This window comes from Olsenella sp. KH3B4, assembly GCA_900111695.1.
In the GTDB taxonomy this organism is placed as follows: Bacteria; Actinomycetota; Coriobacteriia; order Coriobacteriales; family Atopobiaceae; genus Tractidigestivibacter.
The window spans coordinates 1-112,458 of record FOHD01000006.1; the positions used below are offsets into that span (position 1 = coordinate 1).

General features: G+C 63.4%; 108 protein-coding genes and 9 tRNA genes. 16 read left to right on the forward strand and 101 right to left on the reverse strand.

From position 1 onward, the window contains the following. Positions 1-251, reverse strand: a 251-nt coding sequence (locus tag BMX94_RS06660) for a helix-turn-helix domain-containing protein (RefSeq protein WP_143052287.1), incomplete at its 3' end; no start/stop codon positions are given. A gap of 196 nt (positions 252-447) precedes the next feature. Between BMX94_RS06660 and BMX94_RS06665 the strand changes: the two genes are divergently transcribed. The 3 genes from BMX94_RS06665 (at position 448) to BMX94_RS06675 (ending at position 1,847) form a co-directional block, all read left to right on the forward strand. After that, positions 448-921: a ribonuclease domain-containing protein gene (locus BMX94_RS06665; protein WP_091005026.1), complete on the forward strand. Its 474-nt coding sequence runs from the start codon at positions 448-450 to the stop codon at positions 919-921. Positions 922-929: 8 nt separating this feature from the next. Beyond that, entirely contained in the window at positions 930-1,208 is a 279-nt protein-coding gene (locus BMX94_RS06670) for a barstar family protein (RefSeq protein WP_177171363.1), read from the forward strand. Positions 1,209-1,460: 252 nt separating this feature from the next. Next, positions 1,461-1,847 (forward strand): nuclear transport factor 2 family protein, encoded by a 387-nt coding sequence (locus BMX94_RS06675; RefSeq protein ID WP_091005030.1) that lies wholly within the window; start codon positions 1,461-1,463, stop codon positions 1,845-1,847. Positions 1,848-1,881: 34 nt separating this feature from the next. On the opposite strand, the gene BMX94_RS06680 is transcribed toward BMX94_RS06675, so the two are convergent. Then, positions 1,882-2,877, reverse strand: a complete 996-nt coding sequence (locus tag BMX94_RS06680) for a glycosyltransferase (protein ID WP_091005032.1) — start codon at positions 2,875-2,877, stop codon at positions 1,882-1,884. Between the two features lie 138 nt (positions 2,878-3,015). Here BMX94_RS06680 and BMX94_RS06685 point away from each other — a divergent pair, with 138 nt between their 5' ends. Continuing rightward, the gene (locus tag BMX94_RS06685) at positions 3,016-4,170 is read left to right on the forward strand and encodes a glycosyltransferase family 2 protein (protein ID WP_177171364.1); all 1,155 of its coding nucleotides are present in this window, start codon (positions 3,016-3,018) and stop codon (positions 4,168-4,170) included. A gap of 43 nt (positions 4,171-4,213) precedes the next feature. Here BMX94_RS06685 and BMX94_RS06690 read toward each other — a convergent pair whose 3' ends face one another. The 70 genes from BMX94_RS06690 to tatA form a co-directional block, all read right to left on the reverse strand. After that, a complete protein-coding gene (locus tag BMX94_RS06690) occupies positions 4,214-5,296 on the reverse strand; it encodes a glycosyltransferase family 2 protein (protein ID WP_091005036.1) in 1,083 nt (360 codons plus the stop codon). A gap of 206 nt (positions 5,297-5,502) precedes the next feature. Beyond that, on the reverse strand, positions 5,503-6,294 hold the full coding sequence (locus BMX94_RS06695) for a hypothetical protein (protein WP_091005037.1): 792 nt from the start codon (positions 6,292-6,294) through the stop codon (positions 5,503-5,505). A 45-nt stretch (positions 6,295-6,339) separates the two neighbouring features. Then, a complete protein-coding gene (locus BMX94_RS06700) occupies positions 6,340-7,287 on the reverse strand; it encodes a putative manganese transporter (RefSeq protein ID WP_091005039.1) in 948 nt (315 codons plus the stop codon). Between the two features lie 35 nt (positions 7,288-7,322). Further along, a complete protein-coding gene (truA, locus tag BMX94_RS06705; RefSeq protein ID WP_091005040.1) occupies positions 7,323-8,216 on the reverse strand; it encodes a tRNA pseudouridine(38-40) synthase TruA in 894 nt (297 codons plus the stop codon). A 133-nt stretch (positions 8,217-8,349) separates the two neighbouring features. After that, on the reverse strand, positions 8,350-8,859 hold the full coding sequence (gene rplQ / locus BMX94_RS06710) for a 50S ribosomal protein L17 (RefSeq protein WP_091005042.1): 510 nt from the start codon (positions 8,857-8,859) through the stop codon (positions 8,350-8,352). A 33-nt stretch (positions 8,860-8,892) separates the two neighbouring features. Continuing rightward, a complete protein-coding gene (locus BMX94_RS06715; RefSeq protein WP_091005043.1) occupies positions 8,893-9,834 on the reverse strand; it encodes a DNA-directed RNA polymerase subunit alpha in 942 nt (313 codons plus the stop codon). A gap of 24 nt (positions 9,835-9,858) precedes the next feature. After that, positions 9,859-10,452, reverse strand: coding sequence for a 30S ribosomal protein S4 (gene rpsD, locus BMX94_RS06720; protein ID WP_032110512.1), 594 nt, complete (start codon positions 10,450-10,452; stop codon positions 9,859-9,861). Between the two features lie 18 nt (positions 10,453-10,470). Continuing rightward, on the reverse strand, positions 10,471-10,872 hold the full coding sequence (gene rpsK / locus BMX94_RS06725; RefSeq protein ID WP_059052952.1) for a 30S ribosomal protein S11: 402 nt from the start codon (positions 10,870-10,872) through the stop codon (positions 10,471-10,473). A gap of 12 nt (positions 10,873-10,884) precedes the next feature. After that, entirely contained in the window at positions 10,885-11,256 is a 372-nt protein-coding gene (gene rpsM / locus BMX94_RS06730; RefSeq protein ID WP_091005045.1) for a 30S ribosomal protein S13, read from the reverse strand. A gap of 21 nt (positions 11,257-11,277) precedes the next feature. After that, positions 11,278-11,391: a 50S ribosomal protein L36 gene (gene rpmJ, locus BMX94_RS06735; protein ID WP_013252436.1), complete on the reverse strand. Its 114-nt coding sequence runs from the start codon at positions 11,389-11,391 to the stop codon at positions 11,278-11,280. Between the two features lie 126 nt (positions 11,392-11,517). Then, positions 11,518-11,736: a translation initiation factor IF-1 gene (infA, locus tag BMX94_RS06740; RefSeq protein ID WP_059052948.1), complete on the reverse strand. Its 219-nt coding sequence runs from the start codon at positions 11,734-11,736 to the stop codon at positions 11,518-11,520. 115 nt (positions 11,737-11,851) lie between these two features. Further along, positions 11,852-12,646 carry a type I methionyl aminopeptidase gene (map, locus tag BMX94_RS06745; protein ID WP_091005047.1) on the reverse strand — a complete coding sequence of 265 codons (795 nt, stop codon included), beginning with the start codon at positions 12,644-12,646 and terminating at the stop codon, positions 11,852-11,854. Further along, entirely contained in the window at positions 12,643-13,269 is a 627-nt protein-coding gene (locus BMX94_RS06750) for an adenylate kinase (RefSeq protein WP_091005049.1), read from the reverse strand. Before BMX94_RS06750 ends, map begins: the two co-directional genes overlap by 4 nt. A 64-nt stretch (positions 13,270-13,333) precedes the next feature. Beyond that, positions 13,334-14,611: a preprotein translocase subunit SecY gene (secY, locus tag BMX94_RS06755; protein ID WP_091005052.1), complete on the reverse strand. Its 1,278-nt coding sequence runs from the start codon at positions 14,609-14,611 to the stop codon at positions 13,334-13,336. After that, entirely contained in the window at positions 14,605-15,054 is a 450-nt protein-coding gene (gene rplO / locus BMX94_RS06760; protein ID WP_091005054.1) for a 50S ribosomal protein L15, read from the reverse strand. The genes secY and rplO overlap by 7 nt, the downstream gene beginning before the upstream one ends. Positions 15,055-15,065: 11 nt before the next feature. Beyond that, the gene (gene rpmD / locus BMX94_RS06765) at positions 15,066-15,254 is read right to left on the reverse strand and encodes a 50S ribosomal protein L30 (RefSeq protein WP_032110520.1); all 189 of its coding nucleotides are present in this window, start codon (positions 15,252-15,254) and stop codon (positions 15,066-15,068) included. Between the two features lie 2 nt (positions 15,255-15,256). Further along, positions 15,257-15,778, reverse strand: coding sequence for a 30S ribosomal protein S5 (gene rpsE, locus BMX94_RS06770; protein WP_091005056.1), 522 nt, complete (start codon positions 15,776-15,778; stop codon positions 15,257-15,259). A 9-nt stretch (positions 15,779-15,787) separates the two neighbouring features. Then, a complete protein-coding gene (gene rplR, locus BMX94_RS06775; protein WP_059052937.1) occupies positions 15,788-16,156 on the reverse strand; it encodes a 50S ribosomal protein L18 in 369 nt (122 codons plus the stop codon). A 60-nt stretch (positions 16,157-16,216) separates the two neighbouring features. After that, the gene (gene rplF / locus BMX94_RS06780) at positions 16,217-16,753 is read right to left on the reverse strand and encodes a 50S ribosomal protein L6 (RefSeq protein ID WP_091005058.1); all 537 of its coding nucleotides are present in this window, start codon (positions 16,751-16,753) and stop codon (positions 16,217-16,219) included. A 29-nt stretch (positions 16,754-16,782) separates the two neighbouring features. Beyond that, the gene (rpsH, locus tag BMX94_RS06785) at positions 16,783-17,181 is read right to left on the reverse strand and encodes a 30S ribosomal protein S8 (RefSeq protein WP_032110524.1); all 399 of its coding nucleotides are present in this window, start codon (positions 17,179-17,181) and stop codon (positions 16,783-16,785) included. 87 nt (positions 17,182-17,268) lie between these two features. Then, on the reverse strand, positions 17,269-17,454 hold the full coding sequence (locus tag BMX94_RS06790) for a type Z 30S ribosomal protein S14 (RefSeq protein WP_032110525.1): 186 nt from the start codon (positions 17,452-17,454) through the stop codon (positions 17,269-17,271). Positions 17,455-17,521: 67 nt separating this feature from the next. Further along, positions 17,522-18,082, reverse strand: coding sequence for a 50S ribosomal protein L5 (gene rplE / locus BMX94_RS06795; RefSeq protein WP_059052932.1), 561 nt, complete (start codon positions 18,080-18,082; stop codon positions 17,522-17,524). A gap of 295 nt (positions 18,083-18,377) precedes the next feature. Beyond that, positions 18,378-19,067, reverse strand: coding sequence for a zinc-ribbon domain-containing protein (locus tag BMX94_RS10760; RefSeq protein WP_091005272.1), 690 nt, complete (start codon positions 19,065-19,067; stop codon positions 18,378-18,380). Positions 19,068-19,172: 105 nt separating this feature from the next. Then, positions 19,173-20,171: a D-2-hydroxyacid dehydrogenase gene (locus BMX94_RS06805; RefSeq protein ID WP_177171366.1), complete on the reverse strand. Its 999-nt coding sequence runs from the start codon at positions 20,169-20,171 to the stop codon at positions 19,173-19,175. Positions 20,172-20,270: 99 nt separating this feature from the next. Beyond that, complete coding sequence (gene rplX / locus BMX94_RS06810; protein ID WP_032110529.1) at positions 20,271-20,588, reverse strand: 50S ribosomal protein L24; 318 nt, start codon at positions 20,586-20,588, stop codon at positions 20,271-20,273. Positions 20,589-20,602: 14 nt separating this feature from the next. Continuing rightward, positions 20,603-20,971 carry a 50S ribosomal protein L14 gene (rplN, locus tag BMX94_RS06815; RefSeq protein WP_032110530.1) on the reverse strand — a complete coding sequence of 123 codons (369 nt, stop codon included), beginning with the start codon at positions 20,969-20,971 and terminating at the stop codon, positions 20,603-20,605. Positions 20,972-21,052: 81 nt separating this feature from the next. Further along, the gene (gene rpsQ / locus BMX94_RS06820) at positions 21,053-21,319 is read right to left on the reverse strand and encodes a 30S ribosomal protein S17 (protein WP_091005063.1); all 267 of its coding nucleotides are present in this window, start codon (positions 21,317-21,319) and stop codon (positions 21,053-21,055) included. A gap of 17 nt (positions 21,320-21,336) precedes the next feature. Further along, on the reverse strand, positions 21,337-21,552 hold the full coding sequence (gene rpmC, locus BMX94_RS06825) for a 50S ribosomal protein L29 (protein ID WP_032110532.1): 216 nt from the start codon (positions 21,550-21,552) through the stop codon (positions 21,337-21,339). Between the two features lie 5 nt (positions 21,553-21,557). Next, positions 21,558-21,983 carry a 50S ribosomal protein L16 gene (gene rplP / locus BMX94_RS06830; RefSeq protein WP_032110533.1) on the reverse strand — a complete coding sequence of 142 codons (426 nt, stop codon included), beginning with the start codon at positions 21,981-21,983 and terminating at the stop codon, positions 21,558-21,560. Next, positions 21,983-22,693, reverse strand: coding sequence for a 30S ribosomal protein S3 (gene rpsC / locus BMX94_RS06835; RefSeq protein WP_091005065.1), 711 nt, complete (start codon positions 22,691-22,693; stop codon positions 21,983-21,985). Before rpsC ends, rplP begins: the two co-directional genes overlap by 1 nt. 7 nt (positions 22,694-22,700) lie before the next feature. Beyond that, positions 22,701-23,060 carry a 50S ribosomal protein L22 gene (gene rplV, locus BMX94_RS06840; RefSeq protein ID WP_091005067.1) on the reverse strand — a complete coding sequence of 120 codons (360 nt, stop codon included), beginning with the start codon at positions 23,058-23,060 and terminating at the stop codon, positions 22,701-22,703. A gap of 13 nt (positions 23,061-23,073) precedes the next feature. After that, positions 23,074-23,334 (reverse strand): 30S ribosomal protein S19, encoded by a 261-nt coding sequence (gene rpsS / locus BMX94_RS06845; RefSeq protein WP_032110536.1) that lies wholly within the window; start codon positions 23,332-23,334, stop codon positions 23,074-23,076. 29 nt (positions 23,335-23,363) lie between these two features. Beyond that, positions 23,364-24,200, reverse strand: a complete 837-nt coding sequence (gene rplB, locus BMX94_RS06850; protein WP_091005068.1) for a 50S ribosomal protein L2 — start codon at positions 24,198-24,200, stop codon at positions 23,364-23,366. Positions 24,201-24,335: 135 nt separating this feature from the next. Beyond that, positions 24,336-24,641, reverse strand: a complete 306-nt coding sequence (gene rplW / locus BMX94_RS06855) for a 50S ribosomal protein L23 (protein ID WP_091005070.1) — start codon at positions 24,639-24,641, stop codon at positions 24,336-24,338. Further along, on the reverse strand, positions 24,641-25,267 hold the full coding sequence (gene rplD / locus BMX94_RS06860) for a 50S ribosomal protein L4 (RefSeq protein ID WP_091005071.1): 627 nt from the start codon (positions 25,265-25,267) through the stop codon (positions 24,641-24,643). Before rplD ends, rplW begins: the two co-directional genes overlap by 1 nt. 45 nt (positions 25,268-25,312) lie before the next feature. Then, positions 25,313-25,933 carry a 50S ribosomal protein L3 gene (gene rplC / locus BMX94_RS06865; protein WP_091005274.1) on the reverse strand — a complete coding sequence of 207 codons (621 nt, stop codon included), beginning with the start codon at positions 25,931-25,933 and terminating at the stop codon, positions 25,313-25,315. A 249-nt stretch (positions 25,934-26,182) separates the two neighbouring features. Continuing rightward, the gene (locus BMX94_RS06870) at positions 26,183-26,806 is read right to left on the reverse strand and encodes a zinc-ribbon domain-containing protein (RefSeq protein WP_091005073.1); all 624 of its coding nucleotides are present in this window, start codon (positions 26,804-26,806) and stop codon (positions 26,183-26,185) included. Positions 26,807-26,968: 162 nt separating this feature from the next. Continuing rightward, positions 26,969-27,277, reverse strand: a complete 309-nt coding sequence (gene rpsJ, locus BMX94_RS06875) for a 30S ribosomal protein S10 (RefSeq protein ID WP_032110541.1) — start codon at positions 27,275-27,277, stop codon at positions 26,969-26,971. A gap of 40 nt (positions 27,278-27,317) precedes the next feature. Further along, on the reverse strand, positions 27,318-29,414 hold the full coding sequence (fusA, locus tag BMX94_RS06880; RefSeq protein ID WP_091005074.1) for an elongation factor G: 2,097 nt from the start codon (positions 29,412-29,414) through the stop codon (positions 27,318-27,320). A 17-nt stretch (positions 29,415-29,431) separates the two neighbouring features. Next, a complete protein-coding gene (gene rpsG, locus BMX94_RS06885) occupies positions 29,432-29,902 on the reverse strand; it encodes a 30S ribosomal protein S7 (protein WP_072354421.1) in 471 nt (156 codons plus the stop codon). Between the two features lie 45 nt (positions 29,903-29,947). Beyond that, a complete protein-coding gene (gene rpsL, locus BMX94_RS06890; protein WP_032110544.1) occupies positions 29,948-30,319 on the reverse strand; it encodes a 30S ribosomal protein S12 in 372 nt (123 codons plus the stop codon). Positions 30,320-30,570: 251 nt separating this feature from the next. Next, positions 30,571-31,680, reverse strand: a complete 1,110-nt coding sequence (locus BMX94_RS06895; RefSeq protein ID WP_091005076.1) for a glycerol dehydrogenase — start codon at positions 31,678-31,680, stop codon at positions 30,571-30,573. A gap of 147 nt (positions 31,681-31,827) precedes the next feature. Further along, the gene (locus BMX94_RS06900) at positions 31,828-33,813 is read right to left on the reverse strand and encodes a heavy metal translocating P-type ATPase (protein ID WP_091005078.1); all 1,986 of its coding nucleotides are present in this window, start codon (positions 33,811-33,813) and stop codon (positions 31,828-31,830) included. 349 nt (positions 33,814-34,162) lie between these two features. Then, on the reverse strand, positions 34,163-34,507 hold the full coding sequence (locus BMX94_RS06905) for an ArsR/SmtB family transcription factor (RefSeq protein ID WP_091005080.1): 345 nt from the start codon (positions 34,505-34,507) through the stop codon (positions 34,163-34,165). 192 nt (positions 34,508-34,699) lie between these two features. Further along, entirely contained in the window at positions 34,700-39,145 is a 4,446-nt protein-coding gene (locus BMX94_RS06910; protein ID WP_091005081.1) for a DNA-directed RNA polymerase subunit beta', read from the reverse strand. 5 nt (positions 39,146-39,150) lie between these two features. Continuing rightward, the gene (rpoB, locus tag BMX94_RS06915) at positions 39,151-42,672 is read right to left on the reverse strand and encodes a DNA-directed RNA polymerase subunit beta (protein WP_091005083.1); all 3,522 of its coding nucleotides are present in this window, start codon (positions 42,670-42,672) and stop codon (positions 39,151-39,153) included. 599 nt (positions 42,673-43,271) lie between these two features. Next, positions 43,272-43,652: a 50S ribosomal protein L7/L12 gene (rplL, locus tag BMX94_RS06920; protein ID WP_091005085.1), complete on the reverse strand. Its 381-nt coding sequence runs from the start codon at positions 43,650-43,652 to the stop codon at positions 43,272-43,274. A 75-nt stretch (positions 43,653-43,727) separates the two neighbouring features. Continuing rightward, entirely contained in the window at positions 43,728-44,246 is a 519-nt protein-coding gene (gene rplJ, locus BMX94_RS06925) for a 50S ribosomal protein L10 (RefSeq protein ID WP_091005087.1), read from the reverse strand. A gap of 328 nt (positions 44,247-44,574) precedes the next feature. Further along, complete coding sequence (rplA, locus tag BMX94_RS06930; protein ID WP_091005089.1) at positions 44,575-45,282, reverse strand: 50S ribosomal protein L1; 708 nt, start codon at positions 45,280-45,282, stop codon at positions 44,575-44,577. Positions 45,283-45,392: 110 nt separating this feature from the next. Then, positions 45,393-45,824, reverse strand: coding sequence for a 50S ribosomal protein L11 (gene rplK / locus BMX94_RS06935; RefSeq protein WP_032110552.1), 432 nt, complete (start codon positions 45,822-45,824; stop codon positions 45,393-45,395). Positions 45,825-45,914: 90 nt separating this feature from the next. Continuing rightward, on the reverse strand, positions 45,915-46,466 hold the full coding sequence (nusG, locus tag BMX94_RS06940) for a transcription termination/antitermination protein NusG (protein ID WP_091005090.1): 552 nt from the start codon (positions 46,464-46,466) through the stop codon (positions 45,915-45,917). Between the two features lie 3 nt (positions 46,467-46,469). Continuing rightward, the gene (secE, locus tag BMX94_RS06945; protein ID WP_091005092.1) at positions 46,470-46,868 is read right to left on the reverse strand and encodes a preprotein translocase subunit SecE; all 399 of its coding nucleotides are present in this window, start codon (positions 46,866-46,868) and stop codon (positions 46,470-46,472) included. Between the two features lie 73 nt (positions 46,869-46,941). After that, positions 46,942-47,017, reverse strand: a tRNA-Trp gene (locus BMX94_RS06950). A gap of 17 nt (positions 47,018-47,034) precedes the next feature. After that, the gene (gene rpmG, locus BMX94_RS06955) at positions 47,035-47,184 is read right to left on the reverse strand and encodes a 50S ribosomal protein L33 (protein WP_032110555.1); all 150 of its coding nucleotides are present in this window, start codon (positions 47,182-47,184) and stop codon (positions 47,035-47,037) included. 263 nt (positions 47,185-47,447) lie between these two features. Then, positions 47,448-48,653: an elongation factor Tu gene (gene tuf, locus BMX94_RS06960; protein ID WP_091005094.1), complete on the reverse strand. Its 1,206-nt coding sequence runs from the start codon at positions 48,651-48,653 to the stop codon at positions 47,448-47,450. A 97-nt stretch (positions 48,654-48,750) separates the two neighbouring features. Further along, positions 48,751-48,827, reverse strand: a tRNA-Met gene (locus tag BMX94_RS06965). A gap of 22 nt (positions 48,828-48,849) precedes the next feature. After that, a tRNA-Thr gene (locus tag BMX94_RS06970) sits at positions 48,850-48,925 on the reverse strand. Position 48,926: 1 nt separating this feature from the next. Beyond that, a tRNA-Tyr gene (locus BMX94_RS06975) sits at positions 48,927-49,010 on the reverse strand. A 270-nt stretch (positions 49,011-49,280) separates the two neighbouring features. Continuing rightward, positions 49,281-49,355: transfer RNA gene (locus BMX94_RS06980), tRNA-Thr, on the reverse strand. A gap of 72 nt (positions 49,356-49,427) precedes the next feature. After that, complete coding sequence (locus BMX94_RS06985; RefSeq protein ID WP_091005096.1) at positions 49,428-50,015, reverse strand: NYN domain-containing protein; 588 nt, start codon at positions 50,013-50,015, stop codon at positions 49,428-49,430. Next, positions 50,008-50,985 (reverse strand): 23S rRNA (guanosine(2251)-2'-O)-methyltransferase RlmB, encoded by a 978-nt coding sequence (rlmB, locus tag BMX94_RS06990; RefSeq protein WP_091005098.1) that lies wholly within the window; start codon positions 50,983-50,985, stop codon positions 50,008-50,010. The genes BMX94_RS06985 and rlmB overlap by 8 nt, the downstream gene beginning before the upstream one ends. A gap of 9 nt (positions 50,986-50,994) precedes the next feature. Next, entirely contained in the window at positions 50,995-52,455 is a 1,461-nt protein-coding gene (cysS, locus tag BMX94_RS06995; RefSeq protein ID WP_091005101.1) for a cysteine--tRNA ligase, read from the reverse strand. A gap of 77 nt (positions 52,456-52,532) precedes the next feature. After that, positions 52,533-53,477 (reverse strand): cysteine peptidase family C39 domain-containing protein, encoded by a 945-nt coding sequence (locus tag BMX94_RS07000; RefSeq protein ID WP_091005104.1) that lies wholly within the window; start codon positions 53,475-53,477, stop codon positions 52,533-52,535. A 280-nt stretch (positions 53,478-53,757) separates the two neighbouring features. Next, positions 53,758-54,240 (reverse strand): 2-C-methyl-D-erythritol 2,4-cyclodiphosphate synthase, encoded by a 483-nt coding sequence (gene ispF, locus BMX94_RS07005; RefSeq protein WP_091005106.1) that lies wholly within the window; start codon positions 54,238-54,240, stop codon positions 53,758-53,760. Between the two features lie 77 nt (positions 54,241-54,317). Then, complete coding sequence (gene ispD, locus BMX94_RS07010) at positions 54,318-55,082, reverse strand: 2-C-methyl-D-erythritol 4-phosphate cytidylyltransferase (RefSeq protein ID WP_091005108.1); 765 nt, start codon at positions 55,080-55,082, stop codon at positions 54,318-54,320. Beyond that, entirely contained in the window at positions 55,079-56,155 is a 1,077-nt protein-coding gene (gene disA / locus BMX94_RS07015) for a DNA integrity scanning diadenylate cyclase DisA (RefSeq protein ID WP_091005109.1), read from the reverse strand. Before disA ends, ispD begins: the two co-directional genes overlap by 4 nt. A 98-nt stretch (positions 56,156-56,253) precedes the next feature. Then, on the reverse strand, positions 56,254-58,851 hold the full coding sequence (locus tag BMX94_RS07020; RefSeq protein ID WP_091005111.1) for an ATP-dependent Clp protease ATP-binding subunit: 2,598 nt from the start codon (positions 58,849-58,851) through the stop codon (positions 56,254-56,256). Between the two features lie 147 nt (positions 58,852-58,998). Next, positions 58,999-61,239 (reverse strand): lysine--tRNA ligase, encoded by a 2,241-nt coding sequence (lysS, locus tag BMX94_RS07025; RefSeq protein ID WP_091005112.1) that lies wholly within the window; start codon positions 61,237-61,239, stop codon positions 58,999-59,001. Positions 61,240-61,474: 235 nt separating this feature from the next. Beyond that, a complete protein-coding gene (gene greA / locus BMX94_RS07030) occupies positions 61,475-61,954 on the reverse strand; it encodes a transcription elongation factor GreA (protein ID WP_091005114.1) in 480 nt (159 codons plus the stop codon). A gap of 51 nt (positions 61,955-62,005) precedes the next feature. After that, entirely contained in the window at positions 62,006-62,347 is a 342-nt protein-coding gene (gene tatA / locus BMX94_RS07035) for a twin-arginine translocase TatA/TatE family subunit (RefSeq protein WP_059052864.1), read from the reverse strand. A gap of 166 nt (positions 62,348-62,513) precedes the next feature. Here tatA and BMX94_RS07040 point away from each other — a divergent pair, with 166 nt between their 5' ends. From BMX94_RS07040 to BMX94_RS07050, 3 genes are all read left to right on the forward strand, one after another. Then, positions 62,514-63,329: a spermidine synthase gene (locus BMX94_RS07040; RefSeq protein WP_177171367.1), complete on the forward strand. Its 816-nt coding sequence runs from the start codon at positions 62,514-62,516 to the stop codon at positions 63,327-63,329. 132 nt (positions 63,330-63,461) lie between these two features. Continuing rightward, positions 63,462-64,769 carry an alpha-amylase family glycosyl hydrolase gene (locus BMX94_RS07045; RefSeq protein WP_091005118.1) on the forward strand — a complete coding sequence of 436 codons (1,308 nt, stop codon included), beginning with the start codon at positions 63,462-63,464 and terminating at the stop codon, positions 64,767-64,769. 97 nt (positions 64,770-64,866) lie between these two features. After that, complete coding sequence (locus BMX94_RS07050; RefSeq protein WP_091005120.1) at positions 64,867-65,487, forward strand: NUDIX domain-containing protein; 621 nt, start codon at positions 64,867-64,869, stop codon at positions 65,485-65,487. A 36-nt stretch (positions 65,488-65,523) separates the two neighbouring features. Here the strand turns inward: BMX94_RS07050 and BMX94_RS07055 are convergent, their stop codons facing one another. Continuing rightward, positions 65,524-66,348, reverse strand: a complete 825-nt coding sequence (locus BMX94_RS07055) for a Cof-type HAD-IIB family hydrolase (protein ID WP_091005122.1) — start codon at positions 66,346-66,348, stop codon at positions 65,524-65,526. Positions 66,349-66,527: 179 nt separating this feature from the next. Between BMX94_RS07055 and BMX94_RS07060 the strand changes: the two genes are divergently transcribed. Beyond that, entirely contained in the window at positions 66,528-66,845 is a 318-nt protein-coding gene (locus BMX94_RS07060) for a YbaN family protein (protein ID WP_091005124.1), read from the forward strand. A gap of 55 nt (positions 66,846-66,900) precedes the next feature. Beyond that, positions 66,901-67,218 carry an MGMT family protein gene (locus tag BMX94_RS07065; protein WP_091005125.1) on the forward strand — a complete coding sequence of 106 codons (318 nt, stop codon included), beginning with the start codon at positions 66,901-66,903 and terminating at the stop codon, positions 67,216-67,218. Positions 67,219-67,330: 112 nt separating this feature from the next. On the opposite strand, the gene BMX94_RS07070 is transcribed toward BMX94_RS07065, so the two are convergent. The 3 genes from BMX94_RS07070 to BMX94_RS07080 form a co-directional block, all read right to left on the reverse strand. Then, positions 67,331-67,407 (reverse strand) — tRNA-Pro (locus BMX94_RS07070). Between the two features lie 15 nt (positions 67,408-67,422). Beyond that, positions 67,423-68,313, reverse strand: coding sequence for a 4-(cytidine 5'-diphospho)-2-C-methyl-D-erythritol kinase (locus tag BMX94_RS07075; RefSeq protein ID WP_059052850.1), 891 nt, complete (start codon positions 68,311-68,313; stop codon positions 67,423-67,425). A gap of 16 nt (positions 68,314-68,329) precedes the next feature. After that, positions 68,330-68,629 (reverse strand): Veg family protein, encoded by a 300-nt coding sequence (locus tag BMX94_RS07080; protein WP_059052848.1) that lies wholly within the window; start codon positions 68,627-68,629, stop codon positions 68,330-68,332. A 286-nt stretch (positions 68,630-68,915) separates the two neighbouring features. Between BMX94_RS07080 and BMX94_RS07085 the strand changes: the two genes are divergently transcribed. After that, complete coding sequence (locus tag BMX94_RS07085) at positions 68,916-69,992, forward strand: M24 family metallopeptidase (RefSeq protein WP_091005127.1); 1,077 nt, start codon at positions 68,916-68,918, stop codon at positions 69,990-69,992. Between the two features lie 370 nt (positions 69,993-70,362). Here the strand turns inward: BMX94_RS07085 and nagB are convergent, their stop codons facing one another. From nagB to BMX94_RS07105, 4 genes are all read right to left on the reverse strand, one after another. After that, the gene (gene nagB, locus BMX94_RS07090; RefSeq protein WP_059052844.1) at positions 70,363-71,097 is read right to left on the reverse strand and encodes a glucosamine-6-phosphate deaminase; all 735 of its coding nucleotides are present in this window, start codon (positions 71,095-71,097) and stop codon (positions 70,363-70,365) included. A 248-nt stretch (positions 71,098-71,345) separates the two neighbouring features. Further along, on the reverse strand, positions 71,346-71,969 hold the full coding sequence (gene rdgB / locus BMX94_RS07095; protein ID WP_091005128.1) for an RdgB/HAM1 family non-canonical purine NTP pyrophosphatase: 624 nt from the start codon (positions 71,967-71,969) through the stop codon (positions 71,346-71,348). A gap of 43 nt (positions 71,970-72,012) precedes the next feature. Beyond that, on the reverse strand, positions 72,013-72,756 hold the full coding sequence (gene rph, locus BMX94_RS07100) for a ribonuclease PH (RefSeq protein WP_091005130.1): 744 nt from the start codon (positions 72,754-72,756) through the stop codon (positions 72,013-72,015). 86 nt (positions 72,757-72,842) lie between these two features. Further along, positions 72,843-72,918 (reverse strand) — tRNA-Val (locus BMX94_RS07105). A gap of 133 nt (positions 72,919-73,051) precedes the next feature. On the opposite strand from BMX94_RS07105, the gene BMX94_RS07110 reads away from it, so the two are divergent. Then, positions 73,052-74,596 (forward strand): Mur ligase family protein, encoded by a 1,545-nt coding sequence (locus tag BMX94_RS07110; RefSeq protein WP_091005132.1) that lies wholly within the window; start codon positions 73,052-73,054, stop codon positions 74,594-74,596. 94 nt (positions 74,597-74,690) lie between these two features. Here BMX94_RS07110 and deoD read toward each other — a convergent pair whose 3' ends face one another. From deoD to BMX94_RS07135, 5 genes are all read right to left on the reverse strand, one after another. Continuing rightward, positions 74,691-75,410, reverse strand: coding sequence for a purine-nucleoside phosphorylase (gene deoD, locus BMX94_RS07115; protein ID WP_091005134.1), 720 nt, complete (start codon positions 75,408-75,410; stop codon positions 74,691-74,693). Between the two features lie 2 nt (positions 75,411-75,412). After that, on the reverse strand, positions 75,413-76,603 hold the full coding sequence (locus BMX94_RS07120) for a phosphopentomutase (RefSeq protein WP_091005136.1): 1,191 nt from the start codon (positions 76,601-76,603) through the stop codon (positions 75,413-75,415). A gap of 53 nt (positions 76,604-76,656) precedes the next feature. After that, the gene (deoC, locus tag BMX94_RS07125) at positions 76,657-77,298 is read right to left on the reverse strand and encodes a deoxyribose-phosphate aldolase (RefSeq protein ID WP_091005138.1); all 642 of its coding nucleotides are present in this window, start codon (positions 77,296-77,298) and stop codon (positions 76,657-76,659) included. Positions 77,299-77,652: 354 nt separating this feature from the next. Beyond that, the gene (locus tag BMX94_RS07130) at positions 77,653-78,879 is read right to left on the reverse strand and encodes an iron-containing alcohol dehydrogenase (protein WP_091005140.1); all 1,227 of its coding nucleotides are present in this window, start codon (positions 78,877-78,879) and stop codon (positions 77,653-77,655) included. Positions 78,880-79,268: 389 nt separating this feature from the next. Then, a complete protein-coding gene (locus tag BMX94_RS07135) occupies positions 79,269-81,104 on the reverse strand; it encodes a carbon starvation CstA family protein (protein ID WP_091005141.1) in 1,836 nt (611 codons plus the stop codon). Between the two features lie 421 nt (positions 81,105-81,525). On the opposite strand from BMX94_RS07135, the gene BMX94_RS07140 reads away from it, so the two are divergent. The 4 genes from BMX94_RS07140 to BMX94_RS07155 all read left to right on the forward strand — a co-directional run bounded on the left by BMX94_RS07140 (position 81,526) and on the right by BMX94_RS07155 (position 84,173). Further along, on the forward strand, positions 81,526-82,599 hold the full coding sequence (locus BMX94_RS07140; RefSeq protein WP_091005143.1) for a tetratricopeptide repeat protein: 1,074 nt from the start codon (positions 81,526-81,528) through the stop codon (positions 82,597-82,599). Further along, positions 82,596-83,567, forward strand: a complete 972-nt coding sequence (locus BMX94_RS07145) for a hypothetical protein (protein WP_091005145.1) — start codon at positions 82,596-82,598, stop codon at positions 83,565-83,567. The genes BMX94_RS07140 and BMX94_RS07145 overlap by 4 nt, the downstream gene beginning before the upstream one ends. Positions 83,568-83,598: 31 nt before the next feature. Further along, positions 83,599-83,673 (forward strand) — tRNA-Glu (locus BMX94_RS07150). 203 nt (positions 83,674-83,876) lie between these two features. Then, on the forward strand, positions 83,877-84,173 hold the full coding sequence (locus BMX94_RS07155) for a PTS sugar transporter subunit IIB (RefSeq protein ID WP_091005146.1): 297 nt from the start codon (positions 83,877-83,879) through the stop codon (positions 84,171-84,173). A 33-nt stretch (positions 84,174-84,206) separates the two neighbouring features. Here the strand turns inward: BMX94_RS07155 and BMX94_RS07160 are convergent, their stop codons facing one another. The 15 genes from BMX94_RS07160 to glgB all read right to left on the reverse strand — a co-directional run bounded on the left by BMX94_RS07160 (position 84,207) and on the right by glgB (position 109,646). Beyond that, positions 84,207-85,202, reverse strand: a complete 996-nt coding sequence (locus BMX94_RS07160) for a transketolase family protein (RefSeq protein ID WP_091005148.1) — start codon at positions 85,200-85,202, stop codon at positions 84,207-84,209. Continuing rightward, positions 85,195-86,853, reverse strand: coding sequence for a thiamine pyrophosphate-binding protein (locus BMX94_RS07165; protein ID WP_091005150.1), 1,659 nt, complete (start codon positions 86,851-86,853; stop codon positions 85,195-85,197). The genes BMX94_RS07160 and BMX94_RS07165 overlap by 8 nt, the downstream gene beginning before the upstream one ends. Before the next feature lie 175 nt (positions 86,854-87,028). Further along, positions 87,029-87,113 (reverse strand) — tRNA-Leu (locus BMX94_RS07170). A gap of 19 nt (positions 87,114-87,132) precedes the next feature. Then, on the reverse strand, positions 87,133-88,131 hold the full coding sequence (locus tag BMX94_RS07175) for a Ppx/GppA phosphatase family protein (protein WP_091005152.1): 999 nt from the start codon (positions 88,129-88,131) through the stop codon (positions 87,133-87,135). Beyond that, on the reverse strand, positions 88,131-88,829 hold the full coding sequence (locus tag BMX94_RS07180) for an FtsB family cell division protein (RefSeq protein WP_091005154.1): 699 nt from the start codon (positions 88,827-88,829) through the stop codon (positions 88,131-88,133). Before BMX94_RS07180 ends, BMX94_RS07175 begins: the two co-directional genes overlap by 1 nt. 222 nt (positions 88,830-89,051) lie before the next feature. Beyond that, positions 89,052-91,160, reverse strand: coding sequence for a nucleoside triphosphate pyrophosphohydrolase (gene mazG / locus BMX94_RS07185; protein ID WP_091005156.1), 2,109 nt, complete (start codon positions 91,158-91,160; stop codon positions 89,052-89,054). Positions 91,161-91,201: 41 nt separating this feature from the next. After that, complete coding sequence (gene mfd / locus BMX94_RS07190) at positions 91,202-94,672, reverse strand: transcription-repair coupling factor (protein WP_091005157.1); 3,471 nt, start codon at positions 94,670-94,672, stop codon at positions 91,202-91,204. A 187-nt stretch (positions 94,673-94,859) separates the two neighbouring features. Continuing rightward, positions 94,860-95,804, reverse strand: coding sequence for a DMT family transporter (locus tag BMX94_RS07195; protein WP_091005159.1), 945 nt, complete (start codon positions 95,802-95,804; stop codon positions 94,860-94,862). 23 nt (positions 95,805-95,827) lie between these two features. After that, positions 95,828-97,591, reverse strand: a complete 1,764-nt coding sequence (locus tag BMX94_RS07200) for a phosphotransferase (RefSeq protein WP_091005161.1) — start codon at positions 97,589-97,591, stop codon at positions 95,828-95,830. A gap of 198 nt (positions 97,592-97,789) precedes the next feature. Then, positions 97,790-101,068 (reverse strand): 4-alpha-glucanotransferase, encoded by a 3,279-nt coding sequence (locus tag BMX94_RS07205; RefSeq protein WP_091005164.1) that lies wholly within the window; start codon positions 101,066-101,068, stop codon positions 97,790-97,792. A 3-nt stretch (positions 101,069-101,071) separates the two neighbouring features. After that, positions 101,072-102,571, reverse strand: coding sequence for a glycogen synthase GlgA (gene glgA, locus BMX94_RS07210; RefSeq protein WP_091005165.1), 1,500 nt, complete (start codon positions 102,569-102,571; stop codon positions 101,072-101,074). Between the two features lie 11 nt (positions 102,572-102,582). Next, positions 102,583-103,677 carry a glucose-1-phosphate adenylyltransferase subunit GlgD gene (gene glgD / locus BMX94_RS07215; RefSeq protein WP_091005168.1) on the reverse strand — a complete coding sequence of 365 codons (1,095 nt, stop codon included), beginning with the start codon at positions 103,675-103,677 and terminating at the stop codon, positions 102,583-102,585. Between the two features lie 3 nt (positions 103,678-103,680). Further along, the gene (locus BMX94_RS07220; protein ID WP_091005276.1) at positions 103,681-104,826 is read right to left on the reverse strand and encodes a glucose-1-phosphate adenylyltransferase; all 1,146 of its coding nucleotides are present in this window, start codon (positions 104,824-104,826) and stop codon (positions 103,681-103,683) included. A 75-nt stretch (positions 104,827-104,901) separates the two neighbouring features. Beyond that, the gene (locus BMX94_RS07225) at positions 104,902-107,331 is read right to left on the reverse strand and encodes a glycogen/starch/alpha-glucan phosphorylase (protein WP_091005170.1); all 2,430 of its coding nucleotides are present in this window, start codon (positions 107,329-107,331) and stop codon (positions 104,902-104,904) included. A gap of 131 nt (positions 107,332-107,462) precedes the next feature. Then, the gene (gene glgB / locus BMX94_RS07230) at positions 107,463-109,646 is read right to left on the reverse strand and encodes a 1,4-alpha-glucan branching protein GlgB (RefSeq protein ID WP_091005172.1); all 2,184 of its coding nucleotides are present in this window, start codon (positions 109,644-109,646) and stop codon (positions 107,463-107,465) included. Positions 109,647-109,935: 289 nt separating this feature from the next. Here glgB and nth point away from each other — a divergent pair, with 289 nt between their 5' ends. Next, positions 109,936-110,613: an endonuclease III gene (gene nth / locus BMX94_RS07235; protein WP_091005174.1), complete on the forward strand. Its 678-nt coding sequence runs from the start codon at positions 109,936-109,938 to the stop codon at positions 110,611-110,613. A 222-nt stretch (positions 110,614-110,835) separates the two neighbouring features. On the opposite strand, the gene BMX94_RS07240 is transcribed toward nth, so the two are convergent. After that, positions 110,836-112,155 (reverse strand): O-acetylhomoserine aminocarboxypropyltransferase/cysteine synthase family protein, encoded by a 1,320-nt coding sequence (locus BMX94_RS07240; RefSeq protein WP_091005176.1) that lies wholly within the window; start codon positions 112,153-112,155, stop codon positions 110,836-110,838. Positions 112,156-112,458: the final 303 nt, after the last annotated feature.

The following is a 112,458-nucleotide window of genomic DNA, read 5'->3' on the forward strand; positions in this document are numbered from 1 at the left end:
CGTGCCGCCGGCCTGGCGCGGGGGCGCGCCCTCCGGTAGGCGGGGCTCCCCTCGCCGTGGGCGCAGTGCATGCGGGAGGCCCGGTCGGGCATCTCGCGGGCGGCGAGCTCGCCCGCCTCCTCCATGCGCAGCCACCGTCTCAGGTTCCACTCGTTGGGGAACAGCGCGAGCCTGCGGCAGGCCTCCGCCACGCTCATCCCGCTCTGGTGGAACTCCCAGAGTATCCCCTCGCGCTCCTCTTTGGTATACATCCCGGGCTCCCTCCCGGACCGAGAAGGTCCGATCGTTCGTCCGGGGTCCCGTTCGATGCAATTCTGCGTCTCCGACAAGTTCCGCCCGTCACAGCAACGATTCAAACGCATCTCCGGAGCAGCCAGGACACGTGCGGCCTGCCCCTCGCGCATCGTACAATCGACAGGACCACGTATCCTGCCATGAGGAGAGGCGATGGGACGACTTCACAGGCTTGCATTGGCTCTTGTTGCTGTGCTCTTGGCGACCACGCTTGGCCTCACCCTCACCGCTTGCGAAAGCAAATCTGCCCGTCAAGCAGAAGCCCCCTCCCCCACTTCCACGGCAATCTCACGCGACGGCAGCTACACCAGCAAGGACGACGTGGCACTCTACCTGCACACGTATGGCGAACTCCCGCCAAACTTCATTTCAAAGACCAAGGCCCGCAAGGCCGGATGGGACCCACAAAAGGGCAACCTCAACGAAGTCTGCCCGGGCAAGAGCATCGGCGGCAGCGTCTTCTACAATGATGACCATGCGCTTCCGGACGCCCCTGGCCGTACCTGGCACGAATGCGACGTCAACTACCAGGGCGGGCACCGCGGGCCAGAGCGCATTGTGTACTCCACCGACGGCCTCGTGTACTACACGCCAGACCACTACAAGACCTTCGAGCAGCTCTACTAGGAGAAACCTTGGCAACTGTAAAGATCCGCGAGGCAAGCAGAGACTCCGAGCAGGAGATATTCCAGCAGATCGCGAAGAAGCTGAAGTTCCCCAGCTACTTTGGCAACAACTTCGCCGCGCTGGAGGACTGCCTCGGCGACATGACCGAGAGCACGCGCGTCGACGTCGTGCGCTACCGCGATGACCCCGACCCCAAGCGGCGCGCCTTCTTTGGGACCCTCTGCGCCGTGGTGGCTCGGGTGGCGCTCGAGAACCCCAACGTGCACCTCACCATGTACGAGAAGTAGCCGGGCGCACCGGGACCGACCCAAGTGGGATTGCTGGGGTCGTCGAATTACGCACGGCTGAGCCTGGGACGAAAAAAGCGCTGCACCACACAAACCCAAATCGCTGCCGTGCGTAGTTCGTCCCCTGAGCGCACCGGACCAACTGGACCCGCACCAGGCAGGGGCAGTCACCGCCACGGCAAGCAAGGCAACCGGTCGCAAACAATCTGAACCACCGGCGCGATCGGAGGAAACGACAAACGGAGGCAGGATATGGCACGCGAAGGTCTCTCAAACAGGCAGATCGTCCTGGATTTCTATCGAGATGTATTCAACGGCTGGGACGTCTCGAAGGTCTCGGACTATGTTGCGCCGAACTACATCCAGCACAACCCCACGGTCGAGGACGGCCTCGAGGGGTTCGAGAAGTTCATCAAGTTCTTCACGTTGCTCAAGCCCCGCTGCGAGGTCATCCGCTGCGACGAGGTGGGAGACATCGTCTATGTCTTCTTCCGTTGCACGCTTGGCAACGGAACCGTCAACAAGGTGGTGGACATCTACCGCCTCGAGGATGGCATGCTGGCCGAGCACTGGGACGTAGTCGAGCACGACGTCGCCAAGAAAGAGAGCGAGTCGGCAAATGGGAATGGCATCTGGTAGACCGCGCCGGGTGCTTCTCGAATAGCGCAGTCGCCTATCCCAAAGGCGGCATGGGCTCCCAGGTAGGGTCGTGCAGGGCCTTCTTGGAGTCGCGATACCCCGCCCAGAGCCTTGCCCAGCTGGGGCCAAAGTGCCCCCGGTCCACCAGCACCAGACGCAGGAACTCCTTGGCAAACGAGAGGAACGTGCCAAAGCCATAGCCCACGGGGTTGTAGTCGCCGTGAAGCATGAAGTAGCGCGCCATGTAGCCGCGGTTGCGCATGATGTAGTAGCGGGTCATGTCCGAGGTAGAGGAGATCTGCCGCACGCCCGACGCGCCGACCTCCTGGTGCGGCACCTCACGCGTACGCCGAAGCACGTAGTCCGGCACCAACACAGGCTGGCACACCTTGCTTGCCAGGTAGCCATAGGTGGCGTCGTCGTAGTAGATGAAGAAGCGATAGTCCGGCAGCCCGATCCTCTCGACGACCCGACGCCGGAAGAGCCCGCCTTCGAAGCACATGACGTTCACGTCGATGTGGTCCGCGCCGTTGAAGCCCGCGCGAGAGAGCGGGTTGTAGATGCACAACGACGTCATGAAGTGGTGCTGCCAGAAGAAGGGCGTACCATCGTAGTCGTAGCGCTGGCCCTGCACCACGTCGTAGCGGGCAGACCACGGCTCCAGACGCTCAAGGGCCTCGGGGAGCACCGCGACGTCATCGTCCATGACCCAGAACCACTCGGCACCAAGCTCAAAGGCGCGCCTCACGCCCTCTGAGAAGCCACCAGAGCCGCCGGTGTTGGTCTCCTGCGGGTCATAGACCACACGAGCGGTTCCACCCGCAGAATCAGGCTCAGAGCCCGTCTCGCCCCACTGCGCCAAGAGCCTCGCCGAGAAGTCCGCCACCATCCTGGCCGTCTTGGGTGAGTTCTCGTTGTCCACCACCACCACGCGCCACGGCGCCACCGTGAGCTCCGCAATAGAGTCGAAGAGGCGGCCCAGCAGCTCCTGGCGTTTGAAGGTGACTATCACAATAGCAAGACAGTCCATGTCCCATCCAAGGTTACGGCGGTCGGTACGACGTGCACGGCGCATCGCGGACGGGCCAAGCGGCGGCCCATCGCCGAGTCACTGTATTATAGGGTACGGCCGCGGACCCACCGTGGCGGTCGGCGGCAGGGAGGTCACGTGGAAGCCACGAATCCAGACGGCAGGACATCCGGGAGCAACAGGCGTTTCTCGCACAAGGTGTCGGTGGTGGTGCCCACCTACAACGTCGAGCGCTACCTCGACCAGTGCCTCACGAGCATCCAGATGCTGCCGTTTGCGAACATCGAGGTCATCTGCGTGAACGACGGCTCGACGGACGGCTCGCTCGACATCATGCGCGAGCACGCCGCGCGCGATCCCCGCGTCCGCGTGATCGACAAGCCCAACGCCGGCTACGGCGCGGCGTGCAACACGGGCATCGACGCGGCAACCGGAGACTACGTGGCCATCGTCGAGCCGGACGACTACCTTACCGGCAACATGTTTGGCGACCTCCTCGCCTTCGCAGACTCCCTCGAGGGCGGACCCGTTGACGTCGTGAAGTCGTCCTACTGGCGCATCTTCAACTCCGGCACCCACAACGAGCTGCGCACGGTCTGCCTGTACCAGGACCGCGTGAACCCGCCGAGCCAGCCCTTCGCGATTGGCGACGGCGTGGCGCTCCTCGAGCACCACCCGTCAATCTGGACGGCCCTCTATCGCAAGGCCTTCCTGGACGAGAAGCACATACGCTTCCGCGAGTACCCGGGCGCCGCCTGGGCGGACAACCCCTTCCTGGTGGAGACCCTCTGCCAGACCGACCGCATAGCCTACGTGAACCGTCCCTACTACAACTACCGCGAGGACACCGAGGAGAAGCTCGTCGCCTCCACGCGCCGAGACCCCCTGCTGCCGATAAAGCGCTGGAACGACATGCAGGACATCGTCGAGCGCCTAGGCGTCACGGACAAGCGGGTTCTCTCGGCGCAGACGAAGCGCGCCATCAACTACTGCGGGCTCGCCATCGACGCGGTCGGCCTCGACCACCCTGGCATCCGCGAGGCGGTAACGGACGTCTACCAGAGGCTCGACTACGACCTGGTGATGGAGCAGCCGCTCGTGACGCCTGCGGCAAAGCGGCTCTACTGCGAGCTCACGGGCCAGCCAGACCCTAAGGTCGGCCGCCTCTCGATGCTGCCCGCCGCCGCAAGCGAGGTGTGGTACCGCCTGCGGCACACCAGCCCCAGCTACACGTGGTTCTCAATCACGAGCTTCTTGCGGCACCGCAGAGGCCGCACCGGCAAGGGCGAGTAGAAAGCGGCATTCCGCGGCATGCAGGCGCTGGGCCCCGCCGAGCCTAGAGCGACGTGCAGAACGGCCCAAGGCCCCTCTCGCCGCCGCGCCTCATGAACGAGGCGAGAAACCCCTCGGTGTACGCAAGCCCGGCATTGCCAGACCTGATTGGCCCCTGCATCGCCTTCGCACCAACGCCACGGGGGCGTGCCACGTCGGCGGCAAGGCGGGCCCTGTCGGACGAGACCATCTCGCCCACAAGGCGCCGGCGCTCGGCGGCAGAGAGCCCCGAACGGTCCGAGAAGACCCCCGCCACGCAGTCCACGAGGCACTCGAAGTAGCGGTTCTGGATGAGGCCCATGCTGGTGGGGTCTCCGTCAAGGCCCCAGTGGTGGTAGACACCCACAAGGGTGCCGTACTGGCGCTCAAGGGCCCGGTAGTCGCGCAGCGAGAAGCCTGGCAGCTTCTGCGGCGAGCGGCACTCGAGGTGATAGCGAACGTTCCCCGTAAGACCAACGCGCTCGACGTCGCGCACGTAACCCGCCACGAACGAGAGGGCGTCGCTGCAGTCGTCACCGGTATCGGCAAACGAGAGCCCCAGGCGCTCGATGCGCGAGCGCAGGAAGAGCTTGGCACAGGGGGACGAGAGCAGGTTGCCCTCGAAGAGCTGCCAGGCCCCCGCGCGGAAGTCATGCTGGGTCGGGAAGACATAGGCGGGCTGATTTGCCTCGACGGCCTCCTCGCGATGTCCGTCTCCCTGGGCGGATGCCGAGAAGCCCGCGATGGCAAGCTCGAGGGAGGACTCCTCCGCCACGCCGAGAAGGTCTGCCAGCATGTCTGGGTTCGCCCAGCCGGTCGCATCAAAGAATACGAGGTTACGTCCACGGGCACGAGACATGCCAAGGTCAAGCGCGGCAGCCTGTCCGCAGCCCTCGGCACGCACCAGCGAGATGGTGAGGTCCCTCTCGGCCATCGCGTCAACGATGCCTGGCGTGCCGTCTGTCGAGCCGTCGTCGACAACGATCGTCTCGTGGTCTCTCATCGTCTGGTTCTGGATGCTCTCGAGGGCTCGCCGAATCGTGGCAGCGTCATCGTGCGTGGCAACGACAATCGATACGACCGGCTCCCTGTACGCAGTGCTTGGCATATCCTGGCGCGACTCTCCTCCCCGAAGACCGTCCCAGCGGGCTGCAGAACAGCCCCCACCAAAGGATGAGGAAAGGTTATCAGCCGTTCGTGGAGCCTGCGTGACAATCACGCTCGACTACCATTACTACAAATAAAGCGCAGGAGGGAGCCATGCCTCAAGGGTCGGCGTACGCGTTAGCCAGCGACCCGCGGGATGCCGCGGCGCTACTCGGCGTTGCTCACGAGCGTCCCCACGGCCAGCCCAAGCGATGCCTGGTCAATCACGCTATATCCCGTCGAGACGGAATTGCCGCCCTCGTCGGTGGTCGTCTCCTCCACCATAGGGGCATCCACCTTCGAGAGGCCCGACGTCCCCGCCGACTGCACCTTCTCGGCAAGGTCGAGCAGCTGCTGGGAGGACATGTCGGTGCGTATGGACGAGAGGAACTCCGTTGCACGACCAATGAGGGTGTTCACGCCACTGCCTGCAAGGGAGCGAATCTCGTCCCACACCGCATTGGTCGAGACAATCACGTGCGTGACCGGCAGGTTTGTCGCAGAAGACAGCGGGGCGACGCAGGCTCCTGCGCCGGAGCCATGAAAGAGCTCGGCAAGCGTGGTGTCCTGCCCGTCATTCGTAACCTTGACGTCAATGAGGATGGACACGAGCGTGCCCGTGGCGGCGGTCTCGTCGTAGACCAGAAGCTCCGCGGAGGAGAGGTTTGCTCCCCCGGTCTGGGAGGCATCGAGCGAGTCCGTCGTGAGGAGCAAGACGCCCATGAAGGTGTCGCCCGAGACCGTGTAGCCGAGGTCAGAGACCTTGGACGTCCTTTTCACCGAGGAGCTCAGGCTGCTGTCTCCCAGGTGCGACTGCGCCTGCGCGCGCCGCCATGCCAGCGTGCCAACCACGCCACAGGCGACAAAGACAGCGACCAGCACGATGACCGCGATGAGGTTTCGATGCGGGTTGTCCCTTGGAACGTCCGTCCTCTCGAAGCGCTCGCGCTGCCTGGCCATGGCACCCCTTCCGTCGCCCGATCTCTGGCGCCGGTCCCCCGGCGTCTAGAAGAGCATACCCGAAGCCGAGACGGCCAGGCCAACGACGACCCCGACCGCGTAGATGAACGCGGTGACGGCAACGTTCTGGCGCACGTCGCGGTTTGTGCGGAAGAGGACGAGCAGGCCCACGCCGCCTGAGACGAGAAGCCCGGCGACCATGGGACCGGCGGCAAGAACGCCGTCGAGGTAGAGCTCGGTGATTGCGACAGACGCGCCGCAGTTGGGGATGAGGCCCACGAGGGCGGCGAGGAAGGTGGCCCTCACCGGATGGCTGCCCAGGAGCTGTGCGAGCGCGTCCTCCCCCATGACCTCGATGAGCAGGCCAAAGAGAAACGTCACGAGCAGGATGAAGCCAGTCACCTGGACGGTGTGGATGGCAGCGGAGCGCACGATGGCCCAGTGGCCGTGACCGTGGTGGTGGCCACGCTCGGCCTCGCCGTGACCGTCCGCGTCCGACTCGGGCGACGCGTCGGACCCTGCCTCGTCATCCTCGCAGCGGCAGTGGGCGCGCTCGCAGAGGTCATGGATGTGCGGCTGGGGATTGCCCACATGGCGCACGGCATGCAGCACGGCGTCGAGCAGCAGTCCCACAACAATACCCACGACCACCTTGAGGAGCATGATCGAGAGCAGTCGACCCGCCGGCTCCTGGTGGGCGAGAAACACGGGGACCATCTCGTCGGAGGTGGAGAGGATCACGGCAACCAGCGTGCCCGCCGTCACCACTCCTCCCGAGTAGAGCGTGGCCGCCATGGCCGAGAAGCCGCACTGCGGAACCGCGCCGAGAAGCCCGCCCACGATGGGACCCGCATGCCCTGCACGGGCAACGAGCCCCTGCATGCGTCCCTCGGTGGAGTGCTCGAGCGCCTCCATGGCAAGGTAGGTCACAAACAGAAACGGCACGAGCTCAAGTGTGTCCAGCACGGAGTCGGCTATGACGTCGACAAGCATATCCAAGGTTTGTCCTCCAAGTGGTAAGGCCCAATCTAGGCCCAGGGCGTGAGAAGTCCGTCGGGATATTCTACCCAGGCAAACGTAAGACCCTGCGCGGGGGCGCATGGCCCGGCGGCGACCCTGTCGCGCGCGGCGAGCACCTGCCTCACCCAAGAGGGCTCCCGGTGTCCCCGCCCAACCTCGACGAGCGTGCCGGTGATGGTGCGAACCATGTTGTGCAGGAATGCGTTGCCCGTCACGTCGATGGCAACGAGCTTCTCGCCAGCCTCCTCAACGTGGGAGACCTCAACGCTCTCGAGGCAGCGAGACGTGGGCTTGCCCTCAGCGGACGACGCCTTGCAGAAGCTCTTGAAGTCATGCTCCCCCACCAGATAGGAGGCACCCGCCGCCATGGCAGAAACGTCCAGTTCGCCGCGATACCACCAGGCATGATCCCACGCGAGCACGGGACGCGCGTCTCCCGTGGCAATGCGATAGCGGTAGGACCGCGAGGTGGCGTCAAAGCGTGCCGAGAAGAGCGCATCGGCGCGGTAGAGGCCCCTGATCGAGATGTCGTCAGGCGTCAGGGCCACGAGAGAGCGAGAAAGAGTTCGTGCGTCGAGCTTTAGCTCTTCCTCGCTCACAGGGACGCTCACGAACTGCGAGAGCGCATGGACGCCAGAATCGGTTCGTCCTGCGCAGACAAGCTCGACCTCACGCCGCAGAACGGTAGAGAGCGCATGGCGAAGCTCGCCTGCCACCGTCCGCATGCCCGGTTGCTCGGCAAAGCCTGAAAACTTGGCGCCACGGTATCCCACGCAGAGCACGAGCGTGCCGGCAGCAGGGGCCCCATTGACCAGCGGAGGCTCGCGCTCGGACCGGTCTGGCCTGTGAAGGGGCGCAAGCCCCCCAATGGTCGTGGAACTAGCGGAAGGCTCAGCCGCCATGAACCAGCCCCCCTTCAAAGACGTCATGGTTAACGCAAGGAGCATAGCATGAGGTCAAAGCCCCCTCAGGAAGATCAAAAAGGACCCCGGCCATTCGGTCGGGGTCCTCATCGTTACCGCGATTGGGAAAGCCCTACTCGGACTTCTCCTCGGACTCGGGAGCGGCCTCCTCGGTCGAAGCCTCCTCGACGGGGGCCTCCTCAGCCTTGGGCCCCTCGGCGGGGGCTGCGGCCACCTTGGTCACGGTTGCCTTAGGCTCGGCCTTGGTCTTGGGCGTGACGGCCTCGGTCACGAGCTCCATAATGACGACCTCGGCACCGTCACCCTTGCGGGGACCGAGCTTCATGATGCGGGTGTAGCCGCCGTTGCGGTCGGCCCACATGCCCTGCGCGGCCTTCTCAAAGACCTCGCGGACGACCTCCTTGTCGCCAACCTTGGCGATGGCAAGGCGACGGGAGTGAAGGTCGCCCTTCTTGGCCCAAGTGATGACCTTGTCAACCTCGGGGCGGATGGCCTTGGCGCGCGGCTCAAGGGTCTTGATGCGATCGTTAGCAAGCAGGGCAGAGACCAGGCTCTTCTTCATGGCCTTGGTGTGGCTGGCATCGGTGCCGAGCTTCATGCCCCTCTTCTTGTTGTGCCTCATGTCTAGCTTCTCCTATGCGATGCGTGCGGCGGCCTAAGCCTTGAGGGAAAGTCCCATGGACTCAAGCTTGTCCTTGACTTCCTCGATCGACTTGACGCCAAAGTTGCGGATGTTGAGAAGGTCGTTCTCGGAGAACTCCACGAGCTGACGCACGGAGTGAATGCCTGCGCGCTTCAGGCAGTTGTAGGAGCGGACGGAGAGGTCCAGGTCCTCAATCTGCTTGTCAAGCTCAGCGTTATCCTCCTCGGCGCCCGTCGCGAAGATCGACTCGTCCTCCTGGGGCTCGTCGACGTCCGCGAGGCCCATGAAGGCCGTCATGTGCTGGTTGATGATGTTGGCGGCCTCGACGATGGCGTCGCGCGGGCTGATGGAGCCGTTCGTCTCGACCTCGAGCAGCAGGCGGTCGTAGTCGGTGTGGCGACCAACGCGGCAGGGCTCGACGGACTTGGCGCAGCGGCGCACGGGCGAGTAGAGCGAATCGACGTGAATGATGCCGATGGGGTCGCTCTCGCGCTCGTTGTCATCGCCGGAGACATACCCACGACCGATGCCAATGCGCATCTTCATGGAGAGGTGCGCGTCGGCGCCGAGCGTGCAGATAGCCTGGTCGGGGTTCACGAGGGTGAACTCCGCAGGGATGTCAAAGTCCCCGCCGGTGACCGTCATGGGGCCATCGACGTTGATGGAGGCAGTTGCCTCCTCGCCGGTGCCCATCGAACGGAACACGAGACCCTTCACGTTGAGGACGATATCGGTGACGTCCTCGTAGACACCCGGCACGGTGGTGAACTCGTGCTGCACGCCATCGATCTGGATGGCCTCGACGGCTGCGCCCTCGAGTGAGGACAGCAGCACGCGGCGCAGGGAGTTGCCCAGCGTGTCGCCATAGCCACGCTCGAGCGGCTCTGCGCTCACGCGAGCGAGGTTGTCGCTGATCTCTTCTACCGACACTGTGGGCCGGATGAACTCGGACATTGCTACCTCCAAACTGAGTCGGGCTTACTTGGAGTAAAGCTCGACGATGAGCTGGGCGTCGATGTCGAGATCGATCTGGTCGCGGTTGGGAAGCTGGAGCACGGTGCCCTGGAGCTTCTCGATGTCGACCTCAAGCCACGCGGGCACGGCCATGTGCTCGGAGGAGATGAGGGCCTCCTTGATGGGGAGAAGGTCCTTGGCCTTGGGGGCCACGGCGACGACGTCGCCGGCCTTCACCTGGTAGGAGGGGATGTCGACGCGGTGGCCGTTCACGGTGATGTGACCGTGGAGAACGGTCTGGCGGGCCTCCTTGCGGGTGCGGGCGAAGCCGAGACGGAACACGACGTTGTCGAGCCTGGACTCGAGGATGGTCATGAGGTTATCACCGGTGATGCCCTCGCGCTTGAGAGCCAGCTTGTAGTAGCTGCGGAACTGCTTCTCGAGAACGCCGTAGATGAACTTGGCCTTCTGCTTCTCGCGGAGCTGCGTGCCGTACTCGCTCTCCTGGCGGCGACGCTGCTTGGGCTGACGGTGAGATTCCTTGTTGATTCCCATGACGACGGGATCGATGCCGAGCTGACGGCACCGCTTAAGGACAGGCGTCCTGTCAACTGCCATTAGTGGTGTCCTTCCTAGCTACACGCGACGACGCTTGCACGGACGGCAACCGTTGTGCGGGATGGGGGTCTTGTCCTGGATGCCCGAAACCTCGAGGCCGGCAGCCTGGAGGGAGCGGATGGCCGTCTCACGGCCGGAGCCGGGGCCCTTGACGAACACGGAGACCTTGTGCAGGCCGTGCTCCATGGCTGCCTTCGCAGCGGCCTCAGCGGCAAGCTGGGCTGCGAACGGGGTGGACTTGCGGGAGCCCTTGAAGCCAACGGTGCCGCCGGACTGCCAGGAGATCACGTTGCCCTGGGGGTCGGTGATGGAGACGATGGTGTTGTTGAAGGTGCTCTTGATGTGAGCCTGTCCAACCGCGATGTTCTTGCGCTCAGAGCGGCGCACGCGGGTGGTACGGGCATTCTTCTTCTGCGGCATTGTGTTATCCCCTTACGCCTTCTTCTTGGCACCGATCTGACGCTTCTTGCCCTTGCGGGTACGAGCGTTGGTGTGGGTGCGCTGACCGCGGACGGGGAGGCCCTTGCGGTGGCGAAGGCCACGGTAGCAGCCAATCTCCATCAGACGGGCAATGTTCTGCCTCACCTCACGGCGAAGGTCGCCCTCGGTGGTGTAGTTGGCATCGATGTAGTCACGAAGCTTGGTGACCTCGTCCTCCGTCAGGTCCTTGACGCGAGTAGAGGGGTCAACACCGGTCTCCGCGCAGATCTTGGTTGCGCTGGTCTGGCCGATGCCGTAAAGGTAGGTGAGTCCGACCTCGACACGCTTGTCACGCGGAAGGTCGACGCCATTGATACGGGCCAACGTGAGTCTCCTCTCAGTTATCTAGCCCTGACGCTGCTTGTGGCGCGGGTTCTCGCAGATTACGTATACCTTGCCGTGGCGACGAATGATCTTGCACTTGTCGCACATCTTCTTGACCGAAGGACGTACCTTCATGTGTCTTTCCTTCCAGTAGACAGTACCTGTACTGGTAGTGCATCTGGCCTGGCAGGTGGTGCTGCCTGGCGCTTCTATCTCATCGCCCAGCCGCAGGCGTGAATAACCGACCGTTGTGCGCAGCGCCTACTTGTAACGGTAGGTAATGCGACCCCTCGTGAGGTCATACGGCGAAATCTCCACCACGACCTTGTCGCCGGGAAGAATCCTGATGTAATTCATCCGGATCTTCCCCGAGATCGTGCAGAGGATGGTCTTGCCGTTCTCAAGCTCGACGTTGAACATGGCGTTAGGCAGCGGCTCGATGACCTTGCCCTCAAGCTCGATTGCATCCTGTTTGCTCAAATTCAACCCTCTCAACGCTGTGACAGCGACCAAATATCTTACCTAAAATCATCACAAACGTCCACGTTGCACGCAAATCGCACAACGTGGACGCAAATTATCTGCGAGAAGGACGCTAGGCGTCCCTCTCACCGCCCTGCATGGGACACCAAGACCCTTCCTCGTCGGTAGTAAGGATAACAGGGCCATCCTTGGTGATAGCAATGGTGTTCTCGTAATGCGCAGCAGGAAGGTTGTCGTTGGTGACAACGGTCCAACCGTTAGAGAGCGTATGCGAATCGTAGGAACCCATGGTGATCATGGGTTCGATCGCGATGACCATTCCCACCTGAAGGCGGACGCCACGACCACGCTTGCCGTAGTTGGGGACATTTGGGTCTTCATGCATCACATGGCCAACACCGTGACCAACGTAGTCACGCACAACGCCGTAGCCATGTGATTCGGCGAGTTCCTGGATGGCAGCACCAACATCACCCAACCGGTTGCCGGGGACGGCCTGCTCGATACCTGCCTTGAGACAATCGCGGGTGACCTCGCAGAGACCCTTTCGCTCATCGGACACGTTGCCCACATAGAATGTCCAGGCATTGTCACCGACCCAACCCCCGAGAGTTGCCCCGGTGTCGACGGAGATGATGTCCCCCTCCTCGAGTGCAACTGCCGGGGAGGGAATTCCGTGCACGATCTGCTCGTTGACGGAAGAGCAGATGCTCGCCGGGAAACCACCGTAACCCTTAAACGTTGGGGTTGCCCCATGCAGGCGAATGTAGCCCTCGACGACCTGGTCGATCTCGCGAGTGGTAATGCCTGGCCGGACCATCTCCCCGGCACGGCGAAGGGCCGCCTTGGACACTGCCCCGGCGGCCTTCATCTGCTCGATTTGCTCAGGCTTCTTGATGTGGATCATGCGGTAAGGAGAGCCTTGACGTCGGCATAGACCTCGTCGACCGGCCTGTCTCCATCGACCTCCTTGAGAATCGAGTGACCGCGATAGTACTCGACGAGAGGAGCCGTCTGCGTCTGGTACACGTCCAGGCGCTTCTGGATGGTCTCGGGCTTGTCATCGTCGCGCTGGTACATCTCGCCACCGCAGCGCGGGCACACGTCGACGCCGGCTGGAGCTGTGTAACCGCACGAGCGGCAGGTCCTGCGCGAGCTCAGGCGCTTGACGATGACGTCGGGCTTCACGTCCACGAGAAGGGCGGCGTCGAGGTTGCGCTCCATGGACGCAAGCTCGGAGTCAAGCGTAACGGCCTGGGCGGTGTTGCGAGGAAAGCCGTCCAGGATGAAGCCCGCCTGCGCATCGTCGGCCTGGAGACGCTCCTTCACGAGGTTGATGACGAGCTGGTCAGGCACGAGCTTACCGGCGTCCATGTAGGACTTGGCCTCGATGCCGAGCTTGGACTGTGCCTTGACGGCAGCGCGGAGAAGGTCGCCGGTTGAGATGTGGACGAGCCCAAACTCCTCCACGAGCTTCTGTGCCTGCGTCCCCTTTCCTGCGCCTGGGGCACCGAGAAGAACGATGTTCATGTGCATCCCCCTTCGAAAAAAGGGGTGTCGGCCAGTCGACCGACACCCCCGCACAACAAATTGCCTACTTGAAGAATCCGTCGTAGTTGTGCATCTTGAGCTGGCTCTCGAGCGATGCGATCGTGTCCATGGCAACGCCGACCATGATGAGCACCGAGGTCCCGCCGAACGACTGTATGAGCGTGTCGTTGGTGAACCAGAAGATGATGGTTGGCACCACGGCGAGAACTGCCATGAAAATCGCCCCAGGCAGCGTGACGTGGTCAATAGTGCTCTTGATGTAGGACGCCGTCGCCGCGCCAGGCCTTACTCCGGGGATGAAGCCGCCCTGCTTGCGCAGCTGATCGGCCGTCTCCTCGGGGTTGAAGACCATCGAGGTGTAGAAGTAGGCGAAGAACACGATGAGCACAACGGAGAGGACCCAGTTAAGCCAGCCCGAGGAGAGGGCGTTGGCAACCGCCTGAATCCAGTCCACGCCAGGGAAGAACACGGCGATCTGGGCCGGGAAGTACAGAACCGCAGAGGCGAAGATGATGGGAACGACGCCTGCCGTGTTCACCTTGATCGGGAGATAGGTGTTCTGACCACCCATGACCCGACGACCCACGACGCGCTTCGCGTACTGCACGGGAATACGGCGCTGCCCTCGCTCCACATAGACGATCAGGGGCACGACCGCCACGATCACGATGAGCGTGATGATGGTGAGCAGGGCGTTGCCGTTGGTCGTCACCGAGGAGATGAGCGCGGAGGGCAGCCCGGACATGATGTTCGCGAAGATGATCAGGGACATGCCGTTGCCAACGCCACGCTGGGTGATGACCTCACCCAGCCACATGATGATCACGGCGCCGACAAGCATCGTGAAGACCACAATGACGTTCTCGAGTGCCTCGGGAATCCCCATCTGGGAGAACGTTACGCCAAAGCTCTTGAAGTAGAAGAGATAGGCGATCGCGTTGAGGAGTGCGAGGCCGATGGTGAGGTAGCGGGTGTACTGCGTGATCTTGCGCTGACCCGACTCCCCCTCCTTGGCAAGCTCTCCCAGCGAGGGGACCACCGCTTGGAACATCTGGAGGATGATCTGCGCGGTGATGTAAGGCATGATGCCCAGGCTGAACACGGACATGCGCGAGAGGGCGCCGCCCGAGAACAGGTTGAGCACCGCCATGGCGCCGCTCGAGGAGACGCCGGCGGCATACGCGCTCAGCATCTCCTGGAACGGGGCCCCAGGCACGGGAAGGTACGCACCGAACCGGTAGAGGACGAGAACCCCCACGGTGAGGAGAATCTTCTTCCTCAGCTCCGGAACTCGGAAAGCGTTGGCGATTCCGTTTAGCACGCCGGCTCGACCTTTCCTCCGGCCGCCTCAATCTTAGTCTTGGCCGAGGCGGAAACCTTGTCCACCTTGACAGTGAGCTTCTTGGTGAGCTCGCCGTCACCGAGGACCTTCACGGGAACATAGGTGCGCTTGATGATGCCCTTTGCGACGAGAGACTCGACGTCGACGGTGTCGCCGTCCTCAAAGACCTCCTGGAGACGGGCGACGTTCACGGGAGCGTACTCGACGCGGTTGGGGTTCCTGAAGCCGGGGAGCTTAGGCAGGCGCATGGCGAGCGGCTGCTGGCCGCCCTCGAAGCCGGCGCCCTTGCCGCCGCCGGAGCGGGAGAGCTGACCCTTGGTGCCGCGGCCGGCGGTGGTGCCGTGGCCGGAAGAGTTGCCGCGACCGATGCGCTTGCGGTTCTTCCTGGAGCCCTCTGCGGGGCGCAGATCATTGAGCTGCATTTGGGTGACTCCTAGTTCTCTTCAACGGTCACGAGGTGCTTGACCTTGAAGATCATGCCTCGGACGCTGGGGTTGTCGGGCAGGACGGCGACGTCGCCGATCTTGCGAAGGCCCATGGCACGGCAGGTGGCCGTCTGGTCCTTCTTCACCTGCGTCACGGCACTGCGGACGAGGGTGACGGTGAGCTTCTTCTCTGCCATCGCTAGTTCTCCTTCCCGACGAACATCTCGGAGACGGTGAGGCCACGGCGCTCAGCGGTCTCCTGGGGGCTGGAGAGCTCCTTCAGGCCCTCGGCAGCAGCCTTGATGATGTTCATGGCGTTGTCGGTGCCCAGGGACTTGGAAAGGACGTTGGTGATGCCAGCGAGCTCGAAGAGCGGGCGCACGGGGCCGCCGGCGATGACGCCGGTACCCTCGATAGCCGGCTTGATGAGAACGCGGCCCGCACCGTAGTGACCCTCGACCGTGTGGGGAACGCTGCCCTCGGCGGTGACGGGAACCTTGAACATGTTCTTCTTGGCGTCCTCGACGCCCTTCTGAATTGCCAGGGGCACCTCGGTGGAACGGCCCATGCCAAGACCGACGTTGCCCTTGCCGTCGCCAACGACGACGAGAGCCACGAGGGACATGCGACGGCCGCCCTTGACGGTCTTGGAGACGCGGTGGATGTAGACGACGCGCTCCTGAAGATCCGTGTCCTGCTGGCGCTTACGATCACGTGCCATTGAATCCTCCTAGAACTTCAGGCCCGCGCTGCGGGCACCGTCTGCCAGAGCCTGGACACGGCCGTGATAGATGCGGCCGCCACGGTCGAACCTGACCGTGGTGATGCCCTTCTCGATGGCACGCTTGCCAACGAGCTCGCCCACGAACGCGGCGGCCTCCTTGTTGGAGCCCACCTTCCCGGTTGCGCGGAACTCGGGGTCGAGGGTCGAGGCAGAGCACAGCGTCTTGCCCTCGGTGTCATCGATGACCTGAGCGTAGATGTTGGCGTTGGTGCGGTGCACGCAGAGGCGGGGACGCTCTGGGGTACCGAAGATCTTGGCGCGGACGCGACGCTTGCGACGCGCGAGGCCAGCTGCCTTCTTCTGATACTTGTTCATTCCTTCTCCTTAGTCACGCCACCACCTGACGGGGTGATGGTCTTGTGCCTGGTCCTAATACTACTTGGCGGCCTTGCCGAGCTTGCGGCGGATGTGCTCGCCCTCGTAGTGGATACCCTTGCCCTTGTACGGCTCAGGCGGACGCTTCTCGCGGATCTCGGCGGCAACCTGACCGACCTGCTCCTTGGAGATGCCCTTCACCGTGATGTGGGTGTTGTCGGGCACCTCGAACGAGATGTTCTCGGGGCAGGCGAAGATGACGGGGTGAGAATAGCCGAGGGAGAGGTCGAGGTCCTTGCCCTTGAGCGCGGCACGATAGCCGACGCCCGTGAGCTCGAGCTTCTTCTCGAAGCCCTCGGAGACGCCCACGACCATGTTGTGGATGAGGGTGCGGACGAGGCCCTGCTGAGCGTTGGACTCCTTGGACTCGTCAACGCGGGCGACCGTGAGGACGTCACCCTCCTGGGTAATGCTCACCAGGTCAGAGAAGGTACGGGTGAGCTCGCCCTTGCTGCCCTTGGCAGAGACGGTGGTGCCGTCGATGGTCACCGTGACTCCAGCCGGAATCTGGACAGGCTTCTTACCAATACGAGACATTGTCTCCTCCTATCTTGATTCAGCCGGAGTTACCAGATGTAGGCGATGACCTCGCCGCCGACGCCGAGCTTGCGGGCGTCGCGGTCGCACATCATGCCCTTGGAAGTAGAGATAACGGCAGTGCCGAGGCCGCCCAGGACGCGGGGAAGCTTGTCCGCCTGGGAGTAGATGCGAAGGCCCGGCTTGGAGATGCGACGGATGCCGCGGATCACGCGGGCGCGCCTGTTGCCGTACTTAAGCGTAATGTGAAGGGTCTTCTGGGGCTTGGTGTCCTCCACCTCGTAGCCCTCGATGTAACCCTCCTCCTTGATGACGCGGGCAATCTCGACGAGCACCTTGGTCGAAGGCATGGAAACCTCGGCCTTGCCCGCTGAGTTCGCGTTGCGGATGCGCGTCAGCATGTCTGAAATGGGATCGGTAATCTTCATTGATCCTTCTCCTTCGTCATGATGAAACTGCGTGTCCGGTTCGCCCAAACCCATGGCGTGGGCGCCTGGACGCCAGAGCCCTGCGTCCTACCAGCTTGCCTTGCGGACGCCAGGAAGCTCGCCCTTGCTTGCCAGCTCGCGGAAGCAGACACGGCAGAGACCGAACTTGCGATAGACGGAGTGGGGACGCCCACAACGCTGGCAGCGGTTCTGCTTACGCGTCGAGAACTTCGGCTCGCGGTTCGCCTTGACGATCATCGATGTCTTAGCCACAAATCCTCCTTCATAGTGCATCTTGACCGCCCGGGACATCCCGGGCGAGGTCATTGCAATGGTTGGCCTACTCCGCCTTGAACGGGAAGTGGAAGGCGTCGAGAAGCGCCTTGCCCTCCTCGTCGGTGGGAGCGGTGGTCACGATGGTGATGTCCATGCCGCGCGTACGGTCGATCTTGTCGAAGTCAATCTCAGGGAAGATCAGCTGCTCGGTGACACCCATGGAGTAGTTGCCACGGCCGTCGAAGCTCTTGGGCGAGAGACCACGGAAGTCGCGGATGCGCGGGATAGCAACAGCGATCAGACGGTCGAGGAACTCCCACATGCGGTCGCCGCGAAGGGTGACCTTGGCACCGATTGCCTGACCGGCGCGCAGGTGGAAGGTTGCGATGGACTTGCGGGCGTGCGTGACGAGCGGCTGCTGGCCGGTGATGGCGCGCAGGTCCGAGATGGCGCCGTCGATTGCCTTGGAATCGGTTGCGGCCTCGCCAACGCCCATGTTCACGACGATCTTCTCGAAGCGAGGGATCTGCATGACGTTGCCGTAGTTGAACTGCTTCTGCAGCTCGTCGCGGACCTCGTCGTAGTACTTCTGCTTGAGGCGGGGCACGTACTTCTCTTCTGCCATGTTCACTCCTTAAATCTTGGTGGTTTACGTGCGGGGTTTCTTTCTCGCACCCCCTGGGGTGGCACTCCCAGGAGCCAGTGGCTGCACCGCGAGACAGCATAGTCCCTGCCTAGCGACGCAAGGTCAAATCATAGTGTTTCCGGCGATTTTCTGCCAGCCCTCATGTTTGCTTGTTTTGGCGCTGGGAAATTCTCCTCAGTATCAACACGAGAAGGCCCCTCCCCGCTCCCACGGGAAGGGGCCTCAACGCTCGTTGATCCCTGGCACAGCGTGGTCTGAAAAGCTCCGCACGATGCTAGTCGAGCTTCTTGCCGCACTCCGGGCAGAAGTGAGAGCCGGGCTGGACGGGCGCTCCGCACTCAGGGCAGAAGTGTCCGGCGGCAGGTGCGACAACCGTCTCCGGCGTTGGCTGGGCAGTGGGTGTGGCCGGCTCCGGCATTGGCTGGGCAGGCGCGGCGGGCGCCGGCGGGACAGGCGACTCCGGCGCAGTCCCAGCAGGTGGCAGCTGCGAGGCGGGACTGTTGTCCAGCATGCCCTTAATGTCGTTGGTGTTGCGGGCAATGATGACGCTCAGCATGATCGACTCGAAAGAGACGCGCTCGAGGAGCTCGACAATAAGGCAGAGAATGGCGCACATGATGAGCGTTATCAGGAACGCCACGATGCCATCTGCAATGCTGGCGAGAACCAGCGCCAGGAAGAAGAAGGCAGTGAAGATGGCGCAGAAGATGTAGAGCGCTCGTAGGATCTTGTCGATGACAAGCTTGTCAAAACGCAGGAACGGACCCCATGTGCTCTTATCTTTTATGCTGAACGGCTGGTCGTTGCCGTCGCTAGCGTATGTGCGGTACACAATCACCGCAAGCACAATGGCCGCAATGAACCCAATGACCAGCAGCGTCGCGAAGATTCCGCCAGCTGCCTCCAGCCCCATTCTAGGACTGCCAAAACCATAGTCGTTGTAGCCGTACCCGTATCCGTACATGGCGCTCCTTTCGGTTGGTCGAGCGTCGCTCGCCCGTCATCCCGCGGCGCTACGCGCGCGGCGCGGGTCCCCCTAGGCTCTTCTCATGGTAATACAGGTGCCGCGTCAACCACGAACGATGTTCTTGAGCTGTTCTCCCCTAACGTAGCGCCTAAGGTTCTCGGTCGCCAGGGCCACCACGCGCTCAAGCGTGGCGTGCAGATGCCAGAATCCCGCCACGTGTGGCGTGATGAGAAGGTTAGGCGCATCCCACAGGGGGTCATCGGCCGGAAGCGGCTCGGGCGTAGTCACGTCCAGTGCCGCGCCCGCAAGCCTGCCATCCTCCAGGGCACGACGCAACGCATCCTGGCCTATGAGGTCACCTCGCCCTGCATTCACCAGGTACGCACCGGTCTTCATCCTGCCGAGAAAAGCATCATCTACAAGTCCTTGAGTCTCCTCAGAGCTGGGTAGGAAGCTGGCTACCACATCGGCCTTGGGCAGCAAGTGAATCAGCTCATCCATGGTTGTCACTCGGGAGAAGGCCTGCTCATACTCGGGTGTAGGCATGCTCTGGAGATGTCGCCTCACGCCCACGCACGAGGCACCCACGGCAGTGCAGAGACGCGCGAAACAGAGGCCAATGTCCCCTGCGCCCAGGACCAGCACGTGCGCACCATTCAAAGTGGAGACCATGCCCTCATCCGACCAGACGTGTGCGCACTGATCAACCTGGTAGGCAGGCAGACGCTTCATGAGCGAGAGAAGCATGGCAAACGAGTGCTCGGCCACGGCGGGTCCGTAGGCACCGGTGCCATTGGTCACAATGGTCGAAGGTGCAAGCACACCCGGTGCCAGATAGGGCTCGTAGCCTGCAGAGCCAAGCTGGATCCACTGGAGTCGTGGCGACGCAGCAATGAGGGCTGGAGCAACGTTGCCGAGAATGACATCTGCCTGGGCCACGCGATCTTCGCGTATATCAAGCCTAGGCGTCTTGGGAAGGTGGCTCGTATCGCCAACGGGAGCCGCAAAGTCAAAGGACGCCCCGGGGGCCGCAGTCCTCAGTTCATCGGCCTCCTCAATTGTCACGGGTATCTTCACCAGCACCTTGTTGACCTGTGGCATAGCCCCTCCCTCACATCTTACGCGCGCGACATAGCACGAACCCGACCGCCGCAGCAGCGACAGTCGGGTTCGATAGTCGTGCATGTTCCCCACAACGGTTTAGAACTTGGCGCCGCACTTCTTGCAGACGCGAACCCTACGGCCGTTGTCGTCGACGTCGTGGCCAACACGCGTGCGCTTGCCGCAGACGGGGCAAACGAGCATTACGTTGGAGACGTGGATTGGGGCAGGCTTCTCGATGATGCCGCCCTGCTGGTTCATCGCGTTAGGCTTGGTGTGGCGCTTCACAATGGCAGCACCATCGACAATGACCTTGGAATCCTTCGGCATGGCACGCAGAACCTCGCCCTGCTTGCCCTTATCCTTGCCGGTGATGACCTCGACCTTGTCGCCCTTCCTCACGTTCATCTTAGGCATGTGTCCAGGCCTCCTTACAGCGTCTCGGGTGCGAGCGAGACGATCTTCATGTACTTGCGATCGCGCAGCTCGCGGGCGACGGGCCCGAAGATACGCGTGCCCTTGGGCTCGCCCTCCTTGTCGACCAGGACGCACGCATTCTGGTCGAAACGGATGTAGCTGCCGTCCTTACGGCGGGCCTCCTTCTTGGTGCGTACGATAACGCAGCGCACGATGTCGCCCTTCTTGACGCCGGAACCGGGAGTTGCCTCCTGGACCGCGCCGATGATGACGTCACCGAGGCCAGCGTAGCGGCGCTTGGAGCCACCGAGGACCTTGACGCACTTGACGCGCCTGGCGCCGCTGTTGTCAGCGACGTTGAGCATGGTCTCCATCTGAATCATGTGATGTTCCTCCGAACCTATATCCCACCAGAGGTGCGTCCACGCGAGCGACGCACATGGGGAATCCTGGGTGTTCGCTACTTACTTGGCCTTCTCGACAATCTCGACGACGCGCCAACGCTTGGTCTTGGACAGCGGGCGGGTCTCCATGACCTTCACCGTGTCGCCCAGACCACACTCGTTGTTCTGGTCGTGGCAGTGAAGCTTCTTGGAGATAGTCATCATCTTGCCGTACTTGGGGTGGTGCTTACGGTAGCTGATCTTCACCGTCACGGTCTTGTCGCCGGAGAGCGAGACGACGGTTCCGGTGCGAACCTTACGCGCGTTCCTGCTTTCGGTCTCTGCCATGTCTTATCTCTCTCCTGCTACTTCTGTGCAGCGGACTTCTCCGCGGCGATCTGACGGGCGCGAATCTCGGTCTGGACGCGAGCGATGTCGCGCTTCACGAGCTTGACGCGAGCGGTGTTGTCCAGCTGGCTGGTGGCCATCTGAAAACGGAGGTTGAAGAGCTCGGCTCTGCTGTCGTCCAGCTTCTTGGCCAGCTCCTCGTCCGAGAGGGCCTGGATGTCCTTGTACTTCATGGTGACTATTCCTCCCCGTCCTGGTCGGCGCGGGTGACGATCTTGGTCTTGATGGGCAGCTTGTGCTGGGCGAGACGCAGGGCCTCCTTGGCGGTGGCCTCATCGACGCCGGCGATCTCGAACATGATGCGGCCCGGCTTCACGACGGCCACCCACTCCTCGGGGTTGCCCTTGCCGGAACCCATGCGGGTCTCAGCCGGCTTCTTGGTGATGGGCTTATCCGGGAAGATGGTGATCCAGATCTTGCCGCCACGCTTCATCTCACGAGTGATGGCGACACGAGCAGCCTCGATCTGGCGGTTGGTGATCCAGTGAGCCTCCTCGGCCCTCAGGCCGTAATCGCCGAAGTAGAGCTTGGTGTTGCCCTTGGCGTGGCCCTTCATGGAACCGCGCTGGACCTTGCGGTGAAGAACGCGCTTAGGTGCGAGCATTAACGGCTCCTCCTCTCATTGCGGGCGCGACGGGGACGAGAAGAGCCCTCGAGAGCCGGCGTGGGCTTGGGCTGACCAGGCAGCTTCTCGCCCTGATAGATCCAAACCTTGATGCCGCAGGCACCCATGGTGGTGCGGGCAGTGGCGGTGCCATAGTCGATGACGGCACGCAGGGTGTGCAGAGGCACGCGACCCTCGCGGTACCACTCGCGGCGACCCATCTCGGCGCCGTTCAGACGGCCGGAGCACTGGATGCGGATGCCCTTAGCGCCAGCCTTACGGGCGGACTGAACCGCCTTGCGCATGGCACGACGGAAGGCAACGCGCTGCTCGAGCTGCTCAGCGATGGACTGCGCAACGAGGTTGGCGTCGAGCTCGGGGCGCTTGACCTCGATGACATCAACGGCAACCTGGCCCTTGCCGACCTTGGCAACCTTCTCGAGCTCGGCACGCAGGACGTCGATCTCGGCGCCCTTCTTGCCAATGACGATGCCCGGGCGGGCGGTGTAGAGGGTGACCTTCACCTTGTCGCCAGCGCGCTCGATGTCAACGCGGGAAAGGGCGGCCTTCTCAAGGCGCTTCTCGAGGAACTTGCGGATCTCGAGATCGTTGCCGAGCTTCTCGGCGTAGTTCTTATCGGCGTACCAACGGGAACGCCAGTCCTCGGTGATGCCGAGACGGAAGCCGGTAGGCTGAACCTTCTGACCCATGCTTTCCCTACGCCTCCTTTCGAGGAGCGACGATGACGGTGATGTGGCTCGTGCGCTTGTTGATGCGCGACGCGGAGCCCTTGGCGCGAGGACGGATGCGCTTGAGCGTGGGGCCCTCGTCGACGTAGCAGTACTTCACGTACAGGTCATCACCGCGAAGGCCGTTGTTGTTCTCGGCGTTTGCGATGGCGGAACGCAGGACCTTCGAGACGTCATAGGCAGCCGCACGCTTGGTGAACTGCAGGATCTCGAGAGCCTTGTCAACGGGCTTGTTGCGGATGAGGTCCACGACGGCGCGAGCCTTGCGCGGGGCAATGCGCACGTAGCGTGCGACGGCCCTGACCTCGTTGGAATCGGTGTTAGCCATTCGAGCTTACCCCCTAGTTAGCCTTGTGGCCACGGAAGGTGCGGGTGGGAGCGAACTCGCCCAGCTTGTGACCGACCATGGACTCGGTGATGTACACGGGAACGTGCTTGCGACCATCGTGAACCGCAATCGTGTGGCCGACCATCTCCGGGTAGATGGTGGAGGAGCGGGACCAGGTCTTGATGACGTCCTTCTTGCCAGCCTCGTTCATAGCGGTGACACGCGCGAGGAGGCGAGTCTCCACGAACGGACCCTTCTTGAGACTTCTGCTCATGCTTTCTTTCTCCTACTACTCGTGTACTGCTACTTGGACTTACGACGACGGATGATGAGCCTGTTGGAGGCCTTCTTCGGGTCGCGCGTCTTGTAACCCTTGGTAGGCTTGCCCCAGGGCGTCACGGAAGGACGGCCAGAGGTGTGGTTCTTGCCCTCGCCGCCGCCGTGCGGGTGGTCGACAGGGTTCATGACCGTACCACGGACGGTGGGACGGACGCCTGCCCAGCGGTGACGACCGGCCTTGCCGATTACGATGTTGGAGTGCTCGGCGTTGCCAACCTCGCCGATGGTGGCGCGGCAAGTGAGGAGCACGCGGCGCAGCTCGGAGGACGGGAGACGCAGGATTGCGTAGCCGTTGTCCTTACCCATGAGCTGGACAGAGGTGCCGGCGGAACGGGCCATGGCCGCGCCCTTGCCGGGCTGGAACTCCACGTTGTGGACAAGCGTACCAACGGGGATCTCGGAGAGCGGCATGCAGTTGCCGGGCTTGATGTCCACGCCGGTCTTGCCGGAGATGACGGTGTCGCCGACCTTGAGGCCCTCCGGGGCGAGGATGTAGGCCTTGGCGCCATCGACGTAGTGGAGAAGCGCGATGCGAGCGGAGCGGTTGGGGTCGTACTCGATGGTTGCGACCTTGGCCGGCACGTCGTCCTTCAGACGCTTGAAGTCGATGCGACGATACATGCGCTTGTTTCCGCCGCCCTGGTGACGGACGGTGACGCGGCCGTTGTTGTTGCGGCCACCCTTCTTGCGCAGCGGCTCAATGAGCGACTTCTCGGGCTTGGAGGCGGTAATCTCGGAGAAGTCCGAGACCGTCTGGAAGCGCCTACCCGCGCTCGTAGGCTTGAGGTGCTTAACTGCCATTACTTCTTTCCCTTCTATTTCCGTTGGCCACCCTGCTCAGGGATTGGCGGGGTGACACCGGATTACCACGGTACCGCGCGTATCCATCATGCGCGGCATGAGAGCCCGGACCCCCGAAGGGGCCGGGCAGGATTGCTACTCGGCGTCGGCCTGCTGCTGGGTAGCGAAGATCTCGATCTGCTCACCGGGGGCGAGCGTCACGATGGCCTTCTTCCAGCTGCGGGTCATACCAACCTGGTAGCGAACGCGCTTGGCCTTGCCGCGCACGTTGATGGTGTTGACCTTGACCACGTGGACGTTGAAGAGCTTCTCAACGGCCTCGGCGATCTCCTCCTTGGGGGCCTTCTTGGCAACCTCGAAGGTGTACTTGCCCTGCTCCATGAGGTCGTAAGAACGCTCGGAGACCACGGGGCGGATGATGACGTCGTAGACGGACTGCATTATGCAAGCACCTCCTCGAGCTGCTTCGCGATGGCGGTGGTCATGACGAGAGCACCGTTGTCGATGAGGTTGCGGGTGTTGGCCTCGGAGACGGCGATGCAGTTGACCTTCTCCAGGTTGCGGAAGGAGAGGTAGCTGTTGACGTCGTCGTCGGGGATGACCACGGTGACGCGCTTGCCCGAGATACCGAGGGCGTCGAGAACGGCCTTGGCCTGCTTGGTCGAGGGCTTCTCGAAGGAGAGGGCGTCAACGAGGACGAGCTCGGAGTCGGCGACCTTGCCGGAGAGCACGGACCTCATGGCGAGCTTGACCATCTTCTTGTTGATGCGCTTGGAGTGATCGCGCGGGGTGGGGCCAAAGACAACGCCGCCGCCGGTCCACTGGGCAGCGCGGATGGAGCCCTGGCGGGCACGACCGGTGCCCTTCTGGCGCCAAGGCTTGCGGCCGCCACCGGAGACCTCGTGACGGTTCTTGGTGGAGTGGGTGCCCTGGCGCAGGCAGGCGTCCTGGCAGACCACAACCTGATGGATGACCGGGATGTTCGGCTCGATGCCGAAGACGTCGTCGGAGAGGTCGGCCTGGCCGGCCGCCTGCCCCTCGACGTTCTTGATGTCGTACTTGGACATGAGTCCTCCTTGTTAGCCTAAGTGTGTGCCTACTCGCGTGGGCCCCTAGGCCATGCGGACCTGGACCAGGGCGTTCTTGCCGCCGGGCACGGCGCCCTTGATGAGCATGAGGTTCTGCTCGGCATCGACGCGGACGAGCTTGAGGTTCTTGACGGTGACGCGCTCGTCGCCCATGTGGCCGTACATGTGCAGGCCCTTGCGGACGCGGGCGGGGTAGGCGCACTGGCCAATGGAGCCAGGCTTACGCTGGTTGCGGCAGCCGTGGGTCATGGGGCCGCGGGAGAAGTTCCAGCGCTTGACGGTGCCCTGGAAGCCCTTGCCCTTGGAGGTGCCGATGACATCGACGGACTTGACACCGGCGAAGTCGGCGACAGTCACGACGTCGCCGGTGTGGTGCTCCTCGCCATTCTCGACGCGAACCTCGCGCAGGTAGCGCATGGGCTCGACGCCGTGGGCGGCAAAGTGACCAGCCATGGGCTTGTTGACGTGCTTGGACTTGATGTCTCCGAAGCCGATCTGGACGGCGTCGTAGCCGTCGGTCGCCTTCGTCTTCACCTGCGAGACGGTGCAGGGGCCAGCCTGGATGACGGTGACGGGGACGACGTTGTCGTCCTCATCCCACACCTGCGTCATTCCGAGCTTGCGGCCAAGGATCGTGCTGACCATGCTCATTCCTTACCCTCGGTGGTCATGGGACGATTGGGCAGCTCCTCTGCCCTCCCCAGCGGACCACGTCCTGTAGAAGCAGCACATGGGGGCGAGACACACCTCTCCCCTTTGTGCAGCCTGTCTAGTTTACACGCAGAGCTGGGTATTCACAATGTCTTCGCAGATTTTTTTGGCCCCAAGAGCTGGGGATTCACATTCCGCGCCGTCGGGCGTATCCATGGGTACGCGCTTGTGCTTCTCGACGTCTTACTGCTGCCGAGAAGTGCTTCCGTTGGCAGGGATGAACGAACCCATGACGCTCTGGTGCTCGCGCTTGTCATGAACAATCTCGCGGGCGAGAAGGACAACCGAAAACACGCCCATCACAATGCCCAGGATCAGCAGGCAGAAGCCGGCCCCCAGGCTGACGTAGTACGCGGCGGACGTCGAACCGAGGAGCATAAGGCCCACAGAGCAAATCTCGAAGAGCGAGAAGGCCGTGGTGATCGACGAGAGCACGAGCGCGGCCGTACGGCGACGCAGCATGGGTAGCACAGCGGTGACAATGGCTAGAAGGACGAGAACCGCCCCGTCGGGAGCGTCAGTCAGGGCCACGGAGTAGTCGTAGCTTGATCCAGAGATAACGAGAAAGGGCAGGAATGCCGCGATGCCCACGAGGAGAGCAGCCGTAAGCGCGACAAGCTCGGCTGGCGTAACGGCTTTGGTGGCCTGCGAGGGCGCCGATTGCGCAGTGCCCGCCTGTGGCGCCGGTTCGACGGAAGCCGACTGGGGGGTAGCAGTATCCCTAACAGGCACCGAGAGGTCAAAGCCACAGTTGGGGCAGAACTTCTCGGTACCGGCAAGCTTCTTTCCACACTGAGGACAGAACATGCAACCCCCCTAGCCTCACAGCCAACAGTCTCAATAGTACCCATATCGCCGCGGGATTGAGTTGCCGGGGAATGGAATCCCACTGCCGGGGAACTCAATCCCGCAAAAAAGGGCTCCGCCTCGATGAGACGGAGCCCCTGGCAATGCCTCTAAGCGCTCGGACTAGAGCTTGATCTCGATGTCCACGCCCGCAGGAAGGTCGAGACGCATGAGCGAGTCGACGGTGGAGCTGCTGGGGTCGAGAATGTCGATGAGACGCTTGTGGGTGAGCATCTCGAACTGCTCGCGGGAGTCCTTGTCCTTGTGCGGCGAGCGGATGACCGTGTAGAGGTTGCGCTCGGTGGGCAGGGGGATGGGGCCGGAAACACGGGCGCCGGTCTTCTGAGCGGTGTCCACGATGAGCTTGGCGGACTGGTCGACGACCTCGTGATCGTAGCCCTTGAGGCGAATCCTAATCTTCTGGCTTGACACTGTAAACCTCCGTAAATGAGCTATCGCTCGTGGTCGTTAACTAGGAAGCGGTGCCGCCGGCCTTGGCGACAATCTCGTCGCGGACGGCCTTCGGAACGGGCTCGTAAGCGCTGAACTGCATGGTGTAGCTCGCACGACCCTGCGTCTGAGAACGGAGGTCGGTAGCGTAGCCAAACATCTCGCCCAGGGGCACCTTGGCGCGGATGACCTTGGTGTCCTTGCGGTCCTCCATGCCCTCGATCTTGCCGCGGCGAGAGGACAGGTTGCCCATGACGTCGCCCATGTACTGCTCGGGAGTCTCGACCTCAACCTCTTCGATGGGCTCGAGCAGGACCGGGTCGGACTTCTTGAGAGCGTCCTTGATTGCCATGGAGCCAGCAATCTTGAAGGCGGCCTCGGAGGAGTCGACCTCGTGGTAGGAGCCGTCGACGAGGGTCACCTTGATGTCGACAACGGGGTAGCCGGCGATGACGCCGCTCTCCAGGGCCTCCTGGATGCCCTTGTCGATCGAGGGGATGTACTCCTTGGGCACGACACCGCCAACGATGGCGTTGACGAACTCGTAGCCCTTGCCCTCCTCGTTGGGCTCCATGTCGATGATCGCGTGACCATACTGGCCGCGGCCACCGGACTGGCGGACGAACTTGCCCTCGGCGTGCTGGACGGCGTGGCCAGCGGTCTCGCGGTAGGCGACCTGGGGCTTACCCACGTTGCAGTCGACCTTGAACTCGCGGCGCAGGCGGTCGACGATGATCTCGAGGTGAAGCTCGCCCATGCCGGCGATGATGGTCTGGCCGGTCTCCTGGTCGGTGTGGACGCGGAAGGTCGGGTCCTCCTCGGCCAGCTTGGCGAGACCAACGGACATCTTCTCCTGCTCGGCCTTGGTCTTGGGCTCGACGGCAACGTCGATGACGGGGTCGGCGAACTTAATGGACTCAAGAACGATGGGCTTGTGCTCATCGCAGAGGGTGTCACCGGTCTGGGTGTTCTTGAGGCCGACGCACGCGACGATGTCACCGGCGGAGCACTCCTCGCGGTCGACACGGTCGTTGGCGTTCATCTCGAGGATGCGGCCCAGGCGCTCCTTGGAGTCCTTGACGGAGTTGTAGACGTAGGAGCCCGCCTCCGCCTGACCAGAGTACACGCGGATGTAGGTGAGCTTGCCCACGTACGGGTCGGTCATGATCTTGAAGGCGAGGGCCGAGAAGGGCTCCTTGGGGTCTGCGTGACGGACCTCGGGCTCACCCTTGAGGTTCTTGCCGTCGATCTCGGGAACGTCGAGCGGGCTGGGCAGGTAGTCCACGACGGCGTCGAGGAGCTCCTGGATGCCCTTGTTCTTGTAGGCGGAGCCCACGAAGACGGGGTTGAGCTCGTTGGCGATGACGCCCTTGCGGATAGCAGCCTTGAGGAGGTCGACAGGAACGTCCTGCTCCTCGAGGACGGCCTCCATGAGCTCATCGGAGAAGTTGGAGGCTGCGTCAAGCAGCTCCTCGCGCTTCTCCTGAGCAAGGTCGGCAAACTCCTCGGGGATGGAGTCCATGGGCTCGGGGTAGATCATGCCCTTGGCGTCTTCCTTGAAGTCCCACGCGGTCATGGTGACCAGGTCGACGAGGCCCCAGAAGTTGGACTCGGAGCCCATAGGGATCTGGGCGGCCACGGCGGGAGCGGAGAGGCGCTCCTTCATGGTGTCGATGGCGTGGAAGAAGTCGGCGCCCACGCGGTCGAACTTGTTGATGAAGGCGATGCGGGGGACGTTGTACTTGGCAGCCTGACGCCACACGGTCTCGGACTGGGGCTGAACGCCGGCAACGGCGTCGAAGACGGCCACGGCGCCGTCGAGGACGCGCAGGCAGCGCTCGACCTCGGCCGTGAAGTCAACGTGGCCCGGGGTGTCGATGATCTGAATGACGTGATCCTTCCAGAAGCACGTGGTGGCTGCGGAAGTGATGGTCACGCCGCGCTCCTGCTCCTGGACCATCCAGTCCATGGTGGCTGCACCGTCGTGGACCTCGCCGATCTTGTGGGTCTTGCCGGTGTAGTAGAGGATGCGCTCGGTGGTAGTGGTCTTGCCGGCATCGATGTGGGCCATGATGCCGATGTTTCGCAGGTCTTCGAGCTTGTACTTCATCTTTGCCATATGCAGCTACCCCCGGACTAGAAGCGGTAGTGAGAGAACGCGCGGTTGGCCTCGGCCATCTTGTAGAGGTCCTCGCGACGCTTGACGGAGGCGCCGACGCCGTTGGCGGCGTCCATGATCTCGTTGGCGAGACGCTCGGCCATGGTCTTCTCCTTGCGGGCGCGAGAGAAGTTCACGAGCCAGCGGATGGCGAGCGTGGTTGCACGACGGGAGTTGACCTCCATGGGCACCTGGTAGGTAGCGCCACCGACGCGCTTGGGCTTGACCTCGAGCGTAGGACGGATGTTGTCCATGGCCTTCTTGAAGACGGAGAGGGGATCCTCGCCGGTCTTCTCGGCGACCATGTTGAAGGCACCGTAGACGATGCGCTCCGCGGTGGCCTTCTTGCCATCGAGAAGGACCTTGTTGATGAGCTGGGTCACGAGGCGGTTGTTGTAGACGGCGTCAGGCTGGACCTCACGACGCACTGCTGCTGCACGACGCGGCATGTTTATATCTCCCTAGAACGGTTTGCTTGCGTTGCTTGCGATGGTTTACTTGCCGCGCTTGGCGCCGTAGCGGGAACGGGCCTTCTTGCGGTTCTGGACGGCAGCGCAGTCATAGGCGCCACGGATGATCTTGTAGCGGACACCAGGGAGGTCGCGCACGCGGCCACCGCGGATGAGCACGATGGAGTGCTCCTGGAGGTTGTGGCCCTCGCCCGGGATGTAGGCGGTGACCTCGATGCCGTTCACGAGGCGCACACGGGCGACCTTGCGGAGGGCGGAGTTAGGCTTCTTGGGCGTGGTGGTGAAGACGCGGGTGCAGACGCCGCGCTTCTGGGGGTTGTGCTGGAGCGCTGCGTTCTTGGACTTGGCCTTGACGCTCACGCGGCTGTGGCGGACGAGCTGGTTGATGGTAGGCAAAGTTCTCTCCTTCTATACCTATCTACGTGCTTGTACACGAATCTTAAGGGCAGCGCAGCACCGTCGCCCTGGATTGGCGCGAGGTGATACGTTACGCGCGCCCCCTGCAGTTGTCAAAAAGCCACGGGACCGGGCGTATCTCTTCTTCACGCGATATACACGCAACTGGCGCTCATGCGCACGAGAAGGGCGGGGGCCACACTCGTGGCACCCGCCCGTTATCGCAACGTCGTATCGAGCCGGTGGACTGGCTAGTCCTCCTCGTCATCCAATCCAAGGACGGTCCGTCCGATGGCATCCGTCGCCACGATGGCGGCGTAGAGCTCGTCGGGCGTGACGTCGCCCGCCAGGTTGTGGATCGTCTCGCCGGGCACGCAGGCGTTCTTGGCGATGGTGCGAATCTCTTCGTCGGTGGTGACGCCAAGCTCGCTCAGCGTGACCGGCAGGCCAACCTCAAGGCAGAACTCCTGCACCTCGAGGAACTCCTCCTCGGTTGCGCCCTCGAGCGTGAGCTGCACCAGGGTTCCAAAGGCCACGCAGTTGCCGTGGGGCACGCTGTGCCCGCCCAGCGACGTGAGGCCGTTGTAGAAGGAGTGGGCGGCCGCGCAGTTGACGTTGTCGGCACCAACGCCGGAGAGGTAGACGTTTGCCTCGATGATGGCATCCAGGGCGGGCGTGACCACGTGCTTCTCGCACGCAGCGAGAGCCTGGGTGCCGTAGTCGCGCAGCGTCTGGTAGCAGAGCTTGGCGAGCGCCATGCCCGCGCGCGTGATGCCCGTGCCCTCAAGGCTGGGAGACTCGGTGCGGATGGACGCGCGGCCCTCGAAGTAGGTACCCAGCGCGTCGCCCATGCCCGCCACTAGGAAGCGAACGGGGGCGTTAGCGATGACCTGGGAGTCCACCATGACGGCGTCGGGGTTGGTGGGATAGAAGAGGTACTTGTCAAAGCTCCCGTCATCGTTGTAGATGACCGAGAGGCCCGTGCAGGGCGCGTCGGTGGCGGCAACGGTGGGGATGATCACCACGTGCTTGCCGGTGTAGTACGCCGTGGCCTTTGCGGTGTCAACCGCAGAGCCGCCACCCACTGCTACCACGGCGTCGATGTTGTCCTCCTCGACGATGGCCTTCATCTTGGCGATTTCGCCCTTGCTCGAGATGCCGCCAAAGACCTCGTAGCGACGGTAGTCGTCCGCGTCGCCAAAGCTCTCCTCGAGCTGGTCGTGGCAGGCCTTGTAGCCGCTCCTCGAGCACACGAAGAGCCAGCGCTTCCCCATGTAGCCCATCTCGTCCTTGAACTTGAGCAGGGCGCCCTTGCCCTGGACGTACTTCAGGGGCTCACGCATTGCACGCAATAGCTTCATGGTGGTTCCCTTCTTGTTGTGCCGTCGCGGCCCTTTCCGCGGCGCGCATTGTTGACAGTATGCCCCTCTTGTCAGCTAAGCAAGCCGCCACCGGGGCAATAGACCCCGGTGGCGGCAACGATAGCTACTTGATGCCAACGGCGCGAGTTAGCGCAGTACGCGCGTGGAGTTAAGGACGCAGAGCACCATGACGCCCACGTCGCCAAAGACGGCCAGCCACATGGGGGCGAGACCAACCACGGCCAGGCAGAGAATGGCAACCTTGACCGCGATCGCGAAGACGATGTTCTGACGAGCAATGCGGATTGTGTGGCGAGCGATGCTTATGGCCACGGCGATTTTGGAGGGCTTGTCGTCCATGAGAACCACGTCAGCGGCCTCGATGGCGGCATCCGAGCCCATGGCGCCCATGGCAATCCCCACGTCCGCGCGGGCAAGGACCGGCGCATCATTGATGCCGTCGCCCACAAAGGCAAGCGTGGCGTCGCCCTCGCACTCGGCGAGGAGACGCTCTACCTGGTCGACCTTGCCCGCGGGGAGAAGCTCCGCGTGATACTCGTCGAGCTGCAGGTCGCGGGCCACACTTGCCGCGGCCGCCCCGCGATCCCCCGTGAGCATCACGCAGCGACGGACGCCCTCCGCCTTTATGCTGGCAATCGCCAGGCGGGAGTCCTCCTTTATCTCGTCGGAGATGTGCACGTGGCCTGCGTACTCGCCGTCCACGGCAACATGCACCACGGTACCGCCCGCAGTGTGGCAGCCCTGCCACGTGGCACCCACCTCATCCATCAGCCGGCTGTTGCCCACCGCTACGCGATGGCCGTTCACCGTGGCAAGCACGCCAAGGCCAGCCTCCTCGGTGACGTCTGTGACCGTGCAGCCGTCGTTGTCGCTGGGATAGGCGTCTCGGAGCGCCGCGGCGATGGGGTGCGTGGAGTTCTGCTCGACATGGGCAGCGAGGTGAAGGAGCTGCTCCTCACTGAGGCGCGACGGGTGGACCGTAGTGACCTTGAATACGCCCTTGGTGAGCGTGCCCGTCTTGTCGAAGACAACGATCTGCGTCTTAGCAAGGGCCTCCAGATAGTTTGACCCCTTCACCAGGATGCCATGCTTGGAGGCACTGCCAATTCCGCCAAAGAACGCGAGGGGCACCGAGAGGACCAGCGCACATGGGCAGGAGACCACCAGGAAGGTGAGTGCACGCAAGAGCCACTTGGCAAAGTTGCCGGCAAAGTCGCCCGAGATGAATGGCGGGAGCACCGCCACCGCAACGGCAAGGTAGACCACGACGGGCGTATAGACCTTGGCAAAACGTTTGATGAACTTCTCGGAATGGGACTTGTTCGAGCCGGCATTCTTGACCATGTCGATGATCTTGCTGGCCGTTGACTCGCCAAACGGCTTGGTCACGCGCAGGCGAAGAACGCCAGAGAGGTTCACGCACCCAGAGAACGCAGGGTCACCAGGATTCACCGAACGCGGGACAGCCTCACCAGTAATGGCGCGGGTATCGAGGCTCGACGTGCCATCGATTACGGTACCGTCGAGTGGGACCTTCTCGCCAGGCCGCACAAGAATGACCTCCCCCACTTGCAAGGTGTTGGGGTCAACCGTGGTCACCTCGCCGTTGCGCTCAACGTTTGCGGTATCGGGGCGGATGTCGAGGAGCTCCTTGATCGAGCGCTTGGAGTTACCCTCGGCAATGCCCTCGAAGAGCTCGCCCACCTGGAAAAAGAGCATCACGAAGACGGCCTCGGCAAACTGGGGCTCTCCTCCGGGCACAAAGCCAATGAGCAGTGCACCAATGGTGGCGATGGCCATGAGGAAGTCCTCGTCGAACGGGTGCCCATGCGCCACGGACTCGGCGGCCTCGGCAACAACGCCGCCTCCCGCCACGACGTAGGAGGGCAGGTAGAGGAGGAGCTGCGCCCAGAGCGGCAGGCTCACCAGGTGCTCTATGACAACCGCCGCGACGAGAAGCGCGGCCGAGATAACGATGCGACGCTTGAGGGCGGCGGGGTCCCCCTCGTCGTCATCGTCATCTTCGAGTTCCTCTTCGTCACCCGAGCAGGCAGCGCAGGAGGTCTTCTCGTCCTTCTCGTCTTCCTCGTGGTGGCAGCATGAGCAAGGCATCGTTTCCTCCGTTGGTCCAGTCTTACGGCTTAGTCCCAAGCACTCAATCTCCTGAATGCATGAGCACGTGTTCATATGAACAGTAACACGGTCGCTCGCGCTGGTCAACGGCAGCATCCGCGTCAGGTTCCCGCTCACGGGATGGGGGGAGGGTCTCCACTCCACGGTCAGACCTCATGCCAGACGCAGCTCCCACAGGCTGTTCGAAATTATTGCGCGTTATTTCCTACGATTACTGCATCTAACCATTTGGCTAATCTATCACCAAGAAATATCGCGCAATAATTCAGGCCCTAACGTGAACGCAGTACGCAGCGAGGTTCGGGTCCAAAGGACGCCAAGAGCCAATCTACTCGTCGCTTGCGCGGACAGGCTCCGCTGCGTGGAGCAGGCCAACGGAGATGAGCGTGGTCACATGCTCGTCCGCCAGGGAATAGATGACCCTTCGGCCATCGCGGCGGGCAGTCACCAGCCCCCTATCGCGCAGGAGCCGCAGCTGGTGGGATATGGCCGACTGCGAAACGGCGCAGATCTCCTCCAAGTCGGAGACGCTCTTCTCGCCCAGCGAGAGCGCGCCCAGGATGCGAAAGCGCGTCAGGTCAGAGAGCGCATCGAATATCTGCGTGGCGTCATACACCACGTCGTCGTTGGAAAGGTACTCGTCGAGAAGGTCCCTCGAGCACGCCTCGTTCATGGGTCCTCCCCCACTATCGGCAGCAATACGAATCTCATCCAGGTCATAGTACCCGGTTGTCCGCGTGAGAACCACGCACGCGAGCTCCTCTGACCACACGCGTTCGCGTCACGCACAAAAAGGGCCCCAACGTCGCGTCGGGGCCCTTCGTCAATCTATCTCGGGGCGCATATGCCACCCAGCGTGCGAGAACTACTCGTTGTCCCTGTCACCGTCATCCGAGCCGTTCTCCTGCTTGACAACCTGAGAGAGCAGGTCATCCAGAGAGCCAAGGTCCTCGTTGATGACGTCGGAATCACCGGACTGCGCGTCTGCGGAGCCACCGATCAGCTCGTCGTCGTAGTGGTGCTTGGCGGGAGCGGCGGTGCCGAGCATGATGTCGGAATCCGCGTCAGGCGAGAAGACCATGTTGAGGAGCTGCGAGAGGTCCTCGGAATCTGCCTCGTCGTCATCGGGCTCGAGGATGTAGAGCAGTCCGCGTGCCTCGAGGCCATCGCGGAGCTCCTCGATGGCCTTGGCGCCAATGCCATCGATGCGGAGCAGGTCGTCCTCGGTCTTGCCGATGAGGTCACCCACGGTCTCGATGCCCACCTCGCTGAACTTGTTGGTCCAGCGCTGCGAGACGCCGAGGTCGTCGAAGAGGTAGAGCTTGGCATCCTCGCTGGAGAGGGTGCGGCCGTTCTTCGAGTAGACTCCGCCGTAGCCGTAGTCGTCGCCCACCCAGTCAAGCTGCTTGGGGAGCTTCTCCTCGATGCCCTTGAGCTCGTCGGGCGCCCACTCGGGAAGGCTCTGCGCCTGCGGCGAGGTGGGACCGTCGATCTTGGTGCCGTGGTAGGTAAGCTCGACGCCTCGGTACGCGGAGAGACCGGTGCCGGCGGGAATCTGCTTGCCCACGATGACGTTGGACTTGAGGTCGAGCAGGTGGTCAACGTCACCAGCAATGGACGAATCGGTGAGCACGCCTGCGGTGCGGATGAATGACGCGCTGGAGAGCCAGGAGTCGATCGAGCTCGCGACCTTGAGCGTACCGAGAATGACGGGCTCCGCCTCGGGCGGGGTGCCGCCAGCCAGGGCAACGTTGCGCACCGTGTCGGCGAAGACGTAGCGGTCCACGTACTGGCCGAGCAGGTACTGGGAGTCGCCGGGGTTGGTCACCTGGACGCGACGAAGCATCTGGCGGGCGATGACCTCGATGTGCTTGTCGTTGAGGTCGACGCCCTGGGAGGTGTAGACGTCCTTGACCGAGGCGACGAAGGTGTGCATCGTCGACTCGATGTCGGTGAGCTTGCGCAGCTTGCGGAAGTTGACGAAGCCACGGGTGATCTGGTCGCCGGCGCGAACCTCGACGCCATCCTCCATGCCCGGCATGAAGCGCGCGGACGCGGGGATGCGCCACTCCTCGAGGATGCGGGAGTGGTCGTCGGTGTCGACGATGCGGATGAGGTACTCCGTCTGCTCGGGCGTGATGAGCAGGGTGCCGGAGACAGGCGCGAGGTCTGCCTCGCGACCGAGGATCTTCTCGTTGACGTTGCCGACGACGTCGAACATGCGGGCGACCGTGGGGAGGCCCTGCGTGATGTCGTCAGCGCCAGCGACGCCGCCGGAGTGAATCGTACGCATCGTGAGCTGGGTACCAGGCTCGCCGATGGACTGCGCGGCGATGATGCCGACGGCCGTGCCGATGTTGACGGGGCGACGGGTCGAGAGGTCCCAGCCGTAGCACTTCTGGCAGACGCCGTACTTGGACTTGCAGGTGAGAAGGGCCCTGAGCTGGACCTTCTTGAGGCCATGGGCGACAAGGTTCTTGAGGTCGTCCTTGGACTCGATGTAGCCGTCGCGGGGGATGAGGACCTCACCGGTTGCGGGGTCAACGATGTCGTTGAGCGCGCAGCGGCCGATAAGGTCGGTGTCCACGTCGGTCTCGCCCGGCTTGATGAGCGGGTAGGTCACCGCCTCGTCGGTGCCGCAGTCCTCCTCGCGGACAATGACGTCCTGGGCAACGTCGACCAGACGGCGGGTAAGGTAGCCGGAGTCCGACGTGTGGGACGCGGTATCCACGAGGCCCTTACGGGCGCCGTAGGTGGAGATGAAGTACTCGAGCGGGAGCAGGCCCTCGCGGAAGTTTGCCTTAATGGGCAGGTCGATGGTGTCACCGGACATATCGGCCATGAGGCCGCGCATGCCGGCGAGCTGACGAAGCTGCGTCTTGGAGCCACGGGCGCCGGAGTCGGCCATCATGTAGATGGGGTTGTCCTCAGCGAAGCCCTCAAGCATCTTGGAGCCAAGCTCATTGGTGCACTCGGTCCAAGCGTTAACGACCTCGACGTGGCGCTCCCTCTCGGAGAGGAAGCCGTCCTCGTAGTACTCGTTGATCTCGTCGACCTTGTCCTGCGCCTCGTCGAGCATCTCCTGCTTCTCGGGCGGGATGACGGCATCCCAGACCGAAACCGTAAGGCCTGCGACGGTGGCGTAGTGGAAGCCCGTCTCCTTGATGGCATCGAGGATGGGCTCGACGTCGGCGGTGCTGTAGCGGTCGCACGCGTCGTTGACGAGGTTCTTGATGTCGCCCTTGTTCATCTTGTAGTTGATGAAGGGGTAGTCCGCAGGCAGGCAGCGCGTGTTGAAGATCACGCGGCCGACGGTGGTCTCGACACGCACCGCATGATCGGTGACGTCGTAGTCCACGGGGCTGTTCCACTTGTCAAAGGTGCGGAAAATCCTGCGACCGTCCTCGACCACGTTGGCGTCCTGCGGCCTCACGCGAACCTTGATGTTTGCCTGGATGTCCAGGTTGTCGCGGTTGTCGAAGGCGAGAATTGCGTCGTCGAAGTCGGCAAAGACGCGGCCCTCGCCCTGGGCGCCGTCCTTGGCCGTGGTGAGGAAGTACGTACCGAAGACCATGTCCTGAGAAGGCACGGTGACAACCTCGCCGGAGGCGGGCTTGCGCAGGTTGTTGGTCGAGAGCATGAGGACGCGCGCCTCGGTCTGCGCCTGCGTGGAGAGCGGCACGTGAACCGACATCTGGTCGCCATCGAAGTCGGCGTTGAAGGGGGCGCACACCAGCGGGTGCAGGTGGATGGCCTTGCCCTCAACGAGGACCGGCTCGAAGGCCTGGATGGAGAGGCGGTGCAGCGTAGGAGCGCGGTTGAGGAGCACCAGGCGATCCTGGATGACCTCGTCGAGCACATCCCAAACGGCGGGCATGCCGCGATCGATGGCGCGCTTGGCACCCTTGATGTTCTCAACCTTGCCCAGCTCGACCAGGCGACGCATCACGAAGGGCTTGAAGAGCTCGAGCGCCATGGTCGAGGGCAGGCCGCACTGGTGCAGCTTGAGGTGCGGGTCGACGACGATGACCGAACGGCCGGAGTAGTCGACGCGCTTGCCCAGCAGGTTCTGGCGGAAGCGGCCCTGCTTGCCCTTGAGGGCCTCGGCAAGCGACTTCAGCGGACGCCCGCCACGGCCGGTGACGGGACGGCCACGGCGGCCGTTGTCGAAGAGTGCGTCAACAGACTCCTGGAGCATGCGCTTTTCGTTGTTGACGATGATTGCGGGCGCATCGAGGTCAAGCAGGCGCTTGAGTCGGTTGTTACGGTTGATCACGCGACGGTAGAGGTCGTTCAGGTCCGACGCGGCAAAGCGGCCGCCGTCGAGCTGCACCATGGGGCGCAGGTCGGGCGGGATCACGGGGATGACGTCCAGGATCATGTTGGCCGGATCGTTGCCACCCTTGAGGAAGGCGTCGACAATCTCCAGGCGCTTGATGGCCTTCTCGCGCTTCTGCTTCTGAGAGTCATCGGAGGCGATGATGGCACGAAGCTCGGTGGCCTCCTTCTCGAGGTCAATGCCACGGAGCAGCTCGCGCACGGCCTCGGCGCCCATGCCGCCCTTGAAGTAGATGCCGTAGTAGCGCTTGAGCTCGGAGAAGAGCGCCTCATCGGAGATGAGCTGGCGCTTCTCGAGCTGCATGAACTGCTCGTAGGCCTCGCGGCGAAGCGTCTTCTCTTCCTCGTACTCCTCCTCGAGGTCGGCGATGCCGGCACGGACCTCCTCCTCGGAGAGGGGCTCGACGTCGTCGAACTCGTCTCCAGAGGCCTGGCCCTGCTCCTTCAGGCGCTCGATCTGGTCGTCGCGCTCGGCGTCCAGCTCCTCGAGGTCTGCAGCCAGCTCCTCCTTGAGGTCGTCGGCATCGGCCTCGCGGGCCTCGGTGTCGACGTCAGTGATGACGTAGCTCGCGAAGTAGAGAACCTTTTCCAGGTCCTTGCTCTTCATGTCGAGCAGGCGAGACATGGGGAAGCTTGCGGGGCTCTTGAAGTACCAGATGTGGCTTACGGGAGCGGCGAGCTCGATGTGGCCCATGCGCTCGCGGCGCACCTTGGCGGTGGTCACCTCGACGCCGCAGCGCTCGCAGATGATGCCCTTGAAGCGGATGCCCTTGTACTTGCCGCAGGCGCACTCCCAGTCCTTGACGGGACCGAAGATCTTCTCGCAGAACAGGCCGTCCTTCTCAGGCTTGAGCGTGCGGTAGTTGATCGTCTCGGGCTTCTTGACCTCGCCGTGCGACCAGCTGCGAATCTGGTCTGCAGAGGCAAGAGAGATCTTGATAGCGTCGAAGTCGGTGGTATCGAATTCTGCCACAGTCGCTACTCCTTATCGCTGTTGGCGTCGCCGACGAGGTCGTCGGACTCGCCGAGGTCGCGGGCAAGGCCCTTGACGAGGTCATCGGTGGTGTTGATGTTGGCGAAGACGTCCACGGGGTTCTCCTTGGCCGCGGCCTTCTTCTCCTCCTCGGGCTTGGGCTCGGCCTTCTTCTTGTAGGAGATGGGCTCGATGTCGAGCGCGAGGGAACGCATCTCCTTGACGAGGACCTTGAAGGACTCGGGGATGCCCGCGGGAGGCACGTTCTCGCCCTTGACGATGGCCTCGTACGTCTTGACACGGCCGTTGGTATCGTCGGACTTGACGGTGAGGATCTCCTGCAGGACGTTGGCCGCGCCGTAGGCGTAGAGGGCCCAAACCTCCATCTCGCCGAAGCGCTGGCCGCCGAACTGGGCCTTGCCGCCCAGAGGCTGCTGCGTGACGAGGCTGTAGGGGCCGGTCGAACGCGCGTGGATCTTGTCGTCGACCATGTGGCCAAGCTTCAGGATGTAGGAGGTGCCAACCGTGATGGGGCTCTTGAACGCCTCGCCCGTGCGGCCGTCATAGAGCGTGGTCTTGCCACGGTCGTTGAGCTGCGGCACGAAGTCGGCGTTCATGTGCTTGCCGTACTCCAGCATGGCCTTGTTCATGAGGTTCACGTTGGTGCGGCGAATGATCTCGGCGACCTCCTTGTCGGTCGCGCCGTCAAAGACGGGCGTGGCCACGGGGATGGGGCCGGGGACGTAGGTCTTGGAGTCTGCCGTGGAGTCATCCCAGCCGTGCGTGGCACCCCAGCCGAGGTGGCACTCGAGCAGCTGGCCCACGTTCATACGAGAAGGAACGCCCAGCGGGTCGAGAAGGACGTCCACAGGCGTGCCGTCGGCCATGTAGGGCATGTCCTCGACGGGCAGAACCTTGCAGACAACGCCCTTGTTGCCGTGACGACCGGAGATCTTGTCGCCCTGCTGAATCTTGCGGCGCTGAGCGACGAAGACGCGGACGAGCTCGTTCACGCCGGGCTGGAGGTCGTCTCCGGCCTCGCGGCTGAAGCGCACGACGTCGACGACGCGGCCGTAGGCACCGTGAGGCATCTTGAGCGAGGTGTCGCGCACGTCATGGGCCTTTGCACCAAAGATGGCGCGAAGCAGGCGCTCCTCGGCCGTGAGGGCTGTCTCGCCCTTGGGCGTGACCTTGCCCACCAGGATGTCACCGGGGCCAACCTCGGCGCCGATGCGAATGATGCCGTCATCGTCGAGGTTCGCGAGCATTTCCTCGGACTGGTTGGGGATCTCGCGGGTGATCTCCTCGGGGCCAAGCTTGGTGTCGCGAGCATCGATCTCGTGACGGGAGATGTTGATCGAGGTGAGCAGGTCCTCCTGGACCACGCGGTCGGAGACGATGATGCCGTCCTCGTAGTTGTAGCCCTCCCACGGCATGTACGCCACGGTGAGGTTCACGCCGAGCGCAAGCTCGGAGTGGTCGATCGAGGTGCCGTCGGCCAGGGGCTGACCGGCCTCAACGTGATCGCCCACGTGCACGATGGGGCGGTGGTTGATGCAGGTGCTCTGGTTGGAGCGCTGGTACTTGGGCAGCTGGTAGTCCTCGGCGCCGTACTCGTCAGAGTAGACAACCACGTGTGCGGCATCGACCTTGTCGACCACGCCGGCGTGCGCCGCGCGGATGACCTCGCCGGAGTCGAGGGCGGCGCGAGCCTCCATGCCCGTGCCCACGTACGGGGCGTGCGGACGAATTAGGGGCACGGCCTGGCGCTGCATGTTGGCGCCCATGAGGGTACGCTTTGCATCGTCGTGCTCGAGGAACGGGATGAGGTTCGCGGCGACGGAGAGCATCTGGCGGGGCGAGACGTCCATGTAGTCGACGTTAGAGACCTCCACCTGCGCAGGCGCGCCAAAGGAACCGTCGAAGTCGCGCGTACGGGCGATGACGCGATCAGGGTTGGTGATGTTGCCCTTGGAATCGACAACCACAAAGCGACGCGTCTTGGGGTCAACGGGAGTGTTGGCCGGCGCGATGTTGTGGTTCTCCTCCTCGTCGGCCGTCATCCACACGATCTCGTCGGTGACCTTGCCGTCGACGACCTTACGATACGGCGCCTCGATGAAGCCGTAGTCGTTCACGTGGGCATAGAGCGCCAGCGAGCCAATGAGGCCGATGTTGGGGCCCTCGGGGGTCTCGATGGGGCACATGCGGGAGTAGTGCGAGTTGTGAACGTCGCGGACGGCCGTGGGCACGTTTGTGCGGCGGCTGGAGCCAGACTTGTGGCCAGCAAGGCCGCCAGGGCCCAGGGCAGAGAGACGACGCTTGTGCGTGAGGCCCGCCAGCGGGTTGGCCTGGTCCATGAACTGAGACAGCTGAGAAGAGCCGTAGAACTCCTTGATGGCCGCCACAATCGGGCGGATGTTGATCAGCGACTGCGGCGTGATGTCATCGGCGTCCTGGGAGGCCATGCGCTCGCGCACAACGCGCTCCATGCGGCTCATGCCGATGCGGAACTGGTTCTGGACAAGCTCGCCAACGGTGCGGACGCGACGGTTGCCAAAGTGGTCGATATCGTCGGTGTGCTTGGTCTCGTCGCCGGCGTGAAGGGCAAGGAGGTAGCGGAGCGCCGCCACGATGTCCTCGCTCGTGATCACGCGCTCATTGGAGTCGACGTCGAGGCCGAGCTTCTTGTTGACCTTGTAGCGGCCAACGCGCGCCAGGTCGTAGCGCTGTGGGTTGAAGTAGAGGCCGTCGAGCAGCGAACGGGCGGAGTCCACAGTGGGGGGCTCGCCGGGGCGCTGGCGACGGTAGATCTCGAGAAGGGCGTCCTCGCGGGTGGTCGCGACGTCGCGCTCGATGGTGGAGCGAACCACATCGGAGTCGCCAAGGAGCGAGAGAAGCTCGTCGTCCGTCTCGGCAATGCCCAGGGCGCGCAGGAACGACGTTGCGCTCTGGCGACGCTTGCGGTCGATGGAGACCACAAGGTGGCCGCGCTTGTCGACCTCGAACTCGAGCCATGCGCCACGCGCGGGGATAAACTGCACGCGGTGGATGAGAACACCAGAGTCCATCTCGGCGGCGAAGTAGACGCCGGGCGAGCGGACCAGCTGGGAGACGACGACGCGCTCGGAGCCGTTGATGATGAAGGTGCCGCGATCGGTCATGAGCGGGAAATCGCCCATGAAGACGAGCTGCTCCTTGATCTCGCCGGTCTCCTTGTTGATGAAGCGCACATCCACGAAGAGAGGCGCCTGGTAGGACAGGTCCTTAGCGCGGCACTCGGCCAGGCTGTGGGACGGATCACCGAACTGGTGCTCGCCGAAGGTCACCTGCATGGTCCCGGCGGAGTTCTCGATAGGCGAGAACTCCGCGAAGGACTCGGCGATGCCGTCGGTCATGAAGTGCTTGAACGAGTCCTTCTGTACGGAGATGAGGTTGGGCAGCTCCATCGCAGGCGGGATTTTGCTAAAGCTCTTGCGCGTACGGGTGACTTGCGGTTTAGTAAGAGAAGTCTTTGCGGTAGACACCAGGCTTTTCCTCCTTCAAAAGGGTGGAAGGCGGCAATTGTCGCAAACTAGTAATCTAGCCAAGCACACGTCTTCCGTCAATGAAAAGTCTTGACTTGCTCAGCATTTTCTATTAGATTCTCCAAGTTTTCACGCGTTTCCCGCAAAATCCACGGGATACGTGTGAAGACTTTGTGTGCTTGGTCCGTAGACCTTCTCGACCAGCGCCCATAGGGGTGATTGCGAGGCCAGGGCAACGCCGCTTGTTACCGGGCCGGCAGGGCTGCCAAACAGCAACAGGTCAAACGCATCGAAACGTAATCGAGCCGGTAACAGCGGGTTTGCTGTGGCGGTTGCTTGTTACCGCCCCGACAAGCGGCAGCGGAGTTTCCGCAGTTGAGAGTTGCCCGGTCTCCCCTGCCGGTAAGACCAACTCGGGCTGGGCGCCCTTTGTTACCGGGCCGTTAGGACCGCCGACCAACAACTGGGCAAATGCATCGATACTCAAATGAGCCGGCAACAACGGGTTTGACAGCAAGTAGGCTCGCGCATACGAAAAAAGGGTCGAGCCCTGTGGCCCGACCCTTGAAACTCAAGCAGAGCGTCCGAGAAACCCGAAGTTACTTCAGGGTGACGGTGGCGCCGGCCTCCTCGAGCTGCTTCTTGGCGTCCTCGGCGTCCTCCTTCTTGGCACCCTCGAGCAGGACGGTGGGGGCAGCCTCCACCTTGTCCTTGGCCTCCTTCAGGCCAAGGCTGGTGAGGGCGCGGACGACCTTGATGACGGCGATCTTGTTGGAACCGAAGGAGGTCAGCTCAACGTCGAAGTTGGTCTTCTCCTCCTCCTCGGCGGCAGCAGCGCCGGCTGCGGGAGCAGCGGCAACGGCAACGGGAGCAGCGGCGGACACGCCGAAGACGTCCTCCAGCTCGTGAACGAGCTCAGAAAGCTCGAGGGCGGGCATCTCCTTGAGGGCCTCGATGATCTCTTCCTTGGTAGCAGCCATGCTAATTCTCCTTTGAATTGGGGCACCTTATGTGCCCTCAGGTTTGTCTGGTAGTGCTGGTAGTGCGGCAGGACGCTACGCGGCCTGCTTGTCGGCGACCGCCTGGAGCGCGGTGACGAGGCCCCTGGCGGGACCAGCGCACACCTGCGCAATGCCGGAGAGCGGGCTGCCAATGACGTACACGAGCTTGGCGAGCAGCTCGTCGCGGGACGGGAGCTCGGCGTACGCGAGAGCCTCCTCGGCCGTGATGGCCTTACCGTCGGCAATGCCACCCAGGATCTGCATCTTCTTGAGCTTGTCGGCCTCCTGCTTCAGGACCTTAGCGGCCTCGACAGGGTCATTCTCGTAGAAGACGTAGGCGCAGGTGCCCTTGAGCATGTCGTCGATGTTGGGCATCTCGGCCTCGTTGAGGGCAATGCGCACGATGTTGTTCTTGTAGACCTTCATGTGTGCGTTGGCCTCGCGCAGGGCGCGACGGAGCTCCTGGGCCTCCTTCACGGTGAGGCCGCGGTAGTCGACGACAAAGACGCCCTTGGAAGCCTCGATGGAACCCTTGACCTTCTCGAGCATGTCGATGTTGGACTGTGCTGGCATGTGAACACCTCCTTCTCATGCGTTTCCGGGCACGATCCGCCGACGCGGCGGGCCCCTCGCATGAGAGGGCCCCGCTTGGCGCAGCCAAACGGGGCCTCATAGGTTCATAGCTGAGACCACCTCGGCAGGCGGGTTTCCCCTTTGAGCCCGTAGGCACCGGCTGTCTTTGGCAGCGGGACGTGCAACGTGTGCAATGCAGGTTCAAACCTGCAATGATTATTCTCGCACGGTTCACGCTCGTACGTCAAGGCGACCTAGCGAGACACGGCATCGACACAAAAAGCCCCGCTCCTGCGAGCGGGGCCTACATACCAGGATGCGACTGGAGCTAGTCCTCCATGAAGTCGCGGGTCTTGGTGGTGTCGACCTTGATGCCAGGGCCCATGGTGGTGGAGACCACAATGGACTTGACGTACTTGCCCTTGGCGCTCGAGGGCTTGACGCGCAGCAGCTCGGTGAGAAGCGCACCGTAGTTCTCAACAAGAGCCTTGACGTCGAAGGAAGCCTTGCCCATGGGGACGTGGCAGATGCCGTAGCGGTCGGCACGATACTCGACGCGGCCAGCCTTGAGCTCCTTGACCATCTTCTCAACGTCCATGGTCACGGTGCCCAGCTTGGGGTTAGGCATGAGGCCACGGGGACCGAGGATGCGGCCGAGACGACCAACCTTGCCCATGAGGTTGGGCGTGGCGATAACGGCGTCAAAGTTGATGTTGCCCTTCTGAACCTCCTCGATGAGGTCATCGGAGCCAACGATGTCAGCGCCGGCAGCCTGGGCCTCAGCGGCCTTGGCACCCTCGGCGAAGACGGCAACGCGAACGGTCTTGCCGGTGCCGTTGGGCAGCGAGATGGAGCCACGGATGTTCTGGTCGGCCTTGCGGGTGTCGACGCCAAGGCGAATGGCAACCTCGACGGTCTCGTCGAACTTGGCGGAGGAGAGCTCCTTGGCGAGGGTCATGGCCTCCTTGGGCGAGTAGACCTTGCCAGTCTCGAGCTTGGCAGCAGCCGCGTTGTAATTCTTTCCGTGCTTAGGCATGTGATACCTCCTGTGGTCAACGGGCTTGCGCCCTCCCACATAGTTGGCGGATTTGTCCGCCTCATTCAGAGAGGCGCCCCACGTGGGGGCGCGTGGTGCCATAGGTAGTGCTAGTCCTCGGCGATGGTGACGCCCATGGAGCGGGCGGTGCCGGCAACGATCTTCTTGGCAGCCTCGATGTCATTGGCGTTGAGGTCCGGCATCTTGATCTGAGCAATCTTGGTGAGCTGCTCCTGGGTGAGCTGTCCAACCTTGTCGCGCTGGGGCACGCCAGAGCCGCTCTTGAGGCCGAGCTCCTTCTTGATGAGGTGAGCCGCAGGCGGGGTCTTGGTCACGAAGTCGAAGGTGCGATCCTCATAGACAGTGATCTCGACAGGGATGATGTCGCCGGCCTGATCCTTGGTGGCAGCGTTGAAGGCCTGGCAGAACTGCATGATGTTGACCTGAGCAGCGCCAAGTGCAGGGCCAACGGGAGGCGCGGGGTTAGCGGCGCCGGCCGGTATCTGGAGCTTAATGAAGTGAGTAACCTTCTTCTTGGGCATGATGTTCCTCCTGGAGAGCGTGCTTGGTATCTATCTTCACGCAGGCGCCCGAGAAGCCATCCTCACCGATACGGGACCTGCCAGAAGTTCCTAGCTGATAACAGAGATCTGATCTAGTGTGAGCTCGACGGGGGTCTCGCGGCCAAAGATCATGAGCATGACCTTGACCTTGCCGGCCTCGGCATTGACCTCGGAGACCTGGCCGTCGAAGTCTGCAAGCGGGCCCGAAAGGACGCGCACGGACATGCCACGCTCGATGTTGGTCGAGGTGCGCTTGGGCGCAGGGGCGGCCGCGTTGGTGCGGACGCCACCACGACGCATAATCTTGTCGAACTCGTCACGACGAAGCGGCGTAGGCTTGCCGTCAAGGCCAACAAAGCCCGTGACACCGGGCGTGTTACGCACGACGGCCCAGGTGTTGTCGTCGACCTCCATGCGAACGAGGACGTAGCCCGGGAAGACTTTGGCCTCCTTGGTCTCGCGCTTACCGCCGTCCTTGACCTCGGTGACTTCCTCGGTTGGGATCTGGATGTCCACGACCTTATCGCCAATGCCATAGGTCTCGATGCGGTGCTCGAGATCAGTCTTGACCTTGTTCTCGTACCCGGAGTACGTGTGGATAACATACCAGCGCTTAGCCATGGCCTATGCCCCCAAACTCGTGTAGCCAACGAGCGCAGCCACGATGCCGGTGTCAACGAGCCAGAGAGCGACGCCGAAGACCACGAGGGAGATGATGACGGCAACCGAATAGTTGCGGAGCTCGTCCTTCGAGGGCCATACGACACGCTTCATCTCGGTACGCACGGCAGCAAAGTAGTTGCTAATGCGCTTGGCGAGACCCGGCTTCTTGTTGCTCGCCTTGGCGGGCTTGTTCTGCTTCTCGGGTGCCTTCGCAGCGGCAACAGCCGTCTGCTTGGAAGCGCCCTCAGCCTTCTGGGGCTTAGAGGAAGCAGCGGAGGCGGCCTGAGCGGCCTCGCGCTCGGCGCGCTTCTGGGCACGCGCCTTGCGGACGCTCCTCTTGTTCCTGTCCTTGTTCGGCATCCTCGCGACTCCTAAAAGACTGGCCGTTACATAGAAACCGGCTAACCCCGAAGGGAAAGCCGGTGGGAAATTCTGGCACGCCAGGAAGGACTCGAACCCTCAACACTCGGTTTTGGAGACCGATGCTCTACCAATTGAACTACTGGCGTGTGTGGACCCACCTAGTTTAGCGGGTCTCGCGGTGAAGCGTGTGCTTACGGCACCACGGACAATACTTCTTCATCTCAAGTCGATCAGGCGTGTTCGCCTTGTTCTTGGTCGTGGTGTAGTTGCGGCGCTTGCACTCGGTGCATGCAAGTGTAACAAGTGTACGCATGAATCCTCCTGAGACACCATGTCACTTCGAGGCCATCCTCGAAGATGGCGCGGTGGAGAACGTTACCATTACCAAACACTTCCTGTCAAGTTATCGGGCTTTCTAGAGGTTTGCTCACATAACATCCACGCGAGAACCCCATGCCCTTCTAGCAGGAAGCAGCGAGAGACACGCAAACCAACCACGTACGAGATTCGCGTCTCTCAAGAGAAGGGCCCGACACCCTTGCGGATGCCGGGCCTAGAGGTCACTTCTAAGAGAAGCTACTCGACAATCGTGGAGACACGGCCATCGCCGACGGTGTGGCCACCCTCGCGGATAGCGAAGCGCAGGCCCTCCTCCATAGCGATGGGGTGAATGAGCTCGCAGGCGATGGTGACGTGGTCACCCGGCATGGCCATCTCGACCTTGTTGCCGTCCTTGTCGGTGAGCTCGGTGATGTCGCCAGTCACGTCAGTAGTGCGGAAGTAGAACTGGGGACGATAGCCGGAGAAGAACGGGGTGTGACGGCCACCCTCCTCCTTGGTGAGGACGTAGATCTCACCGGTGAACTTGGTGTGCGGGGTAACCGAACCGGGCTTGCAGAGAACCTGGCCACGCTCGATGTCCTCGCGCTTGATGCCGCGGAGCAGGATGCCCACGTTGTCGCCAGCCTCGCAGAAGTCCAGCGTCTTACGGAACATCTCGATGCCGGTAGCAACGGAGGTCTGAGTGGGCTTGATGCCGACGATCTCGACGGGCTCGTTGAGCTTGAGCTCACCGCGCTCGACACGGCCGGTAGCAACGGTGCCGCGGCCGGAGATGGTCATGACGTCCTCGACGGCCATCAGGAACGGCTTCTCGTTGTCGCGAGCAGGCGTGGGGATGTAAGAGTCAACGGTGTGCATGAGCTCGATGATGGAGTCGACCCACTTCTGCTCGCCGTTGAGGGCGCCGAGGGCGGAGCCACGGATGATCGGGGTGTTGTCGCCGTTGTAGCCGTACTCGGAGAGCAGGTCGCGGGTCTCCATCTCGACCAGGTCGATGAGCTCCTCGTCGTCGACCATGTCGCACTTGTTCAGGAAGACGATGATGTACTTAACGCCGACCTGACGGGCGAGCAGGATGTGCTCGCGGGTCTGAGCCATGGGGCCGTCGGTTGCGGCGATAACGAGGATGGCGCCATCCATCTGAGCAGCGCCGGAGATCATGTTCTTGACGTAGTCGGCGTGGCCCGGGCAGTCAACGTGAGCGTAGTGGCGCTCCCAGGTCTCGTACTCGACGTGAGCGACGGAGATGGTAATGCCGCGCTGGCGCTCCTCGGGAGCCTTGTCGATGTTCTCGAAGGCGGTGTACTGAGCCTTGCAGCCCTCGGTCTCGGAGAGAACCTTGGTGATGGCCGCGGTCAGCGTGGTCTTGCCGTGGTCGACGTGACCAATGGTACCGATGTTTACGTGCGGCTTAGAACGATCGAACTTCTCCTTGGCCATTGCCAATCCTCCTTTTGGAACGAACCTCTCCGGCCATTCCATGGTACAGAAATACGCCTATTTATGCTCAGCGGCGCCGAAGCGCCGCAGAAAAGCCTGGTACCGGTGACTGGATTCGAACCAGTGACATCGCGGGTATGAGCCGCGTGCTCTAACCAGCTGAGCTACACCGGCATGGAGCCGTGCACTTGAAAAATGGAGCCCGCGACCGGATTCGAACCGGTGACCTCTTCGTTACCAACGAAGTGCTCTACCGACTGAGCTACACGGGCATGGTGGGGATGCTTGGACTCGAACCAAGGAACCCAGAGGGAGCGGATTTACAGTCCGCCGCAGTTGCCGCTGTGCCACATCCCCATTCCGTTTTCAAGCACCGCACGGGGCGAACCCCCTGCAGCGGAGTGAATAATACGACGAGGAAAAAATCCTGTCAACGCATTCCACGGTACCGGGCGTATCTACCCCACGATTCCCGCACAATTCTAAGAAATGCGCAGGTAGAACTTATGGGGCGCATCTTGCCCTTTGGCTGATCTGGCTGCATTGGAAGCATTTCTCGCCCATGCGCGCCCGAAGCTTACAAAAAGAAAATCGGCCGGAGGCAGCTGTCTCCGGCCGGAAGGTTTCTGGAGCCGGTAGAGGGAGTCGAACCCACAACCCACGGTTTACAAAACCGTTGCTCTGCCATTGAGCCATACCGGCGGTGAGGACATGATAGCGTGTTTGGCCAAATCTGGCACGCGCGGCGCCAGATTGGGTGCAGCCGCTCGCGACCTACCGGCGCCCGCGCAGCCTATCCAGCTTGGCGCGCGTCTCGGCGTCGAGCCTGTCCTCCAGGCTCAGGTGCGTGTGAGAGCCCCGCTCGCGTGCCTCCTCCACCCCAGCGTTCACCATGCTCATGTTCTGGGCGAGAAGGGCGCTTGAGACGGTGGTCACGGGAATCCCGCCAACGGTGTAGCGAATCGTGTTGTCCGAGGTTACAAGCAGCACGTCCCTTTCGGCATGGCGGGCCTCGGTGACCAGGCGCTCGATGACTGTGTCCGCAGACTCCCCCGTGCGGGAGAAGACCACGCGCACGCCAGCCGTGCTCCAGTTTGGCCGCTCGCTCGAGAGGTTGCCCGCCGCGTCGAACACCACAACGGGCTCGTAGCTACCCTGCGCATACGCGGCAACGTCGGCAACGAGCGCCTCGCGTGCCCGGTCGAAGGGGTCGTGCCCATAGGGATCGCGCGAGAGGTGCGCCACGTCTGCAAGGGCTCCGGCACCGGCGTGCTCGTCGATAAGCGCAGCGTAGCGAGGCGTCCCGTGGACCACGTTGTAGCCGTCAACCACAAGAAGAGCCAAGCGGGTGCACCTAGCCATCCGCCCGCGCCCCCTCGCTCACGCGACGCAACCACTCGTAGCACATAACCGTAGTGGCTTGGGCAACGTTGAGCGACTCGACACGACCGCGCTGCGGGAGCCTGGCTCCAAAGTCGCAATGGTCAAGCACCAGGCGAGAAATGCCCTCCCCCTCGGAGCCCATGACCAGCGCCAGCCTGCCGTAGACGGGCGCATGCCACACGTCCTGCTCGGCATGCTCGGTGGCAGCGCAAGCCCAGAATCCGGCCTCCTTGAGCTGGTCAATCGCGCGCGCAAGGTTGGGGACCTGGGCAATGGGGAGGTGCAGCACCGCTCCGGCGGAGGTCTTGTAGGCACCCGGCCCAACGGTGGCGGCGCGCGCGTTGGCCACGACAACGCCGGCGGCGCCCACAACCTCCGCGGAGCGCACAATCGCACCAAAGTTGCCCTCGTCGGTCACGTGGTCAAGCACAACGACCAGGGCGTCCCCCTCCCCTGCCGCGGCTATGACATCTTCAATGGTCGCGTACGAGAAGGGCTTGGTACGCACAACGATGCCCTGGTGGGCACCGTGACTCGAGAGGCGGTCAAGGCGGGAGCGGGGCACGGTCTCGCACTCCACGCCAGCATCCGAGAGCCGGCGCACCAGCGTGTCGAGTGTCTTGTCGGTACCCTCGGGCGACCCGGCTCCGTCCTGCACATAGGCGGTACGGATGGGGATGCCGGCATCAAGCGCCTCGGCGACAGCACGGCGGCCCTCGATGAGGTCAGAGCCAAGCGCCGCGGGGCGCTGCGAATCCTGGCGCCCCGCCACACGCTGTGGGCGCGGACCGGGCCGCTGGGAGCCACGCTGGCCACGATTTCCCTGGCTCTGACGGCTGCCGTTGCCACCCGAGCGCTGGTCACGCCCGTGGCACTGGCCGCCGCGGCCCGCCTGCGAGGGACCCTGGCCCTTGCGGGCCGAGCTGCGACGAGCGTCGCCTCGTGTCATTCTCATCACCTACGCCCTGCGCAGGCGCGAGCCCGCGGCGGTGTCCTCGAGAACCAGGCCGAGCCCGGTGATGGCATCGCGGATGCCATCGGCCGTGCCCCAGTCCTTCGCCTTGCGGGCCGCCTGGCGCGCAGCGATGAGCGCGTCTGCGGCCTCGGTGGCAGAGCTGCCCTGGTAGCCGGCGTACTTCTCGGCAAGGCCCACCAGCTCGGCGGGGAGCTCGTCCTCCTCGGCGGCAAGCGTGACACCCATGACGCCCGCAAGCTCGGCAAGGGACTCGGCGGCGGACTTGGCCGCCTCGCCGCCGGCAGCGGTGCCGGCATCGGCGAGATAGGTGTTGGCCGAGGTCACAAGCGAGAAGATCGCGGCAAGGCCTCCGGCAGTGTTGAAATCGTCATCCATCTGGCGCGTGAACTCCTCGCGCGCCTCGCGGACAGTAGCAAGCAGCGTGGCGTCAAGCTCCTCACTTCCCGAGCCGTTCTTGGCAGCCCAGAGCAGGTTCTTCTCGCATGTGCGCAGGCGCTCGAGAGTGCCCACGGCCCCCTCCAAGCGATCGAAGGAGAAGTCGAGAGGCGCGCGGTAGTGGGTCTGCAGCATAAGCAGGCGCACGGCGTCGGCGGGGTACTTGTCGAGGACCTCCTTGAGCGTGTAGAAGTTGCCCAGGCTCTTAGACATCTTCTCGCCGTCCACGCGGAGCATGCCGGTGTGCATCCAGAGGTTGGCAAGCGGCTCGTGCCAGGCGCACATGGCCTGGGCGGTCTCGTTCTCGTGGTGGGGGAAGACGAGGTCCGCGCCGCCACCGTGGATGTCGATGGGGGTGCCCAGATAGTGGTGGATCATGGCGCAGCACTCGGTGTGCCAGCCGGGACGCCCGTCGCCCCAGGGGCTCGGCCAGCTGGGCTCGCCAGGCTTGGCTGCCTTCCAGAGGGCAAAGTCAAAGGGGTCGCGCTTCTGGTCGTTAACCTCCACGCGCTCGCCCGCGCGCATCTGGTCGAGGTCGCGGCCGGAAAGGATGCCGTAGTTGTGATCCGAGCGCACCGAGAAGTACACGTCGCCGTTGTCTGCCACGTAGGCGTTACCCTGCTCGATGAGGGACTCGATCATCTCCTGCATGGCCTGGATCTCGTGCGTGGCACGCGGGCGGATGTCGGGGTCGAGAATCCCAAAGCGGTGCATCTGCTCGATGAAGGCGTTCGAGAACTCCTCCGCCACGTCGGCCGCAGTGCGGCCCTGCTCGTTGGCGCGGTTAATGATCTTGTCGTCAACATCGGTGAGGTTCTGGGCAAAGGTGACCTCGTAGCCCTTGTACATGAGGTAGCGGCGGATCACGTCGAACGAGAGAAACGTGCGCGCGTTGCCAATGTGAATCTGGTCGTAGACCGTAGGGCCACAGACATACATGCGAATCTTGCCCGGCTCGATGGGCTCGAGCTCCTGCTTCCGGTGCGTCTGGGTATTGTAGATCTGCATGGTTTGCTCCTTGAGATGTGTGCGCAAGTACTGGCATTGTAGCAGCACCCCGAGAAGCATCTGGGGAGGGTGGCGACCTAACCGGCCAGCCCCAGCACGCTAGCGTCGTGTGTCGCGCGCGGGCTCTGTCCAGCGTCCATTGACGCCTTGACGGTGCCCACGCACCGCCCCACCAGCGCCTCGGTGCCATCGAGAACTTCAAAGGAGGCGCTCGCAGTCCCGGTGTACTCCCCCGTCCCGGTGACGACGACAAGCGCGCTTCCCACCACGTCATTGCCCACGCAGCTCACGGTGTAGTCTTTGCCCTCGGCAAGAGCTGCCCCACCGAGCGTGACCGTCACCTGTGGCGCTACCGCTTCTCCCGTGTACACGGCATCCTCAACCGTGACCGTGGCATTCTGAAGCGAGGCGGGCCCTGGCGACGCGACCGGGCTCGACACGTACCAGTAGGCGTTCGCGTTGGAGACGCGCACGCTCACGCACTCGTCAAGCGTCGAGGTGGCACCCGTAAGCGAGTCGTGGGCAATGAAGGCGCCGGTTTGCTCGTCGTAGCCCAGAAGCGTCACGGCATGCGGGTTACCCGTGCTCGCGTACAGCACGATGCCTGCGGGGTTCTCGTCAAGCAGGGCGAGAAGCTCGGCGGTTTTCTTCTCCACGGTCGACCCCGTGATATAGCCGTGCTCGACGGTGTAGGTGGCATCCTGCGTGCTGACCGAGAAGGCGAAGGGCAGACCGCCAGAAGACGGAATCGATGAGGTGGTAATCGAGCTCCAGCCCTGGTCGCCATTAAGCAACGCCGCCCTGCGAAGCATGTTGGTGGCTGCGTAGATGGTGCAGCGACCGGTGCTGCCGGGCTCGTTTACAAAGACGTCGTCGGCCAGGGTCTCGTCAAGCGTGGCGGCATGCGCCGAGCCAGCGCCCAGGGAGAGCGAGAGGAACGGTCCCAAAAGCAGGGCGATGCATGCGAGAAGCACGCGAGGGACGCCGGTACTGACAGGACGTCTGCCTGCAGCAAGGAACATATGCGATTCCTTCCCGGCCGCGCGGGTTGGGGCAATATCGTTCTGTCGAAGTGCCTAATGCCAAAATCAAAATGCGGCGCGTGGTGCGATGGTGCGGTGTTTCAAGTGCGTGGTACATCGTGCGCGGCCTGTCCAGATGCGAGCGCCGAAACCACCAGTCCCGGCGCGCGCACGTAAGACAGGGTAACCCCCTCTCGGTCCGGGCACACAAAGTGTGCGCAGACTCTCCGAGAGGCCTGCACCCCATACCCATAGAACGCATACGAGTTGGAGGAGAAATCTATGGCATAACCCTGTCGAGAAGAACCACGGCCCAGGCGGCAATGCCCTCCTCGCGTCCCACAAACCCAAGGTGCTCGGTGGTTGTTGCCTTGACCCCCACCCGAGACACGTCAACCCCCATGGCGTTGGCCATGGTCTGACGCATCTGCTCGCGGTAGGGCGCAAGCTTGGGCACCTGAGCAGCAACGGTGCAGTCTGCGTCGACAAGCGAGAAGCCCCGCTCCCGGGCAAGCCCCATCACGCGCGAGAGCAGAACCATGGAATCTGCGCCCTCGTAGGCAGGGTCGGTGTCAGGAAAAAGCTCGCCGATGTCACCTGCGCGCATGGCACCCAGGATGGCATCCATGAGGGCGTGGGCGAGCACGTCTGCGTCGGAGTGGCCCGCAAGGCCACACTCGCTGGGCACGGCAACGCCCCCCAGAACGAGCGGGCGCCCCTCGCAAAACGCGTGAACGTCAAAGCCATGTCCGATGCGAGTCATGCCCACTCACCTCCGAGGCGTGTGCCTGGTCGCTTGTCGTTGCTACGGTCTGGTGCAGCGTGAGTCATGTGCACGGCCTACGTGAGCAGTCGCTGCTCTAGCGCGGTGCAAGCAATCGCCAGATCCTCTGGCACGGTAACCTTGATGTTGTCTCGCGGAGAATCGTAGCAGCGGACCTTGCCGCCATGGCGCTCCACGAGGGAGGCGTCGTCGGTTCCCTGGTAGCCCTCCCAGGCAGCGGACTTGTACGCCGAGGTGAGCGCGCGGGTGCGGAATACCTGCGGCGTCTGCGCCGCCCAGTAGAAGGAGCGGTCTGGCGTAGCAATGATCACGCCGTCCTCGACGAGCTTGAGCGTGTCCACCGAGCGCGTGGCGCAGATGGCGCCCGCAAGCTTGGGATCTTCTCGCACGCAGGCAATGACGCCCTCGATGACCTCGGTCTCGATGAGGGGGCGCGCCGCGTCGTGGACGGCCACGAAGTCAAAGCCGCGAGGCATGGCAGCCAGCCCGTGCGCAACGGACTGCTGCCTTGTGTCGCCAGATGCGGCAAGCGTGACAGGCGTGAGCAGGGTCACGCGAGAAAGGACTTCGTCGCGCACGGTATCCACGCGGTCCGGCGCACACACAACCACGATGTGGCCAATCGAGGGCGCGTGGTCAAAGGCGAGAAGGGGCCAGCACATAAGCGGAAGCCCGCAGAGGTCCACGAACTGCTTGCCGCGCGGGTCCCCAAAGCGCTCGCCTGTACCGCCGGCAACGATAATCGCCACGGTATCCGGCCCCTTGCCCTCCTCGCCCACACGCTCAGCAACGGGCGAGGCGCATGTCTCTGGTGCGCTCATTCGCTCTGCCCCCACATGCGGTGGAGGCTATTGGCCAGGGCATCTGGGTTCTTGACGCCAATCTCGCCCAGCTTTGAGGAGTCGTCCTCGGCGGCCTCCAGGATCTCCTGGAGCGAACCGTACTCGTCCACTATCTTATCGGCCATGCCCTCTCGCACCACGGAGACGCGCGAGAGCGTGCGCAGGCCAAGCGGGGTCATGATGGTGTCCTCGCCGTAGTCGTCGTAGCCCAGAATGCGCGCGACCACCTTGGGCGAACGCAGCTGCGGGTTGGCCATCTCGTGGAACTGCTTGCGGATGGCACGCGCGTGCTCCTCGGAGGAGTCTTTGGCATAGTCGCGAATCATGAGGTTGTAGGCCTCGTCCATGTCGCCCAAGAACTCCTCGCGCTGCATCTCGGTGACGCGGCCGGAAGTGCCCAGCTGGACGATGCAACGGTCAAGCTCATCCCCTGCGGACATGAGCACCTCGAACAGGTAGAAGATGTTCGTAATGTCGCCGAGCGTGACGAAGTTGTCCAGCTCCAGGCTCGTGAGGTGCTGCAGGCTGCGATCAAGCTGCGAGCGGGTGTTCTGCATGGCGGCGGTGAGCTGGTTCACGGTCGACATGATTTCGGCAACGGGGCGCAGCTGGAAGCCGTGACCGTTCACATAGACGTTGACCACGGAGCGACGCTCGGAGACGGAGATGACCATGGCCTTGGTGAGCAGGCTCATGCGCGCCGCCGTGCGGTGGCGCGTACCCGTCTCGGTGGTGGGCAGCGACGGGTCGGGGTTGAGGTGGTAGTTGGCGCGCAGGATCTTGGTGAGGTCCTTGTCGACAATGACCGCGCCGTCCATCTTGCAGAGCTCGAACAGGCGGTTTGCAGTGAACGAGACGTCCATGGCAAAGCCGTCATCACCTGCGGCAAGCACGTTCTGGGTATCGCCAACGCAGATGAGGGCACCCAGGTGACCGGCGATGATCATGTCCAGGGCCACGCGCAGCGCCGTTCCCGGCGCCGTCATCTTGATGGCACTGTCGATGCGCTGCTGGGTTGTGAGGGCCCCTTTGTCTAGCTCGGCAGGATCCATAGCGCCTCCTTGGGCAAGCCGGCCCGCACATGGCGGGCCGGATGAAACTCGAACCACAGTATCAGTATATGACGAGCCGGAGCGCTTGAACGCCGTCCCTATGCGCCAGATGCGGCAAGCCCGCCTTCCTGCGGAGACGGATGCACGCCAGGGTCCGTCGACCAGCGGTCACGCGCCGAGGGCAGCTCCATGTGCTCGTGCTTGCGCGGAGCGGGAATCTCGCCCGTGCCCTTGGAAAAGACAAGCTCGTCTCCCTTGGCATCCACCTCGATGATGTCGCCGCGCTGCCACTTGCCCTCCAGGAGCTCCTCCGAGAGCGGGTCCTCGATGAGCGTCTGGATGGCCCGACGCAGCGGGCGCGCCCCATAGATGGGATCGGTGCCGCGCTTGGCCACGAGGTCGCGGGCCGCGTCGGTGAGCTCGATCGACATGCCATTGGCGATGAGACGATCGCGCAGGTCGGAGACCATGAGCTCCACGATGCCGCGCAGCTGCTCGCCCGTAAGGGACTTGAAGACAACAATCTCGTCCACGCGGTTGAGGAACTCGGGGCGGAAGAGCTTCTTGAGCTCGGAGGTCACGCGGCTCGTGATCTCCTTATCCGAGAGGCCCGAGGCGCCGGATGCCGAGAAGCCCATCGTGGTGGTCTGTGCGATGTCGCGCGCGCCAATGTTGGAGGTCATGATGATGACCGTGTTGGAGAAGTCCACGTGGCGACCCTGGCCATCGGTGAGCCTGCCCTCGTCCAGGATCTGGAGCAGGACGTTGAAGACGTCCGGGTGGGCCTTCTCGATCTCGTCGAAGAGGACCACCGAGTACGGACGCCTGCGAACGGCCTTGGTGAGCTCGCCGCCCTCGTCATAGCCCACATATCCCGGAGGGGCACCAACGAGCTTGGAGACCGTGTGCTTCTCCATGAACTCGGACATGTCGAAGGTAATGAGCGCGTCCTCGGAGCCAAAGAGGAACTCTGCGAGTGCCTTGGCGAGCTCGGTCTTGCCAACGCCCGACGGACCAAGGAAGATGAACGACCCACCGGGACGCCGCGGGTCCTTGAGGGGCGAGCGACTGCGCCTGATGGCGCGCGCGACCTTGGTCACGGCCTCGTCCTGGCCGATGACGCGCTGGTGGAGAACGTCCTCGCAACGCAGCAGCTTGGACGCCTCGGCCTCGGTGAGGTTGGAGACAGGCACACCGGTGATGCTCGAGACCACGTCGGCAATGTCATTCTCGTCCACCGTGACCACGTTCTTGGCGAGCTTCTCGCGCCAGGCGCTCTCGAGCTCGTCGCGCTTGGCGACAAGCTCCTTCTCCTGGTCGCGCAGGCGGGCGGCGTCCTCGAACTCCTGGGCGGCGGCGGCCTTGGCCTTCTCGTCCCTCACGCGGGCGAGGTCAGAGTCGACCTGGGCAATCTCGGGGGGCAGTGTGGTCTTGTGCACGCGCGTGCGCGCACCCGCCTCGTCGATAACGTCGATGGCCTTATCAGGGAGGAAACGGTCCTGAATGTAGCGGTCGGCAAGGGCGACGGCCGCCTTCAGGGCCGCCTCGGTGTAGTGGACGTGGTGGTGCTCCTCGTAGCGGCTCTGCAGCCCATGCAGGATCTCGAGGGCATCCTCGGGGCTAGGCTCGCCGATGTAGACCGGCTGGAACCTGCGCTCGAAGGCGGAGTCCTTCTCGATGTGCTTGCGGTACTCCTCGGCCGTAGTGGCGCCAATGACCTGGATCTCGCCACGCGAGAGAGGCGGCTTCAGAATGGATGCCGCATCAATGGAGCCCTCGGCCGAGCCCGCCCCGATGATCGTATGGATCTCGTCGATGAAGAGGATGTCGTTGGGGTTGTCCTCGAGCTCGGCGACAACCTTCTTCATGCGCTCCTCGAACTCGCCGCGGTACTTGGAACCCGCAACGAGCGACGCCACGTCGAGCGTCCAGATCTGCTTGCCACGCAGGATGTCGGGCACGTTGCCGGCCGAGATGAGCTGCGCCAGGCCCTCAACGATGGCCGTCTTGCCAACGCCGGGGTCGCCCAGGATGAGCGGGTTGTTCTTCTGCCTGCGCGCAAGCACCTGCATGACGCGCTCAATCTCGCGGTCGCGATCGAGGACCGGGTCGAGCTTGCCCGACTCGGCAAGCTTGGTGAGGTTGCGACCGTACTTCTCGAGCATGGAGCCATCGTCCGAGGAAGGCTGGCCACCCATGCCCATGAAGGTACTGGGGTCCATACGAACCTCAGCCGCGGACTGGCCCTCCTCCTCGGTGCCCTTAGAGACAAGCTCGTTCACCGCGTTGCGCACGGCATCCCCAGAGACGCCCATGGCGCGCAGGGCGTCCATGGCGCGGCCGTTGCCCTCGGACACAATGCCCAGGAGCAGGTGCTCGGTGGCAATGTAGGTCTGGCCATGCGTCATGGTCTCGCGGTAGGCAGCCTCGAGCACGCGCTTGGTGCGAGGCGTGAAGGGGATATGGCCACCAGGGACGGGCTCGGTCTCGTCCTGGGAGAGCTGCTTTACCGTCGCGAGCGTCTCGTCGTATGTGACGTCGAGCTTTGCGAGCGCCTGCGCGGCAACGCCATCACCCTCCTTTATGAGGGCCAGGAGCAGGTGCTCCGTGCCCACGTACATCTGGCCGAGGTTTCTCGCCTCGTCCTGGGCCAGGCTCATGACCTTCCTCGCCCTGTCAGTGAATTTTTCGAACATGCGCTGACGTCTCCTCAATGCCATGCGGGTCGACAAGAAACGCGCGGGCCGGATGGCCCGCGCGCAGGATTGCGTGCCCCGCGCCGTCTTCTTGGGTCTGTGTGTACCCACGCGCGGGAGCGGGCAAACACGCGGACAAAACGTACGCTATTGCTCGGGGTGGCTCTTGAGCCACTCGTCGCGGTCCGGCGCGATGGCGCGCATGGCCTCAATCATGCTTGCAAACAGGTCATCGAGCTCCATGTCGTTAATCTCAGCGCCGTGGCGGATGACGTCGCGGCTGCAGCCGGCGGCAAAGCGCTTGTCCTTGAACTTCTTCTTGAGCGACTTGACCTCAAGGTCCATGACCGACTTGCTGGGACGCATGAGAACGGCAGCCTGGATGAGGCCGCTGAGCTCGTCGGCAGCAAAGAGCACGCGCTCCATCTTGGACTCGGGCTGGGGGAGTTCGGGGTTGTTGTCGGAGTTATGCGTCTGGATGGCGTGCACCAGCTCAGGCGTTCCGCCCTCGGCCTCGATGAGCTCGCCGGCCTTCACCGTGTGATTGATCGGGTCCTGGAACTCCTCCCAGTCAAGATCGTGGAGAAGACCCACCTGGCCCCAGAAATCGACGTTTGCCGGGTCGTACTTCTCGGCGTAGTAGCGCATGAGACCCTCGAGGGTCTCGGCGTGCTGGATGTGGAAGGGGTCCTTGTTGTAGCGCTCGAGCAGAGCAAATGCCTGGTCGCGCGAAAGGCCGGTGGTGAGGGCGGGCGCCGCGGAGTCACGCGCGGCCTCGTTGGCGGCGCCGTTCTCGGCGTCGTCCGCAATCACGTCCACGGACGCGGCAGCGTTGTCGGTCTTCTCGGGAAGCTGCGAGGCGATGTCCGCACGGGTGACGACCTCGGGCTTCATCTGCGGGAAGAGCAGCACGTCGCGGATGGCGGGCTGGTCGCAGAAGAGCATGATCATGCGGTCGATGCCGTAGCCAATGCCGCCCGCAGGGGGCATGCCGTACTCGAGCGCGCGCACGTAGTCGTAGTCGTAGCCCATGGCCTCGTCGTCGCCCATACCCTTTGCCGCGACCTGCTCCGCAAAGCGGCCGGCCTGGTCGACGGGGTCATTGAGCTCGGAGAACGCGTTGGCGTACTCGTGGCCGCAAATCACAAGCTCGAAGCGGTCCGTGAGACGTGGATCGTCGGCCTTGCGCTTGGCGAGCGGGCTGACCTCCTCGGGGTAGTCGCAGACAAACGTGGGGTCCACCAGCGTGGACTCGCCCAGCTCGTCGTAAAGCTCGAAAAGGAGCTTGCCGGCGCCCCAGCCATCCTCGGCCTCGATGCCGTTCGCGCGGCAGAGCTCGCGCAGGTGCTCGATGGGGGTGTCCATGTCCACGTGCTCGCCCACCACCTGCGAGGCGACCTCCGAGAGGGGCACGGAGCGCCAGGTGCCGCTCATGTCCACCTGCTGACCCTGGTACGAGATGACCTCATGGCCCTCCTCGCAGCCGCACACCTCCCGTGCGATGGCCTTGAAGAGGCCCTCGGTGAGGCGCTTCATGCCGTCGAGGTCGGAATAGGCGCAGTACGCCTCCATCGAGGTGAACTCGGGGTTGTGCGTGAGGTCCATGCCCTCGTTGCGGAACTGGCGGCCAATCTCAAACACGCGCTCCATGCCGCCCACAATGAGGCGCTTGAGCGGCAGCTCTGTGGCGATGCGCAGGTAGAAGTCACGGTCAAGGGCGTTGAAGTGCGTAACGAAGGGCTTCGCATTGGCGCCGCCGAGAATGGCGTGCATCATGGGGGTCTCAACCTCCATGTAGCCGTCGGCCTCCATGTAGCGGCGAATCAGGCTGATGATGGCGCTGCGCTTGCGGAACACGTCGCGGACCTCGGGGTTCATGATGAGGTCGACGTAACGCTGGCGGTAGCGCACCTCGCGGTCGGTGAGGCCGTGGAACTTCTCGGGCAGCGGGCGCAGGGACTTGGAGAGCAGCACGAGCTTGGTAGGCGCAATGGAGAGCTGACCGCGACGGGTACGCAGTACGCGGCCAGTGGCGTTAACGATGTCACCGAGGTCAAGCTGGCGGAGAAGCGCCCAGCCCTCCTCGCCGAGGTCATTCACGCGGCAGAAGAGCTGAATCTGGCCGGTGACGTCCTCGAGGACGATAAAGGCCACCTTGCCCTGACGGCGGAGCGCGCGGATGCGACCGGCAACAGAGACAACGTCTTGGGTGTCCTCGCCCTCGGGGAGGCTTGCGTAGTCCTTCTCGAGTTGGGCTGCATGGGCCGTGACCTCGCTTGCAATGGGATAGGGGTTCACGCCCGCATCGATGAGTGCCTGACGACGAGCGCGGCGCTGGGCTCTCTCGTCATTGGTGTTGTTCTCGCCCATCTTGGTCTGGTCGGCCATTACTGCTCCTCGTACTCGCGCGCGCCCGTCGGCGCGCATTGTCTTCTCGTGCCTGGCCGGCGTTTAGCGGCCACAGCGCAAACCATTGTACTGTAGCGTTTTGACGGATGAGACAAAGGGACAGTCCCTTTGTCTCACGAAAAGGCCCCTCCGGGGAGGGGCCCAAGTCGCTCTGTGCTCGCGGGATGAGACAAAGGGGATGAGACAAAGGGACTGTCCCTTTGTCTCACGGAGGTTAGCGAGTAATGTTCGCGATCGTGTAGCTCTTGGTCTTGCCGGCGGGCGTGGTGAACTCCACCTGGTCACCCTTGCCGCAGCCGATAAGTGCCTGGCCTGCGGGGGACTCGTTCGAAATCTTGTGCTCGAGCGAGTTGGTCTCGGTAGTGCCAACGATGGTGAACTTGGTCTTCTTGCCGCGCTCGTCCTCAAGCTCGACGGTGGTGCCAATGGAGACCCTAATGCCGCCGTGCTGCGCGTCAGCAACGACCCTTGCCACGGAGAGCGTCTGGCGAATCTCGGCAATCTTCGACTCGTTCTGCGACTGCTCCTCCTTGGCGGCATCGTACTCGGAGTTCTCCGAGAGGTCGCCGAAGGAACGAGCCTCCTTCAGGCGCTCGACAATCTCGTCGCGAAGCTCGCCCTCGCGGTACGCAAGCTCGTCAACAAGCTTCTGGCGGCCTTCGGCGGTAAGAGTGATTTCCTTGCTGTTATCCATGACCCTGCTTTCCTCGTAGTGCGTGGGAAGGACGTACCCTGGGCGCCTGGGTTACTCGCCCAGCTTGGCGCCACACTTCTTGCAGAAGGCGGCGTCGGCGGCGTTCTCGGTACCGCACTTGGGGCAGAACTGGACGTCCTCCTTGGCCTTCTCGGCGGGGGCATCCTCAACGTCGGCGTCGTCCTCGTCAGCGACGACCTCCTCGGCCTCGTCCTCCTTGGGCTCCTCGACCTTCTTGGAGTCCTTGTCGTCGCCCTCCTCCATGCCCTCGCGCACGTTCTTGACGGTCTTGCCAAGGGCGGAGCCGAGCTTGGGGAGGTTCTTGGGCCCAAAGATGATCAGCACAACGACAACGATGATGAGCAGCTCGGGAATGCCAAGTCCAAGAATCATGGTGAGGTCCTCCTAGATGTGGATGAATGAGGCGAGCACACTTTGCGTGCTGCCGCATCCGCTAGTATAGCCGAGGATGTTTCCTAGTCACAATATAAACTGGGAGTTTGGGTATAGGCCCCTGTGCTGTCCGCCCCCGCTGCAAACTACCTCGTTAGGAGCGCACATGCCTACCTGGCTCATCGTCGTGATCGTCATCTCCTGGGTTCTCTTTGCCATTGTCTTGGCACTGCCGTGGCTGCTCAAGCGGCGCGGGGTCGAGATGCGCCGCACCAAGTTTGGCCCCGCCCTCATCTTTGAGGCGGCCGACGACGACGGCACCCCCGTTCGCCTCCTCAACGTGAACGGAACCTTCCAGAGCGTCTGCTACCTACCCGACGACCTGCACTTCGAGCTCGCTTGCGTGTATCACCGAACCATGGCGGAAGTCTGCTACGACCTGCCGAACGCCACGCGCGCGCTGGTCATTGGCGGCGGCGGATATTCTCTGCCCAAGTGGCTCGTGGCACACCGGCCCAAGCTACACGTCGATGTTGTGGAGATAGATCCGCGCGTCACCGTAATTGCCCGCGAGCGCTTCTTCCTCGACGACCTCATCGAAAAGTACGGCGCAGGGCGCATCTCGCTTGTAAACGATGACGGCTGGGACTACCTGCGACGCGCCGAGCGGCCCTATGACGTCATCGTGAACGATGCGTTCTCGGGCAACCACCCGCTCGGCCAGCTGGGGACAGACGAGGGCGCGCAGCTCATCCGCGCCAAGCTCAAACCCGGCGGGGTGTATCTCGCCAACCTTCGATGCTCCGCCCAGGGTCGCCACGCGCGCATCCTTGATGAGGTTGAACGGGCCTTCTCGGCGAAGTTTGCACACGTTGCCTATGTGCCCGAGTGGCCGGACAAGCCCGAGGAGCGCGGCAACAACGTGCTTGTCGCCACGGACGCCGAGCTGACGCTGCCCGAAGGCGCCGTTGTTGTGAAGTAGACGCGGTTGTGCCGGTCGCCGATTGCGCCCCCGAACGCGTTGCCTTGTTTAAACAAGTATTGCGTCCCTTGCCGCGATGGTCCACCATGTGCATCGGCCGCACTACCCGGCATCTGCCAAGAAGGGACCCACATGGCACAGGACACCAAAACATCCATTCGCAGCCTCGTCATCTACTCCGTCTTTGTGCGCAACCACACGCCCGAGGGCACGTTTCGCGCCGTGATTCCCGACCTGCCTCGCATTCACGCGTTGGGAACCGACGTCGTGTGGCTCATGCCCATCCATCCCATTGGCGAGAAGAACCGCAAGGGAATGCTCGGGAGCCCCTACGCAAACCGCGACTACCGGACGGTCAACCCCGAGTACGGCACCATGGAGGACTTCCATGCACTGGTGGACGCCATCCACGCCGAGGGCATGAAGTGCATGATCGACGTGGTATACAACCACACCTCCCCCGATTCGGTCCTCTTTGAGGAGCACCCGGAGTTCTTCTTCCGCAAGCCCGACGGCAAACCCGGCAACCACGTGGGCGATTGGTCCGACGTCATCGACCTCGACTACAACGTCTCGGCGCTCTGGGACTACCAGACTGAGACCCTGTGCCAGTGGGCCCGCATCGTCGACGGTTTCCGCTGCGACGTCGCCTCCTTTGTGCCCGTGGAGTTCTGGAAGCGCGCTCGCGCCGAGGTGGCGAAGGTGCACCCCGGATGCCTGTGGTTGGCCGAGACGGTACACCGCTCGTTTGGCGCCGCATGCCGCGCGGCGGGCATGACCTGCGCTCGCGACTCCGAGGCCTTCGAGGCCTTTGACATGGAGTACGAGTACGACGTCCAGGAGGCCTTCGAGCGCTACCTCAAGGGCGAGATTCCCCTCTCGTGCTACCTCGACCTTCTCGACTTCCAGGAGAACCTCTACCCGCAGAACTACGACAAGCTTCGCTTCCTCGAGAACCACGACGTGCCGCGCATTGCCTCCTACGTGAAGAGCGAGTCCGACCTGCGCAACTACACGGCGATGCTCTACTTCAAGAAGGGAACCACGCTTGTCTATGCCGGGCAGGAGGCGGCCTGCTCGCACCTTCCAAGTCTCTTCGACCGCGACATCATCGATTGGAACACCGGAATCGACCTTTCCGACCTCATGCGTCGCATGGCCGACATCAAGCATACGGAGCTTGACGCAGACGACGCTTTCTTCGTGGCGTCAGATGACGAGAACGACATTGCCATTCTGCGTCGTGAGCACGAGGGCAGGCGCAAGGTTGGCGTCTTCTCGCTCAAGTCTCGCCCGGCAAGGGTGGAGGTACCGCTTCCCGACGGCGCGTACGAGAACCTCATCGACGGCTCGACCGTCACGGTGCAGGATGGGCGCCTGGCATGTACCGGAGCGCCCATTGTGCTCGCGGCAGACGTGGAGCGCGTCTGGGGCGTGTAGCGGGCGTGCGAACGGGAGGCATCCCGTCGCGGTAGCATGAGGCCGGGTACCCAGCGCGGGCGCCCGGCCTTTTTCCCAGAAAGGAAGCGCGACCAATATGTCTGAACCACTGAGGGACAAGAACGGCCTCACCGAGGAGGAGTTCCTAGCAAGCTACAGCCCCAAGGACTACCCTCGCCCGTCGCTCACGGCCGACAACTGCATCTTCCGCGTTGGGCCAGATGGCGCCCTCAAGCTGCTGCTCATTCGCCGGGGCGGCCACCCGTTCCTGGGGTGCTGGGCGCTTCCGGGCGGCTTTGTGAGCCCGGGGGAGACGGCGCTCGAGGCCTCCAAGCGTGAGCTGCTCGAGGAGACCGGCGTGGAGGGGCTCGCGCTCGAGCCGGTAGGACTCTACAGTACGCCCGGCCGAGACCCGCGCGGATGGACCATATCGCAGGCGCACATCGCCGTAGATGACCTTGGCGCAACCGCGCACGCCGGAGACGACGCAGCCGCCGCAGCCTGGTTCGACGTCGCCTCAACAGAGAAGGCAGGCCGCACGAAGCTCTCGCTGAGCGCAGGGGACACCACGCTCACCAGCGACTTTGCGATACAGCCTGCACCCGTGACGGGAATACCGCGCTCACGTGACGTGCATGGCGGGGGTCTTGCCTTCGATCACGCGCAAATCATCGCAGACGCCTGGCTGCTGCTTAGGTATGCGCGAACGCGCGCTTAGCCAAGGCTTGCCAATGGGGACCCAACGCGAACGGTACTACTTCAGCAGGTAGTCGTAGATCGCCTCGGCACAACCGCCGTGGTTGTTGTCTGCGACGGTAACGTCTGCGGTCTCAAGCACGTCAGGCGAGGCGTTGCCCATGGCGATGCCAAGCCTGGCGGTGCGCAGCATCGCCAGGTCGTTGCCCGAGTCACCCACCGCGATGCACCTCTCCGGAGTAATGCCGAGAAGCCCGCACAAGTCCTTGAGCGCAGACCCCTTGCTCACACCCCTGGGAGAGAGCTCGAGCGAGTTCGCCTGGCTAAAGGCCGCCTCCACGGGTATGTCTCGCTCCTCGATCTTCTCAAGCACGTCGAGAGCGTCCTCGCCCACCACCGGGTGCACGATGTACTTCGCAATCGAGGACGCGTGCCTGAGAACCCAACCCTCGATGTCATCCACCTCGTGGCACACGCGCACGAACATGTCGTGGAACTCCCCGAGCCCATAGCGGTCAAGATGATCAAAACTCCCCGCAGGGTCATAGGCCTCCGTACCCGAGAAGATCTCGAGCATCACGTCCCTGCCACGATGCGTCTCCAGAAGCTGCGGAATGGCCGCCGCGTCAATGGCACTCTCGGCGAGAAGAGTGTCGCGACGTAGGTCGAGCAGGTGCGCGCCACTCGTGCAGATGGCATAGGGAACATCAGGAAGCAGGTCACGGTACGGCAGCATCATGCTGGGGCTGCGGCCCGTGGCGATGGCCACGACCTTGCCGGCGCCAGCCGCGGCGCGAATGGCTTCGAGCGTCGAGGGCAGCACGTGCTTCTCGCCATCAAGAAGCGTCCCGTCCATGTCAAAGGCAATAAGGTCGAAGGCCATGCCGTTCCTTTCGTGAGGTTACTCCGTCTTTTGGCGACGTCGTGGCCGCGCGTCGAATGTACACCGAGTGTGGCCGCCGTCAGCCAATCTCCACCACAGCTGTGGAAACGCAGCACTTGGGCGTGTCTCTCGGTGTTAGTATTGGCTAACATTTTTCGACGCGATCACAGGGGTAGGCGATGACGACACGTAGAAGGCTCGCAAGGGGGCTTTGGATTGCGCTGGGCTGCGTATGCCTCGCGCTGGGGACCATCGGCATCGCGCCGCCCATACTGCCTACGGTCCCCTTTTATATGGCGACGGTCTTCTGCTTTGCCAAAGGCTCCGAACGCCTGCACGACTGGTTCGTGGGAACCGGCCTCTACCAGAAGCGCCTCGCGGGATCTGTCAGCAGCCGCGCCATGACGATAAGGGCTGTTGTCTGGGTATGCCACCTGCTCTACTTCTTCCTGAGGGTCCAGACGGTTCCGGAAGGACAGGCGCTCGAGGGCGAGTAGGACAACAATCCCTCTTGCGCGTATGCTTCTGGGGATACTTGGAAAGGGGTAGGCCATGGCCAACAAGGACTTCTTCCAGCACGCATACGACATCGTTCGTCAGGTGCCAGAGGGACGCGTGGCCACGTACGGTCAGGTGGCGCGCATGATGGGTGAGCCGAGAAAGGCCCGCTACGTGGGATTTGCTATGCACACAAGCCCCGGCATGAAGGGCGGAGTTCCCTGCCATCGAATTGTTTTTGCCGACGGCAGCCTGGCACCCGGCTTTGCGTTTGGCGGGCCCGACGAGCAGCGAAGGATGCTCGAGGCCGAGGGGGTTGGATTTCTCCCCAACGGCAAGGTCAACCTGCGACAATATCTCTGGGAGGCGTGATCGCGCTGGCGCTTGGGGGCAGTCCACAATGCCCGATGGGAACGGCCTGTTCAAAATTTGCGGTTGAAAACAAAAAAGCCCAGGAGCACACGCTCCTGGGCTGCAGTTTAGATGGTCGGGACGACTGGATTTGAACCAGCGACCTCTCGGTCCCGAACCGAGCGCTCTACCAAGCTGAGCCACGTCCCGTTAGCAGACGACACTTTAGCAGACTTGGCCGTCCAAACCAACCGTAAACACAGCCTTTGCCCACCATCCGTGCTCATTTTCCGCAGCACGTGCAATACGCTCGGCCACGGAAGTAGTTTCGCAGATGGCAAACGAGCAGGAACCGGAGCCCGTTATCTGCGATGCCATCACGCCCGGCTGTCGCGAAAGCCAAGCGGCTGGCTCTCCCATGACGGGCTGCAGGCGAAGCGCCGCCGGAGCAAGGTTGTTGTAAAGGTGCGCCGCGGCGCCTTGGACATCGCGCAGCGCAAGGGCATCGCACAGTGCATCGCAGCTGCTGGGCAAGGCAGGATCGCGGTCGAACTCCTCGTACACCTCGCGCGTTGAGCTGGCGCACCCAGGGGGCATTACCAGCGCAAGGGGCACCCCGACAAGCGCGGGAAACGTCTTCTCCAGCGTATCGCCTGCTCCCCTCAGAAGCGACGGCACCGGATTGAGGAAAAATGCCACGTCCGCACCCACGCGTCGCGCCACGCCAACAACGCGCCGGTCAAGCGGGTCGACACCCCAACGCTCCGCAAGGGCACGCAGGACGGAGCCGGCGTCTGCCGAGGAACTACCAAGGCCTCCTCCGCTGGGAATTTGCCGCTCAATGCAAACGGAAACGCACTCGTCGACGCCCAGTTCCTGCGAGAGAAGCCCGATCGCCCGCTGGGTGGCGTTGCGCCGCGCGGGGCCGTCTAGCGCCGGTTCGAACAAAACGCTGGTCTCATCCGCAGGCTCGATAGTGATGGTGTTGCCAAGGCCAACCGGTACCATGACCGAATCGACGCGGTGGTAGCCACGCGCGTCCTTCTCAGCATAAATGCCCAGGTGCAAGTTGACCTTGCAGGGCGCATGGACAATCTGTCGGCACGAGCGCGGCATGCGGCCTCCGGCGAGACTACTCTTCGGGGAGGTCGGCCGTGTAGTCGAGCAGGCGCTCACCGGTGTTCATGTCGTAGAGCTCGACGGTGCCGGTAAGCACGTCGACGTACTGGTAGGACTGGCGCGCCTTCCGGCCGCGGCGCTCCTCGACCTCAATCACGAACAGGGACGGGTGCACGTGAACCAAGGTACCCGCGCGCTCGACGATGCGCGAGCGGCCCATGTTGGCGCGGACCTTCACACGCTGGCCCTCGAGGGCCTTAAGCTCGTCGCGAATCTGGTCGATGCGGTTAACAGGCGGAATGTCGTTCTCCATGAGACTCCCAACAGGCCACAGCTGGCCCAAGTATCGTTTACACAAAGTCTGATAATACCCATAAGTAACGCTGTTCCTGCAGTTGGGCAAGAAAAGAGCACGACAAGAACACGGGTTGACCTGCGGATTGGCGGGACCCGCTTCGCCCTTCGCGCCAGGTGCTACACTTCCGGCGTCAGCGACAAGAGCACGACAAGAACACGGGTTGACCTGCGGATTGACGGAACCTGCTTCGCCCTTCGCGCCAGGTGCTACACTTCCGGCGTCAGCGACTAAGGAGGACGCAATGGACGAGAAGAGAAGGGCGCAGGTAATCGAGAACCTGCAGGGCATGGGACTAACGCAGGCACTTATTTCGGACCCTATGTCGATCTACTACCTCACGGGCTACTACACCGAGCCCTACGAGCGCTTCTTGGGGCTCTATCTCAGCGCAAGCGGAGCCTCGACGCTCTTTGCCAACCGCCTCTTCCCGGATGCCTCCGCGGCGTGCGAAGACATCCGCACTTTTGACGACACCGAGGACCCCGTGCCGCTGGTCGCAGCGGTCACGGACCATAATGCGCCGCTCGGCGTGGACAAGAAGCTTTCCGCGCGCTGGCTTGTGCCGCTTCAGGAGGCAGGCGCCGCCTCCGCGTTCAAGCTGGGCTCCGCCGCCGTTGACAATGCTCGCTCCGCAAAGTCTCCGGAGGAGCAGGACCTTATGCGCACGGCGTCGCGCACGAACGATAAGGCCATGGAGTGGCTTCGCGCCCAGGTTCACGAGGGCGTGACCGAGCAGGAGATTGCCGGCGGTCTTCTCGACGTCTACCGGTCGCTTGGCGCGCAGGATCACTCCTTCGCGCCCATCGTGAGCTTTGGGGCAAACGCGGCGGATCCGCACCACTCCCCCGACGGCACCGTTCTTGCCAAGGGTGACGTGGTTCTCTTCGACGTGGGCTGCCGCCAGGACATGTACTGCTCGGACATGACGCGCTCGTTCTTCTACGGCGCCCCCAGCGAGCACCAGCGGGCCGTCTACGAGTGCGTTCGTCGCGCAAACGAGACGGCCGAGACCATCGTGCGACCTGGTGTCACGTTTGCCGAGATAGACCGCGCCGCGCGCACGGTCATTGAGGATGCCGGCTGGGGGCAGTACTTCACGCACCGGCTGGGACACCAGATTGGCCTCGAGGACCACGAGCCGGGCGACGTCTCGTCCGTCCACGACGAGCCCGTGCGCCCCGGCCAGTGCTTCTCCATCGAGCCCGGCATCTACCTGCCGGGTGACGTGGGCGTGCGCATCGAGGACCTGGTCATCGTGACCGAGGATGGCTGCGAGGTGCTCAACTCGTATCCCAAGGAGCTCACGGTCCTGGCGTAGGCCGGCTGCCGAGAAGCGCCGCGCACCGGGGGGTCGGGACTGCGCCGGGGCAGGCCTCTCCCCCTCCCAAAACTGCGGCTTAATTGCAGTGCGGAGGCCCCTCCCCGGCAAAACTGCGACTTAGTTGCAACCCTCCGAGGGGATGCAAGCCGTTTACCAGCGGTTTTCTCAGCAGCGCCCCTCCCAGAACTGCAATTAAGTCGCAGTTTTTGGGAGGGGCGGTCCCTTGGGCGGGGCGGTTCCTTGGGCGGTTGTGGGCGGCTCCTTCGGCGGGGTCGCCCCAGGGGGCGACGCCTCCGGAACGAGGTCGGGGGCGCCGCCCGCGAAGAAGCAACGCCCCCATCACCCAACCGTATGGCCAGATCCGCGTCTACGCCTCGGGGCAGAGCGCCAGGGCCGCCTCGTCCGCAATCACGGTGCAGCTGGTGTGCAGCTGCAGGATGGACGCCGGGCACTGCGGGGTAACGGGGCCAAAGCACATGTCGTAGACGGCCTGGGCCTTCTCGGGACCAGACGCCAGGATGAGAATGCTGCGCGCGTACATGATGGTCTGCACACCCATGGTGTACGCCTGGCGAGGCACGTCGTCCGCATTGTCGAAGAGACGGCTGTTTGCCTGGATGGTACTCTCGGTAAGGTTCACGCAGTGCGTGCCCTTTGAGAAGTGATCGTCCGGCTCGTTAAAGCCAATGTGGCCGTTGCGGCCAATGCCAAGGAGCTGCAGGTCGGGATAGCCCGCGTCACGTACCATGCGGTCGTACTCGGAGCAGGCCTCGTCCGCGTTGGGGTTGGCGCCGTCGGGCACAAACGTGTTGGCAAGGTCGATGTTGATCTTGTCGAAGAAGTTCTGGCGCATGAAGTAGTGGTAGCTCTGCGGGTCTTCGTGCGTAAGGCCGCGGTACTCGTCCAGGTTGTAGGTAGTGACCTGCGAGAAGTCACAGTCTCCCTTGCGGTTCCACTCGGCAAGCTGCTCGTAGGTGCCAATGGGCGTGGTGCCGGTAGCAAGGCCAAGAACGCTGTTGGGCTTGAGAATCACCTGAGCAGAGATAACGTTCGCCGCCTTGCGGCTCATGTCCCGGTAATCCTTGGTGCGAATGACTCTCATGACGATTCCTCCTTCTGCAAGCGGGCGACCCTCGTGGCACCCGCCCGTGGCATGCAAGCCACGTTTGACGTGTGCGGCCACCAGGGCGAGGTCGCGATTGCTATGAGAAGGATCCGCCACGTCGAGGCCCCTGCCCGTCCATGGCGACCCGGGGCACGCGCTCCGGACAGCTTCATTTTACCTGTGCGAGACGAGACGGCGCCCTCAAACCCAAAGACTACGCGAATGCACCGTCAACATCCACCGGGCTACAGCTTGGCAGCCAGGTCCTCCAGCGCGTGGAACCGGTGCGAGATGGCGTTCTTCTCGGCAGGTGAAAGCTCGGCCATCGTCTTTCCCGGGGTATCCGCTGGCAGGAACAACGGGTCGTACCCAAAGCCGTTGCCCCCACGGCGCTCGTGGCCAATCGTTCCCTCGCAGTCACCATCTCCGCGCAGAACCTCGTCACCACGGACGAGAACGACAGTGGAGTGGAAGCGCGCACCGCGCTTCTCGTCGGGAACGTCTGCCATGAGGCGCTCGAGCTTGTCGTTGTTGGCGTCGTCGTTGCCATGCTCGCCGGCCCAACGCGCCGAGAAAATCCCAGGCGCGCCGTCAAGCGCGTCCACGCAGAGCCCCGAGTCGTCGGCAATCGCCATGGGAAGGCCCGTCTCGTCGACTGCCGCCCGGGCTTTGATGAGGGCGTTCTCGAAGAAGTCAGCGCCGTTCTCGACGGGATCGGGGAAGTCTCCAAGCTCGCCCAGGGCAACAAAGCGCACGTCAGGAAGGACCTCTGAGAGAATCGCCTCAATCTCGGTCACCTTGTGCGGGTTGCCCGTGGCCACCACCACGGTACGCGAGGGGTCAAGGCCCATGATGTCGATCTTTGCCATTGTCGTTGTCCTTTCGATGCGCGCGGTCCCGTCGTTGCTGGCGCTACGCCCCAAAGCCCGTGACCTCGCGCTGAATCTGGAGGAGCTGGTCGATGCCCTTCTGGCCAAGGTCAAGCAGGCGCCCCAGCTGCTCGCGATCGAACGTCGCGCGCTCACCGGTACCCTGGACCTCCACAATGCGACCATCCGAGGAGCCCACGAGGTTCATGTCCACGTCTGCATGCGAATCCTCGGGATAGTCGAGGTCGAGAAGCTCGACGCCACGCACGACGCCCATCGAGATGGCGGCGACCTGCCCCGTGAGGGGAACGCGCTTGATGCGGCCCTTCTCGCGCGCGGCGACGAGCGCCTCGTAGAGCGCCACCCAGGCACCGGTGACGGATGCCGTACGGGTGCCGCCGTCTGCCTGGATAACGTCGCAGTCCACAGTCACCGTGAACTCACCGAGGTGGCGAAGGTCGCACACGGCTCGCAGCGAGCGCCCCACCAGGCGCTCGATCTCCATCGAGCGGCCCTTGCGGCCCTTGTACTCACGCGGTGTACGGCGGTTGGTAGACGCAGGGAGCATGGCATACTCCGCCGTGACCCAGCCATCCTTGCTCGCGCCGCGCCACTTGGGCACGCCGTCTGCAATGGTCGCCGCGCAGAGCACGCGCGTGTCACCAAACTCGGCCAGGCACGAGCCATCGGCGTTCTTCATGATGCCGGGGGTCAGCTTGACCGGGCGCATCTCGGCAACAGACCTGCCAAAGCTGCGCTCGGGCTGGGTGGCGCTCTCCTGGGCCATGGTGTCTCCCGTCTGCCGACGCTCGACCGCCGGCGCTCATGCAACGGGGCCAGCCGGCTCACGCCGACCGGCCCCGGTCTTCTCCATGGTGGGCGATGACGGATTCGAACCGCCGACCTTGTGCGTGTAAGGCACCTGCGCTAGCCACTGCGCCAATCGCCCGTGCTAAGCGAGTGTACCACGGACATCCAAAATGAGTTCGCCTGGTTGACGTTCCCGTTGGTCCACGGACTTGTCGCGTAAGCGAGCGTCGTGCTGAGAAGAAAGTCCCATCCCGCCTGCTATACTTGGCGCCATGAATACTACACTTGTATCTCTCGCCCGGCTCCTCGACCACGAGGGGCTGCTGGCCACCACAGCAAACATCACTGCCGAGAAGGGCGCCACGCCTGTCACGGGGGTCGACTGCGACTCTCGCGTCGTTATGCCCGGCCACGCCTTCGTGTGCAAGGGCGCCGCGTTCAAGCCCGCGTACCTCACCTCCGCGCTCGAGAAGGGCGCCGTGGCGTACCTCTGTGACAAAGACCGAGCCCCAGAGCTGGCCGTCGTTGCCCCCGGCGTACCCGTACTCGTCGCCACGGACCTCCGTCGCGCGATGGCGCTCGCCTCGGCCGAGGCCTTCGGCCACCCGGACCGCGACCTCACCGTCGTTGGCATCACGGGCACCAAGGGCAAGTCGACCGTCTCCTACATGCTGCGCGCGGTGCTCGACGGCAACGAGCCACATGCTCGCACTGGCGTCATGGGCTCCATCGAGACCTTCGACGGCGTCGAGCGCGAGGAGAGCCACAACACCACGCCGGAGTCCCCGGACCTCTGGCGTCACCTCGCAAATGCCCGCGAGGCAGGCCTTGCCTACATGGATATGGAGGTCTCCAGCCAGGCCCTCAAGTACGACCGCGTCTTGGGCCTCAACCTTGATATTGCCTGCTTCCTCAACATTGGGCGCGACCACATCTCCCCCGTCGAGCACCCCAACTTCGAGGACTACTTCCAGAGCAAGCTCCGCATCTTCGACCAGGCGCGCGTTGCCGTGGTGAACCTCGACTCTGCCGAGATCAAGACCATCCTCGAGCGCGCCAGCCGCTGCGAGCGCACGGTGACCTTCTCGGCAACGGACAGCTCGGCCGATGTCTGGGCTTCGGACATCAAGAGCGCCTATGGCACGGTCTCGTTCACCGCGCATACGCCTACCTGGGTAGGCCCAATCAACCTGGGCATGCCTGGTCTCTTCAACGTGGACAACGCACTTGCGACCATCGCCATTTGCGAGGTCCTGGGTATTGGGCGCGAGAAGATTGCCGCGCCGCTCTCCCGCGCGCGCGTTCCCGGTCGCATGGAACTTCTCGCCAGTCCCGATGCCAAGGTCGTGGCACTGGTGGACTACGCCCACAACAAGCTCTCCTACCAGCGCTTCTTCCCTTCGGTTAAGGAAGAGTTCCCGGGGTATCGCATCATCGCCGTCTTTGGGGCCCCCGGCGGCAAGGCCTACGAGCGCCGCCAGGAGCTTCCCCAGGAGGCCGCCAAGTACGCCGACCACCTCATCTACACCGAGGAAGACCCGGCAAACGACCCTGTTGAGGAGATCTGCCAGCAGATGGCCGACGCCACACCCGCCGGCACCTCCTACGAGGTCATCCTCAACCGCGAGGAGGCAATCCGTCGCGCCGTCCAGCTGGGCTACGAGGGGGAAGGTCCCGCGATTCTCTGCCTGCTTGCCAAGGGCGACGAGACACGCCAGCACGAGGGCAACGAGTTTGTCCCCTGCCGCACGGACGGGGACATCTACGAGGAGGCCGTTCGCGACTGGCACGCAGCTCACCCCAAGGCAGTCGAGTAGCTCTCGCCCCACCTAACGGCATACGACAAGCCCGGACATCCCACCGCAGGATGTCCGGGCTTTCTTCTCGGCTACGCCATGCCAGTTGGGCGCACTATTCCGGAAGCGCCAGGCTCAGCGCGACCTCCATCATCTGCGTGAGGCTCTCCTGTCGCTCCTCGGCGGTGATCGCCTCTCCGCGCGAAACGACGTCCGTCACGGTAAGCACCGTGAGCGCGCGCTTGTGGGCGCGCATCGCATTGAGGTAGAGCGCAGCCGACTCCATCTCTACGGCAAGGACGCCCATCTTGGCCCAGCGCTGCTCCGCGGTGGGGTCGTCGTTGTAGAAGACGTCCGAGGAGAGCACGTTGCCCACACGCGTGGGATAGCCAAGCCTCGCCCCTGCCGCAGCGGCACGATTGAGCAGGCCAAAGTCCGCTATGGGCGCGAGGGTCCCCGGCACGTTGAACTGGTGCGCGTAGTTGGAATCGGTGCATGCGCCCATCCCCAGCACGATGTCGCGCAGACGGACGTCCGGAGCAACGCCGCCAGCCGTGCCAATGCGCACAATCGACTCGACGCCGTAGAAGTTGAAGAGCTCGTACGAGTAGATGCCTATGGAGGGCATGCCCATGCCGCTGCCCATCACCGAGACGGGACGGCCCTCGTAGGTGCCCGTGTAGCCCAGCATGTTGCGGACGCCGTTGAACTGCTCCACGTCCTCGAGGTATGTCTCGGCAAGGCGCTTTGCCCGAAGTGGGTCTCCCGGCATAAGGACGAACGGGGCAATCTGCCCCTCGACGGCCTCGTTGTGCGGGGTGGGAGTTGCTGCCATGGCTAGACCTCCAGGATCTGGTCGAGATGCGACACGCCGTTGGGCAGCGCGGGCGCGCCCAGGTAGTCGAGGACCGTCGCCGATACGTCCGCAAACGTGGGTCGCGTACCAAGGTCGACGCCGGCCCGAACGTGAGGGCCGCACACGAGCCAGGGCACGTACTCACGCGAGTGGTCGGTAGACGGTGTCACGGGGTCGCAACCATGATCTGCGGTAATCATGAGCAGGTCATCGTCGCGCAGGCCGGCCACGATGCGCGGGAGCTGGCTGTCAAAGTAGCTGAGGGCGCGAGCGTAACCTGGCGCGTCGTTGCGGTGACCGTAGATCATGTCGAAATCCACGAGGTTGGTGTAGCAGAGGCCCGTGAAGTCGCGTCCGGTCGCTTCCACCGTTCGCTCGATGCCCTCCTCGTTGCCCGAGGTGAAGACGTGGTCGGTGATGCCGCGGTGCGCAAAGATGTCGTAGATCTTGCCAATGGAGAGCACGTCCTGCCCGGCCTCCTTGAGCACGTCGAGCATCGTGGTCCCGGTGGGCTCAAGCGAGAAGTCATGCCTGCGGGGCGTGCGCTCAAAGTGCGGCCACTCCCCCGTGTACGGGCGCGCGATGACGCGGGCAACGCCATGCTCGCCCGTGAGAATCTTCCGCGCGATGCGGCAGTACTCGTAGAGCTGCTCGGGAGGCACCAGATCCTCGTGGGCAGCAATTTGGAAGACGCTGTCGGCCGAGGTGTAGACGATGAGCTTGCCAGTCTCGAGCTGCTCGCGTCCATAGTCCTGAATGACCTGCGTGCCGGAGTAGGGCTTGTTGCAGAGCACCCCGCGGCCCGTCTGGCGCGTGAACTCGTCCAGTACCTCTTTGGGGAAGCCGTTGGGGTACGTGGGGAAGCGCTTGGGCGAGATGACGCCCGCCATCTCCCAGTGCCCCACCGTGGTGTCCTTGCCGGCCGACGCCTCACGGAGACGGGCAAACGCGCCAGTGGGGGATGTAACCGGCTTGAGGTCAACGTGATAGGGAGACTCGAGCGCCCCCTCGATGTTGAGAAGCCCGAGCGACGCCATGTTGGGAACGGCAAGCTCGCCCGTGGTGGCGCAGGCGCACAGGGTGTTGCTCCCCTCGTCGCCCCACTCCGCGGCGTCCGGCTCGGCGCCAATGCCAAAGCTGTCCAGTACGATGAGAAACACTCGCCTACCCATGCAACCTCCTCGTATACCCAGCGATGCCAAGGCCGTGCACCAGCATCCGGCTCCTAGCCCTCAACGATCTTGACGCCAGCGCTGCAGCCAAGGCGGTCGGCGCCCGCCTCGACCATGGCGAGTGCCTCCTCCTTGGTGTGGATGCCGCCCGCCGCCTTGACCTTGCAACGGTTACCCACGGTCTTGCGCATGAGCGCCACGTCGTGCACCGTGGCGCCTCCGGTGGAGAAGCCCGTGCTTGTCTTCACGAACGACGCGCCGGCGGCCACCGCGTCCTCACAGGCGCGAACAATCTGCTCGTCATTGAGCAGGCAGCACTCCAGGATGACCTTCACCGGGTGCCCCTGGGCCGCCTTCACGACGGCAGCGATATCGTCGATGACGTAGCGGTCGTCTCCGGCGACAAGGTGGCCCCCGTTGATCACCATGTCAATCTCTGTGGTTCCGTCCGCCACGGCCTGCGCGGCCTCGGCCGACTTCGCCGGCGTGGAGCATGCCCCAAGAGGGAACCCGATGCAGGTGGTGACGCCAACGCCCGTATCGGCAAGGCGCTTGGCGGCCAGCGCCGTCCAGCACGAGTTGATCGCAACTGTGGCAAAGTGGTACTTTGCGGCCTCGTCGCACAGGCGCTCGATGTCTGCCTGCGTGGCGTCCTGCTTAAGGTTGGTATGGTCGATGTAGCCGTTGAGTTCCATGATGTGGCCCAGCTCCCCTTGAGGCGTTTTTCTCTCGCCCAACCTTGACACAATCTGAGCCCTCACGCAACGTGGCACCCGCTGTGGTGCGTAGCGGACGCACGGGCTTTCGGCACAGATAACCTCACACGTGTTATTTCTTTTTTGATATTTATCAAAAGAATCCCAGTTGATGTGGCATTGATATCAATATTGAAATAACACGTGTGAGGTTTACCGTGCCAGCATAGGTCAACATCGCCAGCGAGCGCCAGGGGGCAGCAGGGCCCGAGCTTGCACTCCCCACAAAAAGAGGGCCGAGGCGCATTGCCTCGACCCTCTGCGATGGCTGAGAAAAGAGCGCTTGCGCAGGAACTAGAAGTTCACCGGCTCGTCGTAGTAGCAGCACTTGAGGATCTTCTCGAAGTCTGCAGCCTCGGTCTTGCGCGGGTTCTCGGGCGTGCAGGCGTCCTTCTCGGCGTTGGCAGCGATGGTCGGGAGCTTCTCGAGGAACTCCTTCTCGGAGACCATGACGGGCTCGCCGGTCTCGTCGGCCTTGACGCCACCATTTGCGTAGTTGTTGATGCTCTGCGGGATGTGCAGCTCGTCATTCATGCTGCGAATCTTCTGCACGAGCGACTCGATGAGCTGGTCATCGGTGGTGCCGGGAAGGTGCAGGATCTCCTTGGCGACATAGGCGTAGCGCTCGTGAGCGCGAGGATCCTTGGAGTTCCACTGGATGGCCTTGCCCAGGTACATGGCGTTGGCGGCACCGTGGATGATGTGGCCGTTCTCGAACGCCGCGCCGGTCTTGTGGGCCATGGAGTGGACAATGCCGAGTAGGCCAGAGGAGAAGGCCAGGCCGGCCAGGCACTGGGCCTCGTGCATGTGCTTGCGACCCTCGTGATCGCCGGTGTAGGAGACGGGCAGCCACTGGGTAATCTCGCGGATACCGTGCAGGGCATCAGCATCGGTGAACATGGAGGCAGCGGTGGAGACGTACGCCTCGAGGCAGTGCGTGAGGGCGTCCATGCCGGTGTGCGCGCAGAGCTTCTGGGGCATGGAGTAGGTAAGCTCGGGGTCGACGATGGCCACATCGGGCGTGATGTTGAAGTCGGCCAGCGGGTACTTAATGCCGTGCTCGTAGTCGGTAATAACGGAGAAGGCGGTTACCTCGGTAGCAGTGCCCGACGTGGAGCTGATGGCGCAGAAGTGAGCCTTCTGACGCAGCTCGGGGAAGGAGAACGGCTGGATGATGTTGTCGAACTTCTCGTCAGGGTACTCGTAGAAGACCCACATGGCCTTGGCTGCGTCAATAGGCGAGCCACCGCCGATGGCGACAATCCAGTCGGGGCCAAAGTCCTGCATGAACTTTGCGCCCTTCATGACGGTCTCGATGGACGGGTCGGACTCGACGCCCTCGAACAGCTTGACCTCGAAGCCAGCGTCCTCCAGGTCCTTCTGGACATCCTGCAGGAAGCCGCCGCGGCGCATGCTGTGGCCGCCGGAGACGATGACGGCCTTCTTGCCCTTGAGGTTCTTGACCTCGTGGCGAGAGCCCTCACCAAAGTACAGGTCACGCGGGTTAGTAAAACGTCCCATAAGCACATCCTCCAATTCACTGGCCGCCACCGATGACGGCAAATGTTCGAGAAGGCCGTTTGGCCCCCTCTGATGGCCAAGCTGGAACACCACGGAACGAGGCGCTTGGGCGCGCACGCCCACCGCCATGGAAAGCGGCCCCATCCTACCAGATGAGGCGCGGCAGATCGCCGCTTTCAGCAAACGGCTTTGCGCAGGCACAAGGCCATGCCCTCGCTCCATCGAGGTGCATACCCTTGTCCTTTTCAGACTCCTCGCCACAACCAAATCAACACATCTTCAACACAAACGCCCACTGGCAGCCCATCGCAGGCGCACAGAAAAGGCGCCCGATGCCATGCAGGCATGGGGCGCCAAAGGGTACGCGCTATTCGAGAGACCCGACTTGCCTATGCGGTGACCTTCGTCTTAGCGTCTACGGCTACGTCGCGCTTGGACTCCTCGACGTGCTTGCGGCCAAGCTCGGACCACTCGGGCTCCTCGTCGGGGATGGAGCCCGCCTTCTTGGTGAAGAGCTCCCTCAGGCAGTTGTAGGCAACGATGACGCCCAGGATAACGAGAAGCACCGCAAAGACGAGCTGGATGCCCGAGGTGGCAAGCACGGATACGCCTGCCGCAGTGGTGCCAAAGAGGCCGTACGTGCTGATGGCCACCACGCAGCCGATAAGCGACTGCACAAGCGAGGTGAAGGTGCAGCAGAGCAGGAACGCCACGGGCACGTAGAGCATCCAGCCCTTACGGCCGGTAACCTTGCAGAAGACGGCGATGGTGATCATGGTCATGCCACCGAGCAGCTGGTTGGAGGCACCAAACAGCGGCCAGATGTTGAGGTAGCCACCAAAGGTGAGCGACAGGCCGCCAAGCAGGGTGACCACCGTGGCAAACCAGGGATTGCCCACAACCTTCATGACGCCGGTCTTTTCGGTGCTCACCGCACGAGCGTCGTTGGACTTGGCGAAGAACTCCTGCAGCGAGACGCGGGCGATGCGGGCAACGGCGTCGAGCGAGGTGAGCGCCAGTGCCGAGACGCACATGGTCATGAAGACGGTTGCGATGGTGGAGTCGACGCCCATGAGCTCGACGCCCTTGGCCACACCGCCGGCAAAAATCTGGAACGGGGTGGCGTTGCCGGTGTTCATGTCCTTGTACATGATGGCGGCAATGACAACCGCAAGCATGCCCACGAAGGACTCGAGAACCATGGCGCCATAGCCAACGGGGAGCGCGTCCTCCTCGTTAGAAACCTGCTTGGAGGAAGTGCCGGAGGACACAAGGCTGTGGAAGCCAGAAAGAGCGCCGCAGGCAACGGAGACAAAAAGCACCGGGAAGAGGAACTGGCCGCTTGCGTTGGTGAAGCCGACGAACGCAGGTGCGGTCATATCGGCCTGGCCGTTCGCGCCCATGGCAAAGATGCCGAGCACAGCAGCAACGATCATGGTGACCATCATGATGGTGGTGAGGTAGTCACGCGGCTGCTTGAGCTTCTGGATGGGCATCGCGGCGGCAAACACGAGGTAGGCCATCGTGACGGCAATCCAGCCGTTGGTATCGAGGTAGATGGGGAACTGCATGCCCACGGCAAACATGGCGACCATCAGGACGAGCGCGCACACAAACTGCTTCCAGCCCTTGAGGTCGAACTTGCGGCAGAACCAGCCAAAGGCGATGGCAACAAAGGTGAAGAGCAGCGAAATGGTGCCCGCGGTTGCGCCAAAGTAGGACTTGGCGTAGTCCACACCGCCACCATCGGCGGGGACAGTCTTGAAGGTGCTGGCAACCATCGAGGTGAAGGCCGCGATGACGATGAGGCAGAACAGCCAGCTAAAGATGAGGAACAGGCGGCGACCGGTCTTGCCAATGTACTTCTCGATGAGCTGGGCTAGCGACTTGCCGTTATTCTTCATCGAGGCGTAAAGGGCGCCAAAGTCGTGCACGGCGCCAAAGAAGATGCCGCCGACAAGGACCCACAGCATGACGGGGACCCAACCAAACGCCATGGCGACGATGGTGCCCTGGACGGGACCGGCACCGCAGATCGAGGAGAACTGGTGCGCGAAGGCGGTGAAGCGGGATGCAGGCGAGAAGTCCTTGCCGTCTTCCATGCGAACCGCAGGCGTGAGTGCCTTGGAATCGACGCCCCATGACTTGGCTAGCCAGCGCCCATACCCGAGGTAGCCAATAATCAGGACCACCGCGCTTACCAAGATGATCGTGATACCGTTCATGTCGTCTTACCTCCTTAGGGTAGGGCGCTGCGGACCGTTTCCGCTGATTGCGCTCGGTGGGCGGCATAGTACATCCTCGAGATGAAATTGGGATTTTTCTCTCGTGCCCCTAACTATTGGATATTTTCAGAAGTTTCTGGATATTGTTGGATAATAACCTTGTATTTTTCTATGAATAATGGATATTTTGCGCTAGTTCAAAAACGTTGTTCTCCGTATGGTGTGCTGCAATCGTTTTCAAGATGTAATCGATATGGACCTCTATTGGAAACAATTTCCAACCGTTCACCGTCCGTTGAGCACCGTTCGAAGCGTTTGAGGGATTATGCGCACCGTTCTTGGGCAAAACAGCCAGTTACCCGTGGTGCGCCTGGCGGTGCCGCGCATGCGATACCATGAAGACGGTGAAAGGAGACGCAGCGTGGCATTTGACCCCCGCAGAGAAGACTATCAACGCCTGGCGCTGCGCTATGCGCAGTCGCTGCCCAAGGGTGACCCCGTGGCCGCCGCAAAGGCGTTTGCGGACTTTGGTCGCCGCTTTGCGCGCGACAGGGACACGCTGCCCCAATCAGACGCCGACCGGGCCTTCCATCTGGTGGCCGTCGCCGCCGAGATTATCGACTACCAGCTGCCGTTTTCGAGCGAAGCCAGGGCGGACAAGCTCATATCGCGCGGGCGCGATCTTCTCGACGAGGCAATATCGCTCGACCCCAAGTGCCACGACGCCATCCGCATGCGGGCCTCCCGCCTGAGCCCAAGCTTTGACGCCCAGTTCACCTTCCTCCAGGAAGGTGCCGATGAGGTTCTCGCAACCTGTCAGGCCGCACGCGATGCAGTGCCGGACGATGGGGACGACGAGCGCATGGCCCTTGGTCGCGACATTGCTCTACGCCCGTATCGGCGCTGGATGGCCGCGCTTGCAGAGGAAGCCCTCATCTGCGGTCGCAACCGCAGCTGCATAGAGGCTGGCGAGCGGCTGCTCGAGCATGACCCGTCGGATCAGGCGGACGTTCGCTTTACGTTGGCTCTAGCCTACGCAAAGCTCGAGGACCAAGCGTCGCTCGATGCCTTGGCAACGCGTTACGGAGCTATTGTGCCGCCGCGTGCAGCAGACGACGCCTGGATGGGAATCGCCCGCCTCGCGCTGGCGCACAAGAACCACGACATGGGCCTGGCGCGCCAGCTCCTCGAGCGTCTCATCGACACCTACCCGGGCTACGCTTCCGCCCTCATCACGCAGACGGAGCTGCCGGACGGAGTCTTTGCCCGTCTCGCCGTGCCTCCCTACAGCGAGGACGAGCTTATCCTTGCCGTCTCCGAGGCAACGGTGCTGCTCCAGGAGGGTGACGACAAGAGCGGACGCGGTGTTCTCGGCTCCTGGATCGCGCGAACCACGGCGAAGCTCCATCCCGAGGCACTCACCGAGGCGCAGGAGTATTCGACCCCCTACTACCAGCAGGGCGGAAAGGGGCCTCAGGGCGGTGATGCCTCGTGAACGGAAGAGAGGAGCTTGTGCTCAGGTGCGCCCAGCGACGCCGCGAGAAGATTGGCGCCCTCTCTGACGAGGGGTTTGCCGAGCTCTGCCTTGCCGTACGCGAGAACCCCACGGCCTTTGTCGATTCCCCCGAACTGGCCTCGTTCGCAACGCTCGTGGGAGCGCTGGACGCGTTCGCTCGGGCCGGCGCCGACGATGATCTTCTCGACGACGATGAATTCCGCTCTGCGCGCGAGCACAGGCTGCAGACGCTCTCGGCAGCGTGCGCCCAGGCGCTCTCCCAGGACAGTGGATGCCTGGACGCCCAGCTCGTGCAGGTGCTTGCGGCAGACCTCGATCCGGACGACAGGCTCGATGCGCTTCTCGAGATAGAGGCCAAGGCCGACAAGGCAGCCGAGCTCAACCTTGGTGCCACGGGCGACGCCTGGGATGACATCTTTGCGCGGCCGCGGCTGCGCCTGTGGGACGCCATCGCGCGAACGTGCCTGGCTGGCAGTCGCTTCCGCATGGCGCTCGACGTCTCGCGCGGTCTCATGGCGGCGTCGCCCAAGGACCAGGTGGGCGGACGCCTCACGGCTGCGCTGGCGCTTGCGCGCCTCGAGGACGAGGAGGGCTTCAACGAGCTTGACGCCCGTCTCGCGGGGCGCGAGAACTCCTGGCTCAACCTGGGCCGCACCATCCTCCTCTACAAGCTGGGACGCATGACCGCCGCGCGTCGCGCGCTCCGCGGGTACGGCGAGCTTTGCGAGGGAGCGGCGTATGCGCTGCTCAGGCCCACGTTTGTGGAGATCTACCTCCCAGACAGGCCCGAGGTTCCCGCGGGCGGATTCGAGGAGGCGACGTTCGCCGTCCATGAGGCTGAGCCCATCATCGCGGACGTTCCCGACTTTGTCGCCTGGGCAGACGGCTTCCCGTGGTTCCACGCGGCAGCCAATGCTTACGCGGAGGAGCACGGCTACGACTGGTAGAACCGCGCCGCTCTGATATACTCTCACCTGCGTCCCCATCGTCTAGCGGTCAGGACATCGCCCTTTCAAGGCGACGACACGAGTTCGAGTCTCGTTGGGGGCACCATTTGCACCAGGCAGCGGCCACCTTCCCACGTGAAGGTGGCCGCTTTTACGTGCAGAGAGGCTGAGCCCCGGGGACTGCGAGCGGTGCCTCGGTAAAACCGTGCAGCGCGCCATCCCACACGCCGGGCTGTCACGCTACCATGGCTGATAAGGTCAGGTGCCTACGGACGGCATCGTGCCGCTCGCATCGAAGGGAGCCCCCACATGTCGGACAAGAAGAAGCGCATCCTCATCGCATGCGGCTCCGGCGTTGTCACCTCGACGATTGCGCGCAAGAAAATCGAGGAGCTCCTCGACGCGCATGGCTACAGGGGTCACTACGAGATTGCGCAGGTTCCTCTCAGCACCGCGCCCGAGAAGTCCAGGGGTTGCGACTTCATGGTGGCCACCGCCATCCAGCCCTCCGAGCTGCACTGTCCGGCCGTTGACGGTACGCCCTACCTCACCGGGTCCGGTGCGGATGCAGCCAACGAGCAAATCCTGCGCCTCATGGAGCAGTAAGCCGCGCGACAGCCGCACGCGAAAGCCGCACCCCTACCCCAGCCGGGTGAGGATGGATGCCGCAAGTCCCTGGGGCGTAAGTCCCGCGCGCTCAAGCAGGCGGGGCTGCTCGTCCGCCTCGGGGTAGCAGTCGGGCGCGCCAAGGCGCAGCAACCCCGGGGCGCCCCCACGGTCGAGCAGTTCTTCGGCGAGAAGGCCGCCAAGGCCGCCCACCACGCTGTGCTCCTCCACCGTCACGGCAAGCCTCGCACTGGCGAGAAGATCAACAACGCGCTGGTCAAGCGGCTTCACGGTGCCCACGCTCACCACGCGGCAGGCAAGCCCCCGCGTGCGCAGCAGCCCGGCAGCCGCCAGCGCGCGCGACGCGATGGAGCCGCATGCAGCAATCGCAACGTCTGCCATGCCATTGGGCGCATCGTCCGCAAGCACACGGCAGCGCCCGATTTCGAAGCCCCCGGCGGGAAGCTCGGGATCGCCGGCGGGTGCCTGCGTAATGCGCACGTAGGCAGGCCGCGGATTGCGTGCAAGCTCCGCAAGCGCGCAGGCGAGCCCGGTGTTGGTTGCCGGCGTCACCACCGTGAGGCCCGGGATCGATCGCATGCAGGCAAGGTCTTCCAGCGCCATGTGGCTGGGGCCAAGGATTCCCGCGTGATACCCCGCGCCAAGCCCCACGAGCACGACCGGCGACTCCATCATCCCCAGGTTAACGCGCACCTGGTCGAGCACGCGAGCCGTGATGAAAGGCGCGTAAGACGGGGCAAACACGTGGAAGCCCTCATTGGCCAGGGCAGACGCAACCTCGACCTGGTTCTGCTCGGCAATGCCGCACTGGACAACGGAGCCGGGCAGCTTGGAGCGCAGCGCGTCCAGCGCAAGCCGGCGGCCATAGTCCGAGACAACGGCCATGACCTGCTGGTCATTCTCGGCAATTGTGCTCAGTGCGCGGCCAAAGACCACGCGCGAGTCCAGCCGGTCGAACTCGGCGGGATTCGAGACAAACGAGGGCGTTCCGGTGGCCTCTCTAGACATGGCTCACCTCCCGGCCAAGCTCCTTGACCGCCTGTGCATACAGCTCGTCGGTCAGCTTGTTGTCATGCCACTCGACGCAGTTCTCGGCAAACGAGAGGCCCTTGCCCTTGGTGGTGTGAGCCAGCACCGCACGCGGCCGCGTGTGGCTTGGCGCAAGCACACTCCAGAGCGCACTTACATCGTGGCCGTCCACCTCAATTGCCTCGAACCCAAAGGCGCGAAACTTCTCCGCAAGGCTTCCCGTGTCCAGGACCTGCGCCGTTGGCCCGTCGAGCTGCAGCCCATTGACGTCCACGACAACCGTGAGCGATGCCAGGCCCAGATGGCCGGCAAGCGCGGCGGCCTCCCAGACCGAGCCCTCGTTGCACTCGCCGTCACCCAGCAGGCAGAACACGCGCGAGCCACTCGCTCGCCTGTTGGCAGCAATGGCCAGGCCACACGCGTAGCCAAGCCCCATGCCAAGGCTGCCGCCGGAGGTCTCGATGCCGCGGGCAGGATCGCGCCTGGGGTGCTTGAACAGCACGGCATTGGGGCCGAGAAGGCCGCGGTCGATGTCCTCCTGCGAGACGAGGCCCGCATGGAGCAGTGCCGGGTAGAGCGCGAGGGAAGCGTGTCCCTTGGAGAGCACAAAGCGATCGCGCCGCTCCCAGGGGGTACCATCGGCCCCCGTGCGCATGACGCCGCCGTAGAGCACCGCGAGAATCTCCGCAGCCGAGAGGCTTCCGCCCAGGTGGAACGGCATATCCGGGTTGGTGTGCGCAAACTCGACAACGGCGCGACGGATGTCCAGGGCAAGCCCCGAGAGACGGCGCCGTTCAGAGGGGACAAGCGCCGAGGCGAGCGCCGTGGGAAGCCAACCGCCCTGAACAGAGGTCCCAGCGACCTCCTGCCCGGCACGCAGCCAGGTGAGGCCCCATTCGATGACCGTCGCGTCCGCAAGACCGATGGTCTGACGCAGCACGAGGACGGGATCGTTCTCACCGCATCCCAGCGCCTCCGCACGCTTCCCCGCCGCAGACGCGGAATAGCGCACCTTCGACCAGGTGATCTTACGACCAGAGCAGCGCTCGACGGCGTCAAAGGCCGTCTCGCGCGAGAAGTCGGCGTCCTCGAGGCCCGGGCACTCGCCAAGGTTCTCCCAACCCTCCTGGCAGAGGACCGGCTTGCCATCGACGGTACGAACGCGCAGCAGGTAGAGCACCGGGCTGCCAGGTTGGATGCGCAGGTGCTCGGAGACGTCTGCGGGGGCGGGCACCACGCGCTTGTCGAGGACGTGGGTCACGAAGTCCTTACCCTGCTCGCGAAGGGACTCCCCAAACGAGAGGGGCCGCTCACCAGCGGGGTGCGAGAGAGCGCGCTCGGAGACAAAGGTGCCCGAGCCGCGCACCTGGACGAGAAACCCCTCGTCCACGAGCTCGCTGATGGCGCGGCGAACGGTGCCGCGCGAAATGCCAAAGCGAGCCATGAGCTCGTGCTCGGAGGGAATGCGGGAGCCGGGCGCCCACTCGTGCAGCGCGATCTTCTCGCGCAGAAGGTCTGCCAGCCGCGAGTACACGGGAGCGGAACCCGCCTTGCCCGCAACCTGCTCCGCAGACCTGCCGGCCACCGCCTGCTGGGCATCCCGCAGCGTATCTGTGCCGTTCTCTGCCATGCTGCCCCTCCCCCGCTCCAAGCGCGCCGACGTTGCGAGACATAGTTGTACACCACTTGTCCTCATGTGGGACACGCAACGGGATGTTCTGGGCGCATGCGCCAAAACAACACGCCAGCGGCAAGCAGGCCGCGCGCAAACCGAAGGCAGGCCGCGTGCTAACCGAGTCGAGAAATGGTAGGGGCGGTGGGACTCGAACCCACAATCCTTTCGGCGAGGGATTTTAAGTCCCCTGCGTATGCCAATTCCGCCACGCCCCCAGCTCGTCTTGGGAGTGCCCTACTCCCCAGACGTCTTGAGCGGTCTCATGGTGGGCTTCCACACCACCGGAGACTCGCGCCCCTCAAGCATAGCAGCAGCGACGATCGAAAGGCCAAAGAGAAGATCGCTCTCGCTCACCGTGAGGCTCGAAAAGCCCGTCTGGCGCACAAGCTCTGACACGGCAACAGCGCCACCCAAGATCACGGGCGCACGCTTGGCCTGGATGCCCTTGAGCGCGGCGCGCTCCTCCTGCGTGAGCGAGGCAAGGCGCCGCTCAAGGGCGTCGACCTGCTCGCCCGCAAGCTCGTGAAGATGCACGTATGCGGGGTCGTACGGGTCAAGTTCGGCATCGATGGCAACGAGCGTGGTGACCGTCCCGCCTGTGACCACAAGCGTCTGGGGATTGCCCAGGCGCCCTCCTGCGTCCTTGAGCGCCTGCGAGAAGGTCTGCGCCGCGTACTCGTGGGCCTGGGCCAGGTCCGCAGCAGACGGCGGGTCCTCGCGCGAGAGGAAACGCTCTGTAAGCCGCCTGCAGCCAACTTGGACCGAGGTAACCCACCCCAGGTCAAGGGTGCCGCTAGCAAGCTCGCCCACGGCAAGCTCGGTGGAGCCGCCACCGTTGTCGGCAACCAGGATGCGGCGACCCTCAAAGTCCTGCGCTACGCCCAGGAAGGTGAGGGCGCCCTCGATCTGACCGGGGATGATGAGAGAATCGAGTCCCAGCGAGGCAAGGGCGGCGCCCAGCTCGGGCGAGTTCGAGGCATCGCGTGCGGCGCTTGTGAGGGTGCAGCACACGGCCTCTGCGCCGGACTCGCGCGCGGTCGTGACGTAGGCTTTTGCGCAGGCAAAGACGCGCTCCATGGCATCCTGCGCAAGCTTGCCGGTCCTGTCCACGTCCTGCCCAAGGTTGCAGATGTTCGACTGCTTGCCCAGCCGCACAACGCGGGACCCCTCGACGTCTGCCACCGCAAGGCGGCAGGTGACCGTACCAATGTCGATGACCGCGACCCTGCGCATTAGTTACCGCTTCCCGAGGTGTCCGTGGAGTAGTGGAAAATGACGTCGGCGACATTCACGTACCAGGGAACATCCGCCGAGACGACCGTGCCCGTGCCCATGGGGGTGGCATCGGCATCAGCATCCGAGAGGCCCTCGACAACCACGCCCGTCTCGCCCTCTCCAACGTAGCCGCGCTCGCGCGCAAGGTCCTGGACGCCCTCGGGTGTCATGAGGGCGTCGACCTCGCTGGTGAGCTGGTCGTTGCTCTGGGCGGTGGCATCATAGGTGGCCTGAAGATCAAGTCCCGAGCGCCATGCCGCATAGAGGTTGCAGGCGGGGCCATAGAGCATGACCGCCGTGGCAATGATTACGGCAACGATGATGACAGGAAGGCGATGCGCGCCCGCAAACTCCTCGGCACGCGAGACCGTCGCAGAGGCCGCGGACGTGGCACCTGAGGCCACATCCGCCGCCCTGGAGGCAACGTCGGCAACGGCACCGGACGCGGGCTCGGCAACGCGCTGCGCGCGGCGATCGGAGCGCGGACGCGTGCGAGCGGCGCTTGCAGCACCCACAGAGCGCGTCGCTTGTGCGCGGCCGACGGAGGCGCCGCGAGAGGCGCGCCTGCGGGCTTCAGAGGCCTGCATGCGGGCAGAGCGCGGCCGTGCGGCAGTACCCGTGCCCACGTGGCGACCAGTGGGGCCGTCCTCCTCCACGCGAACGCCCTCCATCACCGAGGAGAATGGTGAACGATGGGTTCTACCTGCGGAATAGGTATAGACAGCCGGTCTGGGAGACACGTCTACGGAACCTCTCAGCGCAATTTCTGTGCCCGAATATCTGCTCATGCCGTTGCTTCGTTTCTAGTGTGGTTTGGCGTGACAGCGCGGACGCGCCGTATGGGTCTCAGTGTATACCAGGAAGGCGCTCGGGCAGGGTCAAGATCTCTTCTCCTCTTGCTTCGCACGGTCCCAAAGAACGTTGAGCTCCTCGGTCGAAAGGTCCTCGAGAGCGACGCCTCCTTCGCGGGCCAGCTCCTCCATGCGCGACCAGCGGCGACGGAACTTCTCGTTGCTCTGCGTCAGCGCGCCCTCGGCGTCGATGCCCTCCATACGCGCAACGTTGACCAGCGAGAAGAGCAGGTCGCCAAACTCCAGCGCACGGCTCTGCGAGCCCTTTTGCTCGCTTTCGAACTCGTTGCGCTCCTCGCGCACCTTCTCCCACACGCCTGATACGTCATCCCAGTCGAAGCCCGCCCTGGCCGCGCGGGAGCTGATCTTCTGGCACTGCATGAGCGCAGGCATCGAGCGCGGCACCGAGTCGAGAAGCCCCTCCTCGGCTTTCGCGGCCCGTCCACCCGTCGCCTCGCGCTCGCGGCGCTTCACATTGTCCCAGATGCGCGCCACGTCCTCGGGGGTTTCGGCGTCCATACCCCCAAACACGTGCGGATGGCGGCGCACGAGTTTCTCGTCTATGGCACGGCACACGTCGTCGATGGTGAACGAACCCTTCTCCGAGGCCACCTCGGAGTTAAGGATCACCTGGTAGAGCACGTCACCAAGCTCTTCGGCCATGTGGGGGTTGTCGCCCGTGCGCAGGGCCTCGGCCGCCTCGTAGGCCTCCTCGACCATATAGCGCGCAAGGGACTCGTGCGTCTGCTCGCGGTCCCAGGGGCAGCCGTCTTCCTGACGCAGGCGCCAGACTGTGCGGACGAGACGGTCGAACTCCGGGTGTGCGGCCGGGGCTCCCGGACGCGAGAGGCTCTCGGCGTCAACGGCGTCAAGGTCAGCCCCGGCCTCCTCGGGAGCCTGCTCTCGTACGGGCTCGGGCTCTGTCGCCGGATGGGGCGTGCCAGCGACGGCGACCTCGTTTGCCCGCATGGCCGCAGCAAGCGCCTCGGCAACGTACGTTGCGCCTGATGAGCTGGGGTGCAGCCTGCCGTCGGCAAACAGGAGCGGGTTCCTGGGCAGGACTGCCGCGCCGTCGATCACGGTCACGTTTGGACGCCCCTTGCAGGCACGCTCGATTGCGCGGCGCACCCACGAGAGCGGCTTGCCGCTGGGGATGTCCGCGAGCGCTTGGGGGTCGTCTTCCTCCGTGCGCCAGAGCGGCGTGAGTACGTAGATGGGTGTATGCGGGAAGAGCTTGCACAGGCGGTCCAGATAGGCAGTTGCATCGCGGCGGATTTTCTTGCCCGAGCCCTTGCGCTTCCAGTCGTTGGTGCCATAGGCAACGGTGATCGCAGCGGGCGGCTCGCCGCGCAAGGCCTTGATGCCCGCAAGCGTCTGCGGGTCAAAGACGTAGCCGCAAACCGCCTGGTTCACGAGGTCAAGGCCAAGGGACGCCGAGAGGAGCGCGGGGTACGAGAGCGACGGGCACCCCACAACAAAGCCCTGGGTAATGGAGTCGCCCAAGGCGAGAAGATAGGCGCGCCGGGACGCGGGCGTAAGCGTGCCGTTGGCGGCGAGATGCCCAACGGCCACAGACATGATGAGCGGAAGGTAGACGCGCACCTCAACGGGCGTGTGACCGGGATTGTCAAAGCTCACAGAGATGCGCCCGTCGCGGACAGCCACGGTATGGGCCTGGCCACTCCCCACGACCACGTCGATGCCGTCAATGAGCCCGTCCTCAGCCTGGCCAAGGCTCCCCAGATGCCCCATGACCTCGTCGTACATCGGCTTCGCACGGTCGAGGGGCTGGGTCACGCGGCAGTCGAACGAGACCTCGTCCCCCGTGGTCACAAGCGACATGCATATGCCGGAGGTAGCGCGAGCTCTGTGGCCGCGATCGATGGCATCGAAGTAGCGCAGCTGCTTTTCCGAGAAGCGGTACGGCTGGACAAGGCCATCGCCTGCGTCCTCGACAACAAGGGCACCGCGCAGGTAGTCCATGATGTCACCGGCGAGAAACTCATCAACAGGCAGGCCATCGCCGGTGGCGGCGAGCGCGCCTGTCCGCGACCCCATGTGCGCTGCCGCAAGCGCCGTGCGCGCCAACTTGCCAGACCTGATGAGCCTTGCCCTGTCATCCCTGCTCAAAGCCATGAGGTCGTCCCCTCTCGTCACGTTGTGGCTACTGCCAGCCCCTACTCGTCGTCCGTCTCGTCGCCGCCGCCGACCTCCTCCAGCACGCCAAGCGCGGCGGGCATGACCTCCTCCTGCTTTGCGCGGAAGGGGTACGCCAGCTTGTGCGTCTTGGGATAGACCAGCGCGCCGCGCTCCTTGAGCTTGAGGGCCGTCTTTCTCGGCACGTCGATTCCCTGGTAGATGAGGCGTCCATTGGTGAGCGAGACCACCGTGCACCCCAGGCGCTGCGCGCGGATGCGGATGCGCGCCCGGTCAAGGAGGTTGCGGCCGGCAAGCGGCAGCGCCCCGTGGCTCTCCTCAAGGTCGCGCTGGAGCGCATCCACGTCGGAGAGCTCCGTTGCTGCGGCAAGCCTGCGGTACGCGAGCACGCGCTGGTCCACCTCGGGCATGTACTCCTCGGCCAGGTAGAAGTCGGCGGCGAGGTTGATGGTGACCTCGGGCACCTCCACCTCGGCAGTCTCGCCGCGCGCCTCGGCAACGGCCTCGCCCAGCATCTGCGTGAAGAGGTCAAAGCCCACGCTCGAGAGGTTGCCGTGCTGCTCGGCGCCCATGAGCGAGCCCGCGCCGCGAATCTCGAGGTCGCGCATCGCAATGCGCATGCCGCTACCCAGGTCCTGGTACTCGTTGATGGCGGTGAGGCGGTCGGTGGCCTCGGGCGTGAGCGGCTGCGACGCCGGGAACATGAAGTAGGCGTACGCCTGCGTGCGGCCACGCCCCACGCGACCCTTGAGCTGGTAGAGCTGGGCCAGGCCCAGGCGCTGGGAGTCCTCGATGATGAGCGTGTTGGTGCGGGGGTTGTCGATGCCACTCTCGATGATGGTCGTTGCCACCAGCACGTCAATCTCGTGCTCCTGGAAGCGCAGCATCACGTCCTCTACCTCGCGGGCGCTCATCTTGCCGTGCGCCACGCCCACGCGCGCCTCGGGCGCCGCCTCCATCACGCGCGCCACGGCATCGTCGATGGTAGTCACGCGGTTGCTCACGTAGTAGACCTGCCCCTTGCGCTCCAGCTCGTTGCGGATGGCTGCCGAGACCAGATCTGGGTCCCACTCCCCCACGTGCACCTTCACGGGCAGACGTCCCGGCGGCGGCGTCATGATGAGGCTCATGTCGCGCACGCCGCTCATGGCCATCTGCATGGTGCGCGGGATGGGCGTGGCCGAGAGCGTGAGCACGTCGACCTGCTCGCGCATGTTCTTGAGCTGCTCCTTGTGCTGCACGCCAAAGCGCTGCTCCTCGTCGATGATAACGAGCCCAAGGTCGTGGGGGTTGACGTCTGCCGAGAGGAGCCTGTGCGTGCCAATGAGCACGTTCACCGTGCCTGTGGCAAAGCCCTCGAGCGCCTGCCGCTGCTGGGCGGGTGTCACAAAGCGCGAGAGCACGCGGACGTCCAGGTCGAAGGGCGAGAAGCGCGAGAAGAACGTCTCGAAGTGCTGCTCGGCGAGGATCGTCGTGGGGCAAAGGACCATGACCTGCTTGCCGTCCTGGCAGCACTTGAACGCCGCACGCAGGGCGACCTCGGTCTTGCCAAAGCCCACGTCACCGCAGAGCAGCCGGTCCATGGGCTTTCTCGCCTCCATGTCGGCCTTGATGTCGGCCACGGCCGAGGCCTGGTCGGGCGTGAGCTCGTAGGGGAAGCTCGACTCCATGTCCAGCTGGGCGGGGGTGTCGGGCGAGAAGGCATAGCCCGTCACCGAAGCGCGGCGCGTGTAGAGGTCAACCAGGTCAAACGCCAGCTTCTTGGCCGAGCGCCGGGCCTTGCCCGTGGCGCGTGACCAGTCCGCCGTGTTAAGACGCGTGAGGCGCGGGGAGGAGCCATCGGGGCCCACGTAGCGCGTGATGCGGTCGACCTGCTCGAGCGGCACATAGAGCTTGTCGCCGCCGGCGTACTCCAGCAGGAAGTAGTCGCGCATGCGCCCGGCGACCTCCTGGCGCACAATCTGTGAGAAGAGCGCGATGCCGTGCGTGGCGTGGACCACGTAGTCGCCGGGCTTGAACGGGAAGGTCACGCTCGTGGGGTCCACGCGCTTGGCGCGACGGCGGTTGCGCGCCGTGCGCGGCGTGAGGTCGGAAATCGAGAGCACGCCCAGGTGCGCCGAGGGTACCACGATGCCCGCGGGCACCGGCGCGTCCGTGAAGGTCACCGAGCCGCGGCGCAGGGGCGCCACGGCACCGTTGGCGTCTGGGGAGGTCACGGGCACGGCATTCTCGGCAGCCGAGCCCAGCGATTCCGCAAAGGGAATGTGCTCGTCGGTGAGGCGCAGCTCGAGCGACTCGCGGGCACCGCGGTCCGGCGCGGCGAACACCACACTGGTGTTGTCATTAATGAGCTGACGAACAACCGAGATGAGCTTGGTGTCGGCACCGGCCACGTTGGGCTGACGCACCTTGAGCTCCGCCGTCACCGAACCGCCCACCCTGAGGATGGACGAGAGGGACAGGCGCTGCTGGCGCCCAAAGTCCATCTCGCGCGGGCTGGTGTAGAGCCCGTCCGTCGAGACGTGAGCCGAGGAGGCCGAGGCAGAGATGTCGTCCATGGCCCGCTGGCAGTCGTCGAAAAGCGCACGGGGCTCTGCGAGCACCACGAGGGCATCTTTCGCGATGTGCTCGATGGGGCTGGCCGAGCCGCCGTAGAGCACGGGGAGGTACTTCTCGAGCGACGGCTGAGCGGCGCGCGCCTGGATGGCCTCAAGATCCGCCGCGAGCTTGGTGTCGTTCTGGGCGCGGTTGTAGAGCGCCTTCTCGGCGCGGGAGATGGTCTCGTTGGTGAAGGCCATCTCGCGGCAGGGAACCACGTCAACGGAGTCCAGCTCGCCGATGGTCTGGCCCGTGGAGGGCACCATGCGGCGCACACGGTCAATCTCGTCGCCAAAGAACTCGATGCGCACCGGAGAGGTTGCCTGCGCGGGGAACACGTCGACGGAGTCTCCATGCACGTGAAAGGTTCCGGGTGCCGCTACGTCCTCCGCGTCGCCCACGTCCGTGTAGCCCATCCCTACAAGCAGGGGCGCCACGTCCTCGAAGGGAACCTCATCACCCACGGAGAAGGTGCTCGAGGCAAAGTAGCCCGATCCCGCCGGCGGCACGCGACGCAAGAGCGCCGGCGCCGATGCCACCACGACGCACTTCTCACCTGCAGCCAGACGGGAAATCGCACGGCAGCGGGCGCCAATAACGGCGTCATCGGGGGCAGCCTCGGCCCACGGGTGATCGCGGCGCATGGGATAGCGGGCAACGACGTCCTGGCCCAGCCAGGCGGCAAGCGCCCGCGCGGCGCGATCCGCCGCCTCCTCGCCCGAGACAACAACCAGACAGGGACGCGGGTCTCGTGCCCAGAGCGCCGCAATCATCAGCGGTCGGGCGCTCTGGCCCACGGCGAGGGAGGCGTCATTGCCGCAGCCCAGCTCGTGGAGAAGCGGGACGAGCTCGGGTGCAGAAAGCAGCTGGCGAGAGACCCTGTTGATAAACATGAAGGCAACTCCTTGGTACAGCAGAGAGACATGCAAAGCGGCCCGCATGGCATGCATGCGGGCTCGTAGTAGCGGTAATTCTCCGCGATTGTATCAGGTGGCAGGGGCACGGGCGGACGTCCCAGGACGCCCCACACCTCGACTGCAAATTGGGGCGCCCAGGGCCAGGCGGTGCCAAGAAGCGCCTCTACGCCTCAGCCTTCTCCCCGTGCCCAAAGAGGGCCTTCACGTCGGTTGCCGCCGTGACGGCCCCAAGGATGATAACGACAGCGCACACGACGCCGCGTACGTCGGGCATCGTGCCCAGGAGCAGGAGCGAGAAGGGAATGGCCCAGGCAGAGTAGGTGATGTTGAGGGCCATGGCACGCGAGGCGCCAATGCTCGCGATGGCCTTGTAGTAGAGCAGGTAGGAAGCCGTACCAGAAAGCGCCGCAAGGGCAATGGTGGGCATGGCGCTCGAGACGAGGGCCTCAATGGTGCTGGGCCACGCGCCGAGCAGCGGGAGGATGACCAGCGCGTACGTAAGGGCAGAGGTTGTCTGTCGTATCTGCATGGCGCACTCGTCGTCCACGCTTGCGTTGCGCAGGCCCCAGTCGATCACTACGGCCTCGGTGCCCCAGCCAAGCACGCACACCAAGGCGCCAATGATGCCCATGGTCCAACTACCGGGCACGCCGTCGACGGGTGTCCAACCCAGCACAGCCACGGCGACCAGGCACGCGACAAGCCCCGACCACTGGTAGGGCCGCATGCGCTCCTTCAGGACCACGGTCGCAAGTGCCGCACCGTACGCTGGGAAGAAGGCGGATATCGCCGCCGTGTACGCGGGACCAATATTGTTGATGGCAAGCACGTACCCTGTCATGCCCACAGGTCCGCCGATAAGCGCTGTGCCCACAATCACCAGCCCGCTCTTGCTGCGAAGCGTGCGCCAGGTCTCGCCCAGCTTGCGACGGATTCCCATGTAGGCAAATGAGAAGACCGCCGAGCTTGCGTCGTGGAGGAAGGTGCTTGTGAAGGCGGCCAGCGCGATTGCCTGCGGCGTTGCCGCGAAGGCGGGGTTGGCAAGCGCGATGCCGAGAATTACCGTGTCGAGCGCCCAGGTGAGTGCAGCGCCAAAGCCATAGGGCATGATTGACCCCTCTCAATACCTACTTAAGCAGCCAGGATGTCGTTCTTCTCGTACCACGAGAGGACCTTGTCAACGTACGTGACGGCATAGCTCTTGTAGATGCCGAGCCACTCCCCCACGCCGGCGCCCTCGGCCTCCTTCTCGAGCGCCCAGACGTACCAGCACCAGCCGCCGAGCACCACGCGCGCCCAGAAGTGGCGACGCTCGACTGGTGTGGCAGCGCGCCCAAAGTAGGCGTCGATGGCAGCGTTTGCCTGGTCTTCGTCGTATTGGGAGCAGATGATGAAGGTCGCCGTATCGTTGCCTGGGTCGCCCATGCCGGCAAACTCCCAGTCGATCACGCTCATCGCGCCGTCCTCGCCAATGAGGAAGTTGAGCGGCAGGTAGTCGTTGTGGCAAAAGCAAGCGGAAAAGCCTTCATCGGCGGTGCAGTAGTCGTTCAGGCGGGTGACCTTCTCGCGCAGCTCCTCGTAGCCGGGAATGTCAATGGCCCCGTGGTCCTTGAGCAGGCTCTCGTAGCCCAGGCCGTCCTTGTAGAAGTCAAACGAGGCGTCAATGCACGCGCCAGACTCGTGAAAGGTGCGGGCGAGGCTCATGGCCCGAGAGACCTCGACGTCGTTGAATGGATCCACGTTCCTTGCGTTTGGCACAAAGTGAGAGATCTTCCAGCCCTTCTCGGCGTCCTCGTAGATGAAGGTGCGGTCGATTCCCAGCTGGTGGGCAACCGTATCTGCATCCGTCTCGGCCGTGCGGTTGATGAACTTCTCGGTGCCGATGCCGGGGTGGCGATAGACGTATTCGTCTGCGCCCACGGCAAAGTGGAAGGTGAGGTTGGTAAGGCCGTTCTTAATGGGACGGAAGTCGTGTATCTGCGTTCGATCGCAGCCAAGGACCGCCACGATATTGTCAAGCGCAGGGCAGTCGACCGAGGCTAGGAACTGGGGGTCAAACTCGACCAGATCGTCGACCGAGTCAAACTCGAGGACCTCTCCCTTGGGGTAGCGGCGCATGTCCATCGAGAGGCTGTCGAGGTTGCGCGCGTAGATGGCCTCCCAGAGCTCGTCCGCGTGGCGCTCCTCGTAAGAAGGATCGCTCACAACGTCACCGAGGATGCGCACGAACGAGTTGGAGAATGCCCGGTCAAAGTAGACGTGCCCGAGCATGGACCACGCGTCCTTGCCTCCCACCGTCACGGAGGTGATACGATCGTCCTTGTCGACGCCAAGGCACCACTCGTCTGTGGGGCCGTCCATGTAGACCGCCGAGTAGTACGCATGGTAGACATAGGTCTCGAAGGGATTGCTGACAAAGTAGTCGTCCGACGAGCAGATGTAGGTGTTCCTCAGCTGGTCGCGAACGAGCCAGAGAGTCCAGTTGTTGTTCCTCTCGGCGTAGAGGTCGTTTTTCACGAGACGGACGCCGTACTTCTCCGCAAGGTAGGCAAACTCGTCCGCACGATAGCCCACGACCACCGTGATATTCGTGATTCCCACCTCGTGGAGCTGACGAATCTGGCGCTCGATGAGGACCTCGCCATGCACGCTTGTGAGCCCCTTGGGCCGCCAGTACGAGATGGGCACAAAGCGAGACGAGAGCCCCGCTGCCATGATGACCGCGTTCTCCACCCGGTAGGGCTGCAGCGCCTTGCGCCCAAGCTCAGTGATGGTGGTGCCGGCAACAAGGCCAAGGCTGCGAAGCCCCTCAATCACAGGAGATGCTGCGGGAACGCCGGCCTCATTGGCGGCCAGCGAACTTAGGATGTCAAACTCTTCTCGTGTAAGTGCCATGGCAGATCCTCTGGACGAGTATTTGGTTCATGTAAAGGACTCTGCCAATCATAACTGAACGCTTACACAGATATTAAGTGACCATTCAACTCTGTGAAAAATGCGTAATAGAGAAAATAGAAAGGGCGCCGAGGGTTCATCCCCAGGCGCCCATCAAGTATTTCGAACAACAACTAGGCTGCTCACACAGAGGAGGCCCTACCGTTTCTCAACGGCCCTCCCGGACTCGTTTGCCAGCTCGCGCAGCCAGCTGGTCGCGGCATCCACGTCGGCGGCATCTGCCTGCCACGTCCAGTTGCCCTCGGCCACGCCCGGCACGTTCATGCGCGCCTCGTCGCCCAGAAGCAGCACGTCCTGAAGTGGCAGGATCACCAGGTCGTTCTTGACGCCCACGGTGCGGCGCTCGATGTCACGCGCCACCTCGACTGCCTTCTCGGGGTCGCCCTCGACAAAGCTGCGCGCGCACCAGCCCACGAGGGTCTCGGTGTCATGCGTGCCCGTGTAGACTACAGACTCCCTGTTGGGCGTGAACTCGTTGCGAACGTCCTGGTCGGCAAACTGCACGATGCTCATGCCCGGCACGCCCGTCTCGGCAATAAGCGCGCGTACGGCCGGCGTAATGTTGCCCAGGTCCTCGGCAATGAGCGGCAGGCCACCAAAGAGCTTGTTGGCAGAGCGGAAGAGGTTGGCGCCTGGCCCAAAGGCGTATGCGCCCTCGGTGGCCGGCTTGCCCGCCTCGATCTCGTAGTACGAGGAGAACCCAATGAAGTGGTCGAGACGTACGTAGTCGTAGAGCTTGAATGCGCGGCCGAGCCTGCGCAGCCACCAGTCGTAGCCATCGGAGCGTAGGACGTCCCAGTCATAGGTAGGGTTGCCCCAGAGCTGGCCCTCGGCAGAGAGCTGATCGGCAGGTGCGCCGGCCTGCATGGCCGCATGCCCGTCCTCGTCCAGGTCAAAGATGTCGGGCTCGCTCCAGACGTCCGCAGAGTCTGCCGAGACGTACATGGGCATGTCGCCCACGATGCGCACACCGCGCTTGTTGGCGTACGCGCGAAGCTCGTTCCACTCCTGCTGGAACTCAAACTGCAGCTTGCGCGCCGCCTCGATGCCCGGCACCAGCTCAGGATCATCGGCGAGCCGGGGCGAATAGCTGCGGTACTGCTCCGGCCACGCCTGCCACGGCGCGTCGTCAAACTTGTCCTTCAGCGCGCAGAAGGTGGCGTATGGCGTGAGCCAGTAGTCGTTATCGTCACAGAACTCCGCGAAGCGCCCGTCGCCAAAGAGCGCCTCGTCTGCGAGAACCTCCTCGGGATCGCGCTCGAGCAGGGCAACGTTGCCCGCGTTGGCAGCCAGTCCCGCGTAGGGCGAGCCGTACTCATCCGTGGGGTTCACGGGGAGCACCTGCCAGTAGCGCTGACCGCAGCTGGCGAGCCAGTCAACAAAGCGCTTCGCCGGCGCTCCCAACGTTCCCGGCCTGCCGTCGTTGGGCACCGAGGTCACGTGGCACAGCACACCCATGCCACGCTCGAGCGGCTTCTGGAGTCGCTCGTGCCTGTGGAAGTGAAGCACGGCCGTGCCCAGCGGCCACAGGAAGACCTCTGCCTGGCCCTGCGACACCTTGGGGTCGCGCCCAGAGACGACGTCGGAGACCTCCATGCCGCTCTCGATGGGCACGCGAACGGTGTGGGACGCGTTCAGGCTGGCGTTCACCAGCACGCAGACGCAATCGCTCTTGGTGCGGCTCCGACGCCAGAAGCCAAACACGTCATCGACCACCGAGAACGGGTTGAAGCGGCCATCTACCAGGACGTCGAGCGTCTTGCGCACGGCGATGGCATTGCGGTAGATGTCAAAGCAGTCCTTGTCGCCACCGTCCCAAGGATACGCGGCGCGGTTGTACGGATCACGGAAGCCCTCCATGCCGCGCTCGTCCCCGTAGTAGATGCAGGGAACGCCCGGCAGGGTCATCTGCAGGAGGGTGATTGCCCACAGGCGGCTCTTGGCCAGGTTGCGCTGACCGGGGTCCAGGCGATACGACGCGCGCTCCGGCTCCGAGAGCATGTCGGGGTTGGGAGCGCCGCCAAGCGTCGTAAAGAGACGCTCGCGATCGTGGCTGCCCAGGAGGTTGAGCTCGCTGTAGAGCGCCTGGCCGGGGTAGTTCTCGCCCAGCTGCTCCAGGCGCCGCGTCAACTCCTGTGCCCCAATCTCGTTGCGCATGAAGGCGAGAAGCCCCTCGCGCAGCGGGTAGTTCATGGTGCCATCAAGCTCCGAGCCCTCGAAGTACTGGCGCAGGGAGCCATAGGCCGTCTTGTTGCTGGCGTCCTCCCACACCTCGCCGATGAGAAGGCCGTCGGGCTTCTCGGCGAGGACCGCATGCTTGATGTCGGCGATGAAGCTGTCCGGAAGCTCGTCGGCCACGTCCAGGCGCCAGCCACGCGCGCCGTCGCGGAGCCAGCGCCGCACCACGCCCTCGCGCCCACAAATGAACTCGTGGTAGGAGGGGTCGTTCTCGTTGATGGCCGGCAGGTCGTCCACGCCCCACCAGCTGTCGTAGGTCCCGTCGTCGTGGAAGGTGTACCACGGGCGATAGACCGAGTCTGCGCTCTGGTAGGCACCAACAGAGTCCGGATAGTTCCCGTACTTGTTGAAGTAGCGCGAGTCGCACCCGGTGTGGTTGAACACACCGTCCAGAATCACGGAGATGCCCATCTCCTCGGCGTCCACACACAGGCGGCGGAAGCTCTCCTCGTCACCGAGCATGGGGTCGATGGCCATGTAGTCACCGGTGTCGTAGCGGTGGTTGCTTGCCGCCTCGAAGATGGGGTTGAGGTAGATGACCGTCACGCCAAGGTCCTTGAGGTAGCGCAGCTTCTCGCGAACGCCCTCGAGGGTGCCACCGTAGAAGTCCCAGCGCCTGATGCGGCCGTTCTCGTCCTTGTCATAGGTGGGCGGCGTGGACCAGTCGTCTACCACCGCTCGGCCTGGGCCGGCGATGTGAGGGCGTTCCATGGCAACGTCAGCCCTGTGGCGCCAGTCCCCGCCCCGCGCAAAGCGATCGGGGAAGACCTGGTAGACGATGCCGCCACGATACCAGTTGGGCTGGATGGCGCGCTGCTTGTAGACCGTGATCTGGAACGACGGGGGGTCCCCATAGGCAAACGTGCCCTCGCCCGTGGTCCAGCCCGGCTGTGCACCGTAGCGCCACACGGCCCCGTCGGACGCCTCGATGTCGAAGCTGTACCAGATGATGCCGGTGCGCTCCGGGGTAAAGGTGACCGAGAAGTGCGTCACGCTCCCGCGCTGCTCGCCATGCATCTCGAGCAGGCGCTCGCCCACTCCGTCGGTCCAGGTACGAAGCGTGCAGAACGTCACGTCGTCGTCCCAGACGTCGATGCCTACAGTAACGGCGCCGCCCAGCCGGACGGCGCCAAAGGGATCTCTGTACTCCCTCTCGGAGGTTACGTGACGTGCCTTCAAGCCTTACCTGTCTCTTCTCTTGTTGTACCGAATGACCTCTGGGTGAAGGCCGTGGTAGATGTCCATGTAGTCGTTTGCGGCTCGGCGCCAACTGAAGTCCGTCGCCATGGCCTGGAGCATGAGCTTAGTCCACAGCTCATGGTTCGTCCAGAAGATTTCGCAGGCACCGAGGAGCGTGTCGGCCATCTCGTCCGCGTTCATGTTGGAGAAGCGGAAGCCCGTGCCCTCGCCGGTGAACTTGTTGTACGGGACCACCGAGTCGCGCAGGCCGCCCGTCTCGCGCACGAGGGGAAGGGTGCCATAGCGCATGGCAATCATCTGGGAGAGGCCGCATGGCTCGAACTCGGACGGCATGAGAAGGATGTCGCCGCCTGCGTACATGCGGTGCGAGAGCGCGTTGTCGAACGCGATGCGCGCGCATATCATGTCGCCGTACTTCTGGTCGAAGTAGCGGAACGCCTCCTCCTGGTCCGCGTCGCCAGTGCCAAGGATGGCCACTTGGACGCCGCGCTGCATGATGCCGTCCATGGCATAGCGAACAAGGCCCAGGCCCTTCTGGTTGGTGAGGCGGCCGATCATGACCACGAGCGGTCGCGTGGGATCCTGGCGAAGGCCCAGCTCCTCCTGGAGGGCGCGCTTGCACTCGGCCTTGTTGGCAAGGTCGTCGGGCGAGTAGTTCGCAGGGATCATGCCGTCGGTCTTGGGGTTCCAGATGGTGGTGTCGATGCCGTTGAGAATGCCGGAGAGGATGCCGGAGCGCCTGCGGAAGATGGGGTCGAGCCCTTCTCCGTAGAACGGCATCTGCAGCTCGTAGGCATAGCTCGGGCTCACGGTGGTGAGGGCGTCCGCGTAGCACAGGCCGCCCTTCATGAAGTTGATGGAGTCCTTGTCGCAGTAGAGCTGGTCGCGGGCGGCGGGGATGTCGGCAAGGCCGAGGACGTCAGAGAGCATCTTGTCGCCGTACTGGCCCTGGAACTTGATGTTGTGGACCGTCATGACGGTCTTGACGTCATTGCACTGCGGTGCCCCGCGGTACAGCTCGCGCAGGAAGACGGGGCAGAGCGCCGTCTGCCAGTCGTTGCAGTGCAAGACGTCGCAGGCAAGCTCGGGCACCTTGACGATGGCCTCGCAGATTGCCTTCGCGAAGAACGCGAAGCGCTCGCCATCGTCAAAGTAGCCGTAGAGTCCGTCACGCTTGAAGTAGGCCTCGTTGTCCACGAAGTAGAAGTCGAGTCCCTGGAGCTCGAGCTTCTCGATGCCGCAGTAGACGTTCCTCCAGGCCAGGGGCACGTAGAAGTCCGCGATGTGCTTCATGCGGTCCCGGTACTCCTGGGGAATGGTCCCGTACTTGGGCATGATTACGGCGGCCTTGGCACCGGCATGCTTGAGTGCGCGTGGGAGGGAACCCGCCACGTCACCCAAGCCGCCGGTCTTGGCGAACGGCACCGCCTCTGAGGAAGCGAAGAGAATCCTCAGCTTCCTGCGGTGTGCGCTTGTTGGCATGGTACCCACCTCTACTCGCAACCCTTTTCCTTGACCAGGACGTCCTCGGGGGTACCACGAAGCTCGGTGCCCGCCGGGACGAGGTTGTTCCTGTCGACGATCGCGTTCTCGACACGGGCGCCACTCTTGATGACGCAGTCCTGCATCACCACGGAGCCGCGAATGGTGGCGCCGCTCTCCACGATGACGTTGCGGCCAAGGATGGAGTCACCCACGTTGCCAAAGATGCGGCAGCCTGCCGAGACGAGCGAGTTGGTGACTCGGGAGCCCACCTCGAACTTTGCGGGCGACGTGTCGTGCGCCTTGGTCTTGATGAAGCGGCCCTCGGGGAAGAGCTCGGCGTTGATGCGGGGATCGAGAGCGTCCATGTTGGAGCGGTAGTAGCTCTTCTTGTTGAACACTGCCGCGGCATAGCCCTCAAAGTTGTACGCTTGGACGTTCACGCGACCAAAGTCGTTGCTCATCGCCTCGAAGAGGTCGAGGTAGTCAGTGGCAGCGTACCAGTCGAACATGTCGAGCAGCAGCTGGCGGCTGATCAGGAAGCAGTCGAGGAACGCGGTGTCGCCGAACGAGACGCCGTGCTTCACGCCGGTGACGCGAGAGCCGTCGAGCTCGAAGCCGGTCACGTCGGCGTCGTTTCCGCTCGCCTGCTTGACGAGGACGGTGATGTCAGCGCCGGACGCCACGTGCGCGTTGTACATCTCGTCCAGGTCGATGTTGTAGACGAAGTTCGCGGTCGAGAAGACCACGTAGTCTGACTTCGACCTCGTGAAGAAGACCTTGTTGTGGACGAGGTCACGAAGGAGGAAGCGCGCACCGGTGCGAGAGGTGCCAAACGCGGAGCCAGGCAGGATGAAGAGGCCACCGTTCTTGCGGTCGAGGTTCCAGTCCTTGCCAGATCCCACGTGGTCGATGAGCGAGCGGTAGTTGTAGGGCATGACCATGCCCACGGTGCGCAGACCGGCGTTGACCATGTTGGACAGGGGGAAGTCTACCAGGCGGTAGCGGCCGAGAAACGGCATCGACGCCACCGGACGGTTCTCGACCAGCGCGCTCGGAGACTTGGCCGAGTAGTTGCACGTAATGAGGCCTATGACCTTTTCCATTGCTTACTCCCCCTTCCCGACAACGACGTCATTCCCAATGACGGCCGTGTCCTTCGTAGAGTCGACGCTACCGAGGTTCACGTTCTCCTCGACGACGGAGTTCTCGCCCAGGATTGCGCGAACAACGTGCGCGCCGTTCTTCACGACGGCACCGGGGAGCAGGACGGAGTCGACGACGGTGGCGTGCTCGCCAACGTAGGCGTCGACAGAGAGAATCGAGTGCTTGGCCTTGCCGAAGACCTGCACGCCGTTGGCAACCAGGCAGTCGTCGACGTCGCCATCACGACCCACGTACGCAGGCGGCCTCGTAGAGGCGTTGCTCATGATGGGGAAGTCCTCGCTGTAGAGGTCGAAGGCGGGGTTGGGGCCGAGAAGGTCCATGCTCGTCTCGTGGTAGCTCGAGATGGTGCCCACGTCGCGCCAGAAGCCGTTGAACTCGTAGGTGTACAGGCGCTTGCCGTCGGCCAGGAGCTTGGGGATGATGTTCTTGCCGAAGTCGTGCTCGGAGGTCTGATCAACGGCGTCCTCCTTGAGGGAGCTCACGAGGAGGTCGGTGTTGAAGATGTAGATGCCCATGGAAGCGAGGTTGGAATCGGGCTTCTTGGGCTTCTCGGTGAACTTGAGGATGCGCTCGTCATCGTCCTGGGTGATGATGCCAAAGCGCGAGGCCTCCTCCCAGGGCACGGGCATGACGGCGATGGTGAGGTCGGCGTTGTGGCGCTTGTGGTTCTCGAGCATCTTGCCGTAGTCCATGCGGTACAGCTGGTCGCCCGAGAGGATGAGCACGTACTCGGGATCGTTCTGGTCGATGTAGCCCAGGTTCTGCGTCACGGCGTCTGCCGTGCCCTCGTACCAGGCGCCGCCGGTCTGGGTGGCGTACGGCGGCAGGATTGAGACGCCGCCGTCACGCTCGTCGAGGTTCCACGCCTCGCCGGTGCCAATATAAGAGTGCAGCAGGTATGGGCGGTACTGGGTGAGAACACCCACCGTCGAGACACCCGAGTTCGCGCAGTTAGAGAGCGCGAAGTCGATTATGCGGAACTTGCCGCCGAACGAGACCGCAGGCTTTGCCACGTTGCTGGTAAGCGCGCCAAGTCTGCTGCCCTGCCCTCCGGCAAGAAGCATCGCTATGCATTCCTTCTTGCTCATAAGGTCCCCCATTCCCTTCTAACGTCCCAACAGGTGCACACCATGTCTTCCACCCGCAGACCTGCGGGGTAGTTCCTATGCCTCAATATGCCAGATGTCACTCATGTACTCGCGAATGGTTCGGTCACTAGAGAAGTATCCGGCCTTGGCGGTATTGTGCAGCGCCGCCTTGTTCCACGCAGCGCGGTCTCCGTAGGCGGTGGTGAGCTCGTCCCAAGCGTCAACGTAGGAGCGGAAGTCGCGCAGGACGAGGTCCGGGTCGTTGCTCACCATGAGGTAGTCGCGGATGCTCTCGAAGTTGCCCGAGAGACGCGAGAGGGAGCCGTCGGAAAGCATGTCCACAACACGACCAAGGCGATCGCGGTCGGCGTTGTACTGATCCCAGGCGAAGTAGTGGCCGGAAGCGCGCAAGGCCTCGACCTCCTCGGTGCGAAGGCCAAAGATCTTGATGTTCTCGTCGCCCACGAGCTTGGCGATCTCGACGTTGGCGCCGTCATAGGTGCCCAGCGTGATGGCCGCGTTCATCATGAGCTTCATGTTGGAGGTACCGGAGGCCTCGGTGCCGGCAGTCGAGATCTGCTCGGAAATCTCGGCGGCAGGATAGATGAGCTGCGCGCTCGACACGGCAAAGTTGGGAACGAAGGCAACCTTGATCTTGTCGTTCACGCGCTTGTCGTTGTTCACCACGTCGGCAACCGAGTTGATGAGACGGATGACCTCCTTTGCGAAGGTGTAGCTCTGGGCAGCCTTGCCCGAGAAGATGAACGCCGTGGGGCGCGGATCAAAGTGCGGATCCGCGAGGATGCGGCTGTAGACGTCCAGGATCTTGAACACGTTGAGGAGCTGACGCTTGTAGGCGTGGAAGCGCTTGACCTGCACGTCGAAGACCATCGAGCAGTCGAGGTCGACGCCGGAGGTCTCGCGAACGTAGTCAGCAAGGCGCTGCTTGTCGGTACGCTTGGCCTTCTCCATCTCGTCCAGGAAGCCGGCATCCCCCTCGAATTTCGTGAGCTTCTCCAGCTCGAAGGCATCATCCAGCCAGCCCGTGCCAATGGCACCAGAGATGAGACGCGCGTAGGAGGGGTTTGCCTCGGCGAGGAAGCGGCGGTGAGAGACGCCGTTGGTCTTGTTGTTGAACATCTCGGGGTAGAGGCGATAGAAGTCCTTGAGGACGCCCTCCTCCAGGATGCTCGTGTGGAGCGCGGAAACGCCGTTCACCGAGTGGCTAAAGATGATCGAGAGGTTTGCCATGCGAACCTGGCCGTCCCAGAGGATGGCCGTGTTCTTGAGCATCTCGCCCCAGTCATCAAAGGTGTGGGGGAAGCGCTCGCGATAGCGGCGGTCGATCTCCTCGATGAACATGTACAGACGAGGCATGAGGGCGCGGAAGGTGTCGATGGGCCACTTCTCCAGCGCCTCGGGCATGACCGTGTGGTTGGTGTAGGAGATAGTCTGCTTGACGACCTTGAAGGCAAGGTCAAAGTCGACGCCGCGCTCGTCCACCAGCAGGCGCATGAGCTCCGGACCGCACATGGCGGGGTGCGTATCGTTGGTGTGGATGGCCACGTGATCGCCAAGGTGCTCCCAGTCCGGGCCAAAGTCGCGCTCGTACGTGGCAAGGATGGTCTGCAGACCAGCGGAGACAAACAGGTACTCCTGCTTGAGGCGCAGAATCTTGCCATGCTCGCCGGAATCGTTGGGATAGAGGATCGTGGAGATTGCCTCGACGTCAGAGCGGAACTTGTTCGCCTTAGCGTAGTCACCGGCGTTGAACGCATCGAGGTCGAAGTTCTCCTCGTAGGGCTCGGCGCTCCAGAGGCGCAGGCGATTGACCTTCTTGGTGCCATAGCCAACGATGGGCACGTCATACGGGACGGCGCGCACCTTCTCGCCACCCTCCTGGGTGAACCAGTAGCGGCCCGTCTCGTCCTCGTGGCGTACCACCTGACCACCAAACTGGACAATCACCGTGGCGGAGTCGCGGCGAGACTCCCACGGGAAGCCGTTCTCCAGCCAGTTGTCAGTCTTCTCGACCTGTCGGCCACCCTCGATGACCTGGCGGAACAGGCCGTAGTGATAGCGCATGCCATTGCCGTAGCCCGCAATGCCCTCGTGTGCCATGGAGTCGAGGAAGCAGGCGGCGAGACGACCAAGGCCACCGTTGCCCAGGCCGGGGTCTGCCTCCTGGCGGCAGATGCTCTCGAGGGAGGCGCCCATGTCCTCCACGCCCTTGGCAACAAGGTCATGGACACCGAGGTTGAGCAGGTAGTTATCGAGCAGCGGCCCAAGGAGGAACTCGAGGGAGAAGTAGTAGACCTTCTTCTCGCCCTTCTGGTGCGTCGCGATGCCAACGTTACGCGACTTCTTGGCGATGAGCGTTGCGAGCACCTGGTAGCGCTCGAGCTCGGTGCAGTCCTCGAACCTCTTGCTGAGGTCTGCCATGCAGGCCTCGCGATACTGCTTCTCGAAATCTGCCGTGTCCTTAAAGATCATTTCCTGTGCCATGCGACTCCAATGCCATGTCTTACGGGACGAGAACGTTCGAACATCACATGAGAACGTTCCCGTCTCATTATACGGATGCGTTCGTCACGCGCGCGTTGCCTGACGGTTTGGCGCGCGTGACGAATGACGGCCTACTTGTCCTTTGGCGTCTTTGCCGAGGAGGAGCGGCGGGTAGCGGGCTTCTTTGCGGCCGGCTTTCTGCCCGCAGGCTTCTTTGCGGCCGGCTTGGCCGCAGACTTGGCCGCGGGCTTGGCGGGCGCCTTCTTCTCGGCTGCGGCAGTTTTCGTTTCCGACTTCTTTGCCGCAGAGGTCTTTGTGCGCGTGGAGGTTGCGCGGCGCTTCCTCAGCGCACCGGTGCGGTGCAGGATGAAGCCGCCAAGCGGAGGCACGCGCAGCACGACCGACTGCTCGCGGCCGTTCCACGGGGTTTCGCTGGTCTCAAGCTTGCCGATGTTCACCACGCCGGAGCCGCCAAACTGGTCGGCGTCGGAGTTGAAGAGCTCCTCGTAGTAGCCCTCCTCGGGCACCCCCAGGCGGAAGTCCTCGCGCGCGTTGACGTCAAAGTTAATAAGGATGACCAGGTCATCCTTGGGGTCGTCGCCCTTGCGGATAAACGAGATGATCGACTGCTTGGCGTTGTCGGCATCAATCCACTCGAACCCGTCGCTCGTGTAGGAGCGCTGCCAGAGTGCGGGATGCGCGTTGTAGAACGCGTTGAGCGCCGCAACAAACTGCTGCTGGTGGCGGTGGGTGTCGTACTGCTCGGCCAGGAAGTATTGAATTCCCTCGTAGTAGCGCCACTCGATGAACTGGGCAATCTCATTGCCCATGAAGTTGAGCTTGCCGCCCGCGTGCGTCATCTGATAGAAGGCAAGCGCCCTCATGCCGGCAAACTGGCGCCAGTAATCGCCGGGCATGCGCGTGATGAGGGAGCACTTGCCGTTGACCACCTCGTCGTGGCTGAGCGGAAGCACGAAGTTCTCATTGAACTGGTACATGGTCGAGAACGTGAGCAGCCGGTGGTTGCCCGGGCGATAGGGGAAGTCGGTCTGCATGTAGTGCAGCGTGTCGTTCATCCACCCCATGTCCCACTTGAAGTTGAAGCCCAAGCCACCGTCCTCGGGCGGATAGGTCACGAGCGGCCACGCCGTGGACTCCTCGGCGATCATTGAGACGTCCGGGTAGTACTTGCCAACCGTGGAGTTGCACTGGCGGACGAACGCGATGGCGTCATCGTCCTCCTCGGTGCCACGCGAGTTGAACTTCTTGAGGCGCGGGTCGTCCACGCCAAAGTTGAGGTAGAGCATCGACGTCACGCCGTCCATGCGGATGCCGTCGGCGTGGTACTCGTCAATCCAATAGAGCAGGTTGGAGATGAGGAAGGTGCGTACCTGGCCACGCGAGAAGTCGAACTTGTGCGTGCCCCAGTTTGGGTGAATCTCGTTCTCATAGAGCATCTCGCCGTTAAAGGCGGCAAGGCCCTGCTCGTCCGCGCAGAAGCCTCCGGGCACCCAGTCGAGAATCACCCCGATGCCAGCCTTGTGGCAGGCATCGACAAAGTGCTTGAACTGCTTAGGATCTCCGTAGCGCGAGGTTGGAGCGAAGTAGCCCGTCACCTGATAGCCCCACGAACCATCAAACGGGTGCTCCATGACGGGCATGAGCTCGATGTGCGAGTAGCCCATGGTGCGAACGTAGTCCACAAGCTCGACAGAGAGGTCATCGTACGTGTAGAACTCGCCGCGCTGCGCGGGGAATGGATCCCCCGGGCCAGGATAGGTGCCATCGGGACGCGGGTCCCCCTGGGGCTCGTCTCCGTGACGGCGCCACGAGCCAAGGTGCACCTCAAAGATGTTGAGAGGAACCTTGAGCTTGTCGGCCTTGGCGCGCTTGGCAAGCCACGACTCGTCGCTCCACGAATAGCCGTTGATGTCATACGTGCGCGAGGCCGTACCAGGGGCCTTCTCGGCAAAGAACGCGTACGGGTCTGCCTTGTAGAGGCGCTTGCCAGAGTTTGTCTCGATAACAAACTTGTAGAGCGAGCCCATTGGGACACCGGGGACAAAGCCCTGCCAGACATCGCCCGTCTTGGTCTTGGAGAGCGGATTGGCGCCCTCGTCCCAGTTGTTGAACTCGCCAATCACGTGGACACTGTTAACCTTGGGCGCCCAGACGGCAAAGTGGAAGCCTTCGGTGCCGTTCTCGTCGACGGCCTGGTGCGCACCCATCTTGTCGTAGCTGCGGTACCACTCGCCCTTTGCTAGCAGGTAGAGGTCGTCGTCGCTCAAGTACAGAGAACTGTCACGAGTCTGCATGCTCGCTCCTCACGCGTCGCTTTGTGTCCCCCATGGGGCATGACGTGCGGTTTATTGGCCGTCACCCCCATCATTTTCCAATTATATTCCATAAACGCAAACTGACCGGGGTCGTACAAGTGTTGAGCCAACGAGCGCGGGAACGGTTCCACATGGCGGTGCGAGCGGCGTATTTGGATACTCGAATGGCCCCTGATGACAAGCGCGATGCCGATGCCTTGGGCGGCAGGCCGGGCGCGTCCAATTGCAGTTTATTGGGTATCATTGTGGGCAGACGAGAGGAGCAGTCATGCCACGAGAGTCGAAGAAGTCGAAGCGGGAGCGCGCCACGGAGATATGCCGCCGCATGGGTGAACTCTACCCTGGCGTCAAGAGTGCGCTTACGTTTACGAACCCATTCGAGCTCGTGATATGCGTGCTTCTCTCGGCGCAGACCACCGATGCCGGCGTGAACCGCGTGACGCCCGAGCTCTTCTCGCGCTGGCCCAACGCAGAGGCCATGGCTGCTGCAGACCCCGAAGAGGTTGGCGAGGTCATTCGCTCCATTGGCTTCTGGCGAGCAAAGTCCAAGCACTGCGTCGAAGCGGCGCAGATGATTGTCTCGGATTTTGGCGGAGAGGTCCCGGGAACCATGGAGGAGCTCTGCCAGCTGCCGGGCGTGGGAAGAAAGACCGCCAACATCGTGCTCAACAAGGCGTTTGGCGTGGTAGACGGCATTGCGGTGGACACTCACGTGTTCCGCCTGGCAACGCGCTTTGGACTCACCCGGGCAACAACGCCGGCGGCGGCCGAGAAGGACCTTCTCGACATCATCCCCCGCGAGCTGTGGGGCAACGTCAACGAGGGGTGGATTCACTTTGGGCGCGACGTCTGCACGGCGCGCTCGCCCAAGTGCGCGGGATGCCCCATGGCGGACGTGTGCCCCAGCGCAGGCCAGCCCGACCGCTACACCAAGCGCCGGAGGTAGGAGCGCCGCGGCGCGGCGGCGAAGGCGCCGCAGGGCCAGTTCTAGCAGCAAGTGCGTACCAAGCCGCCGCTGTGGCGCCGTTTTGGCGCCGCAAGGGGCATTCCCGCAGCAAGTGCGTACGAAACCCGCCCTCCGGCGTCAAATCGGCGTCGGAGGGCGGGCTTTCTCAGCTATGAAAGCGCGTCGGAATCACGAGGTGACTGGCGAGTCGCTACCAGCGACCTACGCGTTGGCGAGCGCCTGGTCGAGGTCGGCGATGATGTCGTCGACGTCCTCGATACCAACGGAGAGTCGGATGAGGTCCTCGGAGAGGTGCGCTGCCTTAAGCTGCTCGGGCGTGAGCTGGGAGTGCGTGGTGGAGGCGGGGTGAATGATGAGGGACTTCGCGTCGCCCACGTTGGCAAGGTGCGTGAAGAGCTTCACGTTGTTTACCACGTTGAGTCCAGCCTCGCGTCCGCCCTTGACGCCAAAGACCACTACGCCACCAAAGCCGTGGTGAAGGATGCGGCTTGCAACCTCGTGAGAGGGATCGCCCTCGAGTCCGGAGTAGCGCACCCAAGAGACCTTGGGGTTCGCCTGGAGGTACTTGGCAACGGCAAGCGCGTTGTCAGAGTGACGCTGGACGCGCAGGGACAGGTCCTCGATGCCCAGGCCAATGAGCTGGGCCGCGTACGGAGAGAGCGTGGGGCCAAAGTCGCGAAGCTTGTTGGCAAGCACGCGAGTGGCGAAGGGCGCTGCGGGAGCTGCGTCGGCGAAGACCAGGCCGTGGTAGGAGGGATCGGGCTTGGCAAGGGTGTGCCACTTCTCGGGATCCTGCTTCCAATTGAACTTGCCGGTGTCGATGACCGCGCCGCCCAGCGTGGCTCCGTGACCGCCAATCCACTTGGTGAGCGACTCAATCACAACGGCTGCGCCATCCTCGGCGGGACGATAGAGGTACGGGGTCGCGAAGGTGTTGTCAACAAAGACGGGCACCGGCGAAGGCAGCGAGTTAGCAGCCTCGACAATAGCGGGGACATCCGCGACGTCGACCAGGGGGTTGCCGATGGTCTCGACATACCAAAGCTTGGTCTTGGGGGTGGTAGCGGCGACAAAGGCGTCAATGTCGTTGTTCTCGACAAAGGTCGTCTTCACGCCCAGGTCACCAAGGGTGTGCAGGAAAATGTTCCAGGTGCCGCCATAGAGCGAGTCGGATGCAACGATCTCGTCGCCCGCGCCCACCAGGTTGGTGAGGGCGAGAATCTCGGCGGCGTGGCCAGAGGCGACGGCAACGGCGCCGGTGCCGCCCTCGATGGCAGCCACGCGAGCTGCAACGGCATCGGTGGTGGTGTTGGTCAGACGGCCATAGACGTTACCGGGGCGGGTTAGGGCGAACTTGGCGGCACCATCCTCGGCGTCCTTGAACTCGAAGGCCGCGGAGGCGTAGACGGGGAGTGCCGCAGAGCCGGTAGTGGGATCGGGTGACCAGCCGGCGTGGACCTGCAGGGTGTTGAAGTGCTTCTCGGGATCCTTGGCGAAGTTGGGGTTGAGTTCGAAAGCCATGATGTACTCCTTAGGGTGGTGGCGCATACGCGCCGGGCGTTTGCGGGAAGCGGGGAAGCCCGAGACCAGTCACCGCATGCGCGGCGTCTCTTCTCGGGCTACGGCATCTGCCTTCCCGATAGCGCTGAATATGTCCTCGTTTTTTCCATGACCTGCATGTTATCGCTTGCAACCGAGAAATCCACCCACATTGGTACAGTGACTGTCAACAACTGGTTATCTGTATAACAGATATGGTTTTACCTGCCATTTCTCCCCTTTGGCTAGCCTTTGCACCAGCCGCCCACATAAAAAAGCACCCGT

Excerpts from the sequence above, each read along its gene's own strand:
- BMX94_RS07135 (WP_091005141.1), bottom strand. The coding sequence starts at position 81,104 with ATGAACGGTATCACGATCATCTTGGTAAGCGCGGTGGTCCTGATTATT.
- BMX94_RS07050 (WP_091005120.1), top strand. The coding sequence starts at position 64,867 with ATGTCTGAACCACTGAGGGACAAGAACGGCCTCACCGAGGAGGAGTTC.
- BMX94_RS07055 (WP_091005122.1), bottom strand. The coding sequence starts at position 66,348 with ATGGCCTTCGACCTTATTGCCTTTGACATGGACGGGACGCTTCTTGAT.
- rplA (WP_091005089.1), bottom strand. The coding sequence starts at position 45,282 with ATGCCTAAGCACGGAAAGAATTACAACGCGGCTGCTGCCAAGCTCGAG.
- BMX94_RS07040 (WP_177171367.1), top strand. The coding sequence starts at position 62,514 with ATGCCTACCTGGCTCATCGTCGTGATCGTCATCTCCTGGGTTCTCTTT.
- rpmJ (WP_013252436.1), bottom strand. The coding sequence starts at position 11,391 with ATGAAGGTACGTCCTTCGGTCAAGAAGATGTGCGACAAGTGCAAGATC.
- tuf (WP_091005094.1), bottom strand. The coding sequence starts at position 48,653 with ATGGCCAAGGAGAAGTTCGATCGTTCTAAGCCGCACGTAAACATCGGT.
- BMX94_RS07195 (WP_091005159.1), bottom strand. The coding sequence starts at position 95,804 with ATGCCCTATGGCTTTGGCGCTGCACTCACCTGGGCGCTCGACACGGTA.
- BMX94_RS07080 (WP_059052848.1), bottom strand. The coding sequence starts at position 68,629 with ATGGAGAACGACATTCCGCCTGTTAACCGCATCGACCAGATTCGCGAC.
- BMX94_RS07020 (WP_091005111.1), bottom strand. The coding sequence starts at position 58,851 with ATGTTCGAAAAATTCACTGACAGGGCGAGGAAGGTCATGAGCCTGGCC.
- BMX94_RS07200 (WP_091005161.1), bottom strand. The coding sequence starts at position 97,591 with ATGGCACTTACACGAGAAGAGTTTGACATCCTAAGTTCGCTGGCCGCC.
- rplW (WP_091005070.1), bottom strand. The coding sequence starts at position 24,641 with ATGCAGTCCGTCTACGACGTCATCATCCGCCCCGTGGTCTCCGAGCGT.
- ispD (WP_091005108.1), bottom strand. The coding sequence starts at position 55,082 with ATGAGCGCACCAGAGACATGCGCCTCGCCCGTTGCTGAGCGTGTGGGC.
- rpsE (WP_091005056.1), bottom strand. The coding sequence starts at position 15,778 with ATGGCACGTGATCGTAAGCGCCAGCAGGACACGGATCTTCAGGAGCGC.
- deoD (WP_091005134.1), bottom strand. The coding sequence starts at position 75,410 with ATGGCAGCAACTCCCACCCCGCACAACGAGGCCGTCGAGGGGCAGATT.
- BMX94_RS07175 (WP_091005152.1), bottom strand. The coding sequence starts at position 88,131 with ATGCGCAGGGTCGCGGTCATCGACATTGGTACGGTCACCTGCCGCCTT.
- mazG (WP_091005156.1), bottom strand. The coding sequence starts at position 91,160 with ATGGCTTTGAGCAGGGATGACAGGGCAAGGCTCATCAGGTCTGGCAAG.
- rplN (WP_032110530.1), bottom strand. The coding sequence starts at position 20,971 with ATGATTCAGATGGAGACCATGCTCAACGTCGCTGACAACAGCGGCGCC.
- tatA (WP_059052864.1), bottom strand. The coding sequence starts at position 62,347 with ATGATTCTTGGACTTGGCATTCCCGAGCTGCTCATCATCGTTGTCGTT.
- rplJ (WP_091005087.1), bottom strand. The coding sequence starts at position 44,246 with ATGCCAGCACAGTCCAACATCGACATGCTCGAGAAGGTCAAGGGTTCC.
- BMX94_RS07000 (WP_091005104.1), bottom strand. The coding sequence starts at position 53,477 with ATGTTCCTTGCTGCAGGCAGACGTCCTGTCAGTACCGGCGTCCCTCGC.
- deoC (WP_091005138.1), bottom strand. The coding sequence starts at position 77,298 with ATGGAACTCAACGGCTACATCGACCATACCAACCTTAAGCAGGACGCC.
- rpsQ (WP_091005063.1), bottom strand. The coding sequence starts at position 21,319 with ATGGCAGAGACCGAAAGCAGGAACGCGCGTAAGGTTCGCACCGGAACC.
- rplQ (WP_091005042.1), bottom strand. The coding sequence starts at position 8,859 with ATGAGGCACAACAAGAAGAGGGGCATGAAGCTCGGCACCGATGCCAGC.
- BMX94_RS06985 (WP_091005096.1), bottom strand. The coding sequence starts at position 50,015 with ATGGCTAGGTGCACCCGCTTGGCTCTTCTTGTGGTTGACGGCTACAAC.
- BMX94_RS07120 (WP_091005136.1), bottom strand. The coding sequence starts at position 76,603 with ATGGGTAGGCGAGTGTTTCTCATCGTACTGGACAGCTTTGGCATTGGC.
- rplR (WP_059052937.1), bottom strand. The coding sequence starts at position 16,156 with ATGAACAAGTATCAGAAGAAGGCAGCTGGCCTCGCGCGTCGCAAGCGT.
- BMX94_RS06700 (WP_091005039.1), bottom strand. The coding sequence starts at position 7,287 with ATGCTTGTCGACGTCATAGCCGACTCCGTGCTGGACACACTTGAGCTC.
- rpsK (WP_059052952.1), bottom strand. The coding sequence starts at position 10,872 with ATGCCGCAGAAGAAGAATGCCCGTACCACCCGCGTGCGCCGCTCTGAG.
- ispF (WP_091005106.1), bottom strand. The coding sequence starts at position 54,240 with ATGACTCGCATCGGACATGGCTTTGACGTTCACGCGTTTTGCGAGGGG.
- rplK (WP_032110552.1), bottom strand. The coding sequence starts at position 45,824 with ATGCCCAAGAAGAAGGTTACTCACTTCATTAAGCTCCAGATACCGGCC.
- BMX94_RS06895 (WP_091005076.1), bottom strand. The coding sequence starts at position 31,680 with ATGAAGCTATTGCGTGCAATGCGTGAGCCCCTGAAGTACGTCCAGGGC.
- glgD (WP_091005168.1), bottom strand. The coding sequence starts at position 103,677 with ATGGAAAAGGTCATAGGCCTCATTACGTGCAACTACTCGGCCAAGTCT.
- BMX94_RS06715 (WP_091005043.1), bottom strand. The coding sequence starts at position 9,834 with ATGTCCGAGTTCATCCGGCCCACAGTGTCGGTAGAAGAGATCAGCGAC.
- BMX94_RS06750 (WP_091005049.1), bottom strand. The coding sequence starts at position 13,269 with ATGAACATCGTTCTTCTCGGTGCCCCAGGCGCAGGAAAGGGGACGCAG.
- glgB (WP_091005172.1), bottom strand. The coding sequence starts at position 109,646 with ATGCAGACTCGTGACAGTTCTCTGTACTTGAGCGACGACGACCTCTAC.
- secE (WP_091005092.1), bottom strand. The coding sequence starts at position 46,868 with ATGCCGAACAAGGACAGGAACAAGAGGAGCGTCCGCAAGGCGCGTGCC.
- BMX94_RS07160 (WP_091005148.1), bottom strand. The coding sequence starts at position 85,202 with ATGTCTAGAGAGGCCACCGGAACGCCCTCGTTTGTCTCGAATCCCGCC.
- nth (WP_091005174.1), top strand. The coding sequence starts at position 109,936 with ATGCCACGAGAGTCGAAGAAGTCGAAGCGGGAGCGCGCCACGGAGATA.
- truA (WP_091005040.1), bottom strand. The coding sequence starts at position 8,216 with ATGGCGGCTGAGCCTTCCGCTAGTTCCACGACCATTGGGGGGCTTGCG.
- BMX94_RS06695 (WP_091005037.1), bottom strand. The coding sequence starts at position 6,294 with ATGGCCAGGCAGCGCGAGCGCTTCGAGAGGACGGACGTTCCAAGGGAC.
- glgA (WP_091005165.1), bottom strand. The coding sequence starts at position 102,571 with ATGCCAACAAGCGCACACCGCAGGAAGCTGAGGATTCTCTTCGCTTCC.
- rplC (WP_091005274.1), bottom strand. The coding sequence starts at position 25,933 with ATGGTCAGCACGATCCTTGGCCGCAAGCTCGGAATGACGCAGGTGTGG.
- BMX94_RS07130 (WP_091005140.1), bottom strand. The coding sequence starts at position 78,879 with ATGGGACGTTTTACTAACCCGCGTGACCTGTACTTTGGTGAGGGCTCT.
- BMX94_RS06680 (WP_091005032.1), bottom strand. The coding sequence starts at position 2,877 with ATGGACTGTCTTGCTATTGTGATAGTCACCTTCAAACGCCAGGAGCTG.
- BMX94_RS07110 (WP_091005132.1), top strand. The coding sequence starts at position 73,052 with ATGAATACTACACTTGTATCTCTCGCCCGGCTCCTCGACCACGAGGGG.
- fusA (WP_091005074.1), bottom strand. The coding sequence starts at position 29,414 with ATGGCAAAGATGAAGTACAAGCTCGAAGACCTGCGAAACATCGGCATC.
- BMX94_RS07165 (WP_091005150.1), bottom strand. The coding sequence starts at position 86,853 with ATGGCAGAGAACGGCACAGATACGCTGCGGGATGCCCAGCAGGCGGTG.
- rdgB (WP_091005128.1), bottom strand. The coding sequence starts at position 71,969 with ATGGCAAAGATCGACATCATGGGCCTTGACCCCTCGCGTACCGTGGTG.
- rpmG (WP_032110555.1), bottom strand. The coding sequence starts at position 47,184 with ATGCGTACACTTGTTACACTTGCATGCACCGAGTGCAAGCGCCGCAAC.
- BMX94_RS06805 (WP_177171366.1), bottom strand. The coding sequence starts at position 20,171 with ATGCCACAGGTCAACAAGGTGCTGGTGAAGATACCCGTGACAATTGAG.
- cysS (WP_091005101.1), bottom strand. The coding sequence starts at position 52,455 with ATGCAGATCTACAATACCCAGACGCACCGGAAGCAGGAGCTCGAGCCC.
- BMX94_RS06665 (WP_091005026.1), top strand. The coding sequence starts at position 448 with ATGGGACGACTTCACAGGCTTGCATTGGCTCTTGTTGCTGTGCTCTTG.
- rpsD (WP_032110512.1), bottom strand. The coding sequence starts at position 10,452 with ATGGCAGTTGACAGGACGCCTGTCCTTAAGCGGTGCCGTCAGCTCGGC.
- rpsG (WP_072354421.1), bottom strand. The coding sequence starts at position 29,902 with ATGCCGCGTCGTGCAGCAGCAGTGCGTCGTGAGGTCCAGCCTGACGCC.
- rplE (WP_059052932.1), bottom strand. The coding sequence starts at position 18,082 with ATGGCAGAAGAGAAGTACGTGCCCCGCCTCAAGCAGAAGTACTACGAC.
- rpsS (WP_032110536.1), bottom strand. The coding sequence starts at position 23,334 with ATGAGCAGAAGTCTCAAGAAGGGTCCGTTCGTGGAGACTCGCCTCCTC.
- rph (WP_091005130.1), bottom strand. The coding sequence starts at position 72,756 with ATGGCCCAGGAGAGCGCCACCCAGCCCGAGCGCAGCTTTGGCAGGTCT.
- BMX94_RS07225 (WP_091005170.1), bottom strand. The coding sequence starts at position 107,331 with ATGGCACAGGAAATGATCTTTAAGGACACGGCAGATTTCGAGAAGCAG.
- BMX94_RS07065 (WP_091005125.1), top strand. The coding sequence starts at position 66,901 with ATGGCCAACAAGGACTTCTTCCAGCACGCATACGACATCGTTCGTCAG.
- rplF (WP_091005058.1), bottom strand. The coding sequence starts at position 16,753 with ATGTCTCGTATTGGTAAGAAGCCTGTCCAGATTCCGGCTGGAGTCACG.
- rplP (WP_032110533.1), bottom strand. The coding sequence starts at position 21,983 with ATGCTCGCACCTAAGCGCGTTCTTCACCGCAAGGTCCAGCGCGGTTCC.
- greA (WP_091005114.1), bottom strand. The coding sequence starts at position 61,954 with ATGGATAACAGCAAGGAAATCACTCTTACCGCCGAAGGCCGCCAGAAG.
- rpmD (WP_032110520.1), bottom strand. The coding sequence starts at position 15,254 with ATGGCAGAGAAGAAGCTCACCGTCACCCTCGTCCGCAGTGCCGTGACG.
- BMX94_RS10760 (WP_091005272.1), bottom strand. The coding sequence starts at position 19,067 with ATGTACGGATACGGGTACGGCTACAACGACTATGGTTTTGGCAGTCCT.
- lysS (WP_091005112.1), bottom strand. The coding sequence starts at position 61,239 with ATGGCCGACCAGACCAAGATGGGCGAGAACAACACCAATGACGAGAGA.
- BMX94_RS07045 (WP_091005118.1), top strand. The coding sequence starts at position 63,462 with ATGGCACAGGACACCAAAACATCCATTCGCAGCCTCGTCATCTACTCC.
- rplO (WP_091005054.1), bottom strand. The coding sequence starts at position 15,054 with ATGCAGCTCAATGATCTGCGCCCCGCAGAGGGCTCCAGGAAGAACCGC.
- rplV (WP_091005067.1), bottom strand. The coding sequence starts at position 23,060 with ATGGCTAACACCGATTCCAACGAGGTCAGGGCCGTCGCACGCTACGTG.
- rlmB (WP_091005098.1), bottom strand. The coding sequence starts at position 50,985 with ATGACACGAGGCGACGCTCGTCGCAGCTCGGCCCGCAAGGGCCAGGGT.
- rplB (WP_091005068.1), bottom strand. The coding sequence starts at position 24,200 with ATGGCAGTTAAGCACCTCAAGCCTACGAGCGCGGGTAGGCGCTTCCAG.
- rpmC (WP_032110532.1), bottom strand. The coding sequence starts at position 21,552 with ATGAAGTACAAGGACATCCAGGCCCTCTCGGACGAGGAGCTGGCCAAG.
- BMX94_RS06675 (WP_091005030.1), top strand. The coding sequence starts at position 1,461 with ATGGCACGCGAAGGTCTCTCAAACAGGCAGATCGTCCTGGATTTCTAT.
- BMX94_RS06900 (WP_091005078.1), bottom strand. The coding sequence starts at position 33,813 with ATGCCTTGCTCATGCTGCCACCACGAGGAAGACGAGAAGGACGAGAAG.
- rplD (WP_091005071.1), bottom strand. The coding sequence starts at position 25,267 with ATGTCCAAGTACGACATCAAGAACGTCGAGGGGCAGGCGGCCGGCCAG.
- BMX94_RS06905 (WP_091005080.1), bottom strand. The coding sequence starts at position 34,507 with ATGAACGAGGCGTGCTCGAGGGACCTTCTCGACGAGTACCTTTCCAAC.
- BMX94_RS06690 (WP_091005036.1), bottom strand. The coding sequence starts at position 5,296 with ATGCCAAGCACTGCGTACAGGGAGCCGGTCGTATCGATTGTCGTTGCC.
- rpsH (WP_032110524.1), bottom strand. The coding sequence starts at position 17,181 with ATGAAGATTACCGATCCCATTTCAGACATGCTGACGCGCATCCGCAAC.
- BMX94_RS07060 (WP_091005124.1), top strand. The coding sequence starts at position 66,528 with ATGACGACACGTAGAAGGCTCGCAAGGGGGCTTTGGATTGCGCTGGGC.
- rplX (WP_032110529.1), bottom strand. The coding sequence starts at position 20,588 with ATGCCTAAGATGAACGTGAGGAAGGGCGACAAGGTCGAGGTCATCACC.
- BMX94_RS07155 (WP_091005146.1), top strand. The coding sequence starts at position 83,877 with ATGTCGGACAAGAAGAAGCGCATCCTCATCGCATGCGGCTCCGGCGTT.
- nusG (WP_091005090.1), bottom strand. The coding sequence starts at position 46,466 with ATGGCTAAGCGCTGGTATGTTATCCACACGTACTCCGGGTACGAGAAC.
- BMX94_RS07220 (WP_091005276.1), bottom strand. The coding sequence starts at position 104,826 with ATGAGCAAGAAGGAATGCATAGCGATGCTTCTTGCCGGAGGGCAGGGC.
- BMX94_RS07085 (WP_091005127.1), top strand. The coding sequence starts at position 68,916 with ATGGACGAGAAGAGAAGGGCGCAGGTAATCGAGAACCTGCAGGGCATG.
- mfd (WP_091005157.1), bottom strand. The coding sequence starts at position 94,672 with ATGTTTATCAACAGGGTCTCTCGCCAGCTGCTTTCTGCACCCGAGCTC.
- map (WP_091005047.1), bottom strand. The coding sequence starts at position 12,646 with ATGATCCACATCAAGAAGCCTGAGCAAATCGAGCAGATGAAGGCCGCC.
- nagB (WP_059052844.1), bottom strand. The coding sequence starts at position 71,097 with ATGAGAGTCATTCGCACCAAGGATTACCGGGACATGAGCCGCAAGGCG.
- rplL (WP_091005085.1), bottom strand. The coding sequence starts at position 43,652 with ATGGCTGCTACCAAGGAAGAGATCATCGAGGCCCTCAAGGAGATGCCC.
- BMX94_RS06870 (WP_091005073.1), bottom strand. The coding sequence starts at position 26,806 with ATGTTCTGTCCTCAGTGTGGAAAGAAGCTTGCCGGTACCGAGAAGTTC.
- disA (WP_091005109.1), bottom strand. The coding sequence starts at position 56,155 with ATGGATCCTGCCGAGCTAGACAAAGGGGCCCTCACAACCCAGCAGCGC.
- BMX94_RS07240 (WP_091005176.1), bottom strand. The coding sequence starts at position 112,155 with ATGGCTTTCGAACTCAACCCCAACTTCGCCAAGGATCCCGAGAAGCAC.
- rpsC (WP_091005065.1), bottom strand. The coding sequence starts at position 22,693 with ATGGGTCAGAAGGTTCAGCCTACCGGCTTCCGTCTCGGCATCACCGAG.
- BMX94_RS07075 (WP_059052850.1), bottom strand. The coding sequence starts at position 68,313 with ATGCCGCGCTCGTGCCGACAGATTGTCCATGCGCCCTGCAAGGTCAAC.